At 60.9% G+C, this 113273-nt stretch carries 104 protein-coding genes and 3 pseudogenes (2 of these 107 running past the window's edge); 68 read left to right on the top strand and 39 right to left on the bottom strand.

Features of this window, described 5'->3' with window-relative positions:
• The 5 genes in view from AOA59_RS30335 to AOA59_RS30315 are tightly spaced (at most 15 nt apart) and all read left to right on the top strand, a layout consistent with a single transcriptional unit that may run on beyond the window.
• Window positions 1-167 carry the end of a heme lyase CcmF/NrfE family subunit gene (locus tag AOA59_RS30335; RefSeq protein ID WP_065912430.1) on the top strand. The gene continues 1822 nt to the left of window position 1, outside the view, so the window shows 167 of its 1989 coding nt (coding positions 1823-1989); its start codon lies off the left edge, out of view; the stop codon is at window positions 165-167.
• On the top strand, window positions 164-700 hold the full coding sequence (locus AOA59_RS30330) for a DsbE family thiol:disulfide interchange protein (RefSeq protein ID WP_099490004.1): 537 nt from the start codon (window positions 164-166) through the stop codon (window positions 698-700). Before AOA59_RS30335 ends, AOA59_RS30330 begins: the two co-directional genes overlap by 4 nt.
• Window positions 697-1170, top strand: a complete 474-nt coding sequence (locus tag AOA59_RS30325) for a cytochrome c-type biogenesis protein (RefSeq protein WP_099490003.1) — start codon at window positions 697-699, stop codon at window positions 1168-1170. Before AOA59_RS30330 ends, AOA59_RS30325 begins: the two co-directional genes overlap by 4 nt.
• Window positions 1163-2347 carry a c-type cytochrome biogenesis protein CcmI gene (gene ccmI, locus AOA59_RS30320; protein WP_099490002.1) on the top strand — a complete coding sequence of 395 codons (1185 nt, stop codon included), beginning with the start codon at window positions 1163-1165 and terminating at the stop codon, window positions 2345-2347. The genes AOA59_RS30325 and ccmI overlap by 8 nt, the downstream gene beginning before the upstream one ends.
• 15 nt (window positions 2348-2362) lie before the next feature.
• Entirely contained in the window at window positions 2363-2755 is a 393-nt protein-coding gene (locus AOA59_RS30315) for a hypothetical protein (protein ID WP_056857144.1), read from the top strand.
• Between the two features lie 162 nt (window positions 2756-2917).
• Here the strand turns inward: AOA59_RS30315 and AOA59_RS30310 are convergent, their stop codons facing one another.
• On the bottom strand, window positions 2918-3193 hold the full coding sequence (locus AOA59_RS30310) for a DUF6124 family protein (protein WP_099490001.1): 276 nt from the start codon (window positions 3191-3193) through the stop codon (window positions 2918-2920).
• A 777-nt stretch (window positions 3194-3970) separates the two neighbouring features.
• On the opposite strand from AOA59_RS30310, the gene phnC reads away from it, so the two are divergent.
• The 13 genes from phnC to phnP all read left to right on the top strand — a co-directional run bounded on the left by phnC (window position 3971) and on the right by phnP (window position 14427).
• Window positions 3971-4804, top strand: a complete 834-nt coding sequence (phnC, locus tag AOA59_RS30300; RefSeq protein ID WP_099490000.1) for a phosphonate ABC transporter ATP-binding protein — start codon at window positions 3971-3973, stop codon at window positions 4802-4804.
• Window positions 4805-4836: 32 nt separating this feature from the next.
• Window positions 4837-5838, top strand: coding sequence for a phosphonate ABC transporter substrate-binding protein (gene phnD / locus AOA59_RS30295; RefSeq protein WP_065912436.1), 1002 nt, complete (start codon window positions 4837-4839; stop codon window positions 5836-5838).
• A 163-nt stretch (window positions 5839-6001) separates the two neighbouring features.
• Complete coding sequence (gene phnE / locus AOA59_RS30290) at window positions 6002-6784, top strand: phosphonate ABC transporter, permease protein PhnE (protein WP_065912438.1); 783 nt, start codon at window positions 6002-6004, stop codon at window positions 6782-6784.
• Between the two features lie 36 nt (window positions 6785-6820).
• Complete coding sequence (phnF, locus tag AOA59_RS30285) at window positions 6821-7525, top strand: phosphonate metabolism transcriptional regulator PhnF (protein WP_074854437.1); 705 nt, start codon at window positions 6821-6823, stop codon at window positions 7523-7525.
• 3 nt (window positions 7526-7528) lie between these two features.
• The gene (gene phnG / locus AOA59_RS30280) at window positions 7529-7966 is read left to right on the top strand and encodes a phosphonate C-P lyase system protein PhnG (RefSeq protein WP_099490085.1); all 438 of its coding nucleotides are present in this window, start codon (window positions 7529-7531) and stop codon (window positions 7964-7966) included.
• Entirely contained in the window at window positions 7966-8556 is a 591-nt protein-coding gene (gene phnH, locus AOA59_RS30275; protein ID WP_099489999.1) for a phosphonate C-P lyase system protein PhnH, read from the top strand. Before phnG ends, phnH begins: the two co-directional genes overlap by 1 nt.
• Window positions 8556-9632, top strand: a complete 1077-nt coding sequence (locus AOA59_RS30270; RefSeq protein WP_099489998.1) for a carbon-phosphorus lyase complex subunit PhnI — start codon at window positions 8556-8558, stop codon at window positions 9630-9632. Before phnH ends, AOA59_RS30270 begins: the two co-directional genes overlap by 1 nt.
• Window positions 9625-10491 carry an alpha-D-ribose 1-methylphosphonate 5-phosphate C-P-lyase PhnJ gene (locus AOA59_RS30265; protein WP_099489997.1) on the top strand — a complete coding sequence of 289 codons (867 nt, stop codon included), beginning with the start codon at window positions 9625-9627 and terminating at the stop codon, window positions 10489-10491. Before AOA59_RS30270 ends, AOA59_RS30265 begins: the two co-directional genes overlap by 8 nt.
• The gene (gene phnK / locus AOA59_RS30260) at window positions 10452-11261 is read left to right on the top strand and encodes a phosphonate C-P lyase system protein PhnK (protein ID WP_178076321.1); all 810 of its coding nucleotides are present in this window, start codon (window positions 10452-10454) and stop codon (window positions 11259-11261) included. Before AOA59_RS30265 ends, phnK begins: the two co-directional genes overlap by 40 nt.
• The gene (phnL, locus tag AOA59_RS30255; protein WP_099489995.1) at window positions 11258-11980 is read left to right on the top strand and encodes a phosphonate C-P lyase system protein PhnL; all 723 of its coding nucleotides are present in this window, start codon (window positions 11258-11260) and stop codon (window positions 11978-11980) included. Before phnK ends, phnL begins: the two co-directional genes overlap by 4 nt.
• Window positions 11970-13115: an alpha-D-ribose 1-methylphosphonate 5-triphosphate diphosphatase gene (locus AOA59_RS30250; RefSeq protein WP_099489994.1), complete on the top strand. Its 1146-nt coding sequence runs from the start codon at window positions 11970-11972 to the stop codon at window positions 13113-13115. The genes phnL and AOA59_RS30250 overlap by 11 nt, the downstream gene beginning before the upstream one ends.
• Entirely contained in the window at window positions 13115-13687 is a 573-nt protein-coding gene (gene phnN, locus AOA59_RS30245; RefSeq protein WP_099489993.1) for a phosphonate metabolism protein/1,5-bisphosphokinase (PRPP-forming) PhnN, read from the top strand. The genes AOA59_RS30250 and phnN overlap by 1 nt, the downstream gene beginning before the upstream one ends.
• Window positions 13678-14427, top strand: a complete 750-nt coding sequence (gene phnP, locus AOA59_RS30240; RefSeq protein ID WP_099489992.1) for a phosphonate metabolism protein PhnP — start codon at window positions 13678-13680, stop codon at window positions 14425-14427. The genes phnN and phnP overlap by 10 nt, the downstream gene beginning before the upstream one ends.
• Before the next feature lie 117 nt (window positions 14428-14544).
• Here phnP and AOA59_RS33290 read toward each other — a convergent pair.
• Window positions 14545-14745 (bottom strand): annotated as a pseudogene (locus tag AOA59_RS33290) (transcriptional regulator); the annotation flags it as partial.
• Window positions 14746-14973: 228 nt separating this feature from the next.
• Between AOA59_RS33290 and AOA59_RS30230 the strand changes: the two are divergent.
• Window positions 14974-15162: a type II toxin-antitoxin system HicA family toxin gene (locus AOA59_RS30230; protein WP_065912457.1), complete on the top strand. Its 189-nt coding sequence runs from the start codon at window positions 14974-14976 to the stop codon at window positions 15160-15162.
• Window positions 15163-15173: 11 nt separating this feature from the next.
• Window positions 15174-15578, top strand: a complete 405-nt coding sequence (locus tag AOA59_RS30225) for a type II toxin-antitoxin system HicB family antitoxin (RefSeq protein ID WP_099489991.1) — start codon at window positions 15174-15176, stop codon at window positions 15576-15578.
• On the opposite strand, the gene AOA59_RS30220 is transcribed toward AOA59_RS30225, so the two are convergent.
• Window positions 15575-16771: an MFS transporter gene (locus AOA59_RS30220; RefSeq protein ID WP_099489990.1), complete on the bottom strand. Its 1197-nt coding sequence runs from the start codon at window positions 16769-16771 to the stop codon at window positions 15575-15577. The two genes, AOA59_RS30225 and AOA59_RS30220, sit on opposite strands and share 4 nt — an antisense overlap.
• Window positions 16772-16949: 178 nt before the next feature.
• Between AOA59_RS30220 and AOA59_RS30215 the strand changes: the two genes are divergently transcribed.
• Complete coding sequence (locus tag AOA59_RS30215) at window positions 16950-17564, top strand: DUF5666 domain-containing protein (protein WP_099489989.1); 615 nt, start codon at window positions 16950-16952, stop codon at window positions 17562-17564.
• Between the two features lie 144 nt (window positions 17565-17708).
• On the opposite strand, the gene AOA59_RS30205 is transcribed toward AOA59_RS30215, so the two are convergent.
• From AOA59_RS30205 to gcl, 8 genes are all read right to left on the bottom strand, one after another.
• Window positions 17709-18719 (bottom strand): sulfate ABC transporter substrate-binding protein, encoded by a 1011-nt coding sequence (locus AOA59_RS30205; RefSeq protein WP_099489988.1) that lies wholly within the window; start codon window positions 18717-18719, stop codon window positions 17709-17711.
• Between the two features lie 96 nt (window positions 18720-18815).
• Window positions 18816-19640 (bottom strand): ion transporter, encoded by an 825-nt coding sequence (locus AOA59_RS30200; RefSeq protein ID WP_017136235.1) that lies wholly within the window; start codon window positions 19638-19640, stop codon window positions 18816-18818.
• Between the two features lie 31 nt (window positions 19641-19671).
• On the bottom strand, window positions 19672-20544 hold the full coding sequence (locus AOA59_RS30195) for an urea transporter (RefSeq protein WP_099489987.1): 873 nt from the start codon (window positions 20542-20544) through the stop codon (window positions 19672-19674).
• Window positions 20545-20682: 138 nt separating this feature from the next.
• On the bottom strand, window positions 20683-22098 hold the full coding sequence (pyk, locus tag AOA59_RS30190) for a pyruvate kinase (protein ID WP_099489986.1): 1416 nt from the start codon (window positions 22096-22098) through the stop codon (window positions 20683-20685).
• A complete protein-coding gene (locus AOA59_RS30185) occupies window positions 22088-23368 on the bottom strand; it encodes a glycerate kinase (protein ID WP_099489985.1) in 1281 nt (426 codons plus the stop codon). Before AOA59_RS30185 ends, pyk begins: the two co-directional genes overlap by 11 nt.
• A 167-nt stretch (window positions 23369-23535) precedes the next feature.
• Window positions 23536-24426: a 2-hydroxy-3-oxopropionate reductase gene (locus AOA59_RS30180; RefSeq protein ID WP_026013623.1), complete on the bottom strand. Its 891-nt coding sequence runs from the start codon at window positions 24424-24426 to the stop codon at window positions 23536-23538.
• A gap of 171 nt (window positions 24427-24597) precedes the next feature.
• Window positions 24598-25380, bottom strand: coding sequence for a hydroxypyruvate isomerase (hyi, locus tag AOA59_RS30175; RefSeq protein WP_065912472.1), 783 nt, complete (start codon window positions 25378-25380; stop codon window positions 24598-24600).
• Window positions 25381-25390: 10 nt separating this feature from the next.
• Window positions 25391-27166, bottom strand: coding sequence for a glyoxylate carboligase (gcl, locus tag AOA59_RS30170; protein WP_017136240.1), 1776 nt, complete (start codon window positions 27164-27166; stop codon window positions 25391-25393).
• Window positions 27167-27422: 256 nt separating this feature from the next.
• Here gcl and AOA59_RS30165 point away from each other — a divergent pair, with 256 nt between their 5' ends.
• A complete protein-coding gene (locus AOA59_RS30165; protein WP_065912473.1) occupies window positions 27423-27863 on the top strand; it encodes a heme-binding protein in 441 nt (146 codons plus the stop codon).
• 124 nt (window positions 27864-27987) lie between these two features.
• Here the strand turns inward: AOA59_RS30165 and AOA59_RS30160 are convergent, their stop codons facing one another.
• Together AOA59_RS30160 and AOA59_RS30155 are read right to left on the bottom strand one after the other, a co-directional pair.
• On the bottom strand, window positions 27988-28446 hold the full coding sequence (locus AOA59_RS30160; protein ID WP_099489984.1) for a transposase: 459 nt from the start codon (window positions 28444-28446) through the stop codon (window positions 27988-27990).
• Window positions 28447-28650: 204 nt separating this feature from the next.
• Window positions 28651-29256 carry a TetR/AcrR family transcriptional regulator gene (locus tag AOA59_RS30155; RefSeq protein WP_056857111.1) on the bottom strand — a complete coding sequence of 202 codons (606 nt, stop codon included), beginning with the start codon at window positions 29254-29256 and terminating at the stop codon, window positions 28651-28653.
• A gap of 133 nt (window positions 29257-29389) precedes the next feature.
• On the opposite strand from AOA59_RS30155, the gene AOA59_RS30150 reads away from it, so the two are divergent.
• Window positions 29390-30295 carry a DUF808 domain-containing protein gene (locus AOA59_RS30150; protein WP_099489983.1) on the top strand — a complete coding sequence of 302 codons (906 nt, stop codon included), beginning with the start codon at window positions 29390-29392 and terminating at the stop codon, window positions 30293-30295.
• Window positions 30296-30355: 60 nt separating this feature from the next.
• On the opposite strand, the gene AOA59_RS30145 is transcribed toward AOA59_RS30150, so the two are convergent.
• Both AOA59_RS30145 and AOA59_RS30140 read right to left on the bottom strand, forming a co-directional pair.
• Complete coding sequence (locus AOA59_RS30145) at window positions 30356-31144, bottom strand: VacJ family lipoprotein (protein WP_056857109.1); 789 nt, start codon at window positions 31142-31144, stop codon at window positions 30356-30358.
• A complete protein-coding gene (locus AOA59_RS30140; protein WP_065929489.1) occupies window positions 31137-32435 on the bottom strand; it encodes a serine/threonine protein kinase in 1299 nt (432 codons plus the stop codon). The genes AOA59_RS30145 and AOA59_RS30140 overlap by 8 nt, the downstream gene beginning before the upstream one ends.
• Before the next feature lie 234 nt (window positions 32436-32669).
• Between AOA59_RS30140 and AOA59_RS30135 the strand changes: the two genes are divergently transcribed.
• Window positions 32670-33041, top strand: coding sequence for a hypothetical protein (locus AOA59_RS30135; RefSeq protein ID WP_065929490.1), 372 nt, complete (start codon window positions 32670-32672; stop codon window positions 33039-33041).
• 110 nt (window positions 33042-33151) lie between these two features.
• Here the strand turns inward: AOA59_RS30135 and AOA59_RS30130 are convergent, their stop codons facing one another.
• Window positions 33152-34705: a glycosyl hydrolase family 17 protein gene (locus tag AOA59_RS30130; RefSeq protein ID WP_099490084.1), complete on the bottom strand. Its 1554-nt coding sequence runs from the start codon at window positions 34703-34705 to the stop codon at window positions 33152-33154.
• A 332-nt stretch (window positions 34706-35037) separates the two neighbouring features.
• Between AOA59_RS30130 and AOA59_RS30125 the strand changes: the two genes are divergently transcribed.
• The 3 genes from AOA59_RS30125 (at window position 35038) to AOA59_RS30110 (ending at window position 38142) form a co-directional block, all read left to right on the top strand.
• Window positions 35038-35889, top strand: coding sequence for a glycine betaine ABC transporter substrate-binding protein (locus AOA59_RS30125; RefSeq protein ID WP_056859736.1), 852 nt, complete (start codon window positions 35038-35040; stop codon window positions 35887-35889).
• Window positions 35890-36175: 286 nt separating this feature from the next.
• Complete coding sequence (locus AOA59_RS30115; protein ID WP_099489982.1) at window positions 36176-36487, top strand: DUF485 domain-containing protein; 312 nt, start codon at window positions 36176-36178, stop codon at window positions 36485-36487.
• Window positions 36484-38142 carry a cation acetate symporter gene (locus tag AOA59_RS30110; protein WP_065929493.1) on the top strand — a complete coding sequence of 553 codons (1659 nt, stop codon included), beginning with the start codon at window positions 36484-36486 and terminating at the stop codon, window positions 38140-38142. The genes AOA59_RS30115 and AOA59_RS30110 overlap by 4 nt, the downstream gene beginning before the upstream one ends.
• Window positions 38143-38467: 325 nt before the next feature.
• On the opposite strand, the gene gltA is transcribed toward AOA59_RS30110, so the two are convergent.
• Complete coding sequence (gene gltA, locus AOA59_RS30105; RefSeq protein ID WP_003210575.1) at window positions 38468-39757, bottom strand: citrate synthase; 1290 nt, start codon at window positions 39755-39757, stop codon at window positions 38468-38470.
• A 364-nt stretch (window positions 39758-40121) separates the two neighbouring features.
• Here gltA and sdhC point away from each other — a divergent pair, with 364 nt between their 5' ends.
• From sdhC to AOA59_RS30050, 11 genes are all read left to right on the top strand, one after another.
• Entirely contained in the window at window positions 40122-40496 is a 375-nt protein-coding gene (gene sdhC / locus AOA59_RS30100) for a succinate dehydrogenase, cytochrome b556 subunit (RefSeq protein WP_016979564.1), read from the top strand.
• Window positions 40490-40858, top strand: coding sequence for a succinate dehydrogenase, hydrophobic membrane anchor protein (gene sdhD, locus AOA59_RS30095; protein WP_003233245.1), 369 nt, complete (start codon window positions 40490-40492; stop codon window positions 40856-40858). Before sdhC ends, sdhD begins: the two co-directional genes overlap by 7 nt.
• A 3-nt stretch (window positions 40859-40861) precedes the next feature.
• Window positions 40862-42634 carry a succinate dehydrogenase flavoprotein subunit gene (gene sdhA, locus AOA59_RS30090; protein ID WP_099489981.1) on the top strand — a complete coding sequence of 591 codons (1773 nt, stop codon included), beginning with the start codon at window positions 40862-40864 and terminating at the stop codon, window positions 42632-42634.
• Window positions 42635-42645: 11 nt separating this feature from the next.
• On the top strand, window positions 42646-43350 hold the full coding sequence (locus tag AOA59_RS30085; RefSeq protein ID WP_003172807.1) for a succinate dehydrogenase iron-sulfur subunit: 705 nt from the start codon (window positions 42646-42648) through the stop codon (window positions 43348-43350).
• A gap of 261 nt (window positions 43351-43611) precedes the next feature.
• Complete coding sequence (locus AOA59_RS30080; RefSeq protein ID WP_017134445.1) at window positions 43612-46443, top strand: 2-oxoglutarate dehydrogenase E1 component; 2832 nt, start codon at window positions 43612-43614, stop codon at window positions 46441-46443.
• Between the two features lie 44 nt (window positions 46444-46487).
• Window positions 46488-47714, top strand: coding sequence for a 2-oxoglutarate dehydrogenase complex dihydrolipoyllysine-residue succinyltransferase (gene odhB, locus AOA59_RS30075; RefSeq protein ID WP_058421396.1), 1227 nt, complete (start codon window positions 46488-46490; stop codon window positions 47712-47714).
• A 99-nt stretch (window positions 47715-47813) separates the two neighbouring features.
• The gene (gene lpdA / locus AOA59_RS30070) at window positions 47814-49250 is read left to right on the top strand and encodes a dihydrolipoyl dehydrogenase (RefSeq protein WP_056859732.1); all 1437 of its coding nucleotides are present in this window, start codon (window positions 47814-47816) and stop codon (window positions 49248-49250) included.
• 204 nt (window positions 49251-49454) lie between these two features.
• The gene (sucC, locus tag AOA59_RS30065; protein WP_003210567.1) at window positions 49455-50621 is read left to right on the top strand and encodes an ADP-forming succinate--CoA ligase subunit beta; all 1167 of its coding nucleotides are present in this window, start codon (window positions 49455-49457) and stop codon (window positions 50619-50621) included.
• Window positions 50621-51502 carry a succinate--CoA ligase subunit alpha gene (gene sucD / locus AOA59_RS30060; protein WP_065929498.1) on the top strand — a complete coding sequence of 294 codons (882 nt, stop codon included), beginning with the start codon at window positions 50621-50623 and terminating at the stop codon, window positions 51500-51502. Before sucC ends, sucD begins: the two co-directional genes overlap by 1 nt.
• A gap of 425 nt (window positions 51503-51927) precedes the next feature.
• Window positions 51928-53241 (top strand): branched-chain amino acid transport system II carrier protein, encoded by a 1314-nt coding sequence (brnQ, locus tag AOA59_RS30055; RefSeq protein WP_056859730.1) that lies wholly within the window; start codon window positions 51928-51930, stop codon window positions 53239-53241.
• Between the two features lie 233 nt (window positions 53242-53474).
• Window positions 53475-54215, top strand: coding sequence for a DUF599 domain-containing protein (locus AOA59_RS30050; RefSeq protein ID WP_056859729.1), 741 nt, complete (start codon window positions 53475-53477; stop codon window positions 54213-54215).
• Window positions 54216-54311: 96 nt separating this feature from the next.
• Here the strand turns inward: AOA59_RS30050 and AOA59_RS30045 are convergent, their stop codons facing one another.
• Window positions 54312-54569: a hypothetical protein gene (locus AOA59_RS30045; protein ID WP_056859728.1), complete on the bottom strand. Its 258-nt coding sequence runs from the start codon at window positions 54567-54569 to the stop codon at window positions 54312-54314.
• 157 nt (window positions 54570-54726) lie between these two features.
• On the opposite strand from AOA59_RS30045, the gene AOA59_RS30040 reads away from it, so the two are divergent.
• From AOA59_RS30040 to AOA59_RS30025, 4 genes are all read left to right on the top strand, one after another.
• On the top strand, window positions 54727-55203 hold the full coding sequence (locus AOA59_RS30040; RefSeq protein WP_099489980.1) for a PaaI family thioesterase: 477 nt from the start codon (window positions 54727-54729) through the stop codon (window positions 55201-55203).
• A complete protein-coding gene (locus AOA59_RS30035) occupies window positions 55200-55652 on the top strand; it encodes a PaaI family thioesterase (protein ID WP_099489979.1) in 453 nt (150 codons plus the stop codon). Before AOA59_RS30040 ends, AOA59_RS30035 begins: the two co-directional genes overlap by 4 nt.
• 89 nt (window positions 55653-55741) lie before the next feature.
• Window positions 55742-57646 (top strand): molecular chaperone HtpG, encoded by a 1905-nt coding sequence (gene htpG, locus AOA59_RS30030; RefSeq protein WP_065929522.1) that lies wholly within the window; start codon window positions 55742-55744, stop codon window positions 57644-57646.
• Between the two features lie 66 nt (window positions 57647-57712).
• Entirely contained in the window at window positions 57713-58441 is a 729-nt protein-coding gene (locus tag AOA59_RS30025) for a dienelactone hydrolase family protein (protein ID WP_069788734.1), read from the top strand.
• A 118-nt stretch (window positions 58442-58559) separates the two neighbouring features.
• On the opposite strand, the gene AOA59_RS30020 is transcribed toward AOA59_RS30025, so the two are convergent.
• Window positions 58560-59426: a pirin family protein gene (locus AOA59_RS30020; RefSeq protein ID WP_099489978.1), complete on the bottom strand. Its 867-nt coding sequence runs from the start codon at window positions 59424-59426 to the stop codon at window positions 58560-58562.
• Between the two features lie 64 nt (window positions 59427-59490).
• The gene (locus tag AOA59_RS30015; RefSeq protein WP_065929503.1) at window positions 59491-59907 is read right to left on the bottom strand and encodes an OsmC family protein; all 417 of its coding nucleotides are present in this window, start codon (window positions 59905-59907) and stop codon (window positions 59491-59493) included.
• A gap of 205 nt (window positions 59908-60112) precedes the next feature.
• Here AOA59_RS30015 and AOA59_RS33730 point away from each other — a divergent pair.
• Window positions 60113-60883 (top strand): annotated as a pseudogene (locus AOA59_RS33730) (MCP four helix bundle domain-containing protein); the annotation flags it as partial.
• Window positions 60875-61738 (top strand): methyl-accepting chemotaxis protein, encoded by an 864-nt coding sequence (locus AOA59_RS33725; RefSeq protein WP_371919102.1) that lies wholly within the window; start codon window positions 60875-60877, stop codon window positions 61736-61738. The pseudogene AOA59_RS33730 and the gene AOA59_RS33725, both read left to right, overlap by 9 nt.
• A gap of 176 nt (window positions 61739-61914) precedes the next feature.
• Here the strand turns inward: AOA59_RS33725 and fabB are convergent, their stop codons facing one another.
• From fabB to AOA59_RS29985, 5 genes are all read right to left on the bottom strand, one after another.
• Window positions 61915-63135: a beta-ketoacyl-ACP synthase I gene (fabB, locus tag AOA59_RS30005; RefSeq protein ID WP_012723103.1), complete on the bottom strand. Its 1221-nt coding sequence runs from the start codon at window positions 63133-63135 to the stop codon at window positions 61915-61917.
• A gap of 11 nt (window positions 63136-63146) precedes the next feature.
• Window positions 63147-63662: a 3-hydroxyacyl-[acyl-carrier-protein] dehydratase FabA gene (gene fabA / locus AOA59_RS30000; protein ID WP_003210552.1), complete on the bottom strand. Its 516-nt coding sequence runs from the start codon at window positions 63660-63662 to the stop codon at window positions 63147-63149.
• Window positions 63663-63911: 249 nt separating this feature from the next.
• Window positions 63912-65813, bottom strand: coding sequence for an ATP-binding protein (locus AOA59_RS29995; protein WP_056859721.1), 1902 nt, complete (start codon window positions 65811-65813; stop codon window positions 63912-63914).
• Window positions 65810-66739 carry an ABC transporter substrate-binding protein gene (locus tag AOA59_RS29990; RefSeq protein ID WP_099489977.1) on the bottom strand — a complete coding sequence of 310 codons (930 nt, stop codon included), beginning with the start codon at window positions 66737-66739 and terminating at the stop codon, window positions 65810-65812. Before AOA59_RS29990 ends, AOA59_RS29995 begins: the two co-directional genes overlap by 4 nt.
• A 1-nt stretch (window position 66740) precedes the next feature.
• Complete coding sequence (locus tag AOA59_RS29985) at window positions 66741-68861, bottom strand: TonB-dependent siderophore receptor (protein WP_342356517.1); 2121 nt, start codon at window positions 68859-68861, stop codon at window positions 66741-66743.
• A 193-nt stretch (window positions 68862-69054) separates the two neighbouring features.
• On the opposite strand from AOA59_RS29985, the gene AOA59_RS29980 reads away from it, so the two are divergent.
• The 9 genes from AOA59_RS29980 to AOA59_RS29940 all read left to right on the top strand — a co-directional run bounded on the left by AOA59_RS29980 (window position 69055) and on the right by AOA59_RS29940 (window position 76901).
• Window positions 69055-70080 (top strand): NAD(P)H-dependent glycerol-3-phosphate dehydrogenase, encoded by a 1026-nt coding sequence (locus tag AOA59_RS29980; RefSeq protein WP_056859718.1) that lies wholly within the window; start codon window positions 69055-69057, stop codon window positions 70078-70080.
• Between the two features lie 11 nt (window positions 70081-70091).
• Complete coding sequence (locus tag AOA59_RS29975) at window positions 70092-70439, top strand: DUF4389 domain-containing protein (protein WP_099489976.1); 348 nt, start codon at window positions 70092-70094, stop codon at window positions 70437-70439.
• Window positions 70436-70885, top strand: a complete 450-nt coding sequence (sixA, locus tag AOA59_RS29970; protein WP_099489975.1) for a phosphohistidine phosphatase SixA — start codon at window positions 70436-70438, stop codon at window positions 70883-70885. Before AOA59_RS29975 ends, sixA begins: the two co-directional genes overlap by 4 nt.
• Before the next feature lie 85 nt (window positions 70886-70970).
• Window positions 70971-72620, top strand: coding sequence for an AMP-binding protein (locus AOA59_RS29965; protein WP_099489974.1), 1650 nt, complete (start codon window positions 70971-70973; stop codon window positions 72618-72620).
• A gap of 30 nt (window positions 72621-72650) precedes the next feature.
• Window positions 72651-73094, top strand: coding sequence for a hotdog fold thioesterase (locus AOA59_RS29960; protein ID WP_069788741.1), 444 nt, complete (start codon window positions 72651-72653; stop codon window positions 73092-73094).
• Between the two features lie 97 nt (window positions 73095-73191).
• Window positions 73192-73995 (top strand): alpha/beta fold hydrolase, encoded by an 804-nt coding sequence (locus AOA59_RS29955; protein WP_099489973.1) that lies wholly within the window; start codon window positions 73192-73194, stop codon window positions 73993-73995.
• The gene (locus AOA59_RS29950) at window positions 73992-74846 is read left to right on the top strand and encodes an alpha/beta fold hydrolase (RefSeq protein WP_099489972.1); all 855 of its coding nucleotides are present in this window, start codon (window positions 73992-73994) and stop codon (window positions 74844-74846) included. The genes AOA59_RS29955 and AOA59_RS29950 overlap by 4 nt, the downstream gene beginning before the upstream one ends.
• 102 nt (window positions 74847-74948) lie before the next feature.
• Window positions 74949-75767 (top strand): DUF4892 domain-containing protein, encoded by an 819-nt coding sequence (locus AOA59_RS29945; protein WP_099489971.1) that lies wholly within the window; start codon window positions 74949-74951, stop codon window positions 75765-75767.
• A gap of 72 nt (window positions 75768-75839) precedes the next feature.
• Window positions 75840-76901, top strand: coding sequence for an AI-2E family transporter (locus AOA59_RS29940; protein WP_069788744.1), 1062 nt, complete (start codon window positions 75840-75842; stop codon window positions 76899-76901).
• On the opposite strand, the gene AOA59_RS29935 is transcribed toward AOA59_RS29940, so the two are convergent.
• Entirely contained in the window at window positions 76898-77932 is a 1035-nt protein-coding gene (locus AOA59_RS29935; protein WP_065929515.1) for a HAMP domain-containing sensor histidine kinase, read from the bottom strand. The two genes, AOA59_RS29940 and AOA59_RS29935, sit on opposite strands and share 4 nt — an antisense overlap.
• On the bottom strand, window positions 77932-78696 hold the full coding sequence (locus AOA59_RS29930) for a response regulator (protein WP_056859738.1): 765 nt from the start codon (window positions 78694-78696) through the stop codon (window positions 77932-77934). The genes AOA59_RS29935 and AOA59_RS29930 overlap by 1 nt, the downstream gene beginning before the upstream one ends.
• 261 nt (window positions 78697-78957) lie before the next feature.
• Here AOA59_RS29930 and pyrF point away from each other — a divergent pair, with 261 nt between their 5' ends.
• Window positions 78958-79656: an orotidine-5'-phosphate decarboxylase gene (pyrF, locus tag AOA59_RS29925; RefSeq protein WP_065929516.1), complete on the top strand. Its 699-nt coding sequence runs from the start codon at window positions 78958-78960 to the stop codon at window positions 79654-79656.
• A gap of 111 nt (window positions 79657-79767) precedes the next feature.
• Here pyrF and AOA59_RS29920 read toward each other — a convergent pair whose 3' ends face one another.
• A complete protein-coding gene (locus AOA59_RS29920) occupies window positions 79768-80775 on the bottom strand; it encodes an NADP-dependent oxidoreductase (protein WP_099489970.1) in 1008 nt (335 codons plus the stop codon).
• 228 nt (window positions 80776-81003) lie between these two features.
• Between AOA59_RS29920 and AOA59_RS29915 the strand changes: the two genes are divergently transcribed.
• The 4 genes and pseudogenes from AOA59_RS29915 (at window position 81004) to AOA59_RS33715 (ending at window position 85463) form a co-directional block, all read left to right on the top strand.
• Window positions 81004-81765 carry an SDR family oxidoreductase gene (locus AOA59_RS29915; RefSeq protein ID WP_065929518.1) on the top strand — a complete coding sequence of 254 codons (762 nt, stop codon included), beginning with the start codon at window positions 81004-81006 and terminating at the stop codon, window positions 81763-81765.
• 203 nt (window positions 81766-81968) lie between these two features.
• Window positions 81969-83381, top strand: a complete 1413-nt coding sequence (locus tag AOA59_RS29910) for a PLP-dependent aminotransferase family protein (RefSeq protein WP_099489969.1) — start codon at window positions 81969-81971, stop codon at window positions 83379-83381.
• Between the two features lie 114 nt (window positions 83382-83495).
• Window positions 83496-84605 (top strand): annotated as a pseudogene (locus tag AOA59_RS33720) (HAMP domain-containing protein); the annotation flags it as partial.
• Window positions 84582-85463, top strand: a complete 882-nt coding sequence (locus AOA59_RS33715; protein WP_371919101.1) for a methyl-accepting chemotaxis protein — start codon at window positions 84582-84584, stop codon at window positions 85461-85463. The pseudogene AOA59_RS33720 and the gene AOA59_RS33715, both read left to right, overlap by 24 nt.
• Window positions 85464-85490: 27 nt before the next feature.
• Here AOA59_RS33715 and AOA59_RS29900 read toward each other — a convergent pair whose 3' ends face one another.
• The 6 genes from AOA59_RS29900 to AOA59_RS29870 all read right to left on the bottom strand — a co-directional run bounded on the left by AOA59_RS29900 (window position 85491) and on the right by AOA59_RS29870 (window position 93214).
• Entirely contained in the window at window positions 85491-86303 is an 813-nt protein-coding gene (locus AOA59_RS29900) for an alpha/beta fold hydrolase (protein WP_069788760.1), read from the bottom strand.
• Between the two features lie 1072 nt (window positions 86304-87375).
• The gene (locus AOA59_RS29890; RefSeq protein ID WP_017136516.1) at window positions 87376-88380 is read right to left on the bottom strand and encodes a substrate-binding domain-containing protein; all 1005 of its coding nucleotides are present in this window, start codon (window positions 88378-88380) and stop codon (window positions 87376-87378) included.
• A 37-nt stretch (window positions 88381-88417) separates the two neighbouring features.
• Complete coding sequence (locus tag AOA59_RS29885) at window positions 88418-89281, bottom strand: SMP-30/gluconolactonase/LRE family protein (RefSeq protein ID WP_099489966.1); 864 nt, start codon at window positions 89279-89281, stop codon at window positions 88418-88420.
• A 14-nt stretch (window positions 89282-89295) separates the two neighbouring features.
• The gene (locus AOA59_RS29880; protein WP_099489965.1) at window positions 89296-90876 is read right to left on the bottom strand and encodes an aldehyde dehydrogenase (NADP(+)); all 1581 of its coding nucleotides are present in this window, start codon (window positions 90874-90876) and stop codon (window positions 89296-89298) included.
• Window positions 90877-90886: 10 nt separating this feature from the next.
• On the bottom strand, window positions 90887-91876 hold the full coding sequence (araD1, locus tag AOA59_RS29875; protein ID WP_099489964.1) for an AraD1 family protein: 990 nt from the start codon (window positions 91874-91876) through the stop codon (window positions 90887-90889).
• A gap of 15 nt (window positions 91877-91891) precedes the next feature.
• Window positions 91892-93214 carry an MFS transporter gene (locus tag AOA59_RS29870; RefSeq protein ID WP_065932150.1) on the bottom strand — a complete coding sequence of 441 codons (1323 nt, stop codon included), beginning with the start codon at window positions 93212-93214 and terminating at the stop codon, window positions 91892-91894.
• Between the two features lie 192 nt (window positions 93215-93406).
• On the opposite strand from AOA59_RS29870, the gene AOA59_RS29865 reads away from it, so the two are divergent.
• Entirely contained in the window at window positions 93407-95143 is a 1737-nt protein-coding gene (locus AOA59_RS29865; RefSeq protein ID WP_099489963.1) for an IlvD/Edd family dehydratase, read from the top strand.
• 48 nt (window positions 95144-95191) lie between these two features.
• Window positions 95192-95914, top strand: a complete 723-nt coding sequence (locus AOA59_RS29860) for a FadR/GntR family transcriptional regulator (RefSeq protein WP_017136521.1) — start codon at window positions 95192-95194, stop codon at window positions 95912-95914.
• 53 nt (window positions 95915-95967) lie between these two features.
• On the opposite strand, the gene AOA59_RS29855 is transcribed toward AOA59_RS29860, so the two are convergent.
• Window positions 95968-97008: a GGDEF domain-containing protein gene (locus tag AOA59_RS29855; protein WP_178076319.1), complete on the bottom strand. Its 1041-nt coding sequence runs from the start codon at window positions 97006-97008 to the stop codon at window positions 95968-95970.
• Entirely contained in the window at window positions 96998-97888 is an 891-nt protein-coding gene (locus AOA59_RS29850) for a hypothetical protein (RefSeq protein ID WP_065932154.1), read from the bottom strand. The genes AOA59_RS29855 and AOA59_RS29850 overlap by 11 nt, the downstream gene beginning before the upstream one ends.
• Window positions 97889-98211: 323 nt before the next feature.
• On the opposite strand from AOA59_RS29850, the gene AOA59_RS29845 reads away from it, so the two are divergent.
• The 4 genes from AOA59_RS29845 (at window position 98212) to AOA59_RS29830 (ending at window position 104271) form a co-directional block, all read left to right on the top strand.
• Entirely contained in the window at window positions 98212-99087 is an 876-nt protein-coding gene (locus AOA59_RS29845; protein WP_017136525.1) for a bestrophin family protein, read from the top strand.
• Between the two features lie 101 nt (window positions 99088-99188).
• Window positions 99189-100088 (top strand): proline iminopeptidase-family hydrolase, encoded by a 900-nt coding sequence (locus tag AOA59_RS29840; RefSeq protein ID WP_099489961.1) that lies wholly within the window; start codon window positions 99189-99191, stop codon window positions 100086-100088.
• Window positions 100089-100527: 439 nt separating this feature from the next.
• Window positions 100528-102936, top strand: coding sequence for a glucose/quinate/shikimate family membrane-bound PQQ-dependent dehydrogenase (locus AOA59_RS29835; RefSeq protein WP_065932156.1), 2409 nt, complete (start codon window positions 100528-100530; stop codon window positions 102934-102936).
• 69 nt (window positions 102937-103005) lie between these two features.
• Window positions 103006-104271 (top strand): carbohydrate porin, encoded by a 1266-nt coding sequence (locus AOA59_RS29830; RefSeq protein WP_099489960.1) that lies wholly within the window; start codon window positions 103006-103008, stop codon window positions 104269-104271.
• Between the two features lie 164 nt (window positions 104272-104435).
• Here AOA59_RS29830 and AOA59_RS29825 read toward each other — a convergent pair whose 3' ends face one another.
• Window positions 104436-105617, bottom strand: a complete 1182-nt coding sequence (locus AOA59_RS29825) for a XylR family transcriptional regulator (protein WP_099489959.1) — start codon at window positions 105615-105617, stop codon at window positions 104436-104438.
• A gap of 139 nt (window positions 105618-105756) precedes the next feature.
• Between AOA59_RS29825 and xylA the strand changes: the two genes are divergently transcribed.
• The 4 genes from xylA to AOA59_RS29805 all read left to right on the top strand — a co-directional run bounded on the left by xylA (window position 105757) and on the right by AOA59_RS29805 (window position 110987).
• Window positions 105757-107073, top strand: a complete 1317-nt coding sequence (xylA, locus tag AOA59_RS29820) for a xylose isomerase (protein WP_056861847.1) — start codon at window positions 105757-105759, stop codon at window positions 107071-107073.
• 225 nt (window positions 107074-107298) lie between these two features.
• Complete coding sequence (gene xylF / locus AOA59_RS29815; RefSeq protein WP_056861846.1) at window positions 107299-108300, top strand: D-xylose ABC transporter substrate-binding protein; 1002 nt, start codon at window positions 107299-107301, stop codon at window positions 108298-108300.
• Between the two features lie 5 nt (window positions 108301-108305).
• Window positions 108306-109850 carry a D-xylose ABC transporter ATP-binding protein gene (xylG, locus tag AOA59_RS29810; protein WP_178076318.1) on the top strand — a complete coding sequence of 515 codons (1545 nt, stop codon included), beginning with the start codon at window positions 108306-108308 and terminating at the stop codon, window positions 109848-109850.
• The gene (locus tag AOA59_RS29805) at window positions 109851-110987 is read left to right on the top strand and encodes a sugar ABC transporter permease (protein WP_099489957.1); all 1137 of its coding nucleotides are present in this window, start codon (window positions 109851-109853) and stop codon (window positions 110985-110987) included.
• 53 nt (window positions 110988-111040) lie between these two features.
• Here the strand turns inward: AOA59_RS29805 and AOA59_RS29800 are convergent, their stop codons facing one another.
• Window positions 111041-112288, bottom strand: coding sequence for a glycoside hydrolase family 68 protein (locus AOA59_RS29800; protein ID WP_065932162.1), 1248 nt, complete (start codon window positions 112286-112288; stop codon window positions 111041-111043).
• A gap of 251 nt (window positions 112289-112539) precedes the next feature.
• A protein-coding gene (locus tag AOA59_RS29795) for a pectate lyase (RefSeq protein ID WP_065932163.1) crosses the window boundary here: on the bottom strand, window positions 112540-113273 show its 3' portion. 205 nt of this gene lie beyond the right edge of the window; the window shows 734 of its 939 coding nt (coding positions 206-939); the start codon falls outside the window, past its right edge — the gene reads right to left on this strand; its stop codon occupies window positions 112540-112542.

Genomic DNA, 113273 nt, shown 5'->3' with positions numbered 1-113273 from the left:
GCGCCTGGGCGGTGCGCGTGCATGTGAAACCGTTTGTACGCTGGATCTGGTTCGGCGGTTTGCTCACCGGTTTTGGCGGGTTGCTCGCCGCGCTGGACCGGCGTTATCGGGTCAAGGTCAAAGCCCGGGTGCGTGAAGCCCTCGGCCTGCAAGGAGCGGCGGCATGAAGCGTTGGTTGATGGTGTTGCCGCTGGCGGCCTTTCTGGTGATGGCCGTGTTTTTGTATCGCGGCTTGTACCTGGACCCAGCCGAGTTGCCTTCGGCGATGATCGGCAAACAATTTCCGGCGTTCAGCCTGCCGACGGTGCAGGGCGATAAAAGCCTGACCCAGGCCGACCTGCTGGGCAAACCGGCGCTGGTCAACGTGTGGGGCACCTGGTGCATCTCCTGCCGCGTCGAGCACCCGGTGCTGAACAAACTGGCCGAGCAGGGCGTGGTGATCTACGGCATCAACTACAAGGACGACAATGCGGCGGCCTTGAAGTGGCTGGCCGAGTTCCACAACCCGTACCAGCTGGATATCCGCGATGAGGACGGCAACCTCGGCCTTAACCTCGGCGTGTACGGCGCCCCGGAAACCTTCTTTATCGATGCCAAGGGCGTGATCCGCGACAAGTATGTCGGCGTGATCGACGAAGTGGTCTGGCGCGAGCAACTGGCCGCCAAGTACCAGGCACTGGTCGATGAGGCCAAGCCATGAAGCGTCTGTTAGCCGCTGCTATGTTGGCACTTGGACTGGTCGGCGTTGCCCATGCGGCCATCGACACTTACGAGTTCGCCAAGGACGGTGACCGCGAGCGTTTCCGCGAACTGACCAAGGAACTGCGCTGCCCCAAATGCCAGAACCAGGACATCGCCGACTCCAACGCCCCGATCGCTGCCGACCTGCGCAAAGAGATCTTCCGCATGCTGGGGGAGGGCAAGGACAACCAGCAGATCATCGACTTCATGGTCGACCGCTACGGTGATTTCGTGCGCTACAAACCGGCCCTTACCGGCAAGACTGCGCTGCTCTGGTTCGGCCCCGCCGGGCTGTTGCTGGCTGGTGTGGTGGTGATGGCCGTGATCGTGCGCCGCCGCCGCGCCGCGCCGACTGATGGTTCCGATGCGCTGTCTCCCGATGAGCGCAAACGCCTCGACCAATTGCTGGACACCAAGACTGATGATTGATTTTTGGCTCGCAGCAGGGTTGCTGCTCCTGATTGCCCTGAGTTTCCTGTTGATCCCTGTACTGCGCGGCCGCCGTGCCCAACGTGAAGAGGATCGCACCGCGCTGAACGTGGCGCTTTATCAAGAACGCGTGGCCGAGCTGCAAGTGCAGCAGGACGAAGGCGTGCTCAATGCCGCCCAACTCGACACCGGCCGCGCCGAGGCTGCGCGTGAGTTGCTGGCCGACACCGAAGGCGTAGAAAAGCCCCGTGAATCGCGCCTGGGCAAACCGCTGCCGTTGTTGGCGGCGTTTCTCGTGCCGGTCCTGGGCGTTGCGCTGTACCTGCATTACGGGGCGAGCGACAAGGTCGAACTGACCCGCGAATTCTCCCAGCCGCCGGTGTCGATGCAAGACATGACCCGCCGCCTGGAGCGCGCCGCCGCCGCCCAGCCGGACTCGGCGGAAGGCTTGTACTTCCTCGGCCGCGCCTACATGGCTCAGGACCGTTCGGCCGATGCCGCCAAGATCTTCGAACGCACCGTCGCACTCGCCGGTCGCCAGCCCGAACTGCTCGGCCAATGGGCGCAAGCGCAGTACTTTGCCGACAACAAACAATGGTCGCCCAAGGTGCAGGCGCTGACCGATGAAGCCTTGAAACTCGACCCCAAGGAAGTCACCAGCCTCGGCCTGCTGGGTATCGCCGCCTTTGAAGGCCAGCGTTATCAGGAAGCCATCGACTACTGGAACCGCCTGTTGGCGCAGTTGCCGCCGCAAGACAACTCCCGTGTCGCGCTGCAAGGTGGCATTGACCGCGCGGCCGAGAAGCTCAAGGAAAGCGGCGGTATCGTTGCGGCAAAAACCGTGATGAAAGTGCGCGTGGACCTGGCAGCCGACGTGAAGGCCAAAGCCCTGCCCACCGACAGCGTGTTCATCTTCGCCCGCGCCGTGAATGGCCCTCCGGCACCGTTGGCGGCCAAGCGTGTCACCGTGGCTGAACTGCCGGTCACCGTCGAGCTGGGCGATGCGGACGCAATGATGCCGCAGTTGAAACTGTCGAACTTCCCAGAAGTCCAACTGGTTGCGCGCATATCCCGGGCCGGTCAGCCGACCACTGGCGAGTGGATCGGCCGCAGCCAACCCTTGGCCAGCACCACCACTGCACTGCAGCAGCTGACCATCGACACTCCGGACAAATAATTCGAGGAAACGCCTATGACCGCATTTGCACGCATCACCCTGCTCAGCCTGGTACTCGGCTTGAGCGCTTGTGCGGTCCACCGGCCTCCCGCGCCCACCGGCCCGACCATCCCGCCGTCAGGCCCGGCGACCCAGCCGGGCACCAAACCGTCCGGCCCGGTAACACCGCCGCCGAAACCTGTGCCAAGCAAATCGCCGACCTTCGCCCCACCACCAGGCGCCGCCAGCCACTGGGACGGCAAGATGCAGGTGTATGTGCTCGACGAACAGCCCGACACCTTCTACCGCCAGCGCACCTACTACCGCTGGAGCAACGGCTGGAGCCGCTCCATCAGCCCGAACGGGCCGTGGGAAGACACCGATGTGCACGGCGTGCCGCCGGGGTTGAGCAAGCAGTACGCGCAATAACAAAAGGCGACCTTTGAAAGGTCGCCTTTTTCTTACCCGGCTTGAAACGCAATCTCTGTGGGAGCTGGCTTGCCTGCGATAGCGGTGGGTCAGTTAGCAGATGGGTAGCTGACACACCGCTATCGCAGGCAAGCCAGCTCCCACCCTGGATCGCCTCAGCCATCAGGCCACGGGGCACTCCCGATTCAGCGCTTGATCCACCAACAACTGCGCAATCTCAACCATCTGCACCACCGCCAGCACCTGCTTGCGGCTTGAGCCGTCCAAATGCTCGGCACAGTCGTAGGCACACACCGTCGCCGATTCCAGCATCTCGCTGGCATTGCTCAAGGCAACTTCGGTGCTGAGGCCGGGGCGGACGGTGAAGATGAGGTTGGGTGGGGTTTGTGGGGTGTCATCCGAGGCGGATGGCGGGGGATTGGGCGTGACTTTTTTCATGGTGAAGCTCCTATGAATGAGCACCTCCATCTCGCTACCACACGATGTAAGGAGGCGACTGTACACGGGGTGGTAGACCGGTCATAGAAACCCGGCAGGCCGAAGCCTCCCGTGCACAGCCGCCACAAAGCAGCCCGCACAAAAAAACGCCCGTAAGCGTTTTGGGGATCTATGAAAGAAGCGGGCTACCACACCCGTTCGCTGATTTTGCAGCGACCCGCGAAGGTTAGCGGCGAGGTTGCTCGGACGCAACCCGAAATCTGTGTAGGGCATGTCCTAACAAGAGGGCTGCTAAGAAGAGAGAGCCATACCCAGGCTACCGATCGTTCCCACGCTCTGCGTGGGAATACATCCCGTGACGCTCTGCGTCACCGTTGCGCAAACCTTCGCCTGCTTCGGGACGCAGAGCGTCCCAGGCGGCATTCCCACGCAGAGCGTGGGAACGATCGGTCAACACTGAATACCTTAAGGCAAGCCAATCCCCCGTGGCGAGCAGGCTTGCCCTGCGTTGGGCTGCGAAGCGGCCCTGAAACCTGAGGACGCGTTCTGCCTGAATAAGCGCGGTGGTCTTATTGGGGCTGCTGCGCAGCCCAACGCAGGGCAAGCCTGCTCGCCACAACAAGACCTCTCAGGGTCGCATCCAACCTTTCACAAAACCTTCATCAATCCGCCCCCCGCCAGTCATGTGCAGGTAATAGCACTGACACCTCCCGCGCCTACTGTCGTTTGAACTCAACCGCAGCCCTGTGTGGCTGTTCAAACCAGACAGAGAAGCCCATGACTCACGCTATCCATGTCGATCACTTGAACAAGACCTTTGCGAAGAAATCCGCATTGGTCGACCTCGAACTCACCATTGCATCCGGTGAGATGGTCGCGCTGATTGGCGCTTCCGGTTCCGGCAAGTCCACCTTGTTGCGCCATTTGGCGGGCCTGGCCTGTTGCGACAAGAGCCACGGCGGCAGCGTCAAGGTGCTGGGCCGGGAGGTGCAGGCCAGTGGACGCTTGAATGGCAAGGTGCGGCGGTTGCGCGCAGACATCGGCTACATCTTCCAGCAGTTCAACCTGGTCAACCGCCTGAGCGTGATCGACAACGTACTGCTCGGCTGCCTGGGCCGCATGCCGCGCTGGCGCGGCAACCTCGGTTTGTTCAATGCCGAAGAAAAGGCCTTTGCCCTCGAGTCCCTGGCCCGCGTGGGCTTGGCCGACCTCGCCGGGCAGCGTGCTTCGACCTTGTCCGGCGGCCAGCAGCAGCGTGTGGCGATTGCCCGCGCATTGACCCAGCGCGCCGAAGTCATCCTCGCCGATGAGCCTATTGCCTCGCTGGACCCGGAGTCGGCGCGCAAAGTCATGGAGATCCTCGCCGACATCAACCGCCGCGATGGCAAGACCGTGGTGGTGACCCTGCATCAAGTCGACTACGCCATGCGTTATTGCCCGCGTGCCGTGGCCCTTAAAGGCGGGCGCATTCATTTCGACGGGCAGGGCAGCGCCATGAGCAGCCAGTTCCTCAACGATTTGTACGGTGCCGACGTCGACACCAGCCTGATGTTTTCCGACCAGACCCGCACTGCCGTCGCCACGCCTCGGCTGGCCATGGCGCGCGCTTGAAACCCTACTCACTACCCACAGGAATCCCGTCCATGTTGAACCGTATCGGCCACGTGTTTCTGTCTGCAGTGTTGCTGGCCGGCGCCGCCATGGGCACTGCCCAGGCCGCCGACAAAACCATCAACTTCGGCATCATGTCCACCGAGTCTTCGCAGAACCTCAAGAGCATCTGGCAGCCGTTTCTGGATGACATGCACAAGAAGACCGGCCTGACCATCAACGCCACCTTCGCCTCCGACTACGCCGGGTTGATCCAGGGCATGCGCTTTAACAAGGTCGACGTGGCCTGGCTGGGCAACAAGGCCGCGATGGAAGCGGTGGACCGTTCCAACGGCGAGATCTTCGCCCAGACCGCCGCCGCCAACGGCGCCGCCGGTTACTGGAGCGTGCTGATCGTGCGCAAGGACAGCCCGATCAACAACGTTGACGACATGCTCAAGAACGCCAAGAACCTGACCTTCGGCAACGGTGACCCGAACTCCACCTCGGGCTACCTGGTGCCGGGCTACTACGTGTTCGCCAAGAACCATGTGGATGCCGCCACCGCGTTCAAACGCACGCTCAACTCCAGCCATGAGGTCAACGCACTCAGCGTGGCCAAGGGGCAGTTGGACGTGGCCACCTTCAACACCGAAAGCTGGGACCGCCTGGAAGTCACCCAGCCGGACAAAGCCGCGATGCTCAAGGTGATCTGGAAATCGCCGCTGATCCCAGCCGACCCGATGGTGTGGAGCAAGGCACTGACGGACAGCGAGAAAACCAAGATCCGCGACTTCTTTGCCCACTACGGCGACACCGATGAAGAGAAGGCGGTGCTCAAGAACATGCAACTGGGCAAGTTCCTCGCCTCCAACGACGACCAACTGCTGCCGATCCGCCAGCTGGAGCTGTTCAAGCAGCGCACCACCATCAGTGCAGACGACAAGCTGGAAGCGGCCGACAAGGCCAAGAAGCTCGCCGACATCGACGCTGACCTGGCCAAGCTGCAACAGCGCATCTCCGAGCTGGACAAGAAAACTGCGGCAAACGGCTAACCCCCTGTAGGAACCGGGTCAATGTGGGAGCGGGCTTGCTCGCGAAAGCGGTGTGTCATTCAACACATCCAGCGACTGATACACCGCATTCGCGAGCAAGCCCGCTCCCACACAAGCCTGCTCCCACATTAAGCCCAGTTCCAACCTTTACCGAGAGTGACCCATGACTACCTTGCATGCCGAAGCAGTGGGTAAAAGAACCTGGCCGCAATACCTCGGCTGGGGCCTGTTCCTGGTCCTGCTGGCTTGGGCCTGGCACGGCGCCGAGATGAACCCGCTGGCGCTGTACCGCGATTCCGGAAACATGGCGACCTTCGCCGCCGACTTCTTCCCGCCCGACTTCCATGAATGGCGCGCCTACCTCAAGGAGATGATCGTCACCGTACAAATTGCCCTGTGGGGCACGGTGCTGGCCATCGTCTGCTCGGTGCCGTTGGGCATCTTGTGCGCCGACAACATCACCCCGTGGTGGGTCCACCAACCGCTGCGCCGGGTGATGGATGCCTTCCGCTCGATCAATGAAATGGTGTTTGCCATGTTGTTTGTGGTCGCCGTCGGCCTCGGTCCTTTCGCCGGTGTTTTGGCCTTGTGGATCAGCACCACCGGCGTGCTCGCCAAGCTGTTTGCCGAAGCCGTCGAAGCCATCGACCCAGGCCCGGTAGAAGGCGTGCGAGCCACCGGCGCAAGTGCCTTGCAGGAAGTGATCTACGGCGTGATCCCGCAAGTGATGCCGCTGTGGGTGAGCTACGCGCTGTACCGCTTCGAAGCCAATGTGCGCTCAGCCACGGTGGTGGGCATGGTCGGCGCCGGCGGGATCGGCGTGATCCTCTGGGAAAACATTCGCGCCTTCCAGTTTGTACAAACCTGCGCGGTGCTGCTGGTGATCATCGTGGTGGTGAGCGGTATCGACGTGCTGTCCCAACGCCTGCGCAAGCAGTTCATCTGACACCTGAGGGGTGCCCGCGCGGCGCTTTTTTTAAGCATGCAGTTGTCTAGACAAGATGAGCCGGTGTACCGCGAACTCGCGGACATCCTGCGCCGTGAATTGAGCAGCTACCAGGCCGGTGACTTCCTGCCCGGCGAGGTGCACATGGCCGAGCGCTTTGGCGTCAACCGCCACACCTTGCGCCGCGCCATCGACGAGTTGGTGTTTGAAGGCAGCTTGCTGCGCCGTCAGGGCAAGGGCACCCAGGTGCTCGACCGCCCGCTGATTTACTCGATGGGCGCCGAGACCTCCTACAGCCAATCGCTGTCGGCCCAGGGCGTGGGCGTTGAGGCGGTGTTGCTCAAGCGCCGCTACTGCTACGCCAGCCGCGACGAAGCCGAGCATTTGGGCATCGCCGAGATGGCGCCGATGATCGAGCTGCAAACCCTGCGCAAGCTCGACCACCAGCCCGTCAGCCTGATCCGCCATCGCTACTGCGCCAGCCGTGCGCCGTTGCTGGCCGATTACACCGGCGGCTCCCTGCGCCAGTACCTGCGTGAACGAGCGCTGCCGCTGACCCGCACCCAAAGCCTGATCGGGGCGCGGTTGCCCAACCGTGATGAAGCCGCGCTGCTGATGATGCCTCGGCACTTGCCGGCCCTCACGGTGTTTACCCTTTCCTGCGATCGCGACGGCCGCCCGGTGGAGCTGGCGCAGTCCACCAGCCGTTCGGATCGCTTTCAGTACCAAGTGGTGACTTGAATGATGAGTGTGTCCCCGCGACAACATTGGATCGGCGTATTAGCCCGCGCCCAGCTCAATGAACTGCAACCCTTTGAGGCCGCGTTGAAAGACGCCGAGTACCAACTGATCCGCGCCCCGGAAATCGGCATGACTCTGGTGCGCGGGCGCATGGGCGGTGACGGCGCGGCCTTCAACGTCGGCGAAATGAGCGTGACCCGCTGCGTGGTGCGCCTGGCCGACGGCCGCACCGGCTACAGCTACCTGGCCGGGCGCGACAAGCTGCATGCCGAGTTGGCCGCGTTGGCGGACGCCCATCTGCAAGGCACGCAACCGAGCCTGTGGCTCAGCGACTTGATCACCTCCCTGGCCACTGCCCAAGCCAAACGCCGCGCCGAAAAAGAAGCTGACACCGCTGCCACCAAGGTCGAGTTCTTCACCCTGGTGCGAGGAGAAAACTGATGAACGCTCACCTGTTGCAACCGGCGTTTGTCGAGCCGGTGCTGGATGCCCAACGCGGTTTTCGTGCGGCCCTCAAGGCGCTGGCCGAACCCGGTTTGATCCAGCATCTGCCGTCCGCGCCACGCCTCGACGGCCTGGCGCCGGCTACTTACGCGCTGTGCCTGGCCCTGCTGGATATGGACACGCCACTGTGGCTGGCGCCGAGCTTCGACACGCCGCTGATCCGCGCCAACCTGGCCTTCCACTGTGGTTGCCCGCTCACCGATAAACGCGAAGACGCGGTGTTCGCGCTGCTCGGTGAGCAAGACCTGCTTGACCTCGGCGGCTTCGACCACGGCAACGACCGTTACCCGGATCAGTCCTGCACCTTGCTGGTTCAGCTTACCGACCTGGAGTCCGGTCGCGGCCTGCACTGGAGCGGCCCAGGGATCAAAACCCAGCGCCTGGTCAACCTGCCGGTGCCGCAAGCCTTCTGGCAAGAGCGCCAACGCCGTGAAGCTTTCCCGCGTGGCCTGGACCTGGTGTTCACCGCCGGCCACCACCTGATCGGCCTGCCGCGCAGCAGCCGTATTGCACAGGAGCACGCCTGATGTACGTAGCCGTCAAAGGTGGCGAACAGGCCATCGACAATGCCCACCGCCTGCTGGCAAAAAAACGTCGGGGCGATACGGCCATTCCTGAGTTGAGCGTGAGGCAGATCCGCGAGCAATTGCCGCTGGCGGTGGCGCGGGTGATGACCGAAGGCTCGTTGTTCGACGAAGAGCTGGCTGCGCTGGCGATCAAGCAGTCAGCAGGGGATTTGGTCGAGGCGATCTTCCTGCTGCGCGCCTATCGCACCACGCTGCCGCGCTTCAGCCCGAGCTTGCCGATTGATACGTCGCAGATGTGCTTGAGCCGACGTTTGTCGGCCACGTTCAAGGACGTGCCCGGCGGCCAACTGCTCGGCCCGACCTTCGACTACACCCACCGCCTGCTGGATTTTTCGCTGCTGGCCGAAGGTCAATACCCAGGCCCGCAGACCACGACGGATGCACAGATTGACGCCTGCCCACGGGTGCTCGGTTTGCTTGCCAAAGAAGGCCTGATCAAGCACGAAGCCGACGACAACGCCAGCGTCGCCGACATCACCCGCGACCCGTTGGAATACCCGGCCAGCCGCGCCGAGCGCCTGCAAGCCCTGGCCCGTGGCGACGAAGGTTTCCTGCTGGCGCTGGGCTACTCGACCCAACGCGGTTACGGCCGCAACCACCCGTTTGCCGGCGAGATTCGCATTGGTGATGTGGAGGTGTGGATCGACCCCGAAGAGCTGGGTTTTCCCATCTGCCTGGGCAGCATCGAAGTGACTGAGTGCGAGATGGTCAACCAATTCGTCGGCTCGGCCACCGAGCTTGCGCAGTTCACCCGTGGTTACGGCCTGGCGTTCGGGCATGCCGAGCGCAAGGCCATGGGCATGGCGCTGGTCGACCGCTCGCTGCGCGCCGGGGAGTACAACGAAGAAGTCGTTTCACCGGCCCAGCGCGAAGAGTTTGTGCTGGCCCACTGCGACAACGTCGAGGCGGCGGGGTTTGTTTCGCACCTCAAATTGCCTCACTACGTGGACTTCCAGTCCGAGCTGGAACTGATCCGCAAACTGCGCCAACCGGCCGAGGGCAACCGCCATGACTGACTTGACCCAACCGGCTGTGCGCGATTCGGCGTACAACTTCGCCTACCTCGACGAACAGACCAAACGCATGATCCGCCGCGCCTTGCTCAAGGCCGTGGCGATTCCCGGTTACCAAGTGCCGTTTGGCGGCCGCGAAATGCCATTGCCTTACGGCTGGGGCACCGGCGGCATGCAATTGACCGCCGCGATCCTCGGTGATGATGACGTGCTCAAGGTGATCGACCAGGGCGCCGACGACACCACCAATGCCGTGTCGATCCGGCGCTTTTTCGCCCGTACGGCGGGGGTTGCCACCACCGAAGCCACGCCCGACGCCAGCGTGATCCAGACCCGCCACCGCATCCCGGAAACGGCGCTGCAGGCCGGTCAGATCATGGTTTACCAGGTACCGATTCCCGAGCCGCTGCGCTTTATCGAACCCTCGGAAACCGAGACCCGCACCATGCACGCCCTGAATGATTACGGGGTGATGCACGTCAAACTCTACGAAGACATCGCCACCTTCGGCCATATCGCCACCAGCTACGCCTACCCGGTGATGGTCGATGAGCGCTACGTGATGGACCCGTCGCCGATCCCCAAATTCGACAACCCCAAACTCGACATGAGCCCGGCGTTGATGCTGTTCGGCGCCGGTCGCGAAAAGCGCCTGTACGCGGTGCCGCCGTACACCCAGGTCACCAGCCTGGACTTCGAAGACCATCCGTTCGAAGTGCAGAAGTGGGAACACAACTGCGCCATCTGCGGCAGCCACGATTCCTTCCTTGATGAGCTGATTCTCGACGACGCGGGAACCCAGAGTTTTGTGTGTTCCGACACCTGGTATTGCGCCCAACGGGTCAAGGAGAACAACCAGTGAGCCAGCCTTTGCTGCAAGTACGTGACCTGTCGTTGCTTTACGGCCCGGAGAAGGGCTGCCAGGGCGTCAGCTTTGATCTTTACCCGGGTGAAGTGTTGGGGATTGTCGGCGAGTCCGGCTCGGGTAAGTCCACCTTGCTCTCGCTGTTGAGCGGGCGTTTGCCGCCGCAAGCGGGCAGCATCGGCTACCGCAGCAAGGACGGCGAATGGCTGGATTTGTACAGCGCCAGTGAAGCCGAGCGCCGCACCTTGCTGCGCACCGAGTGGGGCTTTGTCGAGCAGAACCCACGGGACGGCCTGCGCATGGGCGTGTCGGCCGGCGCCAACATCGGCGAGCGCCTGATGGCCCAAGGCGTGCGCAACTATGCGCAGCTGCGCGGCGCCGGTCTGGATTGGCTCGGTCAGGTGGAAATCGACCCGCAGCGCATCGACGACTTGCCGCGCACCTTCTCGGGCGGCATGCAGCAGCGTCTGCAAATTGCCCGCAACCTCGTCTCCAGCCCGCGTCTGGTGTTCATGGATGAACCTACCGGCGGCCTGGATGTGTCGGTGCAAGCACGCTTGCTCGACCTGTTGCGCGGTCTGGTACGTGAGCTGGATCTGGCGGTGGTGATCGTCACCCACGACTTGGCTGTCGCACGCTTGCTGGCCGACCGCCTGATGGTGATGCGCCGCTCCCGCGTGGTGGAAACCGGGCTCACCGACCAGATCCTCGACGATCCACAGCACCCTTACTCTCAACTGCTGGTGTCTTCGGTATTGCAGCCATGACAAATGCCTTGATCGAGGTCCGTGACCTCTCGAAAACCTTCACCCTGCATCAGCAACACGGCGTGGTGCTCAACGTGCTGCGCGGTGTGGCGTTCAGTGTGCAGGGCGGTGAATGCCTGGTACTGCATGGCCAGTCCGGCGCGGGTAAAAGCACCTTGCTGCGCACCCTGTACGGCAACTACCTGCCGGCGGGCGGCAGTATTCGTGTGCAGCATGCCGGTGAGTGGCTGGAGCTGGTCGGCGCCGAGCCGCGTGACATTCTTCAGGTGCGTCAGCAGACCCTCGGTTACGTCAGCCAGTTTCTGCGTGTTATCCCCCGCGTGGCCTGCCTGGACGTGGTGATGGAGCCGGCCCTGGCCCGTGGTTGGCCGAAGGCCGATGCACAGGCCCGCGCCGAACAGCTGCTCACGCGCCTGAACATCCCGCAGCGCTTGTGGCAATTGGCGCCCGGCACCTTCTCCGGTGGCGAACAACAGCGCGTCAACATCGCCCGGGGCTTCATGGTCGCCTGGCCGGTGATGTTGCTGGACGAACCTACTGCGTCCCTGGACGACAACAACCGCCAGGTGGTGCTGGAACTGATGAACGAAGCCAAGGCCGCCGGCGCTGCGCTGATCGGCATCTTCCACGACCGCGCCGCCCGTGAAGCGGTCGCCGACCGCCATTTCGACATGACCCCATCGCCCGTCGCCCAAGAGGAATACGCCCATGCCCGCTGAACAGATCCTCACCCATGCCCAGGTCGTCACGGCTGAGCGCATGTTCCTGGGCACGGTGGTGCTGCGCGATGGCAAGATTGTCGACATCGCCGAAGGCCGCAGCCAGTTGCCCCAGGCCCAGGATCTGGGCGGCGATTGCCTGCTGCCGGGCCTGGTAGAGCTGCACACCGACAACCTGGAAAAACACATGACCCCGCGCCCCGGCGTGGACTGGCCGTCGATCTCGGCGGTGCTCAGCCATGATGCGCAAATCATCGCGGCGGGGATCACTACGGTGTTCGACGCGGTGTCCATTGGTGATGTGAACCCCAAGGGCAACCGCATGCAAAAACTGCCGGCGATGCTCGACGCGATCGCCCAGGCTGAAGACGCCGGCCTGACCCGCGCCGAACACCACCTGCACCTGCGTTGCGAGCTGTGCCACCCGGACACCCTCAGTGTGTTCCGCGACTTGGTGGAAAACCCGCTGGTACGCCTGGTGTCGGTGATGGACCATTCGCCGGGCCAGCGTCAGTTTGTGCTCGAATCCAAGTACCGTGAGTACTACATGGGCAAGTACCACCTCAACGACGAAACCATGGACGCGTTTATCGTGTTGCAAATGGCTAACTCCAAGGAATACAGCGACCGCTATCGCGCCGCCATTGTTGCGCATTGCCTGGAACGCGGCCTGTCGGTGGCCAGCCATGACGACGCGACGCTGGCGCATGTGGAGGAGTCGGCGGGCTATGGCATGACCATTGCTGAATTCCCCACCACGCTTGAGGCGGCCAAGGGCTGCCAGGCGCTGAACATGAAAGTGCTGATGGGCGCGCCGAACGTGGTGCGCGGCGGGTCGCACTCGGGTAATGTGGCCGCCGCCGGTCTGGCTGCCGAAGGATTGCTGGATATACTTTCCAGTGACTACTACCCGGCCAGCCTGTTGCAGGCGGCCTTTGTGCTGGCCGATCAACAAGATGGCGGCGACCTGTCGCGGGCCGTCAAGATGATCAGCCTGGCGCCTGCGCAAGCGGCGGGCCTCAATGATCGCGGTGAAATTGCCATTGGCCTGCGAGCGGATTTGGTACAGGCCCGCCGCTGCGAGGGGCTTCCTGTAGTGCAACAAGTCTGGCGACAGGCGAAGAGGGTGTTTTGATGGCAGGCAGGTTGATCTATCTCATCGGGCCATCCGGTTCGGGCAAGGACAGCCTGCTGGATGCCGCACGCCCGCGCTTGGCCGAGCGCGGCTGCCGCATTGTGCGCCGCGTGATCACCCGCTCGCCGGAAGCGGTGGGCGAGGCCGCGCAAGGGGTGAGCCCGGAGCAGTTCGCCGCGATGCAGGCCGAGGGCGCGTTTGCCCTCAGTTGGCAGGCTAATGGGTTGTCGTATGGCATTCCCAAGGCCATCGACGAATGGCTGGCGGCGGGGGATGACGTGCTGGTCAATGGCTCGCGTGCGCACTTGGCGCAAACCCGTGAGCGCTATCCGAGCTTGCTGGTGCTGCTGTTGACGGTGGATCAGGCCGTTTTGCGCCAGCGCCTGATGGCACGCGGGCGCGAGTCCCAGGCCGATATCGAGGAACGCCTGGCGCGCAATGCGCGGTTCACCGCCGATTTGATTGCGGGTAATGGCGCCGGGTTGTTTGTGCTCGACAATTCCGGCCCGCTGGAAAACACCGTCGAGCGTTTGCTGTGCTGTCTCGATCACGGGCATACAGCATGCGCCTGACCTTGCTGGGTACCGGTGATGCGCGGCAAGTCCCGGTGTATGGCTGCGAGTGCGCAGCGTGCGGATTGGCGCGCAGCGATGCCAGCCTGCGCCGCCGCCCGTGCAGCGCGTTGATCGAGTGCGGCGAGCAGCGCTGGTTGATCGACAGCGGCTTGCCCGACCTCTGCGAACGCTTTCCGCCACGCAGCTTCAACGGGATTTTGCAGACGCACTATCACGCCGATCATGCGCAGGGTTTGTTGCACCTGCGCTGGGGTCAGGGCTTGATCATTCCGGTACACGGCCCCGCCGACCCGGAGGGTTTGTCCGACCTCTACAAACACCCCGGCATTCTTGATTTCAGCCAGCCGTTTGCCGAGTTTGAAACACGGCAGTTGGGTGAGCTGAGCGTCACTGCATTGCCGTTGCAACACTCAAAACTGACCTTGGGTTATCTGCTGGAAGGCGAGGGGCGGCGCATCGCCTACCTCACCGACACTGTGGGCTTGCCGCCGGCCACGCTGGCCTGGTTGCAACGGGAGCCGTTGGACGTGTTGGTACTCGACTGCTCCATGCCGCCGCAGCCGCAAGCGCCGCGTAACCACAATGACCTGACGTTGGCGTTGCAGAGCATTGAGGAGACGGGTGCGCAGTTGGGCGTTTTGACCCATGTGGGGCACACCTTGGATGCGTGGCTGCTGGAGCACCGACGCGAGTTGCCACGGCATGTGACGGTGGCCTGGGATGGCCGGATTATTTGAACACCGCATAACCCTGTGGGAGCTGGCTTGCCTGCGATGGCATCAACCGGGTGTACCTGATGTACCGAGGTGCCTGCATCGCAGGCAAGCCAGCTCCCACATTTAGACTGTGTTGCATCAGGTAGATAGGCTTTTGCTTTGCACTTGATCTGGCTCTTGCTTCAACCACTCGACTCCAAAGCGCGCTGCAAACGCCTTGCGCCCGTTGGCCGTGACACCCAGCGCGCGGCTGTCCAGATCCTGGGTGACCCATCCGCGATGGATCGCGCACTGCAAAACCGCTGCGCCCAACGCCCCGGCCAAATGCGGGCGGCGCACGCACCGCAGGCAGATCCAGCCCCAACGCGATCATCGCGGTTTCGCCGGGGGCCGTCAGTGCATCGCTTAACGGTCGTATCCCCAGGTTCAGTGCTGCGGCGCTAAGCCAGTAACCCTTCTACTTTTCAATATTCAGCAAAACACCCGCCAGTCCGACCAACAAAAACTGTGCTTGAGTAAAGATAACTCTAGGGTTGCTTTTATTCAGGCCAAGCCAAGGAGGCAGGGGTGCAAAGCAGGTTATTGATCAAGGAGCTGCAAGAGGCGGGTTGGGTGCTGGATCGGGTCACGGGCAGTCATCCTATTTTTACCCACCGCTATAACCCGTACACGATCCCGGTGCCTCATCCCAAAAAGGACCTGCCCCAGGGCACCGTCCGCAGTATCCGAAAGCGCGCCGGGCTGTTTCAGTTTTAAGGAGAGCATGCATGCAATACCCAATGTGTATCGAATGGGGCGATGACTTCACCGCCACCGGTATTCAGATCCCCGATATTCCAGGCGCGGTCACCGCCGGGGACAGTTTTGAAGAGGCGTATAACGCAGCGGTAGAAATCGCCCACATCCTGCTGCAAGAGATCGCGGCCGAAGGCGGGGTGATTCCGATGCCGACGTCAGTGGCCAACCACCATGCCCACGAAGATTACGCAGGCATGGGCTGGGGGATGCTGGAGTTGGATATCTCGCCCTATCTGGGCAAGACCGAAAAGGTCAATGTGACCTTGCCCGGTTATGTCATTCAGCGCATCGACCGCTATGTGCGCGAGCACAAGGTCAAAAGCCGCTCGTCGTTTCTGGCGGATGCGGCGTTGGAGAAGTTGGTGCGTTCTTAAGCGGTAGCCACCTCGGCCTGGCGCGAAACACCCAGGAACCGCAACAACGCCACCAGCGGGAACGCACTGCCCACCAGCATCACGCCCAGCCAGCCGCCGTGTTCATACACGCTGCTGGCAATCGCCGAGCCGAAGGCGCCGCCGATGAAGATGCTGGTCATGTACAGCGCGTTCAGGCGGCTGCGGCTGTTGGCGTCGAGGGCGTAGATGGCGCGTTGGCCGAGGACCATGTTCATCTGCACGCAGAAGTCCAGGACCACGCCCGTCACCGCCAGGCCGATTACGCTGTACAACGGGTGCACAAAGGCTGGCAGAAAACTCAACGCGGCAAACAGCATGGCCAGCAGTGAAGCGCGGTGCGTGTGCCCGGCATCCGCCAGGCGCCCGGCGATAGGCGCGGCGATGGCGCCCAGGGCGCCGACCAGGGCAAACAGGGCAATTTCGCTTTGGCTCAGGCCATGGTTACGCGCCAGCTCCAACGGTGCAGCGGTCCAGAACAGGCTGAAAGTGGCGAACATGCAGCCTTGGTAGAAGGCGCGCTGACGCAGTAGCGGTTGCTTGCGCAGCAAGGTGCCCAGCGAGCCCAGCAGTTGGCCGTAACTGGCGCTGTGGTCGGGTTGGCGCTTGGGGATAGTCAGCATCAGCACGGCACTGATAAACACCATCACCGCGGCCGCCGCCATGAACATCGCACGCCAGCCAAAGTGGTCAGCCACCAGGCTGGACACCGGCCGCGCCAGCAGGATGCCCAGCAACAGGCCGCCCATGATGCTGCCGACTACACGGCCTCGGGACTCGGCGGGCGCCAGATGCGCGGCCAGCGGGATAAGAATCTGCACCGAGACGGAACTGAAGCCGATCAGCAACGACACAAGCAGGAACACATTTGGCTGCTCGGCAAACGCTGCACCCAGTAGGCTGGCGATGGCCACCAGGTTGGTGATGATCATCAGCTTGCGGTTTTCCAGCAGGTCGCCCAGCGGCACCAGAAAGAACAGGCCCAGGGCATAGCCGATTTGCGTGAGTGAGACAATCAGGCTCGCCAGTGCCGGGGTCAGGCCGATGTCCGGCGCGATCAACTCGATGATCGGCTGGGCGTAGTAGATGTTGGCAACAATAGCGCCGCAACAGAACGCAAACAGCATCACCATGCCTCGGGTCATGGTGCTTGAAGCGTGTGAGGTAGCGGTCATGGTGTTCTCATTCAAGCGAAGGAAGATAGCGGGCGAGAATAAAGACAACGCCTGCGCCGGTGTAGAGCGCGCGCATTGATATCACTCATGCCGCAAATTAATGACTGAATCGTTAACTTTTGGGGCGAGCGCCAATGATACATTCAGGCATAACTGTCGAAACAGGAAATCCACTGCGATGAAAATCACGCTGAACAAGATGCTCCTGGCCTCCACCTTGGCTGCGGCCATGGCCATTGGGCTGGCCAACGCCGCCGAGGCCCCAAGGGTTGGCGTACGGGGCGCCATTACTGCGATGGACGGCAACTCAATGCACGTCAAGGTCAACAGCGGTGAAGACGTTATTGTGCGATTGACCCCAGCCACCCAGGTACGCGCCGTCACCCTGGCCAAGATCGATGAGATCAAGCCCGGCAGCTACATTGGCTCGGCTGCCATGCCGAACGCCGATGGCACCCTGACTGCGCTGGAAGTCCACGTATTCCCACCGGCCATGGCCGGCACAGGTGACGGGCACCGCGCGTTTGATTTGAAAGAAGGCAGCAGCATGACCAACGGCACGGTTGGCGACCTGGTGGTCAGCAACGGGCGCACCCTGACGGTGAAGTACAAAGGCGGCGAGCAGAAGATTGTGGTGCCGGAGGATGTGCCGATCGTGAACCTGGAGCCTGGGGATCGCAGCTTGCTCAAGACGGGCGTGAAGGTGGTGTTGTTTGCGGCGCAGGGCGCGGATGGGACCATTACGGCCCAGGCGATCTCAGCCGGCAAGGATGGCGTGACACCGCCGATGTAACGGGCCCAACACAAAACAAATGTGGGAGCTGGCTTGTGTGGGAGCTGGCTTGCCTGCGATGCAATCACCTCGGTGTATCAGTTACACCGAGGGGATGCTATCGCAGGCAAGCCAGCTCCCACATTTTTTACCGCGTACCTTCAGTTATTGACCCGAATAGATCTGGTCAAAAACCCCACCATCATTGAAGTGGGTCTTCTGCACGGTGCGCCAGTCACCAAAGGTCTTCTCCACCGACAGGAAGTCGACTTTCGGGAAGCGGTCGGTGTACTTGGCCAGCACTTTCGGGTCACGCGGGCGCAGGTAGTTGTTGGCGGCGATTTCCTGACCTTCCGGCGACCACAGGTACTTCAGGTAATCCTCGGCAGTCGCACGGGTGCCTTTCTTGTCGACCACTTTGTCGACCACCGATACCGGTGGCTCAGCTTCGGCGGAGACGCTTGGGTAGATCACTTCGAACTGATCACGGCCGAATTCACGGGCGATCATTTCGGCTTCGTTCTCAAAGGTCACCAGCACATCGCCGATCTGGTTGGTCATGAAGGTGGTGGTAGCGGCACGGCCGCCGGTGTCCAGCACCGGTGCATGTTTGAACAATTCACCGACGAACTTCTTCGCCTTGTCTTCATCACCACCATTTTTCAGCACATAACCCCAGGCCGACAGGTAGGTGTAGCGGCCATTACCCGAGGTCTTCGGGTTGGGCACGATTACTTGCACGCCATCTTTGAGCAGATCGGGCCAGTCTTTCAGGGCTTTGGGGTTGCCCTTGCGCACGATAAACACGGTGGCGGAGGTGAACGGCGCGCTGTTGTTCGGCAGGCGCGTGACCCAGTTGTCCGGCACCAGTTTGCCGTTATCCGCCAGGGCATTGATGTCGGTGGCCATGTTCATGGTGATCACATCGGCCGGCAGGCCGTCGATCACCGAGCGCGCTTGTTTGCTGGAACCACCGAAGGACATTTGCAGGGTCAGCTTGTCGTTGGGGTGCTCGGCTTCCCAGTGCTTCTGGAAGGCGGCGTTGTAGTCCTTGTAGAAGTCGCGCATCACGTCGTAGGAGACGTTAAGCAGTGTGACCGGTGCGGCTTGCACGGCACCGGCCAGGGCCAGGGCCAGGCCCGCGGCCAGAAGAGAGGCGCTGAGGATTTTTTTCACTGCTCATTCCTTGTTGTTCGAGAGAAGAGTGGGGGCAATTTGCCAGCGACTATAGCCGGGCCTGCATAGGCGTTTAAAGATTAAAACGTACTGTGCTTATTCCACTTTATGAAACAGGTTACTGCCGCAGCGCGAGCAAAACGCCGCGTTGGGTTCGTGGCTGTTTTTCTTGCACACCGGGCAATCGTGTTCCAGCTGCTCACCGCGCATGGCGCTGGCCAGTTCAGCGGTAAAAATCCCGGTGGGCACGGCGATGATCGAGTAACCGGTGATCATCACCAGCGATGAGATCACCTGGCCCAGTGGCGTCTTGGGCACGATATCGCCAAAGCCTACGGTGGTGAGGGTCACGATCGCCCAATAGATGCCTTTGGGAATGCTGGTAAACCCGTGCTCCGGGCCTTCAATCACATACATCAGGGTGCCGAATACCGTCACCAGGGTGCACACGCTGACCAGGAACACCACGATCTTCTGTTTGCTGCCGCGCAGCGCCGCCATCAGGTAGTTGGCTTGCTTGAGGTACGGGCTGAGCTTGAGCACGCGGAAAATCCGCAGCATCCGAATGATGCGGATAATCAGCAGGTATTGGGCATCGCTGTAATACAGCGCGAGGATGCCGGGCACGATGGCCAGCAAGTCCACCAAGCCATAAAAGCTGAAGGCGTAGCGCAAGGGTTTGGGCGAGCAGTACAGCCGCAAGCCGTACTCGATGGCGAAGATCAGCGTGAAGCCCCATTCGATATAGGCCAGCACATCGGCGTAGTTCTGGTGGATTTCGTCGATGCTGTCGAGCATCACGATCACAATGCTGGCAAGAATGATCAGTAGCAGGATGCCGTCAAAGCGCCGCCCGGCTGCGGTGTCGCTCTGGAATACCATGACATAGAGGCGCTGGCGCCAGTCGCTGTTGCTGTTCATAAAACCCGCCTGAATCGAATATCGAGCAAGCCTAGGGGGATTCGAACGGGCTGTCCACGCGGGCTTTGAACATCCGCTGCGTGGCGCGCACCAGCCAACAGGCGAGGATAAACGGCGCCGTCAGCGCAGGCAGGTGCAGGGCGGCGAAACCGGGCGTGAGCATGAGCGCCAGCAGGATGCCCAGCAGTGGCAGCCACGGCTGGCGGCGTGATTGGCTCAAAGCCAGTGCCGCCAGCGCCGGGTTGTAGCTGTGCAAGCCGAGCAGGGCGCTGGCGGGTTCGTCCATCAGTAACGCCATCAGCACGCCGGCCACGGCGCCGATCAGCGCCCACAGCGCGGCGCGACGGTTGGCCAGCAACAGACCGAGCGCAATCAAGACGCCGGCCAGGGGCTGGTCCAGCAGCATGACTTGCGCAAGGCCGGTAAAGGGCGCACTGACCATAGACATAACGTCGGGCTCCACCAGGGCAAACGCAGGCTGAGGCACGCTGCCGATCAGCAGCCAACCCAGGCCGACAAAGGGTGCGGTGTACGCAGACAAGTCATCCGGCTGGCGGGCATGTTTCAACCATTGCCGCGTGAGCATCGCACTCAGGCCGCCGCACGCCAGAATCAGCGGCGGCAGCAACGCCGACCAGGCGAAGTGCTGGCTGATCAATACACCCAGCAGCACGCCGTTGTAGCTGTACAAGCCAGCCTGGCGTTCGGCCTTGGGGTAGCCCCGGCGTTGGGCCGTGAGCAAGCCGGCGAGGCCACCCAGCAACGCCCCACCGAGCAAGGCCGGGGCGCCGATCAGGATGGCCAGCAGGCACAGCAGGCCACACAGCGGCTGGCGCTGCAGGAATATCTGGCTGAAGCCGTTGAGCAGCGCTTCGGCCCAGTCGGGGCAGGTTGGGTTGTGCATGGTGGTTAGTCAGTGAGACCGAGTTGCCCTTATCGCAGGCAAGCCAGCTCCCACAGTTGGCTGTGTTCACACATAAGGAGGTGTGAACCCAATCAACTGTGGGAGCCGGGCTTGCCCGCGATGAGGCCCTTACAGACGCTAAATCAACGTCTCGATACGCAACGAGTTCGTAGACCCCGGCTGCCCGAACGGCACTCCCGCCGTAATCACCAGGGTATCCCCACGCTGCGCCATGCCCTGCGCCTGGGCAATTTCCAGCGCCGTGGAACACACCTCATCGACCTGGCGCAGCCGGTCATTGACCACCGAATGCACGCCCCAGGCCACGCTCAGACGCCGCGCCGTGGACAGGTTAGGCGTGAGGTTGAGGATCGGCGCCACCGGCCGTTCCCGCGCCGCGCGCAGGCTGGAGCTGCCGGACTCGCTGTAGTTCACCAGTACCGCCACCGGCAAAATGCTGCTGATGCGCCGGATCGCGCAGCTGATGGCGTCCGACACCGTGGCATCCGCCTTGGGCCGGCTCACGTCCAGTTGCGCCTGGTAATCCGGGCCGTTTTCCACTTGGCGGATGATCTTGCTCATCATCTGCACCGCTTCGAGTGGGTATTCGCCCGAGGCGGTTTCGGCCGAGAGCATCACCGCGTCCGCGCCTTCGGCCACGGCGTTGGCCACGTCGGTCACTTCGGCGCGGGTCGGCGCCGGCGAGAAGCGCATGGATTCGAGCATCTGAGTGGCCACCACCACCGGCTTACCCAATTGACGGCAGGTGCTGATGATGTCTTTCTGGATCTGCGGCACGCTTTCGGCGGGCACTTCCACGCCCAGGTCGCCTCTGGCCACCATGATCGCGTCGCTCAGTTCGGCAATTTCCCGCAAGCGCAGCACGGCTGAGGGCTTTTCGATCTTGGCCATCAGGAAGGCCTTGTCACCGATCAGTTCGCGGGCTTCGCGAATATCTTCCGGGCGTTGCACAAACGACAGCGCCACCCAGTCCACGCCCAGTTCCAGGCCGAAGCTCAGGTCGCGGCGGTCCTTGGCGGTCAACGGGCTGAGCTCCAGCAGCGCTTGCGGCACATTCACGCCTTTGCGGTCGGACAGCTCGCCACCATTGAGCACAGTGGTGTCGATGGCATCGCTATGTTTGGTGACCACGCGCAGGCGCAGTTTGCCGTCGTCCAGCAGCAGGTCCATGCCCGGTTCAAGCGCTGCGATAATTTCCGGGTGAGGCAGGTTGACCCGGCGCTGATCGCCCGGGGCCGTGTCCAGGTCCAGGCGCAGCGCCTGGCCGCGCACCAGTTGTACTTTGCCCTCGGCAAAACGCCCGACCCGCAACTTCGGCCCTTGCAGGTCCATAAGAATGCCCAGCGGATAATTGAGCTGGCGCTCCACCTGGCGAATCCACTGGTAACGCTGGGCGTGATCGGCATGCTCGCCGTGGCTGAAGTTGAGGCGGAAGATATTCACCCCGGCCTCCACCAGCTCGCGGATGTCATCGATGCCGTCAGTGGCCGGGCCGAGGGTGGCGAGGATTTTGACTTTCTTGTCAGGCGTCATGTTTGGCAGTCTCGAGAATCAGGATGGCGCGCAAGTCATTGACGTTGGTGCGGGTCGGCTCGGTGACGATCAAACCGCCCAGCGCGGCGAAGTAGCCATAGCCATTGTTGTTGTCCAGCTCGTCGCTGGCGCTAAGGCCCAGGGCTTCGGCGCGGCGGTAGCTGCACGGGGTCATGATTGCGCCGGCGTTGTCTTCGGAGCCGTCGATACCGTCGGTGTCACCGGCCAGTGCGTACACGCCGGGCAAACCCTTGAGGCTGTCGGTGAGGCTCAGCAGGAATTCGGCATTGCGCCCGCCACGGCCATTGCCGCGCACGGTGACGGTGGTTTCACCGCCCGAGAGAATCACGCACGGCGCCGCCAAGGGTTGGCCGTGCTGCACGATTTGCCGAGCGATACCGGCGTGCACCTTGGCCACGTCCCGTGCTTCGCCTTCAAGATCGCCAAGGATCAACGGGCTGAACCCGGCCTGGCGGACTTTTACCGCCACCGCTTCCAGCGACTGCTGCGGGCGGGCGATCAATTGGAAGTGACTGCGCGCGAGCACCGGGTCGCCGGGTTTTACGGTTTCCGAGGCGGGGTTCTGCAACCAGTTGCGCACCGACGCCGGCGCCTCAATGCCGTAGCGCTTGAGAATCGCCAGGGCTTGCTGTGAGGTGCTCGGGTCGCCGACGGTGGGGCCGGAGGCGATGACGGTGGGCTGGTCGCCCGGCACATCCGAGATGGCGTAGGTGTACACCGTCGCCGGCCATGCGGCCTTGGCCAACCGGCCGCCCTTGATGGCCGAGAGGTGCTTGCGCACGCAATTCATCTCGCCAATGGTCGCGCCGGATTTGAGCAAGGCTTTGTTAATGGTTTGTTTGTCGGCCAGGGTGATGCCTTCAGCGGGCAAAGCCAGCAAGGCTGAGCCGCCGCCGGAGAGCAGGAAGATTACGCGGTCGTCTTCGGTGAGGTTGTTGATCAGTTCCAGCACACGCTTGGCGACGGCCAGCCCGGCCGCATCAGGCACCGGATGCGCGGCTTCGACCACTTCGATTTTTTTGCACGGTGCGCCGTGGCCGTAACGGGTGACCACCAGGCCCGAGACTTCGCCCTGCCAGCAGTTTTCGACCACCAGGGCCATGGCGGCAGCGGCTTTGCCGGCGCCGATCACGATCACACGGCCGCTGCGGTCGGCGGGCAGGTAAGGTTCAAGGACTTGCCGGGGGTGAGCGGCGTCGATGGCTGTGGCAAACAGCTCGCGAAGCAGGTGTTGCGGATCGACCGACATAAGCGGGCTCCCGGGGGATTCTTGTTATTAGAGGTGCAGCGATCGTTCCCACGCTCCGCGTGGGAATGCCTCATGTGACGCTCTGCGTCATGCTTTGGGACGCAGAGCGTCCTGAGCTGCATTCCCATGCGGAGCGTGGGAACGATCAGTACGATCAGTTGTGTTTGTTACTTATCGCGAATCGAAAAATTCGCCATATGCTCCAACCCTTTGATCAGCGCCGAGTGGTCCCAATTACCGCCACCAATCGCCGTGCAGGTACTGAACACCTGCTGCGTACCGGCCGTGTTCGGCAGGTTGATCCCCAGTTCCTTGGCCCCGGCCAGCGCCAGGTTGAGGTCTTTCTGGTGCAGGTTGATACGGAAGCCCGGATCAAAGGTGCCCTTGATCATGCGCTCGCCATGCACTTCCAGGATCTTCGACGAAGCAAACCCGCCCATCAGCGCTTCACGCACCTTGGCCGGGTCGGCGCCGTTTTTGGAGGCGAACAGCAGCGCTTCGGCCACCGCCTGGATGTTCAGCGCGACGATAATCTGATTCGCCACCTTGGCGGTCTGGCCATCGCCATTGCCGCCGACCAGGGTGATGTTCTTGCCCATGGCCTGGAACAGCGGCAGGGCGCGTTCAAACGTCTGCGGCTCGCCGCCGATCATGATGCTCAGGGTGCCGGCCTTGGCGCCGACCTCACCGCCGGACACCGGCGCGTCGAGGTATTGCGCGCCGGTTGCATTGATCTTGGCGGCAAAGGCTTTGGTGGCGGTGGGGGAGATCGAACTCATGTCGATCACCACTTTGTTGGGTGACAGGCCGGCGGCAACGCCGTCGGCGCGGAACAGCACGTCATCCACCTGTGGGGTGTCGGGCACCATCACAATGATGAACTCGGCCTCCTGGGCGACTTGCTGCGGGTTGGCCAGGGCCACGGCACCGGCCGCGATCAGAGCTTCGGGCGCCTTGCCGTGATGCTCGGACAGGAACAGTTGGTGACCGGCCTTTTGCAGGTTGGCGGCCATGGGTTGGCCCATGATGCCGGTGCCGATAAATCCGATTTTAGCCATGATCAACATCCTCTTTTTATTCTATGTGCAGTGCGGACACGGTCCGCCAAACACTGAAGATCCACTGTGGGAGCTGGCTTGCCTGCGATGGCATCACCCGGTTTTGCCTGATACATCGCGGTGTCCGCATCGCAGGCAAGCCAGCTCCCACACTTTCTTGTGTTGTGTCACTCAGATGGCGTTATGGGTTTTGAGCCAACCCAGTCCCGCTTCGGTGGTGGTCAGCGGCTTGTACTCGCAGCCGACCCAACCGGCATAACCAATCCGATCCAGATGCTCGAACAGGAAGCGATAGTTGATCTCCCCGGTCCCCGGCTCGTTACGCCCAGGGTTGTCGGCCAGTTGGATGTGGTTGATCTCACCCAGGTGCGCCGCCATGGTCCGCGCCAAGTCGCCTTCCATGATTTGCATGTGGTAGATGTCGTATTGCAGGAACAGATTGGCGCTGCCCACCTGCTCGCGAATCGACAGGGCCTGCGCCGTGTTGTTCAGGTAGAAACCCGGGATGTCGCGGGTGTTGATCATCTCCATCACCAGCTTGATGCCCGCCGCTTGCAGCTTGTCGGCGGCGTATTTGAGGTTGGCGACAAAAGTCTTTTCCACGGTTTCGTCATCCACACCGGCAGGGCGAATCCCGGCCAGGCAGTTGACTTGGGTGTTGCCCAGCACCTGGGCGTAGGCGATGGCCAGCTTGACCCCGGCGCGGAACTCCTCGACCCGGTCGGGGTGGCACGCCAGGCCGCGCTCGCCCTTGGCCCAGTCACCGGCCGGCAGGTTGAACAGCACTTGGGTCAGGCCGTTGGCATCCAGCTGCGCCTTGATCTCGGCGGAGCTGAACTCGTACGGGAACAGGTATTCCACACCCTGGAAGCCGGCGTCGGCGGCCGCTTTGAAGCGGGCGAGAAAGTCCTGCTCGGTAAACAGCATGGACAGGTTGGCGGCAAAACGCGGCATAGGGTTCTCCTTAATCGAGCAGGGAAATGGCTGTCGGCGCATCGTTGCCGACCAGGGCCAGATCTTCGAATTCGTTGACGGCGTTGATCTCGGTGCCCATGGAAATATTGGTCACGCGCTCCAGAATAATCTCAACAATCACCGGAACCTTGAATTCTTCGATCATTTCCTGCGCCTTGCGCAACGCCGGCTGGATCTGGCCCGGCTCGAATACACGCAGGGCCTTGCAACCCAGGCCTTCGGCGACAGCCACGTGGTCGACGCCATACCCGTTGAGTTCCGGCGCGTTGAGGTTGTCGAAGGACAGCTGCACGCAGTAGTCCATCTCAAAGCCGCGCTGGGCCTGGCGAATCAGGCCCAGGTAGGAGTTGTTCACCACCACATGGATGTACGGCAGCTTGAACTGCGCGCCCACCGCCAGCTCTTCGATCATGAACTGGAAGTCATAGTCGCCCGACAGCGCCACCACTTTGCGGCTCGGGTCGGCCTTGACCACGCCGAGTGCCGCCGGAATGGTCCAGCCCAAGGGACCGGCCTGGCCGCAGTTGATCCAGTGGCGTGGCTTGTACACGTGCAGAAATTGCGCGCCGGCAATCTGCGACAGGCCGATGGTGCTGACGTAGCAGGTGTCTTTGCCGAACACCTGGTTCATCTCTTCGTACACGCGCTGCGGCTTGACCGGCACGTTGTCGAAGTGGGTCTTGCGGTGCAGGGTGGCCTTGCGCTGCTGGCAGTCATGCAGCCAGGCGCTGCGGTCCTTGAGCTTGCCGGCGGCTTTCCACTCGCGGGCCACTTCAATGAACATGGTCAGCGCGGAACCGGCGTCGGAAACGATGCCCAGATCCGGCGTGAACACGCGGCCAATCTGCGTCGGTTCGATGTCGACATGGATGAACTTGCGGCCTTCGGTGTACACCTCCACCGAGCCGGTGTGGCGGTTGGCCCAGCGGTTGCCGATGCCCAGCACCACGTCCGACTTGAGCATCGTCGCGTTGCCGTAACGGTGCGAGGTTTGCAGGCCGACCATGCCCACCATCAGCGGGTGATCGTCCGGAATCGTGCCCCAGCCCATCAGGGTCGGGATTACCGGGATGCCGGTGAGTTCAGCAAATTCAACCAGCAACTCGCTGGCATCGGCATTGATCACGCCGCCACCGCTGACCAGCAAGGGGCGTTCGGCCGCATCCAGCAGGGCCAGGGCTTTTTCCACCTGGATGCGCGTGGCCAATGGCTTGGCCAGCGGCAGTGGCTGGTAGGCGTCGATGTCGAATTCGATCTCGGCCATCTGCACGTCGAACGGCAGGTCGATCAGCACCGGGCCAGGGCGGCCGGAGCGCATTTCATAGAAGGCTTTCTGGAACGCGTAGGGCACTTGGCCGGGCTCCAGCACGGTGGTTGCCCACTTGGTCACCGGCTTGACGATGCTGGTGATATCCACGGCCTGGAAGTCTTCCTTGTGCATCCGCGCACGCGGGGCCTGGCCGGTGATGCACAGAATCGGGATCGAGTCGGCCGAGGCGCTGTACAGGCCGGTGACCATGTCGGTGCCCGCCGGGCCGGAGGTGCCGATGCACACGCCGATATTGCCGGCCTTGGTGCGGGTGTAGCCCTCGGCCATGTGCGAGGCGCCTTCAACGTGGCGAGCAAGGACGTGATCGATGCCGCCGACCTTCTGCAAGGCCGAATACAGCGGGTTGATCGCGGCGCCCGGGATACCGAAGGCGGTGTCCACGCCTTCACGGCGCATGACCAGGACGGCGGCTTCGATTGCTCTCATTTTGCTCATGGTTTTGGTGCCTCTTGCGTTTTGTAATTGTATACAAGTGGTGTCTGGACAAAGTGTATTCACGGCGAGCTGCGCAGGTCAATGCATTTTGAAAACTGACCCTGGCGTTCGTCGGAAGCACTTTTTTCGACGTATGGAGCCTTTGTGCGAAAATATTGTATACAAAAATAAATATCATTGTGTTCTATTTGTTTGATCGAGCATCTGATCAAACAGACCTCCACCGCATTCCCAATAACAAAAGAAGGACGGCACCATGAGCGCTTTAACCTTGAAACTCGCCACCCAACTCGCCAGCCAGGCCCTCACCGCAGGCCGCACGATTTCGTCTGCGCCGCTGACCATTGCGGTGCTCGACAGCGGCGGCCACTTGATCACCCTGCAACGCGAAGACGGCGCCAGCCTGTTGCGCCCGCAAATCGCCATCGGCAAGGCCTGGGGCGCGATTGCGCTGGGCAAGGGCTCACGCTTGTTGGCCCTGGACGCCCAACAGCGCCCGGCGTTTATTGCCGCGTTGAACAGCCTGGGCCAGGGCAGCGTGGTGCCGGCACCGGGTGGGGTGTTGATTCGCAACCAAGACGGGCTGGTGCTGGGGGCGATCGGCATCAGCGGCGATACCTCGGATATCGATGAGCAGTGTGCGATTACGGCGATTGAGGGGGTGGGGTTGTTGGCGGATGCGGGGGTTTCGGCTTGATCGCCGCAGACTACTAGGGCCTCATCGCAGGCAAGCCAGCTCCCACACTGAACGAGTTCCACCTGTGAAATACAGTCAAGTGTGGGAGCTGGCTTGCCTGCGATGCAGACGACTCGGTGTTGAGTCAAAGCCAAATGGCATCCCACAACGGATAGTCGCCAAACTTTTTCACCAAGCCAGCTCTCAATGGGTTGGCCACGATATACCTGGCAATCCCTTCAATGCTCTCTTCCCGACGCACCGCATGATCATGAAAACCGGGTTGCCAGAGGCGACCTTGACGACCGGCTACGGCATTCACGACGCGGGTGCTTTTGGATTTCACCCGGCGCATCAGGTCCGCAAGTGATCCCTTTTCCAGGGAGATAAGCCAGTGGAAGTGGTCAGGCATGACCACCCAGGCCAGGGAAGTTGCCAAGCCTAAATTCTGCGCAATCCTGAATTGTTGAACGACGAGTCGGCCTAGCCTGAAATCCTCGAATATCGGCTCGCGATCAAGCGTGTTGGTGGTGAGCAGGTAGATACGGTTGGGTTCATCATAGCGACCGATGCGCAGTCGCTTTGAAGCGGGGAGTTCAGGCATTCCGTGCCCTCTCTTCGGTGGGGTTCTGAGAGGCTAGATGGGGGTGAAGAAGTGTGATGGGCAGGCTTTTGGCAGGATGTGTCTGGTAGGGCGCTATCGCGGGCAAGCCCGCTCCCACAGGGAGTTAGAGGTGTTCATACAATTTGTGTACGACCCGGAAAAGTGTGGGAGCTGGCTTGCCTGCGATAGCCTCACCTCGGTCCATCAGCCCAACTCACACCCCTTCAACACCAACCGAATAATCGTCTGCGCCGCCGCCTCATAATCCGCCTCGTCCAGCTTGGCTTTCCCGGTCACCGCCGAAATCTGCCAGTCAAAATCAGCATACGTCTGCGTTGCCGCCCAGATGCTGAACATCAGGTGATTGGGGTCAATGTTGGCGATCAGGCCGCGATCTACCCAGCTCTGGATGCAGTTGATGTTGTGCTTGGCCTGGGCGTTGAGCTGTTCGATCTGCTCGGGGCTCAGGTGCGGGGCGCCGTGCATGATTTCGCTGGCAAACACCTTGGAAGCAAAGGGCAGGTCGCGGGAGATGCGGATTTTCGAGCGGATGTAATTGCTCAGCACCACCGCCGGCTCGCCCTCGGGGTTGAACGGTGTGGAGGCGGCCAGGATCGGCTCGATAATGCTCTCGAGCACCTCGCGGTAGAGGTTGTCCTTGGACCTGAAGTAGTAATAGACGTTGGGCTTGGGCAGCCCGGCCTTGGCGGCGATGTCGCTGGTTTTGGTCGCGGCGAAGCCCTTGTCGGCAAACTCCTCGCTTGCCGCCCGCAGGATCTTTTCTTTGTTGCGCTCGCGAATGGTGCTCATAAACCAGGAGTTTCCTTGCCAGATCGGCGGTTGTGCATGGTAGCACCGGCTATCCGCGAGCCTCAAGAATGCGCCCGTAAAGCTTTGCGCCGCGCTATGCTCGGCCTTTCTCATTCTTATGGAAGCCCGATTGATGGCAGGAAGCAGCTTGTTGGTATTGATCGACGATATCGCCGCCGTACTCGATGACGTTGCGCTGATGACCAAAATGGCCGCCAAGAAGACCGCCGGGGTGCTGGGCGATGACTTGGCACTCAACGCCCAGCAGGTTTCCGGCGTACGCGCCGAGCGGGAAATCCCTGTGGTGTGGGCGGTGGCCAAGGGGTCGTTTGTCAACAAACTGATCCTGGTGCCGGCGGCCTTGCTGATCAGCGCCTTTGCGCCGTGGGCGGTCACGCCGCTGTTGATGCTCGGCGGCGCCTATTTGTGTTTTGAAGGCTTTGAGAAGCTTGCGCATACCTTTTTGCATAAACGCACTGAAGAGCAGGCCCACCTGGTTGAAGCCGTGGCTGATCCGGCGACAGACCTGGTGGCATTTGAGAAGGACAAGATCAAAGGTGCAATTCGCACCGATTTCATCCTCTCGGCCGAGATCATCGCCATCACCCTGGGCACCGTCGCGGATGCGCCTTTGATGCAGCAGGTGGTGGTGCTGTCGGGCATTGCCATCGTCATGACCATCGGCGTGTACGGGCTGGTGGCCGGTATCGTCAAGCTCGATGACCTGGGCCTGTGGCTGACGCAAAAGCCTGGCCAGGCGGCGCGCAGTATCGGTGGGGCGATCTTGCGCGCCGCGCCTTACATGATGAAAAGCCTGTCGGTGATCGGCACAGCGGCGATGTTTATGGTCGGCGGCGGCATTCTCACCCATGGCGTGCCGGCGGTGCATCACTGGATCGAGCGTGTCAGTCAGCACGTTGGCGGGCTGGCGTGGCTGATGCCGACGTTGCTTAATGCGGTGGCCGGGATTATTGCGGGAGCTGTTGTGTTGGCGGTGGTGAGCGTGGTCGGCAAGGTGTGGAAAACCCTCAAGGCTTGAAGAAATTACACGCAATAAAAAAGGCCATTCAGTCGAATGGCCTTTTTTGTGTCGCCCGATTTACTCGGCAATCTGCAACTTACGCGATTCGGTATAGATGTAGCGCACCTTCTCATACTCAAACGGCGAGTTCATCTGACCGTAGCGGAAGCTGGTCTGGTAGCGCTTGTCGACGGCGCGCAGGGCCCAGATTTCCGGGTGGTTTTCGCTGACTTTGGAGACGTTGAGGAAGTTGATCTCGGTCTCGGCGCCGTAGTCGACGATCAGGCCGGTGGTGTCGCGCAGGTTCGAAGGGCCGAAGATCGGCAGCACCAGGTAGGCGCCGCCAGGGACGCCGTAGAAACCCAGGGTCTGGCCGAAGTCTTCGCTCTGGCGCGGCAGGCCCATGGCGGTGGCCGGGTCCCACAGGCCGGCGATGCCGATGGTGGTGTTGAGCAGCAGGCGCCCGGTGGTTTCCAGGGAGCGGTGGCCCTTGAGTTGCAGCAGGCTGTTCAACAGGTTGGGCACATCGCCCAGGTTGTTGAAGAAGTTGCTCACGCCGGTGCGCAGGAAGCTTGGGGTGACGTAGGTGTAGCCGTTGACCACGGGCAGGAACACCCATTGGTCGAAGCGGTAGTTGAAGTGGTAGACGCGACGGTTCCACGACTCCAGCGGGTCATAGACGTTAAGTGCCGTCAGCGATGAACGCTCGAACTCACGTTGGTCCAGGCCTGGGTTGAACTTGAGTTTGGTCAAGGGCTCCTTGAAGCCATCGGAGTCAACCTTGACCGGCTCGTGGGCCTTGCTGTTGTCGGCATTGGCGACGCCTGCGCACATCAGCGCGGCGAGCAGCAAAAGATATTTAGCCACGGAAGAACTCCAGCATGGCGTCGGCGTTGACGCGGTAATTAAGGTTGCCGCAATGGCCGCCCAGCGGGTAGACGGTCAAGCGATCGCCGAAGGTTTTACGCAGGAACCCGAGGTCGCCAGGGCCGAGGATCACGTCGTCGGCGTTGTGCATGACCGCGATTTTCGGGCTGTCGTGCAGGTAGTCCTTGAGTGCGTACAGGCTGACCTGGTCAACCAGTTGCAGCAGGCTGCCGCCGTCGGAGCGGGCGCGCCACATCGGAATCACTTGTTCGGTGAGGTAGCAGTCGAAGTCGCATTGCAGTGCACGCTTGAGGAACGGCGTGAGGCTGGTGCCTTCGGTGATCGGGTATTTCGGCGGGATGATCAGGCCACGGCGGTTGATCAGGTCCGAAGTAAAGGCAATGTCGGCCGCCGAGAAGCGGAACGAGGTGCCGATCAGCATGGCCATCTGTTCGTTGGTCAGGTGCTGCTTGGAGTTCTGGAAGTCGTAGAGCAGGGCGTCATTGAGATCGATGTAGCCCTTTTGCTGGAAGTAGCGCGTCAGTTTGGCCAGCACCAGCTCATAGAAGGTAGTGGTGTTGTTGATGCCCTTGACCTCGGTCTGTACCAGCTTGTCCAGGTTGGTGATCGAGGTGTAGAGGTTGACCGGCGGGTTGAGCAGCAGCACTTTCTTGAAGTTGAAGCTGCGGCGGGTCTCGTCGAGCTTGCTGACAAACGCTGCATCCAGGGCGCCGAGGCTGTAGCCGGTGAGGTAGTAGTCGGTCACCGGCAGCGAGGCGTTCTGCGCGCGCACCGCTTGCATCACGCGGTACATGTCTTCCGCGTCTTCCTGGGTGATACCCGGCGTGGCGAAGCGCGAGGCGGCGCTGATGAAGTCGAAACTGGTGGGCGATGACAGCTGCACCACGTGGTAGCCGGCCTGGTAATAGAGCTTTTTCAGGTATTCGTTGATGCTGCTGTCAAACCGGGCGCCCGTGCCGGCGATCAGGAAGATCAGCGGCGCAGCGTGGTCCTGTTTGGCGATGCGGTAGGTGAGTTTCTTCACTGCCCAGAAGTTGTCCGGCAGGCTGAACTCACGCTCTGGGCGCATGTTGAGGGTGTAATCGGACTGGTTGATCTCGTCGTTGCTGGGCAATTTGGGCCGCAGGTCCGGCGGGGTGGTGGCAATGGTCGCCTCGAACGGGTTCGTCAAAGGGAAGCCATAAGTGGCCTGGTCTACATCGACGGCCAGTGCTGACGCACTCAAAAATAGGCTGCCCAGCAAGGCAGCGCAGCGCAAGGAACGGAGCATGACTTAATCCCTAAGAGGAAACGTGCTGAATGAAGTTCGCAGGCTATGACCACCGCGTTGCCACCGAAGTGCCAGCCCTCGGCACTAAAAGTCGGAAAAAACCACGGAATCGGGGTAATAGTAGCGAGAAGATACACTTTGCAGCGCCTTGATGAACAGTTATCTGCGTACACACCTTGCTAACGGCCGCCGTGGGATTAAGCTGAGCGCCGTTTTTGCCTATCGGAGTTCGCCATGTCCCGTCGTTTGCCACTTATCCTGCTGCTTATCGCCTTGCCGTTATGGCTGGCCGCCAGTTATGGCGCCCGTTACGGTTTTATGGAAGACGGCCAGTGGGTGGGGGTCTGCGTCGATGAGGCGAGCCGCTGGGAATGCCAGCTGCGCTCGAACCTGGGGCTGATGATTCACTTCAAGGTGTTGGGCTGGGCGGCGTTGGTGACGTCGGTGCTGGCGTTTTTTGTGCCGGGCCGCGTCGGCTGGGGGTTGGCGGTGCTGGGGATGGTGTTCGGGCTGCCGGCGCTGGCGTTGTATAACACCACGTTTGCGGTGTTTGCGGTGGTGATTGCGGGGTTGCGATTGGTCAGGAAGCCTCGTGTTGTCGGATAGGGCCTATTCGCGAGCAAGCCCGCTCCCACAATTGACCGAGTACATCCCTTGAAATACGGTCGAATGTGGGAGCTGGCTTGTCGAATCGTCGCACCGCTGCGATGGCGATGTCAGCCCTTACGCACCCGCAAGCACCGCCACAAAGCCACCACCATCAACCCGCTGACCACCGCCCAACCCCACGCCTGCTGGTTCAGCAACCCTTCGCGATACAGCTGCGGCGCAATGCCGGCGCCAATAATGAAGGCCAGCAGCGCAATCTCCCGACGCGGGCCGGTGACCGGGCGAACCAGGTAAACCAGAGCCGGCAACACCAGCGCCGCACTTGGGAAGCTGCGATAGCGCGGGTCGAACACCAGCGCCAGCATCATCACTGCCCCTGCGAACCCGGCGATTGCCGCCAGCCAGCCGGCGCGCTGTTCCAGCCAGTTGAAGCTCCGTTCACGCCAGCCTTCCCGGGCACTCAGCGCCAGTGCAGCATGGGCCAGCACGAGCAGGTTCAGCATCACCAGCAAGCCTGCCCACACCCATTCATCGTTGAAGCGCGCTGTGACGCGGGTCAGTTCAGCCCAGGTGCCGATGGAGCAGGCCGCCACTGCGCCGAGCAGTGGCAGCAACAGCGCGGCACGCGTGCTGCGCGCCCGGCCACCCAGCGCCAGGGTGCCCAGCAGGATCAGGCCGCCGACGCCCAGCCACAGCGGCCAATACGGCACGTTGCTCACTGGCCCGGCAAGAATGCCCTTGTCCTGGCGGTCGGCATCAAACAAGCCCCAGTAACCACCGACGGCACCTTCGCTGGCGCGTTTCCAGGGTTGGTCAAACGCTTCGATCAGGTTGTAGCGCCAGCCATTGGCTTCGGCCATGGCCACGAAACCGCGCATGAACTTGGCCTCGTTGACCCGGCTTGGCACCGCGGTTTCGCGCTGGCGGCCTTCGCTGGGCCAGCCGGTCTCGCCGATCAGCACATCTTTAGGCGCGAATTTGTTGCCGAAGGTCTGGCGCACATCACCCACATGCTTGAGGGCTTGATCGATGCCCGACGGGTCGTCTTCCCAGTAGGGCAGCAGGTGAATGGTCAGGAAATCCACCGCCGGGGCGATCTCCGGGTGCTGCAGCCAGAATTCCCACACATCGGCATAAGTGACCGGCTGCTTGATCTGGCTTTTGACCTGATGGATCAGCGTCACCAACTGCTTGGCGGTGACTTCCTTGCGCAGCAGGGCCTCGTTACCGACGATCACCGAAGTGACCACATCGGGGTTGGCATTGGCAGCAGCAATCAGTTCTTTGATTTCTTTTTCGGTGGCCACCGGGTCACTGCTGACCCAGGCGCCGGCCATCAACTTCAAACCATGGGCGCGCGCCATGCCCGGCAGGGCTTCCAGGCCGGTCATGGAGTAAGTGCGGATGCATTCAAAACGGGTGGCCAGCAGTGCCAGGTCGGCGTCCATACGCTCGGGGCGCAGTTTGAACGGTTGGTCGAACGGCGACTGGTCCTTGTCGAACGGCGTATAGGACGCGCATTGCATCTTGTGGCTGGCACTGGCCACATCCGGCAGCACCACCGGCCGGCCGAGGCCGTACCAGTAGCCGACAAGGGCAAGCACGCCGAGGATCAAGGCGCAGAAATAGGGCAGGGCAGGGAAGCGGGCAGTCGCGGGCATGGTCAGCTTATCTGGGGGAGCAAAGGCGCGCATCTTACCCGGATTTGGTCCGTCTCAGTGGGGCTGCATAATTTAGACATGCAAAGTTCGGGCGGGAAATTGACGCCAAGTCCTAGGAACTATCCTGCTGGCGATGTGATGTCGTTTCTTGCTTACCCGAGGTCGCTGACAGAGCAGGTCCAAGGTCCCGGCAGGTTGATGATCCAAGTGTCAGCACTCCACTGGCGGGGCACCACCGTGATCGACGCGCGTGAAGGGGGCGCGATGCACCCTATAACAACAGGTTGACGTCGCTCGGCATCCGCCGGGCGCAGCACTTTCGGGGAAGTATTATGAAGATGCGACGACTCTTGGGCGCAGCTGCCACTCTGGTAGTTGCGATGGGCTCCACACTGGCCAGCGCCGACAGCAAAACCCTGAGCATCGGCTATGTAGATGGTTGGTCCGACAGCGTTGCCACGACCCATGTGGCAGCCGAGGTGATCAAGCAAAAGCTCGGTTACGACGTGAAACTGCAAGCCGTCGCCACCGGGATCATGTGGCAGGGCGTCGCCACCGGCAAGCTCGACGCCATGCTGTCGGCCTGGCTGCCTGTGACCCACGGTGAGTATTGGACCAAGAACAAGGACAAGGTGGTCGACTACGGCCCCAACTTCAAGGATGCGAAGATCGGCTTGATCGTGCCGGAGTACGTCAAGGCCAAGTCCATCGAAGACCTCAAGACCGACACCACCTTCAAAAACAAGATCGTCGGCATCGACGCCGGTTCAGGCGTGATGCTCAAGACCGACGAAGCGATCAAAGCCTATGGCCTGGACTACAAACTGCAAGCCAGCTCGGGCGCCGCGATGATCGCCGAGCTGACCCGCGCCGAAGACAAGCAGGAATCCATTGCCGTGACCGGCTGGGTGCCGCACTGGATGTTTGCCAAGTGGAAACTGCGTTTCCTCGACGACCCAAAAGGGATTTATGGCGCTGCTGAGACCGTCAACAGCATCGGCAGCAAGGGCCTGGAAAAGAAAGCGCCGGAAGTCGCCGCGTTCCTGAAGAAATTCCAGTGGGCCTCCAAGGACGAAATCGGCGAAGTCATGCTGGCGATTCAAGAGGGCGCCAAGCCTGATGCCGCGGCCAAGGATTGGGTCGCCAAGCACCCTGAACGTGTGGCCGAGTGGACCGCCAAATAAAGCACTGACGCTTCACAAGCCCCACCACAACCCAATGTGGGAGCGGGCTTGCCCGCGATTGGGGTGTATCAGTCAGCCTATGTATTGACTGAGACGCCGCCTTCGCGAGCAAGCCCGCTCCCACATTTTTTTTGCCTGTATTCAGGCTGTTGTTTATTTGTTGCTCGCAAAACTTGCTAAGTGGCCATCTCGATCTACTACTAAGGTCGTCTGGAACCTGTTCCGCAGCCGCATACAGTGGATATGTTCCAAAATAATAAAAAGCTGTGCTGCGAGGATAAAAACAATGAACGACAGCATTTACCTCTCGATTCAAAACAGCCCGCGTTTCAAGGAGCTGGTCAGAAAAAGGGAAAAGTTCGCCTGGATTCTCTCGGCGATCATGCTAGGGCTTTACTCCGCTTTCATCCTGTTGATTGCCTACGGGCCACAAGTGCTGGGGGCCAAACTCAGCCCCGGCTCATCCATCACCTGGGGCATCCCCATCGGGGTCGGCCTGATTGTCTCGGCCTTTGTCCTCACCGGCATCTATGTACGACGCGCCAACGGCGAATTCGACGACCTGAACAATGCGATTCTCAAGGAGGCTGCGCAATGATCCGTCGTCTATTGGCTGTACTTGGCGCTTCGGTCTTTGCGCCCGCCGTTTGGGCGGCGGATGCATTGACCGGTGAAGTGCACAAACAACCGCTGAACGTTGCAGCGATCCTGATGTTCGTGGTCTTCGTCGGCGCGACGTTGTGCATCACTTACTGGGCATCCAAACGCAACAAGTCGGCGGCCGACTACTATGCGGCCGGCGGCAAGATCACCGGTTTCCAGAACGGCCTGGCGATTGCCGGTGACTATATGTCGGCGGCGTCCTTCCTGGGGATTTCCGCGCTGGTGTTCACCTCCGGCTACGATGGGCTGATCTACTCGATCGGCTTTCTGGTGGGCTGGCCGATCATTCTGTTCCTGATCGCCGAGCGCCTGCGTAACCTGGGCAAGTACACCTTTGCCGACGTGGCGTCCTATCGCCTCGGGCAAACCCAGATCCGCAGCCTGTCGGCCTGTGGTTCGCTGGTGGTGGTGGCGTTTTACCTGATCGCGCAAATGGTGGGGGCGGGCAAGCTGATCCAGCTGCTGTTCGGCCTGGACTACCACGTCGCGGTGATCCTGGTAGGTATCCTGATGTGCATGTACGTGCTGTTCGGCGGCATGCTGGCGACCACTTGGGTGCAGATCATCAAGGCGGTGCTGTTGCTGTCCGGTGCCTCGTTCATGGCGCTGATGGTGATGAAGCACGTCAACTTCGACTTCAACATGCTGTTTTCCGAGGCGATCAAGGTTCACCCTAAAGGTGAGGCGATCATGAGCCCTGGCGGCCTGGTGAAAGATCCGATTTCGGCATTCTCGTTGGGCCTGGCGCTGATGTTCGGTACGGCCGGCCTGCCGCATATCCTGATGCGCTTCTTCACCGTCAGCGACGCCAAGGAAGCGCGTAAGAGCGTGCTGTACGCTACCGGTTTCATTGGCTACTTCTATATCCTGACGTTCATCATCGGCTTCGGCGCGATCCTGCTGGTGAGCACCAACCCGGCGTTCAAGGATGCTGCTGGCGCCTTGCTCGGCGGTAACAACATGGCGGCGGTGCACCTGGCCAACGCGGTGGGTGGCAGTATTTTCCTGGGCTTCATCTCGGCCGTGGCGTTTGCCACCATCCTGGCAGTGGTTGCCGGTTTGACCCTGGCCGGTGCTTCGGCGGTGTCCCATGACCTGTACGCCAGTGTGATCAAGAAGGGCAAGGCCAACGACAAAGATGAGATTCGCGTGTCGAAGATCACCACCGTGGCGTTGGGCGTGTTGGCAATCGGCCTGGGTATCCTGTTCGAAAGCCAGAACATTGCGTTCATGGTCGGCCTGGCATTCTCGATTGCGGCCAGCTGTAACTTCCCGGTACTGCTGCTTTCCATGTACTGGAAAAACCTCACCACCCGTGGCGCCATGATTGGCGGCTGGCTGGGCTTGATCAGCGCCGTCGGCCTGATGATCCTCGGCCCGACCATCTGGGTGTCGATCCTGCACCATGAAAAAGCCATCTTCCCTTACGAGTACCCGGCGCTGTTCTCGATGATCATTGCGTTCGTCGGCATCTGGTTCTTCTCGATCACCGACAAGTCGGCGGCGGCAGAGAAAGAGCGTGCGCTGTACTTCCCGCAGTTTGTGCGTTCGCAGACTGGCCTGGGGGCGAGTGGGGCGGTTAACCACTAAGATTTGTAACGGTTACAAATAAATGCCCCGGTCGTGAGATCGGGGCATTTTTTTGCTTTTATTGGTAACGGATTTCACAAAACAGTTTCTCATCTCCGGCATCAATAAAGTGCCTCTACGCCGATCGTTCCCATGCTCCGCGTGGGAATGCAGCCACGGACGCTCTGCGTCCCGGTTGGCGCTGGCCTCAGGTATTGCGCAATGGGGCGCGGAGCGTCACGGGAGGCATTCCCACGCAGAGCGTGGGAACGATCATCAGGCTGCACAAATAAAAACGGCCTCCCTGGATAAGGAGGCCGCTTTTTATTACCAAGCCATCAGATGCTTACTTGCGATCTTCCAGTTTGGTGATGTCACGCGACTCGTAGCCGGTGTACAGCTGGCGCGGACGCCCAATCTTGTACGGGCTGGAGAGCATTTCTTTCCAGTGCGAGATCCAGCCGACAGTACGTGCCAGGGCGAAGATCACGGTGAACATGCTGGTTGGAATGCCGATCGCCTTGAGGATGATCCCCGAGTAGAAGTCGACGTTCGGGTACAGCGAGCGTTCGATGAAGTACGGGTCGGTCAGGGCGATCTCTTCCAGGCGCATGGCCAGTTCGAGTTGCGGATCGTTCTTGATGCCCAGTTCCTTCAACACTTCGTCGCAGGTCTTCTTCATCACGGTGGCACGCGGGTCGCGGTTCTTGTAAACGCGGTGACCGAAGCCCATCAGCTTGAACGGGTCGTTCTTGTCCTTGGCCTTGGCGATGAACTTGTCGATGTTCGAAACATCGCCAATTTCATCCAGCATGGTCAATACGGCTTCGTTCGCACCGCCGTGGGCAGGGCCCCACAGTGCGGCGATACCGGCGGCGATACAGGCGAACGGGTTGGCACCCGAAGAGCCGGCCAGGCGTACGGTAGAGGTGGAGGCGTTCTGTTCGTGGTCGGCGTGGAGGATGAAGATCTTGTCCATCGCAGCGGCCAGCACCGGGCTGATCGGTTTAATCTCGCACGGGGTGTTGAACATCATGTGCAGGAAGTTTTCCGCGTACGTCAGGTCGTTGCGCGGGTACATCATGGGTTGGCCCATGGAGTACTTGTAAACCATTGCGGCCAGGGTGGGCATCTTGGCAACCAGGCGGATCGCGGAAATTTCGCGATGCTGCGGGTTATTGATGTCCAGGGAGTCGTGATAGAAGGCCGACAGGGCGCCGACTACGCCGCACATGACGGCCATCGGGTGGGCGTCGCGACGGAAGCCGTTGAAGAAGGTCTTCAACTGCTCGTGAACCATGGTGTGGTTCTTCACGGTGCTGACGAACTGGGCTTTCTGCTCGGCTGTTGGCAATTCGCCATTTAGCAGCAGGTAGCAGGTTTCCAGGTAGTCCGACTGTTCAGCCAGCTGTTCGATCGGGTAGCCGCGGTGCAGCAAAATACCATTGTCACCATCGATGTAGGTGATCTTCGACTCGCAAGAGGCGGTCGACATGAAGCCTGGGTCGAATGTGAAACGGCCCGTGGCCGTCAGGCCCCGTACGTCGATAACATCGGGACCAACGGTGCCGGTTAAAATGGGCAGCTCGACGGGGGCTGCGCCCTCGATGATCAACTGCGCTTTTTTGTCAGCCATGTGGCCTCCTATTTATGCTTCAAATCATCAGACAGACCCCCCACGCAGGGCCCGCACCACTATATTGATATAAATCCAGATGTCAATTTGCCTAAAGTCTTGCTCCAGAAGGCTTTAACCATACTTTTTCGTCGAAATTGACTGCCATTTACGCCTTTTATACCGCCAGCGCAATCAGCTATTAGGGTGAGGAGTGCGCGTTGTCATTAGTAACCTAACTGTCTATACTCGGCCACCGACCGCCAAGGGCTTTTGGGCTTGCTTTCATTGGGGGTCGCACTCCCTGGGTGGTGCTTACCTGACCAGTGCACTCCCCAACAACTTTGCCCTGATTGTTAGGGGCTCTTCAGTGTGAAAAAAAGCCGTGAATAGCCAACGACCTGTAAACCTAGACCTAAGGACCATCAAACTCCCCATCACCGGCGTTACGTCGTTCCTGCACCGTGTTTCCGGCATCATCCTGTTCCTGGGCTTGGGCATCATGCTTTATGCATTGAGCAAATCCCTGGGTTCCGAGGAAGGATACGCCGAGGTGAAGGCATGCTTGACCAGCCCGCTGGCCAAGTTCGTAGCATGGGGCCTCCTGTCCGCTCTGCTGTATCACCTGGTTGCCGGTGTGCGCCACTTGATCATGGATGCGGGTATCGGTGAGACGCTCGAAGGCGGCCGCCTGGGCTCGAAAATCATCATCGCCATTTCCGTGGTGCTGATCGTTCTGGCAGGAGTTTGGATATGGTAACCAGCGTTACGAACCTTTCGCGTTCGGGCCTCTATGACTGGATGGCACAGCGTGTGTCTGCGGTCGTTCTCGCGGCTTATTTCATTTTCCTGATCGGATACCTCGTCGCAAACCCTGGCATCGGCTATGAGCAATGGCATGGCCTGTTTGCCCACAATGCGATGCGAATCTTCAGCCTGCTGGCCCTTGTAGCCCTGGGCGCTCACGCCTGGGTCGGCATGTGGACCATCGCGACCGACTACCTCACGCCAATGGCGCTGGGCAAGTCCGCGACCGCAGTCCGTTTTCTCTTCCAGGCAGTCTGCGGCATTGCGATGTTCGCTTACTTCGTCTGGGGTGTGCAGATTCTTTGGGGTATCTGATTCATGGCTAACATTCCAACTATTTCCTTCGACGCCATCATTATTGGTGGCGGCGGTGCCGGCATGCGCGCAGCGCTGCAGCTGGCCCAGGGTGGTCACAAGACTGCCGTGATCACCAAGGTGTTCCCGACTCGTTCCCATACCGTATCGGCCCAGGGTGGCATCACCTGCGCCATCGCCTCCGCCGACCCGAACGATGACTGGCGCTGGCACATGTACGATACCGTCAAGGGTTCCGACTATATCGGTGACCAGGACGCTATCGAGTACATGTGTCAGGAAGGCCCGGCTGCGGTGTTCGAGCTGGACCACATGGGGCTGCCGTTCTCCCGTACCGAGCAAGGTCGTATCTACCAGCGTCCATTCGGCGGCCAGTCGAAGGATTACGGTAAAGGCGGGCAGGCTGCCCGTACGTGCGCCGCTTCCGACCGTACCGGTCACGCGCTGTTGCACACCTTGTATCAGGGCAACCTGAAAGCCGGTACCACGTTCCTGAACGAGTACTACGCGGTTGACCTGGTGAAGAATGCCGACGGTGCCTTCGTCGGTGTGATCGCCATCTGCATCGAAACCGGTGAAACCACCTACATCCGCGCCAAGGCTACTGTGCTGGCAACCGGCGGTGCAGGTCGTATCTATGCGTCGACCACCAATGCCCTGATCAACACCGGTGACGGCGTCGGCATGGCTCTGCGTGCTGGCGTGCCGGTACAAGACATTGAAATGTGGCAGTTCCACCCGACCGGCATCGCCGGCGCCGGTGTACTGGTTACAGAAGGTTGCCGTGGTGAAGGTGGTTACCTGATCAACAAGCACGGCGAGCGTTTCATGGAGCGTTATGCTCCGAACGCCAAGGACCTTGCCGGTCGTGACGTTGTGGCCCGTTCGATGGTTAAGGAAATCATCGCCGGCAACGGCTGTGGCCCGAACGGCGACCACGTACTGCTCAAACTCGATCACCTCGGTGAGGAAGTGTTGCACAGCCGCCTGCCAGGCATCTGCGAACTGTCCAAGACCTTTGCGCACGTTGACCCGGTGGTTGCTCCGGTGCCGGTTGTTCCGACTTGCCACTACATGATGGGCGGCGTGCCGACCAACATTCATGGCCAGGCGATCACCCAGAACTCCGAAGGCGTGGACGAGATCATCCACGGTCTGTTCGCCGTAGGCGAAGTGGCCTGCGTATCGGTACACGGTGCCAACCGCCTGGGCGGCAACTCGCTGCTCGACCTGGTGGTATTCGGTCGCGCTGCCGGCCTGCACCTGGAAAAAGCCCTGACCGACGGCATCGAATACGATGACGCCACCGACGCCAACATCGAGGCCGCCCTGGCGCGCCTGAACGCGCTGAACGAGCGTACCGATGGCGAAGACGTGGCTACCCTGCGTCGCGAACTGCAAAGCTGCATGCAGAACTACTTCGGTGTATTCCGTACCGGCGAATACATGCAGAAGGGTATTGCCCAGTTGGCCGACCTGCGCACGCGCATCGCCAACGTCAAGATCAACGATAAGAGCCAGGCGTTCAACACCGCTCGTATCGAAGCCCTTGAGCTGCAAAACCTGCTGGAAGTGGCTGAAGCCACTGCGATCGCCGCCGAGGTTCGTAAAGAATCCCGTGGTGCCCACGCCCGTGAAGACTTTGAAGATCGCGACGACGAAAACTGGTTGTGCCACACCCTGTACTTCCCGGGTGACAAGCGCGTAACCAAACGTGCCGTGAACTTCTCGCCGAAGACGGTGCCGACGTTTGAACCGAAGATTCGGACTTACTAAGGGTGGCTGCCATGTTGAAAGTCAGTGTTTACCGCTACAACCCTGATCAGGACGCCGCGCCGTTCATGCAGGAATTTCAGGTCGATACCGGTGGTAAAGACCTGATGGTGCTGGATGTACTGGCACTGATCAAAGAGCAGGACGAAGGTTTTTCCTACCGTCGCTCTTGCCGTGAGGGCGTTTGTGGCTCCGACGGCATGAACATCAACGGCAAGAACGGCCTGGCGTGCATCACGCCGCTGTCTGCTGTTGTTAAGGGTAACAAGCTGATCGTTCGTCCACTGCCAGGTTTGCCGGTTATCCGTGACCTGGTGGTCGATATGAGCATCTTCTACAAGCAATACGAGAAAGTTAAGCCGTTCCTGCAGAACGACACGCCGGCTCCGGCCATCGAGCGTCTGCAGTCCCCTGAAGAGCGTGAAAAGCTCGACGGTCTGTACGAGTGCATCCTGTGCGCTTGCTGCTCGACCTCGTGCCCGTCCTTCTGGTGGAACCCGGACAAGTTCCTGGGTCCAGCTGCCCTGCTGCAAGCGTACCGCTTCCTGGCAGACAGCCGTGACACCAAGACGTCCGAGCGTCTGGCTTCACTGGATGACCCGTTCAGTGTCTTCCGCTGCCGCGGGATCATGAACTGCGTCAACGTATGTCCCAAAGGCCTGAACCCGACTAAGGCCATTGGTCACATCCGTAACATGCTGCTGCAAAGCGGCGTGTAAGCGACGTTGTAGCAAAGCAGGACCGTTGTGCCCGTAAATGCTACGGCGCAGGCTTCAACCGGCGCCGTAGTTTTAACTTGAGCAGCGACTTACAAAGCCGCAGCTCTTATTTTGAAGAAATGAGACAAGCAGGGGCATTCGGGTTGGTACCCGAACTATCAGCGTGATCCTAAGTGGCTTGTTTTGGTCGCTGCACTTGGCCTTTTGCAAGCAAACTCGGTGTTTTCGCCGGTGGTGTCCCCAAATCGAGGGTGACCAAGCATGCAAGAAAGCGTGATGCAGCGCATGTGGAACAGCGGCTATCTTTCAGGTGGTAACGCTGCCTATGTGGAAGAGCTTTATGAGCTCTACCTGCACGACCCTAACGCTGTGCCAGAAGAATGGCGCACCAAATTTCAGACGTTGTCTTCAGACGGCAACGCTGCCACCGATGTATCGCACGCAACAATTCGCGATCAATTTGTGCTGCTGGCAAAGAACCAGCGCCGCGCCCAACCGGTTTCCGCCGGTAGCGTGAGCAGCGAGCATGAGAAGAAGCAAGTTGAAGTATTGCGACTGATCCAGGCTTACCGGATGCGTGGCCACCAGGCGGCCCAGCTTGACCCGCTGGGGCTCTGGAAGCGTCCTGCACCTGCTGACCTGTCGATCAATCATTACGGCTTGACCAATGCCGATCTTGATACGACCTTCCGTGCCGGCGACCTGTTCATCGGCAAAGAGGAAGCGAGCCTACGCGAAATTCACGAAGCGTTGCAGCAGACATATTGCCGCACCATCGGCGCTGAATTCACGCACATCACCGATTCCGAGCAGCGCCACTGGTTCCAGCATCGTCTGGAAGGTGTGCGTGGCCGTCCGGTATTGTCCGCCGACGTGCGCAGCCACTTGCTGGAGCGCGTGACCGCGGCCGAAGGCCTCGAGAAATACCTGGGCACCAAATACCCGGGCACCAAGCGTTTCGGCCTGGAAGGCGGCGAAAGCCTGATTCCAATGCTCGACGAGCTGATCCAGCGTTCCGGTTCCTACGGCACCAAGGAAATCGTGATCGGCATGGCTCACCGTGGTCGCCTGAACGTGTTGGTCAACACCTTCGGCAAGAACCCGCGTGAACTGTTCGACGAGTTTGAAGGCAAGAAGAAAGTCGAGTTGGGTTCCGGTGACGTTAAATACCACCAGGGCTTCTCGTCCAACGTAATGACCACCGGCGGTGAAGTTCACCTGGCCATGGCCTTCAACCCGTCCCACCTGGAAATCGTTTCTCCAGTGGTCGAGGGTTCGGTGCGTGCCCGTCAGGATCGTCGTAACGATTCCACCGGTGAGAAAGTCCTGCCGATTTCCATCCACGGTGACGCGGCATTCGCCGGTCAAGGCGTGGTCCTGGAAACGTTCCAGATGTCGCAGACTCGCGGCTTCAAGACCGGCGGTACGGTTCACATCGTCATCAACAACCAGGTCGGTTTCACCATCAGCAACCCGCTCGACGCGCGCTCGACCGAGTACGCGACCGACGTTGCCAAGATGATCCAGGCGCCGATCCTCCATGTGAATGGTGATGATCCGGAAGCCGTGTTGTTCGTGACCCAGCTCGCCATCGACTACCGCATGCAGTTCAAGCGTGACGTGGTTATCGACCTGGTTTGCTACCGTCGTCGCGGTCACAACGAAGCGGATGAGCCGAGCGGCACCCAGCCGTTGATGTACCAGCAGATCACCAAGCAGCGCACCACCCGTGAACTGTACGCCGACAGCCTGATTACGGCCGGCGTGGTTGACGATGCACGTGTTCAGGCGAAAGTCGACGAATACCGCAACGCGCTGGACAACGGCCTGCATGTAGTAAAAAGCCTGGTTAAAGAGCCGAACAAAGAGCTGTTCGTGGACTGGCGCCCGTACCTGGGCCACGCCTGGACCGCGCGTCACGACACTTCGTTCGACCTCAAGACCCTACAGGAACTGTCCGCCAAGCTGCTGGAAATTCCGGATGGTTTCGTGGTGCAGCGCCAGGTTGCGAAGATCTACGAAGACCGTCAGAAGATGCAAGCCGGCGGCCTGCCGATCAACTGGGGTTACGCCGAAACCATGGCGTACGCGACCCTGGCGTTCGAAGGTCACCCGATCCGCATGACCGGCCAGGACATCGGCCGTGGTACGTTCTCGCATCGTCACGCGGTATTGCACAACCAGAAAGACGCGACCACCTACGTACCGCTGCAACACCTGTACGAAGGCCAGCCACGTTTCGACCTGTACGACTCGTTCCTGTCCGAAGAAGCCGTACTGGCGTTCGAATACGGCTATTCCACCACCACGCCAAACGCGCTGGTGATCTGGGAAGCCCAGTTCGGCGACTTCGCCAACGGTGCCCAGGTGGTTATCGACCAGTTCATCACCAGCGGTGAGCACAAGTGGGGCCGTCTGTGCGGTCTGACCATGCTGCTGCCACACGGTTATGAAGGTCAGGGTCCGGAGCACTCCTCGGCCCGTCTGGAGCGTTACCTGCAGCTGTGCGCCGAGCACAACATTCAGGTGTGCGTGCCGACTACGCCGGCCCAGATCTACCACTTGCTGCGTCGCCAGGTGATCCGCCCGTTGCGCAAGCCGCTGGTAGTGCTGACCCCGAAATCGCTGTTGCGTCACAAATTGGCCATCTCGACCCTGGAAGATCTGGCCGACGGTTCGTTCCAGACCGTGATTCCGGAAATCGACACCCTGGACGCTGCCAAGGTCACTCGCCTGGTCCTGTGCAGCGGCAAGGTTTACTACGACTTGCTGGAAAAACGCCGTGCCGAAGGCCGCGAAGACATCGCCATCGTGCGTATCGAGCAGCTTTACCCGTTCCCGGAAGACGACCTGATGGAGGCCATCGCGCCTTACACCAACCTCACCCATGCGGTGTGGTGCCAGGAAGAACCGATGAACCAGGGCGCGTGGTACAGCAGCCAGCATCATTTGCGTCGCAGCATCGGTAACCACAAAACAGGCCTGGGCCTGGAGTACGCCGGTCGTGATGCTTCTGCTGCACCTGCGTGTGGTTATGCGTCGATGCACGCCGAGCAGCAGGAAAAACTGCTGCAAGATGCTTTCACTGTTTAACGCCTTCGCGCTGACTGAAACCGAATTTTAAGGACCCACAGATAATGGCTATCGAAATCAAAGCCCCGTCATTCCCGGAATCGGTTGCCGATGGCACCGTTGCCACCTGGCACAAGAAACCAGGCGACGCTGTAAAGCGTGATGACCTGATCGTCGACATCGAGACCGACAAAGTCGTTCTGGAAGTGTTGGCCGAAGCTGACGGCGTGCTGGGCGCGATCGTGGCTGAAGAGGGCGCTACCGTCCTGTCGAACCAGATCCTGGGCTCGATCGAAGCGGGCGGCGCTGCTGCGCCTGCTCCGGCCGCCGCTGCTGCTGCTCCGGCTGCCGCACCTGCCGCTGCCGCTCCGGCTGCCGGTGGTGAAGACCCGATCGCTGCACCGGCTGCGCGTCAGCTGGCTGAAGAAAACGGCATCAACCTGGCATCCCTCAAGGGCACCGGCAAAGACGGTCGCGTCACCAAGGAAGACGTGGTTGCGGCTGTTGAAGCCAAGAAAAACGCTCCGGCTGCCGCACCGGCCAAGGCTGCAGCACCTGCTGCCGCTGCGCCTGTGTTCGCTGCTGGCGACCGCACCGAGAAGCGCGTACCGATGACTCGTGTACGTGCCACCGTGGCCAAGCGTCTGGTTGAAGCACAGTCGAACATGGCGATGCTGACCACCTTCAACGAAGTCGACATGACCGAAGTCATGGCCCTGCGTTCGAAGTACAAGGATCTGTTCGAGAAGTCCCACAATGGCGTGCGCCTGGGCTTCATGTCGTTCTTCGTGAAAGCGGCCACCGAAGCGCTGAAACGCTTCCCGGCAGTCAACGCTTCCATCGACGGCAGCGACATCGTTTACCACGGCTATGCAGACGTCGGCGTTGCCGTGTCCAGCGACCGTGGCCTGGTAGTACCGGTTCTGCGTAACGCCGAGCTGATGAGCCTGGCTGAAATCGAAGGCGGCATCGCCGGCTTCGGCAAGAAAGCCCGTGACGGCAAGCTGACCATCGACGAGATGACCGGCGGTACCTTCACCATCACCAACGGTGGTACCTTCGGTTCGATGATGTCGACCCCGATCGTCAACCCGCCGCAAGCTGCGATCCTGGGCATGCACAACATCATCCAACGTCCGATGGCCATCAACGGCCAAGTCGTGATCCGCCCGATGATGTACCTGGCGCTGTCGTACGATCACCGCCTGATCGATGGTAAAGAAGCCGTGACTTTCCTGGTAACCATCAAGAACCTGCTGGAAGACCCGGCTCGTCTGCTGCTGGATATCTGATAGAAGCAGCCTCACGTTGCGAGCTGCAAGCTGCAGGAACAAGCAGCTTGGCTTGCAACGTGGGGCTAAAAGCTTGTCGCAAATAGAGGATCTATTTTCATGACACAGAAATTTGACGTTGTAGTGATTGGTGCCGGTCCTGGCGGCTACGTTGCCGCGATCAAGGCCGCACAACTGGGCCTCTCGACTGCTTGCATCGAAAAATACACCGACAAGGAAGGCAAACTGGCGCTGGGCGGTACTTGCCTGAACGTGGGTTGCATTCCTTCCAAGGCGCTGCTGGACAGCTCCTGGAAATTCCACGAAGCCCAGGACGGTTTCGCGATCCACGGCATCAACCATGCTGGCGTGACCATGGACGTGCCAGCAATGGTCGGCCGTAAAGCCAACATCGTTAAAGGCCTGACTTCCGGCGTTGCCACCTTGTTCAAGGCCAACGGCGTCACTTCCCTGCAAGGCCACGGCAAACTGCTGGCCGGCAAGAAAGTTGAAATCACCAAGCCGGACGGCTCGGTTGAAGTTATCGAAGCCGAAAACGTGATCCTGGCACCAGGTTCGCGTCCAATTGACATTCCGCCTGCTCCAGTTGACCAGAACGTGATCGTTGATTCGACCGGCGCCCTGGAATTCCAGTCGGTTCCCAAGCGTCTGGGCGTGATCGGCGCTGGCGTAATCGGCCTGGAACTGGGTTCGGTATGGTCGCGCCTGGGTTCTGAAGTGACTGTGCTGGAAGCCCTGGACACGTTCCTGCTGGCTGCCGACACCGCCGTGTCCAAAGAAGCGTTGAAAACCCTGACCAAACAAGGTCTGGATATCAAGCTGGGCGCCCGTGTTACCGGTTCGAAGGTCAACGGCGAAGAAGTCGTTGTGACCTACACCGATAAAGAAGGCGAGCAGACCATCACCTTCGACAAGCTGATCGTAGCCGTGGGTCGCCGTCCGGTGACCACCGACCTGCTGGCTTCCGACAGCGGCGTGAACATCGACGAGCGTGGTTTCATCCACGTTGACGATCACTGCGCTACCACCGTGCCAGGCGTGTACGCCATCGGCGACGTGGTGCGCGGCATGATGCTGGCGCACAAGGCTTCCGAAGAAGGCATCATGGTTGTCGAGCGCATCAAGGGCCACAAAACCCAGATGAACTACGACCTGATCCCATCGGTTATCTACACCCACCCGGAAATTGCATGGGTCGGTAAAAACGAACAGCAGTTGAAAGCTGAAGGCGTTGAAGTTAACGTCGGCACCTTCCCGTTTGCCGCTTCCGGCCGTGCCATGGCAGCTAACGACACCGGTGGTTTTGTCAAAGTCATCGCTGATGCCAAGACTGACCGCGTATTGGGCGTCCACGTGATTGGCCCGAGCGCTGCAGAACTGGTTCAGCAAGGCGCGATCGGCATGGAATTCGGCACCAGTGCCGAAGACCTGGGCATGATGGTCTTCTCCCATCCGACCCTGTCCGAAGCGTTGCACGAAGCAGCGTTGGCTGTGAATGGCGGCGCCATCCACATCGCCAACCGCAAGAAGCGCTAAGCGAGATAATAAGAAACCACGGCGGAGTTGCCCGTCGTGAGCCTTGCGCGCAAGACTCACCGCGGAATATCCGCTGGACGCAGCCTTGCACAGCTTTACGGGTGTTAAGCCCAGCAAGTTGTGCAAGCAGCAGTCACAGGTGGCGCGGCACTCATAATGAGCGCAGCGCCGAATGCGCAGTACCTAACGAAGACGGTAAAAAGCATGAATCTTCACGAGTATCAGGGTAAGCAGCTGTTCGCTGAATACGGCCTGCCAGTATCCAAGGGTTACGCAGTAGACACCCCGGAAGCAGCAGCAGAAGCTTGCGACAAAATCGGTGGTACCGAATGGGTTGTCAAAGCCCAGGTCCACGCTGGTGGTCGCGGTAAAGCGGGCGGCGTTAAGCTGGTTCGCAGCAAAGAAGACGCCAAGGCCTTCGCACAGCAGTGGCTGGGCAAGCGTCTGGTGACTTACCAGACTGATGCCAATGGCCAGCCAGTCACCAAGATCCTGGTTGAATCGTGCACTGATATCGCTAAAGAGCTGTACCTGGGCGCTGTCGTTGACCGTTCGAGCCGTCGCATCGTGTTCATGGCCTCCACCGAAGGTGGCGTGGACATTGAGAAGATCGCCGAAGAAACCCCAGAAAAAATTCTGAAAGCCACTATCGATCCACTGGTTGGCGCTCAGCCATTCCAGGGTCGCGAGCTGGCTTTCCAGCTGGGTCTGGAAGGCAAGCAAGTTGCCCAGTTCGCCAAGATCTTCGTAGGTCTGGCCAAACTGTTCCAGGATCACGATCTGGCCCTGCTGGAAGTGAACCCGCTGGTGATCAAGGCTGACGGCGATCTGCACTGCCTCGACGCCAAGATCAACATCGACGCCAACGCCATGTACCGTCAGCCTAAGCTGAAGACTTTCCACGATCCGTCGCAAGACGATCCGCGCGAAGCGCACGCTGCCAAGTTCGAACTGAACTACGTAGCCCTGGAAGGTAACATCGGTTGCATGGTAAACGGTGCTGGCCTGGCCATGGGTACCATGGACATCGTCAACCTGCATGGCGGCAAACCAGCCAACTTCCTCGACGTAGGCGGTGGTGCTACCAAAGAACGTGTGACCGAAGCGTTCAAGATCATCCTGTCCGACTCCAACGTCGCAGCAGTATTGGTCAACATCTTCGGCGGCATCGTTCGTTGCGACATGATTGCCGAAGGCATCATCGGTGCAGTGAAAGAAGTCGGCGTTAAAATCCCGGTTGTTGTTCGCCTTGAAGGTAACAACGCTGAACTGGGCGCTAAAGTACTGGCAGAAAGCGGTTTGAACATCATCGCGGCTACCAGCCTGACCGACGCTGCTCAACAAGTTGTCAAAGCTGCGGAGGGCAAATAATGAGCGTCCTGATCAATAAAGACACCAAAGTTATCTGCCAGGGTATTACCGGTTCGCAAGGTAGTTTCCACACCCAGCAAGCCATCGAATACGGCACCAAGATGGTTGGCGGCGTAACTCCGGGCAAAGGCGGCACCGAGCACCTGGGCCTGCCAGTTTTCAACACCGTGAAAGAGGCTGTAGCTGCCACTGGCGCCACCGCCAGCGTTATCTACGTTCCCGCGCCTTTCTGCAAGGATTCGATCCTGGAAGCGGCATTGGGCGGCATCAAGCTGATCGTATGCATCACCGAAGGCATTGCTACCCTGGACATGCTGGAAGCTAAAGTTCGGTGCGACGAGCTGGGTGTAGTCCTGATCGGCCCTAACTGCCCAGGCGTGATCACCCCAGGCGAATGCAAGATCGGCATCATGCCAGGTCACATTCACTTGCCAGGCAAAGTCGGTATCGTTTCGCGTTCCGGCACCCTGACCTACGAAGCTGTGAAGCAGACGACTGACGCCGGTTTCGGTCAGTCGACTTGCGTCGGCATCGGCGGTGACCCGATCCCAGGCTCCAACTTCATCGACATCCTGAAGCTGTTCCAGGAAGACCCGAAGACCGAAGCGATCGTCATGATCGGTGAGATCGGCGGTTCGGCTGAAGAAGAAGCGGCTGCCTACATCAAGGCCAATGTGACCAAGCCGGTTGTTTCCTACATCGCTGGTGTGACTGCCCCTGCGGGCAAGCGCATGGGCCATGCTGGCGCAATCATCTCCGGCGGCAAGGGCACTGCAGACGAGAAGTTTGCTGCCCTGGAAGACGCAGGCGTTAAAACCGTGCGTTCGCTGGCAGACATCGGCAAGGCTTTGTCCGAGCTGACCGGTTGGGCTGTCAAGTAAGCCTCGCGCTTAGCTGACGCTTCACCACACAAAGGCCACCTTCGGGTGGCCTTTGTGCATTTCTGGGTATCCCATTTTGGCCAATGTACCCGGTTCTATGTGGGAGCTGGCTTGCCTGCGATGGCATCGACGCGTGTTTGCTGGTGCACCTAGGTGTCTGCATCGCAGGCAAGCCAGCTCCCACTGGGCGAATTGCCAAATTAAGTATGAAAACGCGACATTTGAATGTCGCTTATCGGACAGTCCGCCCCGCAACAGTGCGTTTGTCGGCTTAATTCTGTACTCTAGCCGCCTCTTTATGCGTCCGCCTCCCAAAAGGAAGCCGCGCGCTAGACCGGTCGGTCCCCATCCGGGCCGGCAGCAGTTCCCTCATCCACAGGGAATCCCTCTCTAAATTCCGATTCAGTAGTGTGGTATTTCCTGAAATGAAAGTGTTGAAAAGCCAGGACATCCTGGCGTTAGGCTTTATGACGTTTGCCCTGTTCGTGGGCGCCGGCAACATCATCTTCCCGCCTATCGTTGGTTTGCAGTCCGGGCCGCACGTCTGGATGGCAGCGCTGGGCTTTCTGATCACCGCGGTCGGTTTGCCGGTGGTTACCGTGATTGCCCTGGCCAAAGTCGGCGGCGGCATGGACGCGTTGAGCAGCCCGATCGGTAAGATCGCCGGTGGCCTGCTGGCGGCGGCGGCGTACCTGGCGGTAGGTCCGCTGTTCGCCACCCCGCGTACCGCAACCGTTTCGTTTGAAGTGGGCCTGGCGCCGCTGACCGGCGAAAGCCCGCTGGCACTGTTCCTCTACAGCTCGGTGTACTTCCTGCTGGTGTTCTTCATTTCCCTGTACCCAGGGCGTCTGCTGGACACCGTAGGGCGTTTCCTTGCACCGTTGAAGATCATCGCCCTGGCCGTGCTGGGCATCGCTGCGTTTGCCTTGCCGGCCGGTGATGTCGGTGTCGCCACCCCGGAATACGTGGCTGCACCGTTCTCCCAGGGGTTTATCAATGGTTACCTGACCATGGACACCCTCGGCGCGCTGGTATTCGGCATCGTTATCGTCAACGCGATTCGCTCCCGTGGTGTTGAGTCGCCCAAGTTGATTACCCGTTACGCGATCATTGCCGGGCTGATTGCCGGCGTGGGCCTGGCGCTGGTGTACATCAGCCTGTTCCGCCTGGGTTCGGGCAGCCATGCCGTGGCGGCCGGTGCCAGCAATGGTGCAGCCGTGCTGCACGCCTACGTGCAACACACCTTCGGCTCCCTGGGCAGCGGCTTCCTCGCCGTGCTGATCTCCCTGGCGTGCCTGGTCACCGCCGTGGGCCTGACCTGCGCCTGCGCCGAGTACTTCAGCAAGGTCCTGCCACTGTCTTACAAGACGCTGGTGGTGATTCTGGCGCTGTTCTCGCTGTTCGTGTCCAACCTGGGCCTGACCAAGCTGATTGCCTTCTCGATCCCGGTACTTACCGCGATCTACCCGCCGTGCATCGTGCTGGTGGCCCTGAGCTTCTGCAAAGACTTCTGGCAGGAGCAGGGCCGTATTGTTGGCCCGGTGATGCTGGTGTCGTTCATCTTTGGTTGCATCGATGCGCTCAAGGGCGCTGGCCTTGCCGATTGGATGCCTGCGCAGTTGGCGCATCTGCCGCTGAGTGAGCAAGGCCTGGCGTGGCTGGTGCCGTCGGTGATGACGTTGGGCGTGGCGGTAGTGGTTGACCGCATGCTCGGCAAGCGCAGCGAAGCGATCGCCTGACCTGCGCCGCACGCTTCACGGAAATGCCCCGTATCAATCGATACGGGGCATTTTTTATGCCTGCAAGACCACACCCTCTAAAGTGTGGAATACGGTCAGTGTGGGAGCTGGCTTGCCTGCGATGGCGTTGGTTCAGTCACTGCTGTGTCGCCTGATCCACCACTATCGCAGGCAAGCCAGCTCCCACCTTTTTAACCGTGTTCGTCTTCATCCATCGCATACAAGGCCCGCGCATGTCGTTCATCGAAACCAACCAAATCCACCTGCTGGCCGCCTTCTGGTTCGCCCTGTGCTGGGGTGGTTACACCCGTTATGCCAGCTGGAAAGCCCGTGACACCGCCTGCCTGGCCAGCGTGCTGCACCTGTATCGCGAAGACTGGATGCGCCGCATGCTGCTGCGTGATAACCGGATTGCCGACGCCAGCGTGATCGGCAACCTGGAGCGCAACGCCTCGTTCTTCGCGTCCAGTACGTTGATTATCCTCGCGGGTATTCTCACTGTGCTGGGCGCGTCCGAGCGCGCAGTATCGTTACTGGCGGACATTCCCATGGTGCAGCAGGCGTCCCAGGGCATGTCGGAAATCAAGCTGCTGTGCCTGGCGCTGGTGTTCGTCTATGCGTTCTTCACGTTCAGTTGGTGCATGCGCCAATACAATTTTGCCGCCGTGCTGGTGGGGTCGGCGCCGATGATCGGTGAGCGGCATGTGTCGGAGCAGGAACGCAAAGCATTTGCCCTGCGGGCGGCGCGGGTGATTTCGATGGCGGCCAACCAGTTCAACTTTGGTCTGCGTTCGTATTACTTCGGCATGACCATGCTGGCCTGGTTTGTCAGCCCCTGGTTGTTCATGCTGATGAGCAGCGGGGTGGTGCTGGTGCTGTATCGCCGCGAGTTTCATTCCGACGTACTGCAGGTGATGGTCTACACGCCGACCGATATGCCAGTGGCTGAGCCGGCTAAAGACGCCGTGTCTTAACTGGAAGCACCGGTGTTAGTCCGGCTTTATTAAACCGCAGACAAAGAAAAGCCCGCTCTATAAGCGGGCTTTCTTTTTGCAGCAAAGACCAGGCTATTAAGGCTTGGCAGGTGCTGTTGGAGTAGCGGTGCCGTCTTCTTTCGCTTTTTCAGCGTTCGCATCAGCCTGAGCTTTGGCAGCATCGGCGTTTTCTTTTGCCGCGTCGTTCACTTTATCCTGTGCTTTGGCCATGTCTTTCTGAGCTTGCTCAGCATGCGATTGAGCATCTTGGGCTTTGTCTTCGGATTTCTTATCGCAGGCAGCGAGACCGAGGGCAGCGGCCAACATCATGGAAATAGCTAAAGTCTTGCGCATGGGGTGTTTCTCCTTATGGATATATCTACTGGCCTTTCGAGCTTAGACGGCCAGCATTAGTTCCTTTTGTTTCAAAGATATATAAAACACCACCGCCAAGGAACTTTTAGCCCTAACCCCATACTGCGTAAACCCACACTAATAAGAGTCTGAACACATGACCGAAAATGCCTTGTTAGAGCGTGCCACACGCTTTGTTTCGGCCCTGCGCCATTGCCAGGTGCTGGGCATCATTGTCCATGCCGCCAGCCAGGAGGGCATGACGCTGGCCCTGCCTTACGGCCCGCATATCGTCGGCGACCCTCAAACCGGAGTAATTCACGGCGGCGCGCTGACCTCATTGATGGACACTGCCTGCGGCATGGCCACGCTGTGCGTGCTGCCGGAGTTCGAGGTGTGCCCGACCCTGGATTTGCGCGTCGACCATATGCATACCGCCGAGCCGCATAAGCCGGTGTATGGCTTTGCACAATGCTACCGGGTGACCACCGACGTGATCTTCACCCGTGGGTTCGCCTACCAGGATGACCCGCAACAGCCCATCGCCCACGTGGTGGGCACCTTCATGCGCATGGGCAAGCGCCTCAAGGGCACGCAAGGACTCGGCAACTCGATCAAGGGAGACCAGGCATGACGCATCGATTCAAGACCCGCCTCGAACAGGCCCATCAGCGCGGTGACTATGAGGCGCTGCTCAACCTGGTGCCTTACGCCAAGTTGATCGGCATTGAATGCTCAAAGCTCGGGGATGAGCTGCTGTTCCGCCTGCCGGCCAACAAGGACAATATTGGTAACCCGATATTACCGGCGCTGCACGGTGGCGTGATCGCAGGTTTTATGGAGCTGTCGGCGGCGTTACATTTGCTGGTATTTACCGGCGCGCCGGGCTTGCCGAAAATCATCGATTTTTCCCTGGATTACCTGCGCGCCGGGCAGTTTCGCGACACCTACGCCAAATGCCAGGTGTGGCGCCAAGGCCGGCGGGTGGCGAATGTGGCGATCACTGCCTGGCAAAGCACCGCAGCGGAGCCGATTGCCACCGCCCGCGCACATTTCAAAATTGAGGAATGGGTGCGCCCTTGAAATCCTGGTCTTAGCCCCCAACTTTGATGACAACCCGCCGCCAACCCTTTCGGGCGCGGCCATTGCCATCCAATTGGAGTTTGATGACCATGAGTGTGGAAACTCAAAAGGAAACCCTGGGCTTCCAGACCGAGGTGAAGCAACTGCTGCACCTCATGATCCATTCGCTGTATTCCAACAAGGAAATCTTCCTTCGCGAATTGATCTCGAACGCCTCTGACGCTGTCGACAAATTACGTTTCGAAGCCCTCTCCAAGCCTGAGTTGCTGGAAGGTGGCGCCGAACTGAAAATCCGTGTGAGCTTCGACAAGGACGCCAAGACCGTCACCCTCGAAGACAACGGCATCGGCATGAGCCGCGAAGACGCGATTACCCATCTGGGTACCATCGCCAAATCCGGCACCGCAGACTTCATGAAGAACCTGTCGGGCGACCAGAAGAAAGATTCGCACCTGATCGGCCAGTTCGGCGTGGGCTTCTACTCGGCCTTCATCGTCGCCGACAAGGTTGAAGTATTCAGCCGCCGCGCCGGCCTTGACGCCAGCGAAGGCGTGCACTGGGCCTCCAAAGGTGAGGGCGAGTTCGAAATCGCCACTGTCGACAAGGCTGACCGTGGTACGCGTATCGTGCTGCACCTCAAAGCGGCTGAAGATGAGTTCGCCGACGGCTACCGCCTGCGCAATATCATCAAGAAATACTCCGACCACATTGCTTTGCCGATCGAACTGCCGAAAGAACAAGCGGCTGTCGAGGGTGAAGAAAAACCTGCCCAGGAATGGGAGGTGGTCAACCGTGCCAGCGCCTTGTGGACCCGCCCTCGTACCGAAGTCAAAGACGAGGAGTACCAGGAGTTCTACAAGCACATCGCTCACGACTACGAAAACCCGCTGAGCTGGAGCCACAACAAGGTCGAAGGGAAGCTGGAATACAGCTCGCTGCTCTACGTGCCGGCCCGCGCTCCGTTCGACCTGTACCAGCGTGAAGCGCCGAAAGGCCTGAAGCTGTACGTGCAGCGCGTGTTCGTGATGGACCAGGCAGAATCCTTCCTGCCGCTGTACCTGCGCTTCATCAAGGGTGTGGTCGACTCCAACGACCTGTCGCTGAACGTGTCGCGGGAAATCCTGCAGAAAGACCCGATCATCGACTCCATGAAGTCGGCGCTGACCAAGCGCGTGCTCGACATGCTGGAAAAACTGGCGAAGAACGAGCCTGAGCAATACAAGGGCTTCTGGAAAAACTTCGGCCAGGTCATGAAAGAAGGCCCGGCGGAAGATTTCGCCAATAAGGAAAAAATTGCCGGCCTGCTGCGTTTTGCCTCGACTCAGGGTGACGACGGCGAGCAGGTTGTGTCGCTGGCCGAGTACCTGGCACGCGCCAAGGAAGGTCAGGACAAGATCTACTACCTGACCGGCGAGACCTACGCCCAGGTCAAGAACAGCCCGCACCTGGAAGTCTTCCGCAAGAAAGGCATCGAAGTGCTGCTGTTGACCGACCGTATCGACGAGTGGCTGATGAGCTACCTCAGCGAGTTCGATGGCAAGACCTTCGTCGACGTGGCCCGTGGTGACCTGGACCTGGGTAACCTGGACTCTGAAGAAGAGAAGAAGGAAGCCGAAGAAGTCGCCAAGGCTAAAGAAGGCCTGGTTGAGCGGATCAAGACTGCCTTGGGCGATGCCGTCAGCGAAGTGCGGGTTTCCCACCGTCTGACCGATTCCCCGGCGATTCTGGCCATCGGCGAGCAGGATCTGGGCATGCAGATGCGTCAGATCCTCGAAGCCAGCGGTCAGAAAGTGCCGGATTCCAAGCCGATCTTCGAATTCAACCCGGCTCACCCGCTGATCGAGAAACTCGATGGCGAGCAGAGCGAAGAGCGTTTTGGCGACCTGTCCCACATCCTCTTCGACCAGGCAGCCCTGGCCGCCGGTGACAGCCTTAAGGATCCGGCCGCGTATGTGCGCCGCCTGAACAAGCTGTTGGTTGAACTGTCGGTTTAACACCGTTGTAGAAAAACCCGCTTCGGCGGGTTTTTTCGTTCTAACGCACCTCAACTGGAGTAAATGATGAGCCAAGTCACTGTACGTTCCGTGGTCTATCAGATTGATGGCCAGTCTTATGAAAGCCGCCTGGCGTTCGACGCGAGCCACAACGGCCCGTTGCCGGGCCTGCTGATGGCGCCGAACTGGATGGGTGTGAGTGCGGGTGCCGAAGAAATCGCCAAAAGCGTGGCCAGCCGAGGCTACGTGGTGCTGATCGCCGACCTGTACGGGCAAACCGTGCGCCCGACGAATGGCGATGAAGCCGGCGCTGCGATGATGCCGTTGAAGAACGATAACCCGGCACTGCTCAAGCGCATGCAGGCGGCCTTTGAGCAGCTGCAAAGCCAGACCGAAGCGGCCGTTGATACCTCGAAGCTGGCCACCTTCGGTTTCTGCTTTGGCGGTTTCTGCTCCCTGGAGCTGGCACGTACCGGTGCGCCGTTGAAGGCAGCCGTGTCGTTCCACGGTACGATCGACACGCACAATCCTGCAGGTGCGAAGCACGTCAAAGGCTCGGTGCTGGTGCTGCACGGCGCTAGCGATCCATTGGTGCCAAAAGAGCAACTGCCGGCGTTTGAGGCGGAAATGAACGCCGCCGGTGTGGATTGGCAGTTGCTGAGCTACGGCGGCGCGGTGCATTCCTTTACTGACCCGCACGCCAATGTGCCGGGCAAGATGATGTACGACGCAAAGACGGCCAAACGGGCGTTCCAGTCGATGCATAACTTGCTGGACGAAGTGTTCAAGGGCTAAAGCTTTAGCGTTGATCGTTCCCACGCTCTGCGTGGGAACGCCTCGCTGGACGCTCAGCGTCCGCTCTTGGTGAAGCGGAGCGTCACGGGCTGCATTCCCACGCAGAGCGTGGGAACGATCATCTCACCGGCAACTCAATCCTTTCAGACTCACCCGGCACCGTCGGCCAATCCCCAGCCGCCCAACGCTGTCTGGCCTGTTCAATCACCGCCGGATCGCTCGCGACAAAATTCCAGTTGATCCGCCGTGGCCCATCCAGCGGCGCGCCGCCGAATACCACCACGTGGCAATCGCTTTGAGCAAACAAGGTCATTGCCTGCCCGCTCGGCAACACCACCAGGCTATGCGCCTCGACGGCCTCACCGTCCAACTGCGCATCGCCGTCCAGCACATACACCGCCCGTTCTTCATGCTCATCCGGGATCCGCAAGGTGGTGGCCGTCTGCATCTGCACTTCGGCATACAGCGTGGGTGACAGCACCGGCACCGGCGATTTAAGGCAGAAGCCCGAGCCTGCGATCAGGCGGATCTGCACGCCCAGGTTGTCGCTCACCGGCAGGCTCGCCGCCGGATGATGGCTGTAGTGGCCCGGACCGGTTTCGTGGTCTTTGGGCGAGGCCAGCCACACTTGCAGGCCATGCAGGCTGAAGCCGCTGGCCTTGATGGCATCGGGCGTGCGTTCGACGTGTGCAATTGCGCTGCCGGCGGTCATCCAACTCACGTCACCGGCTTGCACTACCTGGTCCGAGCCCAGGCTGTCCTTGTGCTGCAAGGCGCCTTCGAACAGATAAGTGAGGGTGGATAGCCCGATATGCGGGTGCTGGCGAATATTCATGCCGGTGCCGGGCGCATAGCGGGTCGGCAACATGTGGTCGAAAAACACAAAAGGCCCGACGCTGCGGCATTCGCGTGACGGCAGCGGGCGCAGGATCGGCTGGCCTTCGACGTCTTCGGCGCGCGGGCGGATCACGGTGAGGGTGGTCATGGGGCGTCCCTGTCTGAGCGGGTTAGGTGCTACTGAGCATAACCCGCTCGACGGGAGGTTGGCGCTACTGGCTGAAGGCACCTTCGGACAGTTTGGTCTCGATGATGACTTCGGCAGTGGTCATCAGCTTGTGTACCGGGCAGCGATCGGCCACGTGATGCAGGATGTCGCGCTGCTCGTCGGTGAGTACACCTTTGAGCGTCAGCTTGACGTTGAGCTTGTACTTGCCTTTTTGTTCCTCGGCGCTGTCGTGGGTGACTTCCACGGTGACGCCGGTAAGCGGGATGTCTTTTTTCTGGGCGTAGAGCTTCACGGTCAGCGCCTTGCACGAGGCCAGGGCGGCGTCGAAATAGTCGTGGGGCGAGGGTGCCGAGTCGCTACCGCCCAGGCTTTTGGGCAGGTCGGTGAACAGCTCGTGGTTGTCGATGTTCACGCTGTGGCGAAAGTTATCGTGGTTCAGGGTATTGACGGTAACAGGCATGGCAAACCTCACGAGGGCAGGAAAAGGTCATGCAGTTATAGAGCATGCTGGCACTTCAGTGTTCCGCGTTTTTTGCAATGGCAGCTCGCGCGATTGCAATGGGCGTTGATATCGCGTTTTCGTCTTACGCAAACGGGACAACGGGCCGATACCTTTCAGGAGACCTGCTGCAGGTGGATGCAGCGCATTCGGAAGGAATCCAGGCATGAGTATCCGTAGTTTGAATATCGCCCCGCGCGCCGGTTTGGGCTTTGGCGTGCTGGCATTGATGGTGTTTGCCCTGGGCGGTTTCGCCCTGCTGCAAATGGCCAATATGCGCCAACAGTCCGATCAGGTAGAGAACAATTGGTTGCCCAGCGTGATGGCGGTGGGGGAGATGGCCCAGGACCTGCTGCGGGTGCGTGCGCTCACCCTGCGTTTGCTGGTCAACCGTGACCCGCAGGCGCTGGCGCAGAACGAGCAGAAACTCACTGACCTGAAAAACGGCCTGCACCGGGCGCAGACGCTCTACGAAGGGCTGATCGTACTGCCCGAAGAGCGTGCGCTGTTTGATCGCTTCAAGGCCCAGGAGCAGCAATACCTGCAGCGCCAGGAGCAGGTGATGGGGTTTTCCAAGGCCAATCAGCTGGAAGATGCGATCAGGATCGTCAACGGTGAGATGAATCAACTGGCCGATGAGTTGGCCGCGACCTTGCATCACCTGGTGACCTTGAACAAGGCCAGTGCCAACCAGGCCGCGAACCTGGCGCAGAGCGTATTCACGCAATCGCGCACGTGGGTGGTCGGCATGATAGTGCTTACCGCATTGATCACCATCGGCCTGGCGGTCTGGCTGACCCGCAGCATCGTGCTGCCGTTGGCGCAGTCGCTGAAGGTCGCCCAGGGCGTGGCGGGCGGCGACCTCACCGGTGAGATCAACGTAACCGGCAACGATGAGCCCGCGCGCTTGCAGCAGGCGCTCAAGGGCATGCAGGCGAACCTGCGCGACACCATCCGACGGATTGCCGAGTCTTCGAACCAACTGGCTTCGGCTTCTGAAGAGCTCAGCTGTGTGACTGAAGATGCGACCCGTGGCTTGCACCAGCAGAACCAGGAAATCGAACAGGCGGCCACGGCGGTCAACCAGATGACCGCCGCGGTGGAGGAGGTGGCGAGCAATGCGGTGGCCACGTCCCAGGCGTCCCGCGAGTCTGACCGCATTGCCCAGCGTGGGCGCGAGCAGGTGCATCAGACCGTGGTGTCGATTGAAGCGCTGGCCGATGACGTCACCTCCAACGCCACTCAGGTCGAGGACCTGGCGCAGAAGGTCTATGGCATCAGCAAGGTGCTGGATGTGATTCGCTCGATTGCCGAACAGACCAACTTGCTGGCGTTGAATGCCGCGATTGAGGCGGCGCGCGCAGGCGATGCCGGGCGTGGCTTTGCGGTGGTGGCCGATGAGGTGCGGGCCTTGGCCCATCGCACGCAGCAGTCGACCCAGGAAATCGAGTTGATGATCAGCGGGATCCAGCAAGGCACTGATCAGGCCGTCAGTTCGATGCAGCAGAGCAACACCCGGGCGCGCTCTACCCTGGATATCGCCAAGTCGGCGGGCACGGCGTTGGAGGAGATTGCGTCGGCCTTTACCTTGATCAACGAGCGCAACCTGGTGATTGCCAGCGCGTCGGAGCAGCAGGCGGCGGTGGCGCGGGAGGTGGATCGCAATTTGATGAACATTCGCGATCTGGCGCATCAGACGTCGACCGGGGCTAACCAGACCAGTGCGGCGAGCCAGGAGTTGTCGCGGTTGGCGGTGGACCTGAATACCATGGTGGCGCGGTTTTCGGTGTAGGGCTTGAGACCTGGGTGACGCTATTGCAGGCAAGCCAGCTCCCACATGTTGAATGGCGAACACCGTCAAATGTGGGAGCTGGCTTGCCTGCGATGAAGGCGACTCGGACTCATTCCATTGCCCACAAAAAAGCCCCGAACCAGTCGGGGCTTTTTCAGGTGATCAACCTGCGGGGCTTACTTGCCCTGCCAGCGTTTCAGTACCAGGGTGGCGTTGGTGCCACCGAAGCCGAAGCTGTTGCTCATCACGGTGTCGATCTTGGCGTTTTCAACGGTCTTGGTCAGGATCGGCATGTCGGCGACGACCGGGTCGATCTCGTCGATGTTGGCCGAGCCGGCCATGAAGTTGCCTTCCATCATCAGCAGGCAGTAGATCGCTTCGTGAACGCCGGCGGCGCCCAGGGAGTGACCCGACAGGCTCTTGGTGGAGCTGATGGCCGGTGCCTTGTCGCCGAATACCGCACGCACACCTTCCATTTCCTTGGCATCGCCGACCGGAGTCGAAGTGCCGTGGGTGTTCAGGTAGTCGATTGGGGTGTCCACGGTGGACATGGCCATCTGCATGCAACGGATGGCGCCTTCGCCGCTTGGCGCAACCATGTCGTAGCCGTCGGACGTAGCGCCGTAGCCGACGATTTCCGCGTAGATTTTTGCGCCACGGGCCAGAGCGTGTTCCAGCTCCTCGACCACTACCATGCCGCCACCGCCGGCGATGACGAAACCGTCACGCTTGGCGTCGTAGGCGCGGGAGGCCTTTTCCGGGGTTTCGTTGTACTGGGTGGACAGCGCGCCCATGGCGTCGAACAGGAACGACTGGCTCCAATGTTCTTCTTCGCCGCCGCCGGCGAAGACGATGTCCTGCTTGCCCAACTGGATCTGCTCGACCGCAGTACCGATGCAATGAGCACTGGTGGCGCACGCGGAGGAGATCGAGTAGTTCACGCCCTTGATGGCGAACGGCGTGGCCAGGCAGGCCGAAACGGTGCTGCCCATGGTCCGTGTGACACGGTACGGGCCAACGCGCTTTACGCCTTTTTCGCGCAGGATGTCCAGCGCTTCCATCTGGTTGAGGGTTGATGCGCCGCCGGAGCCGGCGATCAGGCCGGTGCGTACGTTCGAAACCTGGTCTTCGCTCAGGCCTGAGTCGGCGATGGCGTCTTTCATGGCCAGGTAGGCGTAGGCGGCAGCGTGGCCGACGAAGCGATAGATCTTGCGATCAATCAGTTCTTCGAGGGGCAGGTCGATGGAGCCGGAAACCTGGCTACGCAGACCCATTTCGGCATATTCCGGGTTGAAGCGGATGCCAGGGCGACTTGCACGCAGGTTAGCGGTGACGGTCTCTTTGTCATTGCCCAGGCAAGAAACAATACCCAGACCAGTGATAACGACGCGGCGCATGCGGATAACCCTTAAAAGTTGTCAGTGGAAGTGAATACGCCGACCCGAAGGCCTTCGGCAGTATAGATCTCGCGACCGTCGACAGTCACCGAACCGTCGGCGATAGCGAGGTTCAGCTTGCCCTTGAGGACGCGCTTGATTTGAATGTTGTAGGTGACTTTCTTGGCGGTCGGCAGGACCTGGCCAAAGAACTTCACTTCGCCCGAACCCAGGGCACGACCGCGACCTGGCAGGCCTTGCCAGCCCAGGTAGAAACCGACCAGTTGCCACATGGCATCAAGGCCCAGGCAGCCCGGCATCACAGGGTCGCCTTCGAAATGGCAGGCGAAGAACCACAGATCAGGGGTGATATCCAGCTCGGCGACCAATTCACCTTTGCCGTACTTGCCACCCTCTTCGCTGATATGGGTGATGCGATCCACCATCAGCATGTTCGGGGCGGGCAGTTGCGCGTTACCTGGGCCGAACAGCTCACCGCGACTGCAGCGCAGCAGGTCTTCCCGAGTAAAGGCGTTTTGTTTGGTCATGCGAGCTCCTCAATAATCCCATGCGGCAGGGCAGGGTAAATCTTCCCGGACCGAATGAAGCGTTCATGCCTCATATCGGCAGCCTAAACATAGACTATTGCGTTGTAGTGAAAGTCACAGCGTCAAGGTACTCAATGTACACTTGTTCACTGAAATTTTAAACCGAGCCTGTTTATCGGCCCGTTTGGGTGCCTAAGACTGCCGCACTTTCGTCTTTCACGCCAGTCGGAGTTGGCTGATGGCGCCGCGCTATTGCACCCAGCGCTGCAGTATTTGCTGCAAATCCGTGCGTTTGAACGGCTTGGCCAGGTAATCGTTCATTCCGGCTGCCAGACAGGCTTCGCGATCACCCTGCAAGGCGTTGGCCGTCAGCGCGATAATCGGCAGGTCGGCGCAGCCGGGCAGTTGGCGAATCCGGCGGGTGGCTTCGTAGCCGTCGATCAACGGCAGGCGGCAATCCATCAGGATCGCGGTAAAAATCAGGCTCTCGGCACTGCGGATCGCCTCGGCGCCATCGATGGCCAGGCTCACTTCAAACCCCAGGCTGCGCAACATGGCTTCGACCACGGTGCGATTGACCGGGTTGTCCTCCACCAGCAACACATGGCGGCCATCACCCGCGCTGGCCTTGCCCTCGGCGTCCAGGGCGATCGCCGGCAGGCTGTGCTGGTCGATGGCCAGCGGGATTTCCAGAGTAAACACCGAGCCACGGCCTTCCTGGCTTTGCGCGCGCAGCGTGCCGCCCATACGTTCGGCCAGCGTGCGCGCAATGGGCAAGCCCAGGCCGGTGCCGCCGTAACGTCTGGAAATGGAACTGTCAGCCTGCTGGAACGCATCGAACATCAGTTCCAGGCGTTCGGCGGAAATCCCGATGCCACTGTCGCGCACCGTGCAGGTGAACCACACCAGTTCATGGTCGAGGGTTTGCCAATGGGGCTCGACGGTGACGCTGCCGTGCTCGGTGAATTTGAGCGCGTTACCGATCAGGTTCACCAGGATTTGGCGGATACGGGTCGGGTCACCCTGCACGCGCAAGGCGTCCATGCCCGGCGGAATCGGCAACTCCAGGCTCAACCCGCGCTGCTGTGCGCTGTGCTGGAAGGCCTGGGCACAACTGTTGATCAGGTCGGCGAGGTTGAAGGGGATATGTTCCAGCTCCAGCGCGGCGCGTTCGATGCGTGAGAAGTCGAGGATGTCGTTGATGACTTTAAGCAGGTGCTCGGTGGACTCCGACGCCAGCGCCGCGTATTCGGTCTGCTCCTCGGTCATCTCGGTGGTTTCCAACAGTTGCAGCATGCCCAGCACGCCGTTCATGGGCGTTCGCAGCTCGTGGCTCATCATCGCCAGGAAGTCCGACTTGGCGTTGTTGGCCCGTTCGGCCTCTTCGCGGGTCTGGATCAACTGGGCCATGGCCTGCTGCTGTTCGCGGCTGGCCTGGTTAAGGCCTTCGGCGAGGTTGTTGATGTGTCGCGACAAGTCGCCCAGCTCCGAGTCATCGACAATCGGCAGCGGTGTCTTGTAGTCGCCTTGCTGGATGGCTTTTACCGCGTGGCCCATGGCGCTGATCGGCTGCGACAGGCTGGCGGCCAGGCGCCGGGCGAGCAGGAAGGTAAACAGCAGGGCGAACAGTGCGAGGATGCCGGCCTTGAACAGAATCTCCTGCTGGCGCTGGCTGAAGGCGTCGTTGGACATGCCGACGATCACCCGGCCCAGGTAATCGGCACGCGGCGCCTTGGGTTCGTTGAGGTTGTCCTGGAAAAAGTCGTTGCCCAGCTGGATATGCTGCAAGCGGATGGGGGCCTGGAACACTTTCACCGACAGCGAACGGTCGTGTTTCTCCGAGGGTTGCTCGACATACACCAGGATGTTCTCGGTGCTGTCCTGAATCTCCAGAAAGCGCACATGCGGGGTGGCCAGCGTGGCACGCAGCAGGCTTTCGAGCACATCGTTGTTGCCTGAAATCACCCCGTACTCGGTGGCCGGGGCCAGTTGGTTGGCGATCAACTGGCCGGTGTGGTCGAGCTCCTGGCGCAAGTCCTGGATACGCACGAAGGTAAAGAAGCTGATCAACAGCAGGGTCAGCAACAGCGCCGGGCCCAGGGTGATGAGCTGGGTGCGGGTGTTGATGTCCCAGCGACGACGCAAGGTCATGGGCGTTTTTCTCCTTCGGCCAGGCGGGCGGCGACGGTGGCTTCGTCCACCTGTTCGATCCCCAGTGAGCGCGCGACTTGCGGGTTGCCCACGACTTTGAAGTGTTGCGGGTACAGGCTGCGTGGCCAGTTGGCGGGCGGATGATCCAGCAGCCGGTCGAGTACATCCAGCCAGTCGGCCTGGTCGCTGTAGGTGCTGGCCAGGCTGCCGGCCTTGACGAACCCGGCGTTGGGGCCCACCAGCGGCAGTTGCTGGGCATAGCTGCTGAGCAACAGGTTCTTCACGGTTTTCGGGTTGTACAACTGCGGGTCGTCGAGGCCGAGCAGCACGTCACTGTTCTTGAGCAGGTTTTGCAGCGGGCGGCTGTCGCTGATGTTGTCCCAGCGTTGCGGCACGATTTGCAGGCCCATGGGCGCTGCGTACTCGCGCAGCTCCGGCAGCAGGAACTCACTGTCGCTGCCATAGAGCACACCGATGCGTCGGGCCTGCGGCAGGATGTTGGCGATCAGCTTGAGTTGGCGCGCCAGCGGCGGGTCGCTCCACAACAGGCTGATTTTTGCCGGGTGGGTGGTGCCCAGGCGCTGGCGTGCCTGCAGGCGGCTGATACGCAACACCAGGGTCGGCGGGCCCTGGTCATCCTGCAGGCGCCAGTCGAGGCCGGGCAGGTCTAGCAGGATCAGGCGGGTGGCGGGCGGCAACCGGCTCGGCGCGGGCAAGTCTTTGAGCGGGACAAAGCTCACCTGGTCTTCGGGGCGCTGCCGGGCCAGGGCTTGGGTAAATGCCTGAACGCCGGCACCGTCTTCGGCGGCGGTCAACAGGATATCGGCGCTCCACGCCGGCGCGGTCAGCAGCAGGCACACCAGCAGCAAGGCACGGCGCCAGAGCCGAAAGATAAAGAAGGGGGTCATCCGTGACTGAGCGCTCATGTCAGAATTCCAGCTCCGCGCTGAAATAGAGGACATGGCGACTGTCGTAGTTGTTATCGGCCCAGGTGGTGGGCTGGTTATCGAGGCGTTGTTGCAACATGCCGGCCAGCTCCACATTGGCTTTGCCCAGGGCAATGCGCTTGGCCACCCGCAGGTCGACCCGTTCGAAGCGATATTGGTTGAGCGCATCGTCGCCATAGTAGAACAGCGCACTGGACCAGCCGTGGCCCCACTCACGCAGCCAACCGGCCGAGCCGCTGTTGCGCGCGGTTTGCGCCTTGTCCAGCGGGTTGCTGGATGCGGCGTCGACGTAAGCATAGGTCAGGCGCAGGCGGTCGGTATTGCTCATGCGCCAGTCGAACTGCGATTCGGCGCCGGTGAACCGTGCGCTGTTAGCGTTGCTGGCAATGTATTGGTTGTTGCGCAGCGGTGAGCTGATCATCTCGGTGATTTCGTCGTAGAACAGTTTCACGTCGACATTCAACCCGAAGTCGGCAAAGAAGCCGTTGTAGCCCAGCTCTCGTGAACGCATCAACTCTTTATCGAGGTTGCCGGGGCCCCGCGTCACCACAAAATATTGCCCGGAGTTCTGCCCGTAGGTCGGGGAGCTCAAGTTGGTGACGCGGTAGCTCCAGTTGACGTTGTTCTCGAACATGTCGGGCGAGCGAATCGCTTCGGAGTACACCGCCCGCAGGCCGTGGCGCGGGTTGATCAGGTAGTTGACCGCCACCCGCGGCGTCAGCGAGTTGCCGCTCAGGTGGGTGTCTTCGTACATGGCGCCGCCTTGCAGCAGCCAGTGCTCGCTGGCGCGCCATTCCAGGTGGCCGAACAAGCGCCAGGTGGTGTCGTCAAGGGTGCCGTTGAAGTAGGTGTCGGAGTCGGCGCGGTCGTAACGGTAGTTCATGCCGCTGACCAGGCGCAGGCTGTCGGACAGGCTCAGGGTGTCCTGGATCTCCAAGTCGTAGCGGCTTTCGCGGGTGCTCTGGTCGATATCACCGCAGACGCTCTGGTTGGCGCCGTCGCGCCACTGTTCCAGGACTTGCTTGGCCAGGCCCTGCTCAGTGCTGCTGCCAGGCGGTAAGCTGTCTGGTTTGTAACTGTTCATGTGCCGGGCCAGTTGTTCGGCATAGTTGGGGTTCAGTTGCCACAACCGCGTCAGCTCCGGGCTGAACGAGACCTTGGCATCACAGGCTTTCCAGACCTGCTGTCGGTCCCATTGCTGGGCCGAGCCCTGAATGTACAGGCTGTGCTCGGGGTTGAAGTCGACGTTCCAGCGCAACGACCCGGCATAGTCCTTGGCGACGGCATCGGAATTGGTGCCGCCTTCGGTAATCCCGGCAAATACCGGCGTGTAGGTATAAGGACGCTGGTTGGTGCCTTCCTTAGCGTCAAATTGCCAGTCGAGGCTCTGTTGCGCGTTCAGGGTCTGGCTCACCGCCAGGCTGAAGCGGTTGAGGCGGCGGCTGTCACGGCGGTCGGCGCCGACGGCATCGCTGTCAAAGCCATCGTCCTGCTGACCGGACAAGGACAGGCGCAAGTCACCGGTTTCCCAACCCACGCCCTGGCTGGCGTAATAGTCGTTAATGCCGCGCTGGCCACGGATGACTTTAATCCGCGAGCCGTGGCTGTTGGCCGGTGAGCGCGTGAGGATATTGACCACCGCCATCAGCGCGTTGGCGCCGTAGCTGACGGTGTTGGGGCCACGGAACACCTCGATGCGCTCGATATCTTCCATGGCCACCGGGATGTCGCTCCAGTCCACGGTGGCAAGGCCCGCGCGGTACACCGAGCGCCCGTCGATCAACACCTGCATGCGCCGCGCGTCGCTGGCGCTGGTGCCGTGGTAGTTCACCGCGGCCTGGTTGCCGCTGGTGTAGCCGACCATCATACCCGGCACCAGCCGCAGCAGCTCGGCGATGTCGCGTGCGCCGCTGGCCTTGATCAGCTCGCTGTCGATCACCGTCATGCTGCCGGGCACGGCCGCGGCCGATTGCTTGAGGCGTGTGGCGGTCAACACTTGCGGCAGCGGCTGGCTGTCGAGAAACAGGTCATCAGCCAGCGCAGGGGTGCTGCACAGCAACATCAGCAACAGCGATGAGCGAGGAGGAGGGCCCAGATACACGGCACGGCCTTGATAATTACGGATAGCCGCCCATGTTAACTGAGGTGGGGCCATTTGCCAGTCGTGGGACTTGCAATTACTTCACACAAGTGTGGCATTTTCCGACAAGCGCACGAATTGACGCGGGGGCTGGCCGCAAGCGGGTCGCCCCGTATAATGCCGCCATCGCCATGTAAGGATTAACGGATTGCATATGACTGAACAGCGCCCTATTGCGGTCCTGGGAGGCGGAAGTTTTGGTACCGCCGTGGCTAACCTGCTGGCTGAGAACGGCCACGCGGTGCGCCAGTGGATGCGCGATCCCGAGCAGGCCGAGGCCATCCGCGTGCATCGGGAAAACCCCCGTTACCTTAAAGGCATCAAGATTCATCCGGCAGTGGAGCCGGTCACCGACCTGTTGGCTACGCTGACCGACTGTGACCTGTGCTTCGTCGCGCTGCCTTCCAGCGCCTTGCGCTCGGTGTTGGCACCCCACGCTGAGCGTCTGGCCGGCAAGCTGCTGGTCAGCCTGACCAAAGGCATTGAGGCGCAGACCTTCAAGCTGATGAGCGAAATCCTCGCCGAGATCGCCCCGCAGGCGCGCATCGGCGTGCTGTCCGGGCCGAACCTGGCGCGGGAAGTCGCCGAGCACGCGCTGACCGCCACGGTGGTGGCCAGCGAAGACGAGGCACTGTGCGAACGTGTCCAGGCTGTGCTGCATGGCCGTACCTTTCGCGTCTACGCCAGTGGCGACCGCTTCGGCGTCGAGCTGGGCGGGGCGCTGAAAAACGTCTACGCGATCATCGCCGGCATGGCCGTGGCCCTGGGCATGGGCGAGAACACCAAGAGCATGCTGATCACCCGTGCGCTGGCGGAAATGACCCGTTTTGCGGTGAACCAGGGCGCCAACCCGATGACCTTCCTCGGGCTGGCCGGCGTAGGCGACTTGATCGTCACCTGCTCGTCGCCCAAAAGCCGCAACTATCAGGTCGGTTTCGCCCTCGGCCAGGGCCTGAGCCTGGAAGACGCGGTTACGCGCCTGGGCGAAGTCGCCGAAGGCGTCAACACCCTCAAGGTGCTGAAGGCCAAGGCCCAGGAAGTCGGTGTGTACATGCCGCTGGTCGCCGGGCTGCACGCGATCCTGTTTGAAGGGCGCACCTTGAACCAGGTGATCGAGCTGCTGATGCGCGCCGAGCCCAAAACCGACGTCGACTTTATTTCCACCAGTGGTTTCAACTGAGGAACGCGCACATGAACGATCCGAAAGACAGCCCAAAATACGAGTCCATCCTCCTGCGTATCCTGTGGATGCTGGTGTTTGCCCTGGTGTGGCAAGTGGCGCAGTTCCTGCTCGGTGCGCTGGTGGTGGTGCAGTTGATTTATCGCCTGATCTACGGCGCGCCGAACCTGGGCCTGATGAACGTTGGCGACAGCCTCAGCCAGTTCCTGGCGCAGATCGGCCGTTTCGGCAGCTTTCATACTGAACAAAAACCCTGGCCGTTCGCCGATTGGCCAACCCCACGTGAACCCGAAGGCGAAGCCGCCCACAGCGTGCCGCCGGCGCCGCACCCGGTGCGTGATGAGGAGCCGAAGCTGTGAAGCTATGGATTTTGCGTCACGGTGAAGCCGAAGGGCATGCGCGCACCGACGCCGAGCGCAACCTCACCGAGCATGGTCGTGGCGAAGTGTTGCGCAGTGCCGCGCACCTGATTGGCCAGCCCATCAGTGCCATTATCGCCAGCCCCTATGTGCGGGCGCAGCAGACCGCGCAGTTGGTGCGTGAGGCGCTGGGTTTCGAGCCGCAGGTCCGCACGGTGCCGTGGTTGACGCCTGAGGGCAACCCGCTGCAAGTGCTGGAAAAGCTCGACACCGATGACAACGTGCTGCTGGTCAGCCATCAACCCTTGGTGGGCAGCCTGATCAGCTTTTTGCAGCATGGTCACCCGCGCCAGCCAGAGCCGATGCACACCGCCAGCCTGGCGGAGCTGGAAGGTGATTTCCCGCTGGCAGGGCTGATGAGCCTGGTCAGCGTAAAAAACCCATAGGCTGGATCGCTTCTTTTTGTGTGCTATATAGTCAACCAAGCAAGTGCTTGGTTGACTATCATCGGATCACAAAGGAGCGCGTCCCATGCCTGTCGCTTTTCGTTTGCCGTTGCAGGTCTTCTTCGAACGTGAAGCGCGACACCCGCGCAAACCTTTTCTGGTGCAACCCATCGGCGGTGGCGAGGTGCAGACGCTCACCTGGGGCGATGTCGGCCATCAGGCCCGATGTGCCGCGCATTGGCTGCGCGCCCGGGCATTGCCCAAGGGCTCGCACATTGCCCTGATCTCGAAAAACTGCGCGCACTGGATCATTGCCGACCTGGCGATCTGGATGGCCGGGCATGTGTCGGTGCCGTTGTACCCCAACCTCACGGCGGACTCCGTCAACCATGTGCTCACGCATTCGGAGGCGGCGCTGGTGTTGATCGGCAAGCTGGATGACTGGCCCGCCATGGCGCCCGGCATCCCGGCCGGGTTGCCGACCATCAGCCTGCCGTTGTGCCCGGCCGGCGACTTTGATTTCAGCTGGGCAGACCTGCAAGCCAGTTCACCGATTCAGCACAACCCTTCGCCAGAGGCCGCGAGCCTGGCCACCATTGTTTACACCTCCGGCACCACCGGCTTGCCCAAAGGCGTGATGCAAACCTTCGGCGCCTTGGGGTTTGCCGCCACGCGCGGCACGCAGATATTTGGCTTGGGCGAGGACGACCGGCTGCTGTCCTACCTGCCGTTGTGCCACGTGGCAGAGCGCATGTTTGTCGAGCTGGCGGCGATCTATACCGGGCAAACCGTATTTTTCGCCGAAAGCCTCGACACCTTCCTGACCGACCTGCGCCGGGCGCGCCCCACGGCCTTGTTCGGCGTCCCGCGTATCTGGACCAAGTTCCAGATGGGCGTCTACGCCAAAATTCCGGAAAAACGCCTCGATACCCTGTTGCGCCTGCCTTTTATCGGCAAGCGCGTCGGCCACAAAGTGTTGGCCGGGCTGGGCCTGGACGCGTTGCGCATCGCGCTGTCCGGCGCCGCCCCGGTGCCGGAAGCCTTGCTGCGCTGGTATCAACGCCTGGGCCTGGACGTGCTGGAGGTGTATGGCATGACCGAAAGCTGCGGCTATTCCCATGTATGCCGCCCTGGCCAGCAAACGCTGGGCTGGATCGGCCTGCCATGTCCTGGCGTCGAGGTGCGCATCGACCCAATGGGCGAAGTGCAGGTGCGCAGCGGCGCGACCATGCTCGGCTACTTCAAGGACCCGCAGAAAACTGCTGAGACCCTCACCGAGGATGGCTTCCTGCGCACCGGCGACAAGGGCGAGCAGGATGCCGACGGCCGCCTGCGCCTGACCGGGCGGCTCAAGGAGATTTTCAAGACCTGCAAGGGCAAGTACGTGGCCCCGGCGCCGATCGAAAACCGCTTGGCTGAACATGCACGCATCGAACAGGTGTGCGTGGTCGGCGATGGCTTGCTGGCGCCGATGGGCCTGTGCGTGTTGTCGGCCGGCAGCCAGGACCGGCAAGCGCTGCGCAGCAGCCTGGAACGCTGGCTGGAACAGGTCAACGGCGCGCTGGACAAGCACGAGCGGTTGCGCCAACTGGTGGTGGTCAAAGACAGTTGGGCAGTAGAGAACGGCTTTCTGACGCCGACTTTGAAGATAAAACGCAACGTGATCGAGTCGACTTACGGCGCACAATTTTCGGCCTGGAGCGAACGCAGCGAGCCGATTGTGTGGCAGGATTAGGGTCGTAATAAAACCAATAAGGACGATTTCATGAGCTTGTGGCGCACCCAACCGAATATCGAGCAACTCAACGCCAGCCAGAAAAACACCATCGGTGAATTGCTGGATATCCGTTTCGAAAGCTTCGACGACGAGTCGCTGACCGCGAGCATGGTGGTCGACCAGCGCACCCACCAGCCGTACGGCCTGCTGCACGGTGGCGCGTCGGTGGTGCTGGCCGAAAGCGTCGGTTCCATGGCGGCTTATCTGTGCATTGATGCCAGCAAGTTCTATTGCGTGGGCCTTGAGGTCAACGCCAACCACTTGCGTGGTGTGCGCAGCGGGCGGGTGACGGCGGTGGCGCGGGCGATTCATATCGGCCGTACTACGCAGGTGTGGGACATTCGCTTGACCAGCGACGATGGCAAGGCCAGCTGCGTGTCGCGCCTGACCATGGCCGTGGTGCCGTTGGGCGAGAAGCCGCCGGCACGATAGGCGTGGCGTGAGTGTCATCATTCCTGGCGGTTACGGTCATTGCTGTGCGGTTAAAGGCTGGTGACAATTCACTTCTGTTCTCGTAGATGGATCCTGTATGTCGCAGCACGTGTTTTTTGCCCATGCCAATGGCTTTCCTTCGGCCACGTACGGCAAGTTGTTTGCCGCCCTGGCCCCGGAATACACGGTGGCGCATTTGCCGCAGCACGGTCACGACCCCAGGTTTCCGGTGGATGACAACTGGCAGAACCTGGTGGACGAGCTGATCCACCACCTGGAACAGCAACCGGAACCGGTGTGGGGCGTGGGCCATTCCTTGGGCGGCGTACTGCACTTGCACGCCGCCATGCGCTGCCCGCAGCTGTACCGTGGCGTGGTGATGCTCGATTCGCCGGTGTTGACCCGCGCTGACCGCTGGGTGATTCGCGCCGCCAAGCGCTTTGGTTTTATCGACCGTCTGACGCCGGCGGGGCGCACCTTGGGGCGACGGGAAGAATTCAGTGACCTGGCAGCTGCACGCAGCTATTTCGCCGGCAAAACGCTGTTTCGCGGTTTCGACCCGGAGTGCTTTGACGCGTACCTGCAACACGGCCTGCAACAGGTGGGCGATCGCCTGCGCTTGCGCTTTGACCCGGCCACCGAAATCAGTATCTACCGGGGCGTGCCCCACACCAGCCCAGGCCAGGTTCGCCAGCTGAAAGTGCCGCTGGCGGTGGTGCGCGGTCGCCAGAGCCGGGTGGTGATGCGTCACCATGCCAGTGGTGTCGACCGCCTGCCCATGGGCGAAATGCTCACCATGCCCGGCGGCCACATGTTTCCCCTCGAACGCCCCCAGGACACCGCGACGTTGATCAAGAACCTGTTTTCCCGCTGGCAAGCCCGCGAGCGCAGCTGCGCATGAGCAACCCGGTCGAAGAAGTGCGCCTGAGCCTGCCGCATATCGAATTGGCCGCGCATCTGTTCGGGCCTGAAGACGGCCTGCCGGTGATCGCTTTGCATGGCTGGCTGGACAACGCCAACAGCTTTGCGCGGCTGGCGCCCAAGCTTGAGGGGTTGCGCATCGTTGCGCTGGACATGGCCGGGCATGGGCACTCGGCCCATCGGCCTGTTGGGGCCGGTTATGCCTTGTGGGATTATGTGTTTGATGTGCTGCAAGTGGCTGAACAACTGGGCTGGAAACGTTTTGCATTACTTGGCCATTCCCTGGGCGCCATCGTTTCCATGGTGCTGGCCGGGGCGTTGCCGGAACGTGTCACTCACCTGGGGTTGATCGACGGCGTGATCCCGCCGACCGCTGCTGGCGAGAACGCTGCCGAGCGCCTCGGCATGGCGTTGCAGGCGCAATTGAGGTTGCAAGACAAGCGCAAACCGGTCTACAGCACCTTGGACCTCGCGGTGCAAGCGCGCATGAAAGGCGTAGTGGCGGTCAGCCGTGAAGCCGCCGAACTGCTGGCCCAGCGCGGTTTGATGCCCGTGCCGGGCGGCTACACCTGGCGCACCGACGCGCGCTTGACCCTGGCATCGCCGATGCGCCTGACCGATGAGCAGGCGATGGCTTTCGTGCGGCGTGTGGGTTGCCCTACACAGTTGGTCGTCGCGGCTGACGGCCTGTTGGCGAAACATTCCGAATTGCTTTCTCAGCTACCTTTTACGGTGAGCACGCTGCCGGGCGGCCATCATTTACACCTTAATGATGAGCCCGGCGCGATCCTTGTTGCAGACTGTTTCAATCGGTTCTTCTCCACGCCTTGACTTGGCGGGGTCAACTGCCGAGGCTGGGCGGATTGAAAGGGAGTCAACCATGTACGAACTCAACACTGCTGTGCACTTCGATGGCCAGGGCTCACTCATCCGATGAGCCTGCGTAAAGAATGTCTCCGTGCCCTTGGGCTGTGCTGTTTCAGCCCCCTGGTGTTCGCCGCCGATGTGCCAGGCAGCCAGGATCTGCCGGCCGTGGCCCGTCAGGTCGATGCGCAAATCGTCGATTATCGCCCCGCTGAAGAAAAAGAACGCATCTACCCCATGGGCGCGATCCGCAAGATCAGCGGCCAGCTGCGCTACGAAGGCCAGGCCACAGCCCGCGGCCAAACCACTGCCATCACCTATGAACTGCCCGCCGAGCACACCTCCAGCGCCGCCTTTACCGCGACACGTGAAGCGTTGCAGGCCAAGGGCGCGCAGCTGTTGTTCTGGTGCCAGGCGCGTGATTGCGGCGAAAGCAGCCTGTGGGCCAATGAAGTGTTCGGCAATGCCAAGCTGGTCGGCGCCGACGGCCAGCAGGAGTACCTGCTGCTGCGCCTGGCCACGCCGCAGGACCACTCGTTGGTGGCGCTGTATGGCATTACGCGCGGCAACCGCCGTGCTTATCTGCATGTAGAACAACTGGACGCCGGCGCGCCCTTGGGCGACTTGCTGCCCACCTCGGCGACCTTGCTGCGCGAGCTGAAAAGCACCGGCGAGCTGGACTTTCCGGCACTCGGCAACGCGCCTGACACCACCTGGCTGACCTTGATTTCCCGTGGTTTGAACCTCGACGCCACCTTGCGCGTGAGCCTCACCGGGCCGACCGCCGAGGCCTGGCGCCAGGGCCTGATCGACAGCGGTGTGCGTGCCGCCCGCCTGGAAACCGGCAGCGGTGACGCTAAGGGTTTGCACCTGCATCTGATACGCTGACCGTTATAAGGCGAACGGACCCGTGCCGTTCGCCTAAGCTCTCTTCCTACAGCCTTATTCTCGAGATACCCGATGCTCAATAACGATCGCCTACTGGTGCAAATCCTGCTGCTGGTGTTGTTTGGTGCCAGCTTCTGGGTGATGGCGCCGTTCTGGTCGGCGCTGTTCTGGGGCGCGGTGCTGGCGTTTGCCAGCTGGCCGCTGATGCGTTTGCTCACGCGCTGGCTGGGTGGCCGCGAATCCCTGGCGGCGGGCATCCTCACGTTGGGCTGGATGTTGCTGGTGGCGGTGCCGCTGGTGTGGCTGGGGTTCAACCTGGCCGACCATGTGCGCGATGCGGTGGGCCTGATCAAGGATATCCAGGTTGACGGCTTGCCCGCCGCCCCTGCCTGGCTGAACTCGATCCCCTTTGTTGGCGAGCGGCTGGTGGCGACCTGGGACAGCATCGACCAACAGGGTGCAGCGCTGATGGTCAGCATCAAGCCGTACCTGGGGCAGGTGGGCAACTGGCTGTTGGCGCGCAGTGCGCAAATTGGTGGCGGTATTCTTGAGCTGACCCTGAGCCTGGTGTTCGTGTTCTTCTTTTACCGTGATGGGCCACGGCTGGCGATGTTTGCCCATCGGTTGCTGGAGCGCCTGATCGGCGAGCGCGCCGGTTACTACATCGAACTGGTGGCCGGCACTGTGCAGCGGGTGGTCAACGGCGTGATTGGTACGGCGGCGGCCCAGGCCCTGCTGGCGCTGATCGGCTTCCTGATTGCCGGCGTGCCGGGCGCGCTGGTGCTGGGCATCGTCACCTTCCTGCTCAGCCTGATCCCCATGGGCCCGCCGCTGGTGTGGATTCCCGCCACGGCCTGGCTGGCATGGAAGGGCGACTACACCTATGCGGTGTTCCTCGGTGTCTGGGGCACGTTCATCATCAGTGGCGTGGACAACGTGCTCAAGCCTTACCTGATCAGCCGAGGCGGCAACCTGCCGCTGGTCATCGTGCTGTTGGGTGTGTTTGGCGGCTTGATTGCCTTTGGCTTCATCGGCCTGTTTATCGGCCCGACCTTGTTGGCGGTGGCCTACAGCCTGCTCACGGATTGGAGCGCGACCCAGTCCCAGGACCGTCGCGAAGATAAAGCGCTTTAAGCCCTCGGCAAGTACATCACGGCCGTCAGGCCACCGCCTGGGGTTTCCTCCAGGCTCAGGTGGCCGCCGAGGCGCTCCACGGCTTCCTTGGAAATGGTCATGCCCAGGCCGACGCCACCGGAGTTGCGGTTGCGTGAGCCTTCGAGGCGAAAGAACGGTTCGAACACCGCCTCGCGTTTATCGGCTGCAATCCCAGGCCCGTGGTCGATCACGCGGATCACCAGGGCGCCCCGGCTGTCTGCCAACTCAATACGCGCCGTGCCGGCATACCGCAGGGCGTTGTCGATCAGGTTGTTGAGGCACGAACGCAGCGCCATCGGTTGCACCTGCAACGGCGCGCAAGTGCCGCAAAACTGCACGTCCGCGCCTTGGTCCTGGGCGTTTTCGCTGAGGGACTCGACCAGCGCCTGCACGTCAAGCCAGTGCCGGGTCTCGCTGGTGCGCTGTTCGTGCAGGTAGCTCAAGGTGGCGTCGAGCATGCCGATCATGTCGTCCAGGTCCTGGCGCATCTGGCCTTGCAGCTTGGGGTCTTCGATTTGCTCCAGGCGCAGCTTGAGGCGTGACAGCGGCGTACGCAGATCATGGGAGACGGCGCCGAGCATGCGCGCGCGCTGGCTGACTTGCTCACGGATGCGCTTTTGCATCAGGTTGAAGGTCGATGCAGCCTGGCGCGCTTCCCGTGGCCCGGACTCGTTGAGCGGCGGGCTGTCGAGGTCAAGACTCAAGCGTTCGGCGGCTGCACTCAGGCGCTGGATCGGCCGGCTCAGCAGTTTGGCGCCGTACCAGGCGGCGATGATCAGCGAGATAAACTGAAAGGTCAGCGGCACCACGGGGCCGCCGTACCACGGCCGGTGATGGCGGGCCAATGGCTTCATCGTGCCGTCCGGTTGCTCGACAAAGGTTTCCTGGGGCGGCGGTGGCGGCGGGCCGTAGTGGCGGAACCAGAAGATCGCCAGCACATGAGCGAGCACAATGGCCACCAGCAATACGCCGAACAGCCTGCCAAACAGCGTATTGAAGGTGGCGCGCATCAACCGATATCCCGGGCGTCGAACAGGTAGCCTTCGCCGCGCACGGTCTTGATCAGTTGCGGGGCTTTCGGGTCATCCCCAAGCTTCTGGCGCAGGCGCGATACGAGCAGATCGATGCTGCGGTCGAAGGCTTCGATGGAGCGGCCACGGGCAGCATCCAGCAATTGTTCGCGGCTCAGCACACGGCGCGGGCGCTCGATGAACACCCACAGCAGGCGAAATTCCGCATTGGACAGCGGCACCACCAGGCCATCGTCGGCCACCAGTTGGCGCAGTACGCTGTTGAGGCGCCAGTTGTCGAAACGGATGTTGGCGCGCTGCTCGGTGCGGTCATCGCGCACCCGGCGCAGGATGGTCTGGATACGCGCCACCAGCTCGCGCGGCTCGAACGGCTTGGACATATAGTCATCGGCGCCCAGTTCCAGGCCGATGATGCGGTCGGTGGGTTCGCAGCGTGCGGTGAGCATCAAAATCGGGATGTCCGACTCGGTGCGCAACCAACGGCACAGCGACAGGCCGTCTTCGCCCGGCAGCATCAGGTCGAGTACTACTACATCAAAGGTTTCGGCTTGCATGGCGGTGCGCATGGCCGTGCCGTCGGTGACGCCGGTGGCGAGAATATTGAAGCGGGCCAGGTAGTCGATCAGCAGTTCGCGGATCGGCAGGTCGTCATCGACGATCAGCGCGCGGGTGTTCCACCGCTTGTCTTCGGCGATCACCGCGCCTTTTTGCTCTTCGTTTACAGAGACGGTAGGGGTATGCATAGTGCGATCATCTGCCTGGGTTGTTGCATTGAGCATAGGCGCCCGGTTCCATGGCTGGAAGTGCCGGGCGAGCGGTCATGTGCGCGAGGCTAGTCGCGGGGCGTGTTGAGGGCATGTCGGGAATGTATCGATATTGACACAATGACTCGAAATCCCCGGTTATGCGCGCTTGATCAGCATTTTACCGATCATCGGATCCCGCAACGGCGCCGCTTGCGCTACAATCCGCGCCGATTTCGACTTGCCTGAGAGCCCATTCCAATGCCCGTCTGCCAGACTCCTATCATCGTCGCCCTGGATTACCCCACTCGTGACGCCGCACTGAAGCTGGCTGACCAGTTGGACCCCACGCTTTGCCGGGTCAAGGTCGGCAAGGAACTGTTCACCAGCTGCGCCGCCGAAATCGTCGGCACCCTGCGTGACAAAGGCTTCGAAGTATTCCTCGACCTGAAATTCCATGACATCCCCAACACCACGGCCATGGCGGTTAAAGCCGCCGCCGAAATGGGCGTGTGGATGGTCAACGTGCACTGCTCCGGCGGCCTGCGCATGATGAACGCCTGCCGCGAAGTGCTCGAGCAGCGCAGCGGCCCCAAACCCTTGCTGATCGGTGTGACCGTGCTGACCAGCATGGAGCGCGAAGACCTGGCCGGCATCGGCCTGGACATCGAGCCGCAGGAGCAGGTCCTGCGCCTGGCGGCATTGGCGCAGAAGGCTGGCCTGGATGGCCTGGTCTGTTCGGCCCTGGAGGCCCAGGCGCTGAAGACCGCGCACCCGTCGCTGCAACTGGTGACGCCGGGGATTCGCCCGGCGGGCAGCGCCCAGGATGACCAGCGTCGTATCCTGACGCCGCGTCAGGCCCTGGATGCCGGCTCGGACTACCTGGTGATCGGTCGCCCGATCAGCCAGGCGGCGGATCCGGCCAAGGCACTGGCGGCAGTTGTCGCCGAAATCGCCTGATGATCGTTCCCACGCTCTGCGTGGGAACGCCTCTTGTGACGCTCTGCGTCACGCTTTGGGACGCAGAGCGTCCCGGGCTGCATTCCCACGCAGAGCGTGGGAACGATCGGGTCAGCTGACTTTAAGCACCAACTTCCCAAAGTTCTCGCCGTTGAACAGCCTCATCAACGTCTCCGGGAACGTCTCCAGCCCCTCGACAATATCTTCCTTGCTCTTGAGCTTGCCCTGGGCCATCCAGCCGGCCATCTCCTGCCCGGCGGCGGCAAAGTTCGCCGCGTGGTCCATCACCACAAACCCTTCCATGCGCGCACGATTGACCAGCAACGACAAATAGTTGGCCGGGCCTTTCACCGCCTCTTTATTGTTGTACTGGCTGATTGCGCCGCAGATCACCACCCGCGCCTTCAGGGCCAGGCGGCTGAGCACGGCGTCGAGAATGTCGCCGCCAACGTTATCAAAATACACATCCACGCCTTTGGGGCACTCGCGCTTGAGGGCGGCTGGCACGTCTTCGCTTTTGTAATCGATGGCTGCGTCAAAGCCCAGTTCATCAATGAGGAATTTGCACTTGTCGGCGCCCCCGGCAATGCCCACCACCCGGCAGCCCTTGAGCTTGGCAATTTGCCCGGCAATGCTGCCCACCGCACCGGCGGCGCCGGAGATCACCACCGTTTCGCCGGCCTTGGGCGCGCCGGTGTCGAGCAGGGCGAAGTAGGCGGTCATGCCGGTCATGCCCAGCGCTGACAGGTAGCGCGGCAGCGGTGCCAGTGTTGGGTCCACCTTATAAAAACCGCGCGGCTCGCCCAGGAAATAATCCTGCACGCCCAGGGCGCCGTTCACATAATCACCCACCGCGAATTTCGGGTTGTTTGAGGCAATCACCTTGCCCACGCCCAGCGCCCGCATGACTTCGCCGATGCCGACCGGTGGAATGTAGGATTTTCCCTCGTTCATCCAGCCACGCATGGCCGGGTCCAGGGACAGGTATTCATTGCGCACCAGCACTTGCCCGTCCGCTGGCGTGCCCACCGGCACTTCCTGGTAGGTGAAGGTCTCCCGCGTGGCCGCACCGACCGGGCGTTTGGCGAGCAGGAATTGGCGGTTGGTCTGGGCAGTCATGGCAGGGACTCTTCAAAAAGTGAGCCTTGAGTGATAGACCTTCATCGGCTTGGGGGCAAGGTTAAGGGTGAGTGCGAATGCCCGCCGATAGGTCGGGTTGATAGTTGGCCCCTGCGTCTTATCACTGCCATTCATGCGACCCCAACCGGCCATATGATAGTGCTGACGCGCCCGCCATGCGCTTGGCTAGACTCGGCCCACGGCCATTTCTTGCATAGGACATCCCCCATGAGCATGACGTTTTCCGGCCAGGTCGCCCTGGTGACCGGCGCCGCCGCCGGTATTGGCCGCGCCACTGCGCTGGCATTTGCAGCAGAAGGCTTGAAAGTAGTGGTTGCCGACCTGGATGTGGCGGGCGGCGAGGGCACGGTTGCGTTGATTCAACAAACAGGCGGCGAAGCGCTGTTCGTGCGCTGCAATGTCACGCTGGAGGCCGATGTGCAGCAATTGATGGCACAGACCATCGCCGCCTATGGGCGCCTGGACTATGCCTTCAACAACGCCGGCATCGAGATCGAGAAGGGCAAGCTGGCCGACGGCAGCCTGGATGAGTTCGATGCAATCATGGGCGTCAACGTCAAGGGCGTATGGTTGTGCATGAAGTATCAACTGCCGCTGTTGCTGGCCCAGGGCGGTGGTGCGATCGTCAACACCGCCTCGGTCGCCGGGTTGGGCGCTGCGCCGAAGATGAGCATCTATGCGGCGTCCAAGCACGCCGTGATCGGCCTGACCAAATCGGCCGCCATCGAATATGCAAAGAAGAAAATCCGCGTGAATGCAGTGTGCCCTGCGGTGATCGACACCGACATGTTCCGCCGTGCCTATGAAGCAGATCCGCGCAAAGCCGAGTTCGCCGCCGCCATGCACCCGGTCGGGCGCATTGGCAAGGTCGAGGAAATCGCCAGTGCCGTGCTGTACCTGTGCAGCGATGGGGCAGCGTTCACCACAGGGCAAGCCTTGGCGGTGGATGGTGGCGCGACGGCTATCTAGGACTCAATGCCATGCACTCTTGGAAAAGGATAGGGTCGCTGTGGGGCGTTTCCATGGCTGGCACAAGGCCTCGTCAGAATGTGTATCAGAAGGTAAATAAGTCAATAAAATCAATACTTTAATAAGAGTTTACGACCGGTTTTAGCGAGCTTCTGTGCTTAACTGTTTGGGGTTGAATAACAGACAGTTGAAGTGAGTGGCTCATGGATTTAGGGATCGATCGACAAGCCCTTGTACCGGTGGTGCAGCAAATCGTCAGCGCGGTGGCGCAATGGATACGCAAGAGCGGCGCGAGCCCCGGTACGCGCTTGCCGTCCATCCGGCAACTGGCCCTCGACAACCTGCTCAGCCAGTCCAGCGTGATAGAGGCTTTCGAGCGAATGGTCGCCCAGGGTTTACTGGCGTCCAGGCAAGGCTCGGGATTTGTGGTCGCCCAGCCGGCTGTTTACCTTGAAAGCCACTGGTATGAGGGGGCGGAGCTGGGTTGGGGCGACTATGTCGATGGCCCGTTGGGCGAGTTGAAGCTCGGTTGCGGCTGGCTGCCGGACACTTGGCGTGAAAGCGATGACCTGTGCTACGCGATACGGGAAATCAGCCGCACCGACACGGGCGGCCTCTTTAACTACAGCACGCCACTGGGCCTGCCGGCATTGCGCGAGCAGTTACTCAAGCGGCTGACCCAGATAAAGGTGGCCACCTGCCTGGATCGCATCCTGACCACCCATGGTGCCAGCCATGCACAGGACCTGTTGATACGCTCGCTGCTCAAGGCCGGCGATACGGTGGTGGTCGAGACGCCGGGCTACGCCAACCTCTATCGACAGTTGGAGCGTCATGGCGTCACGTTGCTGGAAGTTCCGCGCACCGTGGGCGGTCCGGACATGCCGGTGCTCGAGCAACTGCTGCTGCGCCATCGCCCCAAGTGCCTGTTCATCAACTGCCTGTACCACAACCCCACGGGCACCAGCTTGTGCCGCGCCGTGGCCGAGCGGTTGCTGGAGCTTTCGCACCGTGATGGCTTCCTGATCATTGAAGAGGACGTTTTCGGCGACCTGCAGCACGCCAGTTGCACGCGGCTGTCGGCCTTGCCCCATGATGACCGGGTGATCTACGTATCAAGCTTTTCCAAGACCCTGAGCAGTGCCCTGCGCGTGGGTTACGTCAGTGCCGGCGCGGCCATCGTTGCACGAATGGCCAGCCTCAAGACCCTGACCGGTATCGGCACGTCACGGTTTGCCGAAACAGTGGTCGCCGCGCTGTTGGCCAATGGTACTTACCGCAAATGGGTGCAACGCCTGCGCAAGCGTTTGAATGCGCAAATGGCAGCCACTCTGGAGGTGCTGGAGGATGAGGAATGGCAGGTGTTTGCCGTGCCTGCCGGCGGTATGTTCGTGTGGGCGCGGCCGGGTCTGGGCGATCATTCCCGGTTGCAGGCGTGCGCGCGCAGGCTTGGCGTCTTGCTGTCATGCGGGGCGCTGTTTACTCCCCGCGGCGAACACAGTGACTGGCTGCGCATCAATGTGGCCTATGCTGCTGATCAGCGGGCGTTGGCGTTGTTCCGCGCCATGGGGCCTGCCAGATCGACCTCGACCATTCTGAAAACGACGAGCATGTAGCTTTTTGCCATTATTGTGGCGCCAACGTCTTGTGCCAATGGCGTCTCGTTGCGAATCTCGCTGCATGGCAACCAGGCTTGCTGGCAGCTGCCCGTGCAAGAGGATTCAAGTGCAATGATTTCGGCCGTGCAACGACGTTTCGCCAACCTCGGTATGGCAAAAAAACTGGGCTTGGGCTTCTCCCTGGTGCTGCTGCTGACGGCGCTGGTGGCGGCCATTGGCGTGTGGTCGCTGCAAACCGTTGGTCAGCGTTTCGAAGGCCTCAATGCGATGTCCTCGCTCAACAGCGGCTTGCTCAAGGTGCGCTTGATCGAGCAGGACTACGCGTTGCATGCCGACCCCAAAGCCGTCGATGCCTTGCATGAAAGCGTCGATGCCCTGGCTGCCCTGGCGGCCACGCTCAAGGCCCAGTCCGCCGCCAATGTGCCGGTGATGGGCGACGTTGAACAGGCGTTGGCCGCGTATCGCCAGGCGTTCGATGAATTTGTCGAGTTGACCCAGACCAAGGACCTGGCGCTGGAGATGGCCAGTTGGTCCGTCTCCAGCGTGGCCAATAACCTCGATGTGCTGCAAGCCGGCCTGGCCGACGATGGCGCCTATGGCCTCAAGGAAAGCCAGGGCAAAGAGGGCGCCGAGTTTATCGAGCAGGCCGGGCAGGTCAGCCAAGTGTCGCGGTTGATGCTGCAAGCCATGAACGAGGCGCGGGTGCGCCTGGACCAGAGCCGCAGGGCCGATGCCGACAACGCCGAGCAGGGCAAGATCGAACAGGCCGACCAGGCCCTGGCGCAGGTCGAGCAGTTGAAAACCGCGGTCAAGGACGCGGGTTACCAGACCGTGCTCAACGAGGTGTCCGGGCATATTGCCGCCTTCAGCGAAAAACTCGGTGAGTACACCGGTTTGCTGGCTCAGGAAAAAATCGTCTACAAGCAATTGCATGACCGCGCCGACCAGGTGGTCAGCCGGGTCAACCAGGCGTATGCCGCCGAAGACCAGTCGATGCAGGCGCAATTGAAGAAAAGCACGTGGCTGATCATCGGTTCCTCGGCGTTGGCGTTGTTGGTGGGGCTGATTGCCGCCTGGCTGATTACCCGCCTGATCGTGACGCCGCTGCGCAGTGTGATTGCCGTGGCCCAGCAGATTGCTGCCGGTGATCTGAGCGGGCGCATGGAGGTCAGTCGCCGTGATGAAATCGGCCAGCTGATGCAAGCGATGCAACAGATGGGCACTGGCCTGAGCCAGATGGTCAGCGGCTTGCAGGCCGGCATCGAGCAATTGGCCAGCTCTGCACAATCACTCTCCAGCGTCACCGAACAAACCAATCTAGAGGTCAGCAGCCAGAAAGAGGAGACCGAACAGGTTGCCACGGCGATGAACCAGATGACCGCCACGGTGCATGACGTCGCGCGTAACGCCGAAGAAGCTGCGCAAGCGGCGCAGACCGCCGATGCCAAGGTCGACAGCGGCCAGCAGGTGGTGCGTCAGAGCCTGCAACGCATTGAGTTGCTGGCGTCCTCCAGCACCAGCGCCAGCGCCAGCATCGACAGCCTCAGTGCCGAGATCCAGCACATCGGCACGGTGTTGGGGGTGATCAAAAGTGTTGCCGAGCAGACCAACTTGCTGGCCCTTAACGCCGCCATTGAAGCCGCCCGCGCCGGCGAGCAAGGCCGAGGGTTTGCGGTGGTGGCCGATGAGGTGAGGGCGCTGGCCAAGCGTACGCAGCAATCGACCGAGGAGATCGAGCGGTTGGTGAGCACCTTGCGCAGTGCTGCGCAGTCGTCGGTGCAGCAGATTCAGCAAAGCGGCGAGCTGGTGAAGCTGGCCGTCAGCGATGCGCTGGAAACCGAGAGCGCGCTGGGCAGCATCGCCGCTGCCGTGTCCCTGATCCAGCAGATGAACCAGCAGATTGCCGCCGCCGCCGAGGAGCAAAGCTCGGTGGCCGAAGAAATTAATCGCAGTGTCACCAGTATCCGCGCGAGTGCCGACCAATCGGCGCTGAGCATGCAAGGCAACGCCGCGTCGAGCATTCAGCTGGCGCAGTTGGGGGCGCAGCTCAAGGGTATGGTGGGGCACTTCCGCCTTTGATCCACGAGCAAAGGCGGAACCGCGCGATCAGGCGTTGTTGGCGAGGAAGGTCAGCAGGGCTTCGTTGACGAAGTCCGGGTTTTCGCGGCTGGAGATATGCCCGGCGTCTGGAATCAGGGTCAGGCTGCAACCGATCAGCTCGGCCATTGCCCTGGATTCGGCAGGTGGGCGGGGCTTGTCCTGCTCGCCGCACATAATCAGGGTGGTGTCGGTGTCCAGGCGGTGCAGTTGGTCGAGGATATCGGCGCGGCTGAAGATCTGACGACCCAATGGCACGATGCTGTGCAGCAGGCGCTCCTTGGAGAAAGCCTGCAGCGACTGGCGGAAATCCTGGTACAGCGCAGATTCGCGGTCGATGCCTGGCCGGAAGAAGATCGGCGCGACCACATCCAGTAGCGGCTCAGGAATGGCGCCGGCGTCCTCAATCATCTTGAACAGCGAAAAGTAATACTGGCGCGTGGCCTCGGGCTCGGCGCCGAGGTAGGTGTCCATCAGCACCAGGCTGTTGATGCGCTGCGGCGCCAGCAGCGCCAGGCGCGCGCCCCACATGCCGCCTACCGACAAGCCCACCAGGTTGATCTGTGCGATGTCCAGCTGATCCAGCAGGGCCAGGGTCTGGCGCGCCAGGTCGTCGAGGGACTGGGTTTGGGCCGGCAGCGGGCCGGATTCACCATGGCCCCACAGCTCGGGGACGATCACGCGGTACTGTTGCGACAGGGCTTCAATTTGCGGCGCCCACATGTGGCGGTCCCACAGGTAGCTTGAGCCCAGCAGAACGACCGGGCCGGTGCCCTGGTCGACATAGTGCAGCGGTTGTCCATCAATGACGGCGACAGGCATAGCAGGCCTCTGACTTCACGGAGTTAGGGGCACTTTTTTACGCTAGTCGGGGGCGAGGGGATAGGTGCAAAGTGATGGCACTTGGTGGTGGCGTGGCGTGGTGGGTTGGGCTGGGTTGGGTGAATATCCGTTATTTAGGTAATGGCGGCTTATGGTTCCGCTCTTACAGCGGCTCACTTTTTGAGGGACCAAAAAGTAAGCAAAAAGTCCTCGCCCCAACACTCGGTGCCTCGCTGTGGCTCGGCATGCCCGCAATCCGACAGTGATTTGGGCCATCGTGTTTGACGGGGCGATTTCAGATCAAGATCAAGATCAAAAGCGCAGATCAAAAGACCGCTGACTTCGTCATCGAAAAGGATGTAAGAGCCGGAGCAACAGCAGAGCCATACTCGGTCAAAGGTGGGAGCTGGCTTGCCTGCGATGGCATCAACTGGGTGTGCCTGACACACCGAGGTGCCTGCATCGCAGGCAAGCCAGCTCCCACAGAAAAGCAGCTCTTCAGTGTATGCAAATCCGCAGCCGACCTCATATTCAAAACTGCATGCGATCAACTGTGGGAGCGGGCTTGCTCGCGAATGCGGTGGGTCAGCCAATTCATCTGTCTCTGACACACCGCATTCGCGAGCAAGCCCGCTCCCACATTTAGACCGCGTTGCATCAGGTAGATAGGCTTTGGATTTGCACTTGATCTGGCTTTTGCTTCAACCACTCAGGTCGGCTTTCAGGCCGCCGTGCTGTAGATCTTGATCTTGATTTTGATCTGAGGCGCCCCGTCAACCACGCTGGCCGAACGCAGGCTTGAATCCGTGGGTAACCCGGCAGGACGCCGGGTTAGCCGCGCTGGGCCAAGGATGGCCCATCGCGGCGGCCCACGGACTCAAGCCTTCGTTCTGGCACGCCGAGCCTAAGCGAGGTGCCGAGTGGTGGGGCGAGGACCTTTTGGTTACTTTTGGCTGGGCCGGCATTCCGGGCGTTTGCAAAAGTGACCCGCCGTAAGGGCGGAACCATAGGTAGCCATTACCGCAGCAACGGATATGTACTCCGTCTGATCCACCCCCCTGCCAAGCCTACCTCACTGCCACAGCCCAATCTTCGTCAGCTCTTGCTTGAAGTTCTCCCGCGTAATCAGCGTCACTTCGTCCATCGCCGTGTACTTGGGCGGCTCAGTACCTTTGGTGACCCACTCATACATCATCAGCGCAGTGTTGTAGCCCTCGATATGCGGGCTAGGCAGCATCGAACCGAAAAAGCCACTGTCAGCCTTTTTCAGTTCGCCAATGGCATCCGTACCATTGATGCCGATACCAATCACATTGGCCGCAGCAAAACCGGCCGTTTCGGTAGCGCGCACGCCACCAAGCACCGTGTTGTCGTTCATACCGCCGATAATCAGGTTCTTGGCACCGCTGGGCAGCTTGACCAGCGCCGAGTTGGTGGCGTCCATACTGCCTGGTACATCGAGGGTCTTGGCAGCGGTGAACAGGATGTGGTCTTTGGGAAAGCCAGCGTCTTCCAGGGATTTGACCGAACCGTCAGTGCGCTTTTTACCCGTGTCGAGTTCGTTAAAGGTGTTGATCACCGCATAGGTATCCTTCCAGTCCCAACCGCGTTTTTTCGCCTCAGCCGCCATCGCCGCGCCCTGCTTCTGGCCGACTTCAAACGCGGCCATGCCCAGGTACGGCACGTCCTCCATGAAGTTGCCCTTGGCATCAACGAAGCGATCATCCACCGCAATCACTTTCAGGCCGTTGGCCTTGGCCTTGGCAACGATGGCCGGGCCCAGCGACACATCCGGCGGGCAGATCACAAAGCCCTTGGCGCCGTTGGCCGCCAGGCTGTCGATGGCTGAGAGGGTTTTCTCGCCATCCGGCACGGCGATCTTGATCACGGTAAAGCCATGCTCCTTGCCGGCTTTTTCGGCAAACGCCCATTCGGTCTGGAACCACGGTTCTTCAGCCTGCTTGACCAAAAAACCAATCTTCACTGCTTCAGCGGCCTGCAACAGACCGCCCAAGCTCAGGGCCGACACCGCCACAGCGGCGCAGCACAGGGAACGCATACCTCGACGACGATTCATACGGGTGACTCCTTGTTATTGTTTTCAGGTCTTGGGTTTATCCGGCAAAGCGGTGACAGGGGGTGCCCGGCACATCGACCTCGATGGCCAGCACTGCACCATCCAGCGGGTGATCGAGTGGGCTGGCGGCGCTGGTGATGTAGAGCGTGGTGAGGTGGGGGCCACCAAACACGCAACTGGTGGGGCGGCTGACGGGCAACTCAATAACGCGGTCGACCTCACCCGCCGGCGTCAGGCGCAGCAGGCAACTGCCATCCCAACGGGCGTTCCAGATATAGCCGTCTGCGTCCATCGCCGAGCCGTCAGGGCCGCCACGCTCATGCGGGCCGAACCAGACCCGGGCAGGGTCGAGCTGACCGTCCGGCTTGACCGAATGCCGGTACAAAGTGCCGTCCAGGCTGTCGCCAAAATGGACATGAGCGCCGTCATCGCTCCACACCAAGGTGTTGGGAATGCCCAGCCCTTGCAGCAGCGGCGTGACGTGTGCGTTGGCATCGATCCGAAACAGGCCGCCGGAACGCCGCGTAATCGGCAGGTCTTCACCCTGCTCACCAATATTGTTCTGCATGGTGCCCAACCACAGGCGGCCCTGGGCATCGCAGCGCGCTTCATTGCCACGGTTACCCGGTTGCGGGTCGGCCACGCACAGCAGCGTGAGGGCTTCGGTTTCCAGGTTCAGCCGGTACACGCCGCTGCTCAGCGTGACCAACGCACCGCCACCTTCACAGGGGATAAAGGCCGAGACGTGCTCGGGCAACTGCCAGATCTGCAACTGCCCGCCCATCAGGCGCAGCGCCTGCTTGCCGGCGATATTCACCCAATACAGCGCCTGGGTCGGCACGTCCCAGAACGGGCCTTCGCCCAGCTGCGCACGGTGCGCAGTGACTGCGGTACACGACATAAAACCTCCTGGTGTTACAGCGGGTCGCGCGATGGCGTGCCATCCACCAGCCGCTGGATGCGCAACGGGTTGGCGTTTTTCAACGCGTCGGGCAGCAGGCTATCAGGGTAATTCTGCAAGCACACCGGGCGCAGGAAACGGTCGATGGCCAGGGTGCCGACCGAGGTGCCACGGGCATCGGAAGTGGCCGGGTACGGGCCACCGTGAACCATCGAATCACAGACTTCCACGCCGGTCGGGTAGCCGTTGAGCAGGATGCGCCCGACTTTCTGCTCCAGCAGTGGCGTCAGTTCAGCGAACTGCTGCAGGTCGGCCGGTTCAGCAATGAGCGTCGCAGTGAGCTGACCGTGCAGGCCGTGCAAGGCGTCGCTGAGCTGGGCCTGATCGGCGACCTCGACAAACACCGTGGCAGGGCCGAACACCTCTTCCTGCAACACCTCATCACCGTCGATCAGCAAGCGCACGTCGGCCTTGAACAGCTGCGGCTGCGCCTGACTGCCCACTTGAGCGCTGCCCGCCAGGTGTTGGATGCCGGGGTGCGCCGAGAGTTTTTCCAAGCCTTTGCCATAACTGCCGAGGGTGCCGGTATTGAGCATGGTTTGCGCCGGCTGTTCACCGATCAGTTGCGCCACCTGTTGGGTAAACGCGCTGAACTGTGGCGAGGCAATACCGATCACCAAGCCAGGGTTGGTGCAGAACTGGCCACAGCCCTGCACCACCGAGGCGGTGAGGTCGCGGGCGATGGTCTCGGCCCGGGCCTGCAAGGCCTGGGGCAGCACGATCACCGGGTTGATGCTCGACATCTCGGCAAACACCGGGATCGGCTGCAGGCGTGCCGCCGCCATATCACACAGGGCACGGCCACCCTTGAGCGAGCCGGTAAAACCCACGGCCTGGATCGCCGGGTGCTTGACCAGCGCCTCACCGACGCCGCCACCGAAGATCATGTTGAACACGCCCGACGGCATCTCGGTGGCCTCGGCCGCCCGAATGATTGCATCGGCCACCCGCTCGGCCGTCGCCATATGCCCGCTGTGGGCCTTGAACACCACCGGGCAGCCGGCCGCCAGCGCGGCGGCGGTGTCACCGCCGGCGGTGGAAAATGCCAACGGGAAGTTGCTCGCGCCAAACACCGCCACCGGGCCGAGACCGATGCGGTATTGGCGCAGGTCCGGGCGCGGCAGGGGTTGGCGGTCGGGCAAGGCTCTGTCGATGCGCGCACCGTAAAAGTCACCGCGACGCAGCACCGTGGCGAACAGGCGCATCTGGCCGCTGGTGCGCCCGCGCTCGCCTTTGATGCGCGCTGCAGGCAATGCGGTTTCGCGGCAAACCAACTCGATAAAATCATCCCCCAGCGCGTCCAGCTCATCGGCCACCGCTTCCAGGAACTGCGCGCGACGCGAGGCACTCAATGCCCGATACGCGGGATAAGCGGCAGCGGCGGCCTTGGCGGCGGCATCCACCTCGGCGGGCGTGGCCTGATAGAAATCCTGAGGCAATGCCTCGCCGGTGCCGGCATCGACGCTTTTCAAGGTGATGCTGCCCTGGGCGCTGCGCTGGCCGCCGATGTAATTATGGCCGAGTAACGGATTCATGCTGATCTCCTTAAAGGCTGATGACAGTGCCAGGTTCGAACGCCGCCTCGGCGCTGCCGACCCGATTGACCAACGGTGCACCGAACTCGGCCTGGCTGATCTCGAACACATCCCCCGGCTGGGTACGTATACCGTCGGCGAATGACAAGGTGGCGGTGCCGAAGAAATGAATGTGCACGTCGCCCGGGGTCAGGAACTGGCTGTATTTGAAATGGTGATACTCGAGGTTTTCCAGGCTGTGGCACATGTTCGCCTCGCCACTGAGAAATTCGCTTGCCCATAGCTCCTGGCCGTCTCGAAGAATGCGGCTGGTGCCGGCCAGGTGCTGGGGCAACTCACCCACGCGCAACTCCGGGCCATAGCTGCAACTGCGCAACTTGGAATGGGCCAGGTACAGGTAATTCTTGCGTTCCATGACGTGGTCGGAGAACTCGTTGCCCACCGCATAACCCAGGCGATAGGGTTTGCTGTCTCGGCCGATCACGTACAGCCCGCCGATTTCCGGCTCTTCACCGGCGTCTTCGGCAAAGGCCGGCACCGGGAACGCCTGGCCTGGGCGTACGACAATACGGCCATCGCCCTTATAGAACCATTCCGGTTGCACGCCGGCTTGGCCGGCCGCTGGCTTGCCGCCCTCCACGCCCCATTTGAAAATACGCATGGTGTCGGTCAAGGCGCTGTCGTCACCGGCCTGATGCATTTTATCGCGGGCCGAGGCACTGCCCAAGTGCGTCAGGCCAGTGCCGCTGATCAGCATGTGCGCCGGGTCCGGATGGTCCAGCGGCGGCAGGACTTTGAGGTCCGCCAACAGCGCAGCGTAGTCATGACTGTCGCCCAGCCCCAGGCTGTCGACCTGTTGCGCCAGGCCCACACCGGCATCGATGGCGGCCAGCGCCAATTCGCGCACGCTGCGTGCGGTGTGCACTTCGCGCAGTGTGTTGCCTTGCACCACGCCGACACGACGCTCACCGTTACGCAATTCGAACTGAACTAAACGCATCAAACTTCTCCAGGATTAAGTACGTGTGGCGCCTCGGGCGCTGGCGGCAAACTGGTCGGCGGGCAGCACATGCTTGCGTTCCAGCACGCGGTACACCACAGCGGTCAAGAACAGCCCGAACACCATGACGCCGGCCAAAAAATACAGGCCCGAAGCCAGGTTGCCGGTGTATTCCTTGAGCGCGCCGATCACGAACGGGCCGATATAGCCGCCCAGGTTGCCCACCGAGTTAATCAAGGCAATGCCCGCCGCCGCACTGGCACCGGCAAAAAACCGCCCCGGCAAGGTCCAGAACACCGCCGTGCAGGAAAACAAGGCAAACGCCGCCAGGCACAGCGCCGCCATTTGCAGCACCGGCACGCTCAGCCAGGCACTGCAAAACAAGCCGATGGCGCCGAGCACATAGAGCACGGCAAGGTGGCCATACCGATCGTTCAAGCGGTCGGAACTGCGCGGGATGATCAGCAGCCCGATGATGCCGAAAATGTAGGGCACGGCCGAGATAAAACCGGTCACCAGGTCAGTGCCGCCGAACTGTTTGATCAGGGTCGGCAACCACAGGCCCAGGCCATAGATGCTCAAGGTCACCGGCAGGTAGAACAGCGCCAGCAGCAACACGCGCTTGTCCTTGAGGGCATGCAGCGGGTTGCCGTGGCGGGTCTGACCGTAGGCTTGCAGGTCTTTGGCCAGCTCAGCGGTCAGCCAGGTTTTCTCGTCTTCGCTCATCCAGTTGACCTGCCTGGGGCCGTCCGGCAAAAAGCGCAGCACCGGCCAGGTCAGCAACAACGCCGGTGTGCCGATCACGATAAACAGCCATTGCCAGCCGTGCAGCCCGAGGATGCCGTCCATGCCCAGCAGGCCGCCGGACACGGGCCCGGTGATCATCATGGCAATCGGCTGGGAGAGGATAAACAGCCCCAGGATCTTGCCGCGATGGCGCACCGGGAACCACTGGGTGATGTAGTACAGCACGCCCGGAAAGAACCCGGCTTCGGCCGCGCCGAGCAAAAAGCGCATCACATAAAAACTGTGCGGCCCCTGCACAAAGGCCATGCCGATGGTGATGGCGCCCCAGGTGAGCATGATCCGTGCAAACCAGCGCCGCGCGCCGAAGCGGTCGAGCATCAGGTTGCTGGGGATTTCAAACAGGAAGTAGCCAATAAAGAACAACCCGGCCCCCAGGCCATAGGCGGCATCGCCGATGCCGACGTCGGCGCCCATGTGCAGCTTGGCAAACCCCACCGCCGAGCGGTCCACGTAGGCGATCAGGTACAGCAGGATCAGGAAGGGAATCAGTTTCAGCGTGATACGCCGAACAAGCCGCAATTCCTGGCTCATGGGGTCGATCTCCGATTGTTGTTTTTATAGAAGCTCGGGGGCTGCCTCTCGCGAAAATCCGCCAGGGTCAAACCTCAATTAAGCTGGACTATATAGTATGACTATTTGCAAAACAACACTTCCAAAGCTGCGTTTTTGCGCTTATGTTTAAGCACATATAGAACATATAGTCATACAATAAGAGAGTCGATCATGCCTGATAAAAAGCCCGCCCTACGCTCCGCCCAGTGGTTTGGCACCGCCGACAAGAACGGTTTCATGTACCGCAGCTGGATGAAGAACCAGGGCATTGCCGACCATCAGTTCCATGGCAAACCGATCATTGGCATTTGCAACACCTGGTCGGAACTGACCCCGTGCAACGCGCATTTCCGCCAGATCGCCGAGCACGTCAAACGCGGTGTGATCGAGGCCGGTGGTTTCCCGGTGGAATTCCCGGTGTTCTCCAATGGCGAATCCAACCTGCGCCCCACCGCCATGCTCACCCGCAACCTGGCGAGCATGGATGTAGAGGAAGCCATTCGCGGCAACCCCATCGACGGTGTGGTGCTGCTGACCGGCTGCGATAAAACCACCCCGGCGCTGCTGATGGGCGCGGCCAGTTGTGACGTGCCGGCCATCGTGGTCACCGGCGGGCCGATGCTCAACGGCAAGCACAAGGGCCAGGACATCGGCTCGGGCACCGTGGTGTGGCAACTGAGCGAGCAGGTCAAGGCCGGCACCATCACCCTTGACGATTTCCTTGCGGCTGAAGGCGGCATGTCGCGCTCGGCGGGTACCTGCAACACCATGGGCACCGCGTCGACCATGGCCTGCATGGCCGAAGCACTCGGCACTTCCCTGCCCCACAATGCGGCGATTCCGGCGGTGGATGCACGGCGCTATGTGCTGGCGCATATGTCTGGCATGCGCGCGGTCGAGATGGTGCGTGAGGATTTGAAACTGTCGAAAATCCTTACCAAGGAGGCGTTTGAAAACGCGATCCGGGTGAATGCGGCCATCGGCGGTTCGACCAACGCGGTGATCCACCTCAAAGCTATCGCCGGGCGCATTGGCGTCGAGCTCGACCTCGACGATTGGACCCGCATGGGCCGTGGCATGCCGACCATCGTCGACCTGCAGCCGTCAGGTCGTTTCCTGATGGAAGAGTTCTACTACGCCGGCGGCCTGCCGGCCGTGCTGCGTCGCCTGGGCGAAGCCAACCTGATCCCGCATCCGAATGCCTTGACGGTCAATGGCAAGTCGTTGGGCGAGAACACCCAGGACTCGCCGATCTACGGCCAGGACGAGGTGATCCGCACCCTCGACAACCCGATCCGCGCCGATGGCGGTATTTGCGTATTGCGCGGCAACCTGGCGCCGCTGGGCGCCGTGCTCAAGCCCTCCGCCGCCAGCCCCGAATTGATGCAGCACCGTGGCCGCGCGGTGGTGTTCGAGAACTTCGACATGTACAAGGCACGCATCAATGACCCGGCGCTGGACGTGGATGCCAACTCGATTCTGGTCATGAAAAACTGTGGCCCCAAGGGTTACCCCGGCATGGCCGAAGTCGGCAACATGGGCCTGCCCGCCAAGCTGCTGGCCCAGGGCGTGACTGACATGGTGCGCATTTCCGATGCACGCATGAGCGGCACCGCCTACGGCACGGTGGTGCTGCACGTGGCACCGGAAGCTGCCGCCGGTGGGCCGCTGGCCACGGTGCAGGAAGGTGACTGGATCGAGCTCGACTGCGCCAACGGCCGGTTGCACCTGGATATCCCCGACGCCGAACTGGCGGCGCGCATGGCTGACCTTGCGCCAGCGCAAAACCTGATCGTCGGCGGCTACCGCCAGCTGTATATCGATCACGTGCTGCAGGCCGATCAAGGCTGCGACTTCGACTTCCTGGTGGGCTGCCGTGGCGCTGAAGTCCCCCGGCATTCCCACTAATTGGGATGCTATGATGCCGCGAACCTAAGCCAGAGCCTCCCCGTCGTTATGGATCACCAGCCGCCCAAGCCGCGCAAGAGCCAGCATGCCCAGATCGTTCAGGACTTGGGCATGCACATCGTTTCCGGTCGCTTCAAGCCCGAAGAACGCCTGCCCATGGAAGCCACGCTGTGCGAGGAATACCAGGTCAGCCGCTCGGTGTTGCGTGAAGCGACCCGCGTGCTCAGCGCCAAGGGCCTGGTGTACTCCAAACCACGGGTGGGCGCGGTGGTGCGTCCACGGGTGAAATGGCATTTGCTTGACCCGGACGTGCTGTCCTGGCTGATGCAGTCCACGCCCCACAGCGAATTCTTCAACACCCTGGCCGGCGTGCGGCGCATCCTCGAACCGGAAATCGCCGCCATGGCCGCGACCACGGCCACCGCCGAAGACATCGCCACCATCGAAACCGCCTACCGGGGCATGGAAACCGCCAAGACCCACGATGACCTGCTGCAGGCCGACCTGGACTTCCACCGCGCCATCGCCGACGCGACCCGCAACGATTTGCTCGCCTACATGTGCAACATGCTGTCGTTGCCGCTGCGCGAATCGATCAACATCACCAACCGCCGCCCCGACATCCAGGGCCTGAGCCTGCCCCGCCACAAAGCGATCCTCACCGCCATCCAGAACCGTGACGCCCTCGGCGCCCGGCACGCCTCGCTGGTGCAACTGGATGACACGCGGGTGGCGCTGGACACGGTGATGAACGTGCTCACGCCGCTGTAAATTGATCGTCTACGCTCAGAGGGTCAGTTCGAGGAACCGGCCACGCTGAGCACTCATTGGGCGACTGCACACCCGTGCGGGTTAATCGGCCTGCCCTCCAGATAGGCCCGATCCTTGCCATTTTGCTTGGCGCCATACAGGTTGCGATCAGCGTCCTTTAGCACCGCCGACATCTCGTCCCCCGCCGAAAACCGCGCCATTCCCGCGCTGCACGTGTAGTTGTGCGGCGCCGCTACACTGCGTCGGATCGCCTGCAACAAATCCCGTGCGAACTGACTGGCGACAGCCGGGTCGTCGCCCAACAACAGCACACCGAACTCTTCGCCGCCGATCCTGCCGAAACTGTGGCTGCCCTTGGCGGTTTTCAGGCAGGTGGCCATGGCGCAAAGAATGCTGTCGCCCACAGCGTGGCCATACCGGTCATTCTTGAGTTTGAAACTGTCGATATCCAACATCATGAAATAGCCGCTCTGGCCACTGGCGATCAGCGCGTCAAAGCCCTGCATGAAGGCGCGCCGGTTGAGAATGGAGGTCAGGTAGTCCGTCTCTGCCAGCTCGCGAAACTCGCTTTCTACCAGCAACACCGAGCGCAAGTTCTTCAAATAGGAAAAACTTAGAATAAAGCCGATGGCCACCGACGCGACGCAAAAAATATACAGATAGACCTGGACATCGCCGTAAATGTCCGCCTGGATGCACGGCCATAAAATCAACCAGACTAACGTGGCGCAGGCCAGGTAATCCTGCACACTGATAAACAGGATGGCGCTGCTGATCACCAGGATAACCGCCAGCGGCAAGCCAAACAGGCGCAACTCCCCATGCGCGCTGATGACATAGGCAAACCCCACGGACAGCAGCACCACGTATACAACCCCGAGCGCACGCCACAGGTAAAAGTGGGGAGTCATGTGGTGCAGTCGACACACCGCCAACAGGCACAGGCTGATCGCCACCAAATATACATCCAGCTGCATATCCGGATGAATCAACAACACCCCGAGCCAGGCAATAATCCCGATTAACTCGGCCTGAGTGACCGCTGGCGACAGTAACCGACGCATCCGTGGCCTTAACTTCAAGTTAGCAGGCATCCCTTTCCCCTCTTTCAACCGCGTGCAGGCCCACCGCAAATGAAAACGCCATAAACCGTCTTACCAGGCGAACAAAAGCCGGCAGCACTTCCAGCTGTTTTTTTGCATGCACTTTGAAATAGCCCTTCTCGACGCCCTCGCGGACCATTCGAATAATATGGGTTTTCGATACCGATAGCTGCTGGGCGAGCGCAAGATAAGATGACGACTTGAAGGTCATGCGCTCGTTTTCCGGTGAAAAGGCATCGTTATAAATCGCCAGCATCAACAAATGCCCTGCATCTTTCTTCACCAGCCAATAACAGTCGGGCAGCAACACATCAACGGTCATTTCGTCGGCCAGGATCTGCGCGAAGCCTTTGAAGTAAAGGGCCAGAAAACGGCGGTCATCCATCTCGCGCATTGTGCGAAACAGGTCTTTTTCAGGGCACATCAGCGCCAGCGAGTCGGTAATTGACGTCAGCATCAGCCGCACTTCCCGACAGGCTTCGTCCGAGGGCGCATACACCCTGAAACGGCTGTCCTCCGGGTGCGCGTCGACCTCCATGAAGCCCAGCGCCCGAAACAGCAGGAAGATCGATTCCAGGCTGTTTCTTGAGCAATACCCGCGCGCCACACAGAAGGCTTTCACCTCGCAAAGCAAGGCTGTCGGTTTGGAAAAGTACTCGCTGAAAAGTGCAAAAGAGACCATCAAACGGCTGTATTTCATTGCACTTTTGTAGAAAAACGGGCGTTTCGAGTAAGGGCCTAGAAGCACCTGATAATGCGCCCGAATACAAGATTCAAAGTCCTCATGACGTTCAAGCGCTTGTGCAGTATTACCAATATCCAACTTTAACGAACTGACGTGCATGAAAGAGCCCTGATCAACCAACTTCATCCCACTGATCTAGACTACGAAGTTCACGTAGTCAGGTCCCAAAACAAATCACGTCGTAAAACGGTCCTTGATGGCGCTTTGCCTTTGAGGCCAATGTACAGTGATTGCCGTGCGGCACAGCATCATTACCAAAGTTGTTCCAACTGAACTTCCTGGGCTATTTGCTAACGCGCAAGCGTTGCACTTGCTTGAAATAGCAGTGCAAAGATTGCAGGTGAAGCAGCGCCAATAAATGGCGTCAGAAATATGACCGCGAACCTTCACCGCCTGCGGGCGTCCGAGCTAGGGTGTTTATTGCCCATCGCTCGCTGTGAGGTCCTCGTTTGAAAGCCGCCATCATCAAAAAGTACCGCCTGATTATCAAAACCATGGGCTATGTGGGTTGGGCCTTGTTCTGGCTGTTGTTGTGGGATGTGGCCGTCACGGTCGATTTCATGTTGTTCCTGACCACCAAGATCAACTTGCCGCTGATGCCGCTGACCCTGCTGGGTTCGGCGCTGGTGGTGTTGATCAGCTTTCGTAACAGCAGCGCCTATAACCGCTGGTGGGAAGCACGCACGTTGTGGGGCGCGATGGTGAATAACTCGCGCAGTTTCGCCCGCCAGGTGCTGACACTGCTGGATGACCCCGAGGGCGAGGTAAACCCGGTCAAGGCCACCCTGTTGCGCCGCCATGTGGCCTATGTGAACTGCCTGGCGGCGCACCTCAAGGGCCGGCCGTGCCCGGATGAAGTGCGTGCGTTTATCCCCGCCGAAGAGTTTGCGCGCAATGGCGCCACCAACAACTTTGCCAATGATATCCTCACCGGTTCAGCGACGTTGTTGGCCCGCGAATACAAGGCCGGGCACCTGGACAGTATTCGCCTGGCGCGGCTGGAGTCGACACTGGTGGACCTGTCCAACGCCCAAGGCGGCATGGAGCGTATCGCCAATACGCCGCTGCCCTACCCTTACGTGTATTTCCCGCGGCTGTTTATCTCGCTGTTCTGCCTGATCGTGCCGGTGGGCCTGGTGGAATCCCTGGGCTGGTTCACGCCGTTGGCCTCGACCGTGGTGGGCTTTATGCTGCTTGCCATCGAACGCATCGGCACCGACCTGCAAAGCCCGTTTCATTCCAGCGAACACCAGATCCAGATGGAAACCATCTGCGAAACCATCGAGAAGAACCTGCAGTCGATGCAGCGTGATGCGCTGGCTTAAGCTCAAGGTGCTTTTAATTCAAGAACCTATCATTTTTACCAGTGCCCCTGACGCGCGGTTTTGACTAGCCTGTAGCGCATCTATCCAAGGAGGTACACCGCATGCAGGTTCACGAAGGTTATGCCGATTTCCGTGGCTACCGGACATGGTTCCGGGTCACCGGCGACTTGAAGTCCGGGCGCCTGCCCTTGATCATCGCCCACGGCGGCCCCGGCTGCACCCATGACTACGTCGACAGCTTCAAGGACCTGGCCGATACGGGGCGCGCGGTGGTGCACTATGACCAACTCGGTAATGGCCGCTCCACCCATCTGCGCGACGCACCCGCTGACTTCTGGAACGTGGAGCTGTTCCTGGCCGAGTTGAACAACCTGATCGAGCATTTGCACATCAGCGAGTACGCGCTGCTGGGCCAGTCCTGGGGCGGCATGCTCGGTGCTGAACACGCGGTGCGCCAGCCCGCCGGTTTAAAGGCATTGATCATCGCCAATTCGCCGGCCTCCATGGACCTGTGGCGCGCCGCCGCGAATGAGCTGCGTCAGGCACTGCCGGCCGAGGTGCAGGCTACCCTGCTGCGCCATGAGGCGGCCGGCACCACCGACAGCGCCGAGTATCACGCGGCCTCGCAGGTGTATTACGCCCGCCACGTCTGCCGCCTCCAGCCGGAACCCGCCGAAGTGCTGCGCACCAATGCCGCCATCGAAGACGACCCGACCGTGTATCACACCATGAATGGGCCCACCGAATTCCATGTGATCGGCAGCCTGCGCCACTGGAGCATCATCGAGCGCCTGCCACGCATCCAGGTGCCGACGTTGTTGATCTCCGGCCGTTTTGATGAAGCCACACCCGCCACGGTGCAGCCGTTTGCCGATGGCATCCGCGACGTGCGCTGGCAGATTTTTGAGCAGTCGAGCCATATGCCCCATGTTGAGGAGCGTGAGGCGTGCATGGCGTGTGTGGAGGCGTTTTTGGCGCACGTGGGACACTCGCCAATTTGAGCTTTGTGGCTGGCGCTCTACGCTAAAGCCAATGTGGAATGGGGTTTATGTGGGAGCTGGCTTGCCTGCGATAGCATCAACTCGGTGTGCCTGATGTACCGAGGTGTCTACATCGCAGGCAAGCCAGCTCCCACAGAAAAGCAGCTCTTCAGTGCATGCAAATCTGCAGTCGACCTCAAATTCAAAACTGTATGCGGTCAACTGTTGGACCGCATTGCATCAGGTAGACAGGCTTTGGCTTTGCACTTGATCTGGCTTTTGCTTCAACCACTCGTTTTTTGACGCTGGGGACATCTGTGTTCGCATCGATGCCCCTGCGAACCGGGTTTTGCTGTTGTGCCCGCATTTGTAAAAGACTATTACGCCGCATAATGTACTAACTGGTTACTTATATTGCTAAAATCGCGTCTTTGCCCTCTCACCTTCGAGTCCTGTCGACATGAAAAGAGCATCGCGCGCCGCTGGCGCCTCTAGATTTCTCCTGCTGGGCCTGGGCGTGGTTATCGCCCTGCTCGGCGTAGCGCTGGCTGTGGGCGGCGCCAAGCTGGTCAGCCTGGGCGGTTCCTGGTACTTCCTGGTCGGTGGCGTGGCCATGGCCGTTTCCGGCTTGTTGATCGCACGGCGCAAGCCTGCGGGTGCCTGGCTGTTCGCCGCGTTCCTGGTCGGCACGGCCGTATGGGCGATTGCGGATGTGGGCCTGGTGTACTGGCCGTTGTTCTCGCGGCTGTTCATGTTTGCTGTGATCGGCCTGGTGGTGGCGCTGGTGTATCCGCTGCTGGTCGGCCGACCGGCGCGCGGCGCCTATGGCGTTGCCGCCGTGCTGGCAGTCGGCGTGGCGGTGGCGGCGGGCAATATGTTCGTGGCGCACCCAAGCGTCGCGCCTACCGGCAAAGGCCCAGGCATCACGCCAGTGGCCGCCGCCGATGCGCAGAAAGATTGGGCGCATTACGGCAACACCGAAGGTGGCAGCCGTTTTGCGGCGCTGGATCAGATCAACCGCGACACCGTCAATAAGCTCAAAGTGGCGTGGACCTACCACACCGGCGACGTGGCCATCAGCGACGGCAACGGCGCCGAAGACCAACTGACGCCCCTGCAGATCGGCAACAAGGTGTTTATCTGCACGCCGCACAACAATCTGATTGCCCTGGATGCCGACACCGGCAAAGAGCTGTGGAAGAACGAAGTCAACGCCAAATCGGCGGTCTGGCAGCGTTGCCGTGGCATGGCGTATTTCGATGCGACTGCGCCGATTGCCCAGCCCACCCAGCCGAACAGCTCGCCGATCATTGCTGCCAGCGTACCAGCCGGCGCGCAATGCCAGCGCCGCTTGCTGACCAACACCATTGATGCGCGCCTGATCGCGGTGGATGCCGACACCGGCAAGTTCTGCGAAGACTTCGGTACCCACGGCCAGGTGGACCTCAAAGCCGGCCTGGGCAATGTACCCGACAGCTACTACCAACTGTCCTCGGCACCCTTGATCGCCGGCACCACCGTGGTGGTTGGCGGCCGCGTGGCGGATAACGTGCAAACCGATATGCCCGGCGGTGTGATCCGCGGCTTCGACGTGATCAGCGGCCAGATGCGCTGGGCCTTCGACCCGGGCAACCCGGAAGACAAGCAAGCCCCGGCAGCCGGCAGCACTTATGTGCGCAGCACGCCGAACAGCTGGGCACCGATGTCTTATGACCCGCTGATGAACACGGTCTTCCTGCCGATGGGCAGCTCGTCCACCGACATCTACGGCGTTGAACGGACCCAACTGAACCACAAATACGGCGCTTCGGTGCTGGCGCTGGACGCCTCCACCGGCGCAGAAAAGTGGGTGTACCAGACCGTCCACAATGACCTGTGGGACTTCGATCTGCCGATGCAGCCGAGCCTGATCGACTTCACCCCGCCGGGCAGCGACAAGGCCGTACCGGCGGTGGTGATCGGCACCAAGGCCGGGCAGATCTATGTGCTCGACCGCGCCACCGGCAAGCCGCTGACCGACGTAAAGGAAGTACCGGTCAAGGCCGCCAACATCCCCAACGAGCCTTACTCGCTGACCCAGCCGAAATCGGTGGGCATGCCGCAGATCGGTGCGCAGACGCTGACCGAATCGGACATGTGGGGCGCCACACCATTTGACCAATTGCTGTGCCGTATCGACTTCAAGGGCATGCGCTACGAAGGCCTGTACACCGCGCCAGGCACCGACAAGTCGCTGAGCTTCCCGGGCTCTTTGGGCGGCATGAACTGGGGCAGTATCTCCACCGACCCGGTGCACGGTTTCATCTTCGTCAATGACATGCGCCTGGGCCTGTGGATCCAGATGGTGCCGTCACAGAACAAGGCCCAGGCCGCCTCCGGTGGCGAAGCGCTGAACACCGGCATGGGCGCCGTGCCGCTCAAGGGCACGCCGTATGCAGTGAACAAAAACCGCTTCCTGTCGGTGGCAGGCATTCCGTGCCAGGCGCCGCCGTTCGGCACCCTGACCGCCATCGACATGAAGACCCAACAGATCGCCTGGCAAGTGCCGGTCGGCACTGTTGAGGACACCGGCCCGCTGGGCATCCGCATGCACCTGCCGATCAAGGTCGGCCTGCCGACGCTGGGCGGCACCTTGTCGACCCAGGGCGGGCTGATCTTTATCGCCGGCACCCAGGACTTCTACCTGCGCGCCTTCAACAGCGGCAACGGCGATGAAGTCTGGAAAGCCCGCCTGCCAGTAGGCAGCCAGGGCGGCCCGATGACCTATGTGTCGCCCAAAACCGGCAAGCAATACATCGTCATCACCGCCGGCGGTGCGCGTCAGTCCACTGACCGTGGCGACTACGTCATCGCCTACGCCCTGCCGTAACGCCCCTCTGTTCGCGCGGTGCTCCCCGCACCGCGCGCTTTTCTCTACATGCAGTTTGGAAGTCCACGCATGACCCTCACTTCTCCTATGCCCTTGGGCCGCCTGGTGCTGGGCCTGGCCTTTGCTGCCGCCCTGCCCGTGCAAGCCGACGACACCACCCTCACCGGCGACTGGGGCGGCCTGCGCCGTGAACTCGACGAGCAAGGCATCCGCTTCACCGGCGACTACAGCGGCGAGACCGCCTACAACGCCGACGGCGGCCAACACCGCTCGGCGCGCTACTCGCAGAACATCAAGCTCGGTGTGCAGTTCGACCTCGGCAAGCTCTACGGCTTGACCAATGGCGAGCGCATTCAACTGACCATCAACGACCGGCGCGGCAACAGCGCCTCTGAAGACCTGGTGGGCAACCGCCTGCCGATCCAGGAAAACTACGGCGGCCTCTACACCCGTCTCACCGAGCTGAGCTACGAGCGCACGCTGTTCACGCCCGCGCTGAACATCAAGCTCGGTTACATGGCGATGGGCAACGACCTCGGCGGCCTCGACAGCGGCATCCTGTGCAATTTCATGAATGCCGGTTTTTGCGGGCACCCGCTGAACATGTCCGGCGGCAGCGGTTGGACCAACTACCCGAATGCACGCCTGGGTGCGCGGGTGAAATACGACTTTTCGCCAAACTGGCAGCTGCGCGTGGCGACCTTCAATGTCGACCCCGACAGCAACGGCAACTCCAGCCGTGCCTGGCGCCTGGACCCCAAACGCACCACCGGCACCGTGGTGCCGATCGAACTGGTGTACAAACACGCGGGCACGCTGCCGGGTGAGTACAAGTTGGGTTATTACTACGACAGCTCCAATGTGAAGCGCATCGGCAGCAACAAAGACGTCAACGGTCGCGGCGGTCACTACCTGCTGATCGACCAGGCCATCTGGGCTTCCGGCACATCCGCAGGCCGTGTGCTGCACGCTTTCGGCCAATACTCGGCGGCCAGTGAAGCCGCCTCGCCGTTCAGCAAGTGGTACGGCGCGGGCGTGGTGCTGTACAAGCCGTTTGAAGGCCGCCCACGCGACACCGTCGCCCTGGGTTATGGCCGCGCGGTGCCGAACCCACGCAGCCGTGAGGTGCAAGAGTTGGCGGCGTTCAATGCCGGTGCGGACTCCCCCAGCCTGAACAACGCCGAGCAATTGATCGAACTCAGTTATGGCTATCAGGCCACGCCGTGGCTGACGCTGCGCCCGGATGTGCAATACATCATCGAGCCGGGGGCGTTCTCCGGTGAGCGCATCGATAACGCGCTGGTGCTGGGTTTGCAGGTCAAAGCCGTCTTCTAAAGGCCAGCTCTTTCAAGGGCTTGAGGATCATTCCCACGCTCTGCGTGGGAATGCCTCATGGGACGCTCCGCGTCCCGCCCCCTGCGCATGTGTGACGCGGAGCGTCACGGGATGCATTCCCACGTGGAACGTGGGAACTAGCTTAGCCAGCTCCCTCCGTTGTTCTACGGTGTACTTGCGCCGTGCTGGTACTCGCGCGGCGTACAGCCAAACTCTCGCCGAAACACCGTGTGCAGGTACTGCGCCGATTTGAAGCCGCACTCCTGGGCAATGTCGGCAATCGCCAGCGTGTGGTTTTCCAGGCCCTTGGCCGCTGCCGCAAGTTTGAAGCGCAGAATCTCGTCATGCACGCTGCACCCGCGCACCTTGCGAAAGTGCGACTCCAGGGATGAGCGCGATACACCCACGTACGCCGCCACCTGCGCGGTCTTGATGCCCTGGCAGGCGTACTGGCGGATAAACAGCAGTGCCTGCATCACATACGGGTTGCCCAAGGGTTGATGCAAACTGGAGGCCTGCACATTGATTGCATCCGGCGGCACCAAAATTTGCGTGCCCGCGCAAGGTTTGCCGTGCAGCATCTGGTGCAGCAGCGCGGCGGCGGTGCGGCCCATGGTCTCGGTGCCCTGGATCACCGAGCTGAGCGGCACGCGCGTGAGGGTGCGGGTCAGCGGGTCGTTGTCGATGCCGATCAACGCGACCTGTTCCGGCACGGCGATACCGGCGGTGAGGCAGGCTTGCAGCAATTGCCGGGCGCGGGCGTCGGTGACGGCGATGATGCCGATGGGCTTGGGCAAGGCTTGCAGCCAGGCAATCTGCTGCTCCACCGCGCTGTCCCACAGCGGCGCGCTGGTGCCCAGCCCACGGTAAATCTCAACCTGCAAACCATCGCGTTGCATCAGGCGGCGAAAGGCTTTCTCGCGCTCCTGCGCCCAGCGGTTGGCCTGGGCTTCGGGCAGGCTGAAACAGGCAAAGCGGGTCAGGCCAGCCTCGATCAAGTGTTCGTACGCCAACTTGATCAGCGCATGGTTATCGGTGGCCACATAGGGAATGCCCTTGGGGTAGGCACGTGCATCCTGATAGGAGCCGCCCACCGCCACCACCGGCAAATGAATATCGGCCAGCGCCTCACCGATAAGCGGGTCATCGAAGTCGGCAATGATGCCGTCGCCCTGCCAGCGTTCGATGCCTCTCAAGCGGCACAAAAAGTCTTCCTCCAGGAACAAATCCCAGGACACACGCGTGCTGCTCAGGTAATTGCCGATGCCAGTGATGATGCCGCGATCGTAGATTTTGCTGCCATTGAACAACAGGGCAATGCGGTGCACGGGCGGTAGGGTTTGCATTGTTTTTATCCTGGGGCCGGTCCCTACAGACTAGCCCCGGCTGGTCAAAATCGCACTACGTCTTGGTGATTTTCATAATCGGCAGTCCCGATGCCGTTGCTAGTATCGGGGCACCGCCAAGAACAATAAGGAAAACGCCATGCCGTACTTCCCAGGTGTCGAGAAGGTTCGCTTCGAAGGCCCCAGCAGCGACGCCCCCCTCGCCTTTCGCCATTACGATGCCAACAAACTGATCCTCGGCAAACCCATGCGTGAACACCTGCGCATGGCCGCCTGCTACTGGCACACCTTTGTGTGGCCGGGGGCGGACATGTTCGGCATGGGCACCTTCAAGCGCCCGTGGCAGCGCAGCGGTGAGCCGATGGACGTGGCCATCGGCAAGGCTGAAGCGGCGTTCGAGTTTTTCTCCAAACTGGGCATTGATTACTACAGCTTTCACGACACCGATGTGGCGCCCGAAGGCAGCTCGCTCAAGGAATACCGCAACCACTTTGCCCAGATGGTCGACCACCTTGAACGCCATCAAGAACAGACAGGCATTCAGTTGCTGTGGGGCACCGCCAACTGCTTCAGCCACCCGCGTTTTGCCGCCGGCGCCGCCAGCAACCCGGACCCGGAGGTGTTCGCCTACGCGGCCGCTCAAGTGTTCAGCGCGATGAACGCCACCCAACGCCTCAAGGGTGCCAACTACGTACTGTGGGGCGGTCGCGAAGGCTATGAAACCCTGCTCAACACCGACCTCAAGCGCGAGCGCGAACAGCTCGGCCGCTTTATGCGCATGGTGGTGGAGCACAAGTACAAGATCGGCTTTAAGGGTGACCTGCTGATCGAACCCAAGCCCCAGGAGCCGACCAAGCACCAGTACGATTACGACAGCGCCACGGTGTTCGGCTTCCTGCACGAGTTCGGCCTGGAACACGAGATCAAAGTGAATATCGAGGCCAACCACGCCACACTGGCCGGGCACAGTTTTCACCATGAAATTGCCACCGCCGTGTCCCTGGGGATTTTCGGCAGTATCGACGCCAACCGTGGCGACCCGCAGAACGGCTGGGACACCGACCAGTTCCCCAACAGTGTCGAGGAAATGACCCTGGCCACCTATGAAATCCTCAAGGCCGGGGGCTTCAAGAACGGCGGCTACAATTTTGATTCCAAGGTGCGTCGCCAGAGCCTGGATGAGGTTGACCTGTTCCATGGCCATGTCGCGGCCATGGATGTGCTGGCCCTGTCCCTGGAACGCGCAGCGGCAATGGTGCAGAACGACCGCTTGCAGCAGTTCAAGGACCAGCGTTATGCCGGGTGGCAACAGCCCTTGGGCCAGGCGGTGTTGACCGGTGAATTCAGCCTGGAATCGTTGGCGGAGCACGCGTTTGCCCATGAGCTGAACCCGCAGGCCGTGAGTGGCCGTCAGGAGATGCTCGAAGGCGTGGTCAACCGGTTTATCTACACCTGACCGCCCGCTGCTTTTGTGGCGAGCGGACCTCTGTGGCGAGCGGGCTTGCCCCGCGTTGGGGCGCGAAGCGGCCCCTGTTACTGGCAACTCGGTTTTAACAGATACACCGCATCGCCTGGTTTCAGGGCCGCTTCGCAGCCCAACGCGGGGCAAGCCCGCTCGCCACAGGTACGGTACATTCATCAAATCAGTGTCTTTCCAACAACAATAAAAGGACGCACCACCATGAAAGCATTCAAACGCACCCTGCTTGCTTCTGCCCTGGCCCTGCTCGCCCTGCCGGTGATGGCCGACTCCGCCCACCCGAAAATCGGCTTTTCCATTGACGACCTGCGCCTGGAGCGCTGGTCCCGCGACCGCGACTACTTCGTCGCCGCCGCCGAAAAGCTCGATGCCAAGGTGTTCGTGCAGTCGGCCGATGCCAACGAGCAGAAGCAAATCTCCCAGATCGAAAACCTCATCTCTCGCGGCGTTGACGTGATCGTTATCGTGCCGTTCAACGCCACCGTGCTGACCAACGCCGTCGCCGAAGCCAAGAAGGCCGGGATCAAGGTGGTGTCCTATGACCGCCTGATCCTCAACGCCGACATTGACGCCTATATCTCTTTCGATAACGAAAAAGTCGGCGAGATGCAGGCCAACGGCGTGCTGCAAGCGGCGCCCAAGGGCAACTACTTTTTGCTCGGCGGCGCCCCCACCGACAACAACGCCAAGGTACTTCGCGAAGGCCAGATGAAGGTGCTGCAGCCGGCCATCGACAAGGGCGATATCAAGATTGTCGGCCAACAGTGGGTCAAGGAATGGAACCCCACCGAGGCCCTGAGCATCGTCGAAAACGCCCTGACCCGAAACGACAACAAGATTGACGCCATTGTGGCCTCCAACGACGCCACCGCCGGCGGCGCGATCCAGGCCCTGGCCGCGCAGAAGCTCGCGGGCAAGGTGCCAATCTCCGGCCAGGACGCCGACCTCGCCGCCGTCAAGCGCGTGATCGACGGCACCCAGACCATGACCGTGTACAAGCCGCTCAAGCTGATCGCCACCGAAGCCGCCAAACTCTCGGTGCAGCTGGCGCGCAACGAAAAACCCACCTACAGCTCGCAATACGACAATGGCAGCAAAAAAGTCGACACCATCCTGCTCACGCCGACCCCACTGACCAAGGCCAATATCGACCTGTTGGAGAAGGACGGTTTCTATACCAAAGAGCAGATTGCCGGGCAGTGACCGCCATGGCCGACTACTTGCTGCAAATGAACGGCATCGTCAAAACGTTTGGCGGTGTCAACGCCCTGAACGGCATCGATATCAAGGTACGGCCGGGGGAATGCGTCGGCCTGTGCGGTGAAAACGGTGCCGGTAAATCCACCTTGATGAAGGTGCTGTCGGCGGTCTACCCGTATGGCACCTGGGAGGGCGAAATCCTCTGGGACGGGCAGCCGCTCAAAGCCCATTCCATCAGCGAAACCGAGTCTGCCGGCATCGTCATCATTCACCAGGAACTGACCCTGGTGCCGGACTTGTCGGTGGCCGAAAACATCTTCATGGGCCACGAACTGACCTTGCCCGGCGGGCGCATGAACTACCCGGCCATGCTGCAGCGCGCCGAAGCGCTGATGCGCGAGCTCAAGGTGCCGGACATGAATGTGGCGCTGCCGGTGTCGCAATACGGCGGCGGTTACCAGCAACTGGTGGAAATCGCCAAGGCCCTGAACAAACAGGCGCGCCTGTTGATCCTCGACGAGCCCTCCTCGGCCCTGACCCGTTCGGAAATCGAAGTGCTGCTCGACATTATCCGGGGCCTCAAGGCCAAGGGCGTGGCCTGCGTGTACATCTCCCACAAGCTCGATGAGGTGGCGGCCGTGTGCGACACCATCGCCGTGATTCGCGATGGCAAGCACATCGCGACCACGGCCATGGCCGACATGGATATCGCGCAGATCATCACGCAGATGGTCGGCCGCGAGATGAGCAACCTTTACCCCACCGAGCCCCATGCAGTCGGTGAGGTGATTTTCGAGGCGCGCAACGTCACCTGCTATGACGTCGACAACCCCAAACGCAAACGGGTGGACGATGTTTCTTTCGTGCTCAAGCGCGGGGAAATCCTCGGCATTGCCGGGCTGGTGGGTGCCGGGCGCACGGAACTGGTGTCGGCCTTGTTCGGCGCCTACCCCGGCCGCTACAGCGCCGAGGTGTGGCTGGACGGGCAACTGATCGACACGCGCACGCCGCTCAAATCGATCCGCGCCGGGTTGTGCATGGTGCCCGAAGACCGCAAGCGCCAGGGCATCATCCCCGACTTCGGCGTGGGCCAGAACATCACCCTGGCGGTGCTCGACCGCTACGCCCATATGACCCGCATCGACGCCGAAGCCGAACTGGGCAGCATCGACCAGCAAATCGCGCGCCTGCACCTCAAGACCGCCAGCCCGTTTTTGCCGATCACCAGCCTGTCCGGCGGCAACCAGCAAAAGGCCGTGCTGGCGAAAATGCTCATGGCCAAGCCCCGCGTGCTGATCCTCGACGAGCCCACGCGCGGCGTGGATGTGGGCGCCAAGTACGAGATCTACAAACTGATGGGCGCGCTGGCCGCCGAAGGCGTGTCGATCATCATGGTCTCTTCGGAACTGGCCGAAGTGCTGGGGGTTTCCAACCGCGTGCTGGTGATTGGCGACGGCCAGTTGCGGGGCGATTTCATCAATGAAGGGCTCACCCAGGAACAGGTGCTCGCCGCCGCGCTCAGCCATAACAATAACCACCGGAAAACCGCGTAGATGAATCAGGTCAAACTGCTTTTTACCCGCTACAAAATGCTCGCCCTGGTGATTGCGGTGGCGATCATCTGGGTGTTTTTCAGCTGGCAGACCGAGGGCGGTTTTCTCACGCCGCGCAACCTGTCCAACCTGCTGCGGCAGATGTCGATCACCGGGATTCTGGCGTGTGGCATGGTGCTGGTGATCATCAGCGGCGAGATCGATTTGTCGGTGGGTTCACTGCTGGGGTTATTGGGCGGGCTGGCGGCGATTCTGGACGTGGTCTACCACATTCCGCTGCTCGCCAACCTGAGCCTGGTGGCGCTGTGCGGCTTGATGATCGGCCTGGCCAACGGCTACATGACCGCCTACCTGCGCATCCCCTCGTTCATTGTCGGCTTGGGCGGCATGTTGGCGTTTCGCGGGATTCTGCTGGGGATTACCGGCGGCACCACCATTGCGCCGGTGTCGCCGTCGCTGGTGTATGTGGGCCAGGGGTATTTGCCGCATTCGGTGGGCGTGGGGCTGGGCGTGTTGCTATTTTCGCTCACTCTGTTCCTCACCTGGAAACAACGGCGCAACCGCGCATTGCATGGCCTGGCGGCGCATTCGTTGATGCGCGACCTGTTGCGCGTGGCTGTGATCGGCGCAGTGCTGGCCGGGTTCGTCACCACCCTCAACAGTTACGATGGCATCCCTGTGCCGGTGCTGCTGTTGCTGGTGTTGCTTGGGGTGTTCAGCTACGTCACCAGCCAGACCGTGTTCGGCCGCCGCGTGTACGCGGTGGGCAGCAATATGGAAGCCACACGCCTGTCGGGCATTAACGTGCAGGCGGTAAAACTGTGGATCTTCGGCATCATGGGCGTGATGTGCGCCCTCGCCGGCCTGGTCAACACCGCACGCCTGGCTGCGGGCTCACCGTCGGCGGGCAATATGGGCGAACTGGATGCGATTGCCGCGTGTTTTATCGGCGGCACCTCCATGCGCGGCGGCTCCGGCACGGTGTATGGCGCATTACTCGGGGCGTTGGTGATTACCAGCCTGGATAACGGCATGTCGATGCTGGACGTGGACAGTTACTGGCAGATGATTGTGAAGGGCAGCATTCTGGTGCTGGCGGTGTGGGTGGATGTGAGTACCCGGGCCGGGCGGCGCTGACTCACAGCCATAAAAAAGCCACTCGAATGAGTGGCTTCTTATTGGCGGGTCGATTAACTCAGCACAACATCACGCATTGGCGGGATGTAACCGTAGTCGTAGGCCTCCTGCACAAACGAACGGTCACCCTTCAATACAATCCTCACCGTGGGCGCCTCGGTGCCGCCGATGCGATAGTCGTCGCCGGTGGTGGGCACGCTGTCGATAAACGACGTCACCAGGCCATTGGGCATCACGCAATGGGAATACGTCTGGAACGGCTGCGACGGTGGGTTGCCAAGTACCAAACCCGAGCCATTCATCGGCGTATAAGGGCCAAACAGCTGCTCGCTCACAAAACCGTAGACACCATCCGGCCCCGTCACGCCGTCCGCGTAGGTGAACTTGTGACTGATGGTAAACAGGTAGTACTGGTTGTCCTGGAACACGTAATGCGGGCGTTCGGTTTGATCGTTCACGCCAACCGCCGTCACCAGTGGCGGCAGGATTTCCCATTCTTCACCGCTGAGGTCCTTGGCCACGGCGATGCCAATGCAACCGACCTGATACCGCGCACCGCCGACATCTTCATGCCCTGGCGGCACCAGACCGAGTTCATCCGGGCCCACCGCGTGAGTGCCGCGTTCACCCGCGACATTGCCTTCAAACACCATGTACAACTTGCCGTCGTTGGGGTCGATAAACGGGCTGGGGTCGCGAAAGTTCCACGTCGCGTTCTGCGCTTCGGTCTGGTAATACGTGCCGTCGGCATCGAACAGCGGTTTGACTTCAGTAAAGCCCTCAAGGGTAACGCCGCTGTCGGAGGTGACCACCCGGCCCCTGACCTTGGCAATGGTGGCCCCCGGGGTTACGCAGGTGTAATACAGGTCGATATCGCCGTGGTTGTTGATCAGGATCGGCGTGCCTGCCCATTCACGAGTGGTCGGCGAAACCCCTTCGGCCATCACGCGGCCGCCGAAGACCCAGTCCTTGCCGGTGCGTGAGTACCAGTAGCAAATACGCGCATGGCCGTGGCGGTCTTCCCAATCACGCTTGATGTCGTAACGGCCATCGGCGTTGATAAATTGCGGATCATGCGGGCGACGGTCTGCAGTCAAGGTGAAGATAACCGACCAACCATCGACCGATACCACCGTGCCATCCAGTTCACGCAATGGCATGGTGTCCCAAATAAACACGGTGTCACTCATGACAGGAAAGTCAGGACTCACTAACGGCTGTGTGGTCGTCGGGTCATTTTCATTAACTTTAAGCGCATCGGCCCGAGTCCAACGAGTGGGTGTGTGATTCGCATGTTTCATGATGATGTCCTTTTACTGACGCTTTAGTGACAAGCGAAGATTAAATAACACTCACAGCCAGCAACTTGATGCCGACTGAAAAGAGCGAGCCATTATTAGCCCTATAAGTGCGAAACAAGGTTTAACATGCAACCTATCGATCACAACATGAAGAATTATTTAAGCCACAAGTGCCATCACTGTATTGATATCCTTGATATAAAAACAGTGGCACTGCGCATGAATAGCCTGATCAATAGAAAGCTAGCTACTCAACTACCAAACACCAGCGCCACCGCCTGAGCACCCGCGTTCTTTTGCGTGAATTCCCTGGCCTGAGCGGCAGTTTTCAATGTGTAGTTATAGTTGGAACGCGCTGTCCACTTGGCATTGGGCGACTTCTGGCGGGTGATAGCGGGCACACTGTTGGTGTCGGTGAACGTGCCAGTGCCTTTATCGTCCAACATGCCGTTATTCTGGCTGCCCTCGCCGAAGTAATTGCTTTCAGAAAGGATATTGGCGTTCTGTGCCAGGGTAAACCCCAGATGGAAGTTATTCACGTAGTTGTTATACACGTGGAAATAACCGTAGCGCATCAAACCCGGCGCGCGCACTTCCATGTTGTCAAAGCGGTTATGGCACAGGGTAAGACGCGGGTAGCCATTAAACTCCGATTTGTTGTCATCGGCCGGGTGGCCGAAGATCAAACCGTATTTGTGGTTGCCGAAAAAGCAGTTGCTGATGGTCGCGTAGTCGGCCTTTTCACCGATATACACCAGTTTATCTTCACTGCCGTCCGTGGTAGACCAGTTGTGGCCGACAAAAGAGCAATGGTCGATCCAGTATTGACTGCCATAGTTCAGGTACACCTGGATATCGTCATTGGCCTTAATACTTGCCGAATGCTTGAAGATAATGTTTTGCAGAATAATATTCTGCGACTGCGCCGTGGCACGCAGGTGGATGTTCTCCAGCGTGCGGTTCTGGAAGGAGCCGATCAGGGTCT

Source organism: Pseudomonas sp. 2822-15 (assembly GCF_002742515.1).
GTDB classification, from domain to species: Bacteria; Pseudomonadota; Gammaproteobacteria; order Pseudomonadales; family Pseudomonadaceae; genus Aquipseudomonas; species Aquipseudomonas salomonii.
Note: the sequence above shows the minus strand (reverse complement) of the source record. Positions and strands in the feature narration are given on the sequence as shown.

Excerpts from the sequence above, each read along its gene's own strand:
- AOA59_RS30330 (WP_099490004.1), top strand. The coding sequence starts at position 164 with ATGAAGCGTTGGTTGATGGTGTTGCCGCTGGCGGCCTTTCTGGTGATG.
- AOA59_RS30325 (WP_099490003.1), top strand. The coding sequence starts at position 697 with ATGAAGCGTCTGTTAGCCGCTGCTATGTTGGCACTTGGACTGGTCGGC.
- ccmI (WP_099490002.1), top strand. The coding sequence starts at position 1,163 with ATGATTGATTTTTGGCTCGCAGCAGGGTTGCTGCTCCTGATTGCCCTG.
- AOA59_RS30315 (WP_056857144.1), top strand. The coding sequence starts at position 2,363 with ATGACCGCATTTGCACGCATCACCCTGCTCAGCCTGGTACTCGGCTTG.
- AOA59_RS30310 (WP_099490001.1), bottom strand. The coding sequence starts at position 3,193 with ATGAAAAAAGTCACGCCCAATCCCCCGCCATCCGCCTCGGATGACACC.
- phnC (WP_099490000.1), top strand. The coding sequence starts at position 3,971 with ATGACTCACGCTATCCATGTCGATCACTTGAACAAGACCTTTGCGAAG.
- phnD (WP_065912436.1), top strand. The coding sequence starts at position 4,837 with ATGTTGAACCGTATCGGCCACGTGTTTCTGTCTGCAGTGTTGCTGGCC.
- phnE (WP_065912438.1), top strand. The coding sequence starts at position 6,002 with ATGACTACCTTGCATGCCGAAGCAGTGGGTAAAAGAACCTGGCCGCAA.
- phnF (WP_074854437.1), top strand. The coding sequence starts at position 6,821 with ATGCAGTTGTCTAGACAAGATGAGCCGGTGTACCGCGAACTCGCGGAC.
- phnG (WP_099490085.1), top strand. The coding sequence starts at position 7,529 with ATGAGTGTGTCCCCGCGACAACATTGGATCGGCGTATTAGCCCGCGCC.
- phnH (WP_099489999.1), top strand. The coding sequence starts at position 7,966 with ATGAACGCTCACCTGTTGCAACCGGCGTTTGTCGAGCCGGTGCTGGAT.
- AOA59_RS30270 (WP_099489998.1), top strand. The coding sequence starts at position 8,556 with ATGTACGTAGCCGTCAAAGGTGGCGAACAGGCCATCGACAATGCCCAC.
- AOA59_RS30265 (WP_099489997.1), top strand. The coding sequence starts at position 9,625 with ATGACTGACTTGACCCAACCGGCTGTGCGCGATTCGGCGTACAACTTC.
- phnL (WP_099489995.1), top strand. The coding sequence starts at position 11,258 with ATGACAAATGCCTTGATCGAGGTCCGTGACCTCTCGAAAACCTTCACC.
- AOA59_RS30250 (WP_099489994.1), top strand. The coding sequence starts at position 11,970 with ATGCCCGCTGAACAGATCCTCACCCATGCCCAGGTCGTCACGGCTGAG.
- phnN (WP_099489993.1), top strand. The coding sequence starts at position 13,115 with ATGGCAGGCAGGTTGATCTATCTCATCGGGCCATCCGGTTCGGGCAAG.
- phnP (WP_099489992.1), top strand. The coding sequence starts at position 13,678 with ATGCGCCTGACCTTGCTGGGTACCGGTGATGCGCGGCAAGTCCCGGTG.
- AOA59_RS30225 (WP_099489991.1), top strand. The coding sequence starts at position 15,174 with ATGCAATACCCAATGTGTATCGAATGGGGCGATGACTTCACCGCCACC.
- AOA59_RS30220 (WP_099489990.1), bottom strand. The coding sequence starts at position 16,771 with ATGACCGCTACCTCACACGCTTCAAGCACCATGACCCGAGGCATGGTG.
- AOA59_RS30215 (WP_099489989.1), top strand. The coding sequence starts at position 16,950 with ATGAAAATCACGCTGAACAAGATGCTCCTGGCCTCCACCTTGGCTGCG.
- AOA59_RS30200 (WP_017136235.1), bottom strand. The coding sequence starts at position 19,640 with ATGAACAGCAACAGCGACTGGCGCCAGCGCCTCTATGTCATGGTATTC.
- AOA59_RS30195 (WP_099489987.1), bottom strand. The coding sequence starts at position 20,544 with ATGCACAACCCAACCTGCCCCGACTGGGCCGAAGCGCTGCTCAACGGC.
- pyk (WP_099489986.1), bottom strand. The coding sequence starts at position 22,098 with ATGACGCCTGACAAGAAAGTCAAAATCCTCGCCACCCTCGGCCCGGCC.
- AOA59_RS30185 (WP_099489985.1), bottom strand. The coding sequence starts at position 23,368 with ATGTCGGTCGATCCGCAACACCTGCTTCGCGAGCTGTTTGCCACAGCC.
- AOA59_RS30180 (WP_026013623.1), bottom strand. The coding sequence starts at position 24,426 with ATGGCTAAAATCGGATTTATCGGCACCGGCATCATGGGCCAACCCATG.
- hyi (WP_065912472.1), bottom strand. The coding sequence starts at position 25,380 with ATGCCGCGTTTTGCCGCCAACCTGTCCATGCTGTTTACCGAGCAGGAC.
- gcl (WP_017136240.1), bottom strand. The coding sequence starts at position 27,166 with ATGAGCAAAATGAGAGCAATCGAAGCCGCCGTCCTGGTCATGCGCCGT.
- AOA59_RS30165 (WP_065912473.1), top strand. The coding sequence starts at position 27,423 with ATGAGCGCTTTAACCTTGAAACTCGCCACCCAACTCGCCAGCCAGGCC.
- AOA59_RS30160 (WP_099489984.1), bottom strand. The coding sequence starts at position 28,446 with ATGCCTGAACTCCCCGCTTCAAAGCGACTGCGCATCGGTCGCTATGAT.
- AOA59_RS30155 (WP_056857111.1), bottom strand. The coding sequence starts at position 29,256 with ATGAGCACCATTCGCGAGCGCAACAAAGAAAAGATCCTGCGGGCGGCA.
- AOA59_RS30150 (WP_099489983.1), top strand. The coding sequence starts at position 29,390 with ATGGCAGGAAGCAGCTTGTTGGTATTGATCGACGATATCGCCGCCGTA.
- AOA59_RS30140 (WP_065929489.1), bottom strand. The coding sequence starts at position 32,435 with ATGCTCCGTTCCTTGCGCTGCGCTGCCTTGCTGGGCAGCCTATTTTTG.
- AOA59_RS30135 (WP_065929490.1), top strand. The coding sequence starts at position 32,670 with ATGTCCCGTCGTTTGCCACTTATCCTGCTGCTTATCGCCTTGCCGTTA.
- AOA59_RS30130 (WP_099490084.1), bottom strand. The coding sequence starts at position 34,705 with ATGCCCGCGACTGCCCGCTTCCCTGCCCTGCCCTATTTCTGCGCCTTG.
- AOA59_RS30125 (WP_056859736.1), top strand. The coding sequence starts at position 35,038 with ATGAAGATGCGACGACTCTTGGGCGCAGCTGCCACTCTGGTAGTTGCG.
- AOA59_RS30115 (WP_099489982.1), top strand. The coding sequence starts at position 36,176 with ATGAACGACAGCATTTACCTCTCGATTCAAAACAGCCCGCGTTTCAAG.
- AOA59_RS30110 (WP_065929493.1), top strand. The coding sequence starts at position 36,484 with ATGATCCGTCGTCTATTGGCTGTACTTGGCGCTTCGGTCTTTGCGCCC.
- gltA (WP_003210575.1), bottom strand. The coding sequence starts at position 39,757 with ATGGCTGACAAAAAAGCGCAGTTGATCATCGAGGGCGCAGCCCCCGTC.
- sdhD (WP_003233245.1), top strand. The coding sequence starts at position 40,490 with ATGGTAACCAGCGTTACGAACCTTTCGCGTTCGGGCCTCTATGACTGG.
- sdhA (WP_099489981.1), top strand. The coding sequence starts at position 40,862 with ATGGCTAACATTCCAACTATTTCCTTCGACGCCATCATTATTGGTGGC.
- AOA59_RS30085 (WP_003172807.1), top strand. The coding sequence starts at position 42,646 with ATGTTGAAAGTCAGTGTTTACCGCTACAACCCTGATCAGGACGCCGCG.
- AOA59_RS30080 (WP_017134445.1), top strand. The coding sequence starts at position 43,612 with ATGCAAGAAAGCGTGATGCAGCGCATGTGGAACAGCGGCTATCTTTCA.
- odhB (WP_058421396.1), top strand. The coding sequence starts at position 46,488 with ATGGCTATCGAAATCAAAGCCCCGTCATTCCCGGAATCGGTTGCCGAT.
- lpdA (WP_056859732.1), top strand. The coding sequence starts at position 47,814 with ATGACACAGAAATTTGACGTTGTAGTGATTGGTGCCGGTCCTGGCGGC.
- sucC (WP_003210567.1), top strand. The coding sequence starts at position 49,455 with ATGAATCTTCACGAGTATCAGGGTAAGCAGCTGTTCGCTGAATACGGC.
- sucD (WP_065929498.1), top strand. The coding sequence starts at position 50,621 with ATGAGCGTCCTGATCAATAAAGACACCAAAGTTATCTGCCAGGGTATT.
- brnQ (WP_056859730.1), top strand. The coding sequence starts at position 51,928 with ATGAAAGTGTTGAAAAGCCAGGACATCCTGGCGTTAGGCTTTATGACG.
- AOA59_RS30050 (WP_056859729.1), top strand. The coding sequence starts at position 53,475 with ATGTCGTTCATCGAAACCAACCAAATCCACCTGCTGGCCGCCTTCTGG.
- AOA59_RS30045 (WP_056859728.1), bottom strand. The coding sequence starts at position 54,569 with ATGCGCAAGACTTTAGCTATTTCCATGATGTTGGCCGCTGCCCTCGGT.
- AOA59_RS30040 (WP_099489980.1), top strand. The coding sequence starts at position 54,727 with ATGACCGAAAATGCCTTGTTAGAGCGTGCCACACGCTTTGTTTCGGCC.
- AOA59_RS30035 (WP_099489979.1), top strand. The coding sequence starts at position 55,200 with ATGACGCATCGATTCAAGACCCGCCTCGAACAGGCCCATCAGCGCGGT.
- htpG (WP_065929522.1), top strand. The coding sequence starts at position 55,742 with ATGAGTGTGGAAACTCAAAAGGAAACCCTGGGCTTCCAGACCGAGGTG.
- AOA59_RS30025 (WP_069788734.1), top strand. The coding sequence starts at position 57,713 with ATGAGCCAAGTCACTGTACGTTCCGTGGTCTATCAGATTGATGGCCAG.
- AOA59_RS30020 (WP_099489978.1), bottom strand. The coding sequence starts at position 59,426 with ATGACCACCCTCACCGTGATCCGCCCGCGCGCCGAAGACGTCGAAGGC.
- AOA59_RS30015 (WP_065929503.1), bottom strand. The coding sequence starts at position 59,907 with ATGCCTGTTACCGTCAATACCCTGAACCACGATAACTTTCGCCACAGC.
- AOA59_RS33725 (WP_371919102.1), top strand. The coding sequence starts at position 60,875 with ATGCAGGCGAACCTGCGCGACACCATCCGACGGATTGCCGAGTCTTCG.
- fabB (WP_012723103.1), bottom strand. The coding sequence starts at position 63,135 with ATGCGCCGCGTCGTTATCACTGGTCTGGGTATTGTTTCTTGCCTGGGC.
- fabA (WP_003210552.1), bottom strand. The coding sequence starts at position 63,662 with ATGACCAAACAAAACGCCTTTACTCGGGAAGACCTGCTGCGCTGCAGT.
- AOA59_RS29995 (WP_056859721.1), bottom strand. The coding sequence starts at position 65,813 with ATGACCTTGCGTCGTCGCTGGGACATCAACACCCGCACCCAGCTCATC.
- AOA59_RS29990 (WP_099489977.1), bottom strand. The coding sequence starts at position 66,739 with ATGAGCGCTCAGTCACGGATGACCCCCTTCTTTATCTTTCGGCTCTGG.
- AOA59_RS29980 (WP_056859718.1), top strand. The coding sequence starts at position 69,055 with ATGACTGAACAGCGCCCTATTGCGGTCCTGGGAGGCGGAAGTTTTGGT.
- AOA59_RS29975 (WP_099489976.1), top strand. The coding sequence starts at position 70,092 with ATGAACGATCCGAAAGACAGCCCAAAATACGAGTCCATCCTCCTGCGT.
- AOA59_RS29965 (WP_099489974.1), top strand. The coding sequence starts at position 70,971 with ATGCCTGTCGCTTTTCGTTTGCCGTTGCAGGTCTTCTTCGAACGTGAA.
- AOA59_RS29960 (WP_069788741.1), top strand. The coding sequence starts at position 72,651 with ATGAGCTTGTGGCGCACCCAACCGAATATCGAGCAACTCAACGCCAGC.
- AOA59_RS29955 (WP_099489973.1), top strand. The coding sequence starts at position 73,192 with ATGTCGCAGCACGTGTTTTTTGCCCATGCCAATGGCTTTCCTTCGGCC.
- AOA59_RS29950 (WP_099489972.1), top strand. The coding sequence starts at position 73,992 with ATGAGCAACCCGGTCGAAGAAGTGCGCCTGAGCCTGCCGCATATCGAA.
- AOA59_RS29945 (WP_099489971.1), top strand. The coding sequence starts at position 74,949 with ATGAGCCTGCGTAAAGAATGTCTCCGTGCCCTTGGGCTGTGCTGTTTC.
- AOA59_RS29940 (WP_069788744.1), top strand. The coding sequence starts at position 75,840 with ATGCTCAATAACGATCGCCTACTGGTGCAAATCCTGCTGCTGGTGTTG.
- AOA59_RS29935 (WP_065929515.1), bottom strand. The coding sequence starts at position 77,932 with ATGCGCGCCACCTTCAATACGCTGTTTGGCAGGCTGTTCGGCGTATTG.
- AOA59_RS29930 (WP_056859738.1), bottom strand. The coding sequence starts at position 78,696 with ATGCATACCCCTACCGTCTCTGTAAACGAAGAGCAAAAAGGCGCGGTG.
- pyrF (WP_065929516.1), top strand. The coding sequence starts at position 78,958 with ATGCCCGTCTGCCAGACTCCTATCATCGTCGCCCTGGATTACCCCACT.
- AOA59_RS29920 (WP_099489970.1), bottom strand. The coding sequence starts at position 80,775 with ATGACTGCCCAGACCAACCGCCAATTCCTGCTCGCCAAACGCCCGGTC.
- AOA59_RS29915 (WP_065929518.1), top strand. The coding sequence starts at position 81,004 with ATGAGCATGACGTTTTCCGGCCAGGTCGCCCTGGTGACCGGCGCCGCC.
- AOA59_RS29910 (WP_099489969.1), top strand. The coding sequence starts at position 81,969 with ATGGATTTAGGGATCGATCGACAAGCCCTTGTACCGGTGGTGCAGCAA.
- AOA59_RS33715 (WP_371919101.1), top strand. The coding sequence starts at position 84,582 with ATGCAAGCGATGCAACAGATGGGCACTGGCCTGAGCCAGATGGTCAGC.
- AOA59_RS29900 (WP_069788760.1), bottom strand. The coding sequence starts at position 86,303 with ATGCCTGTCGCCGTCATTGATGGACAACCGCTGCACTATGTCGACCAG.
- AOA59_RS29890 (WP_017136516.1), bottom strand. The coding sequence starts at position 88,380 with ATGAATCGTCGTCGAGGTATGCGTTCCCTGTGCTGCGCCGCTGTGGCG.
- AOA59_RS29885 (WP_099489966.1), bottom strand. The coding sequence starts at position 89,281 with ATGTCGTGTACCGCAGTCACTGCGCACCGTGCGCAGCTGGGCGAAGGC.
- AOA59_RS29880 (WP_099489965.1), bottom strand. The coding sequence starts at position 90,876 with ATGAATCCGTTACTCGGCCATAATTACATCGGCGGCCAGCGCAGCGCC.
- araD1 (WP_099489964.1), bottom strand. The coding sequence starts at position 91,876 with ATGCGTTTAGTTCAGTTCGAATTGCGTAACGGTGAGCGTCGTGTCGGC.
- AOA59_RS29870 (WP_065932150.1), bottom strand. The coding sequence starts at position 93,214 with ATGAGCCAGGAATTGCGGCTTGTTCGGCGTATCACGCTGAAACTGATT.
- AOA59_RS29865 (WP_099489963.1), top strand. The coding sequence starts at position 93,407 with ATGCCTGATAAAAAGCCCGCCCTACGCTCCGCCCAGTGGTTTGGCACC.
- AOA59_RS29860 (WP_017136521.1), top strand. The coding sequence starts at position 95,192 with ATGGATCACCAGCCGCCCAAGCCGCGCAAGAGCCAGCATGCCCAGATC.
- AOA59_RS29855 (WP_178076319.1), bottom strand. The coding sequence starts at position 97,008 with ATGCCTGCTAACTTGAAGTTAAGGCCACGGATGCGTCGGTTACTGTCG.
- AOA59_RS29850 (WP_065932154.1), bottom strand. The coding sequence starts at position 97,888 with ATGAAGTTGGTTGATCAGGGCTCTTTCATGCACGTCAGTTCGTTAAAG.
- AOA59_RS29840 (WP_099489961.1), top strand. The coding sequence starts at position 99,189 with ATGCAGGTTCACGAAGGTTATGCCGATTTCCGTGGCTACCGGACATGG.
- AOA59_RS29835 (WP_065932156.1), top strand. The coding sequence starts at position 100,528 with ATGAAAAGAGCATCGCGCGCCGCTGGCGCCTCTAGATTTCTCCTGCTG.
- AOA59_RS29830 (WP_099489960.1), top strand. The coding sequence starts at position 103,006 with ATGACCCTCACTTCTCCTATGCCCTTGGGCCGCCTGGTGCTGGGCCTG.
- AOA59_RS29825 (WP_099489959.1), bottom strand. The coding sequence starts at position 105,617 with ATGCAAACCCTACCGCCCGTGCACCGCATTGCCCTGTTGTTCAATGGC.
- xylA (WP_056861847.1), top strand. The coding sequence starts at position 105,757 with ATGCCGTACTTCCCAGGTGTCGAGAAGGTTCGCTTCGAAGGCCCCAGC.
- xylF (WP_056861846.1), top strand. The coding sequence starts at position 107,299 with ATGAAAGCATTCAAACGCACCCTGCTTGCTTCTGCCCTGGCCCTGCTC.
- xylG (WP_178076318.1), top strand. The coding sequence starts at position 108,306 with ATGGCCGACTACTTGCTGCAAATGAACGGCATCGTCAAAACGTTTGGC.
- AOA59_RS29805 (WP_099489957.1), top strand. The coding sequence starts at position 109,851 with ATGAATCAGGTCAAACTGCTTTTTACCCGCTACAAAATGCTCGCCCTG.
- AOA59_RS29800 (WP_065932162.1), bottom strand. The coding sequence starts at position 112,288 with ATGAAACATGCGAATCACACACCCACTCGTTGGACTCGGGCCGATGCG.